This is a genomic window from Burkholderia sp. AU6039 (assembly GCF_002223365.1).
Classification (GTDB): domain Bacteria; phylum Pseudomonadota; class Gammaproteobacteria; order Burkholderiales; family Burkholderiaceae; genus Burkholderia.
The window spans coordinates 911270-1026365 of sequence record NZ_NKFK01000005.1 but is presented as its reverse complement, the minus strand read 5'-3'; the positions used below and the strand labels follow the sequence as shown (position 1 = coordinate 1026365).

Sequence of the window (115096 nt, the reverse complement as noted above, 5' to 3'; positions counted from 1 at the left end):
GGCGACGACGAAGATCACCGGCCAGTTCAACCTGAACTCGCAGGACAAGGTGCCGGCCAAGACGCCGTTCAACGCGGGCGACAACACCACGTACAACTACAATTCGTCGATCCAGGTGTACGACACGCTCGGTGGCTCGCAACAGGTGTCGATGTATTTCGCGAAGAACGCGGCAGGTACCTGGCAGGCCTACGCGGGCGTGCAGGGCCAGACGCCGACGAATCTCGGCACCGTCACGTTCGACGCATCGGGCCGGATCAGCTCGACGACGTCGGCCGCAACCGGCCAGCCGACGCAGAGCCTCGGCCAGTTCGCGTTCTCGATCCCCAACGCGTCGGGCGGCGCCAATCCGCAAAACCTGACGCTCGACCTGACCGGCACGACGCAGTTCGGTGGAAAAAGCGGCGTGAACAACCTCGCACAGGATGGCTTCGCGAGCGGCACGCTGACGACGTTCTCGATCGGCACCGACGGCAAGCTCACCGGCAATTACTCGAACGGCCAGAGCGCGGTGCTCGGCCTGATCGCGCTCGCGAACTTCAACAACCCGAACGGGCTCGAGAACATCGGCGGCAACCAGTATGTGGAAACCACCGCGTCGGGCGTGCCGCAGATCTCCGCGCCGGGCAGCACGAACCACGGCACGCTGCAGGGGAGCGCACTGGAAAACTCGAACGTCAACCTGACGACCGAGCTCGTGAACCTGATCAAGGCGCAGCGCGATTACCAGGCCAATGCGCAGACGATCAAGACCCAGCAGGCCGTCGACCAGACGCTCCTGAACATGCGCTGACCCGCACATGAAAAACGCGCCGCGCCCGCCTTGATATCGTCAAGGCCGACGCGGCGCGCAATCTTGTGCACCGCGGCCCGCAACTCGCGGGCCGGACACGCCACTTACTTGTCGAGCAGGATGCGCAGCATGCGGCGCAGCGGCTCGGCCGCGCCCCACAGCAGCTGGTCGCCGACCGTGAACGCCGACAGGTATTCACCGCCCATCGCGAGCTTGCGCAGGCGGCCGACCGGCACCGTCAGCGTGCCTGTGACGTTCGCCGGCGACAGGTCGCGCATCGACGCTTCACGCTCGTTCGGCACGACCTTCACCCAGTCGTTCGCCGATGCGAGGATGCCGTTGATCTCGTCGAGCGGCACGTCCTTGTTCAGCTTGATCGTCAGCGCCTGCGAGTGGCAGCGCATTGCGCCGATTCGCACGCACAGGCCGTCGACCGGAATCGAACCCGGCTCGCCCATCGCCGGCTTGCCGAGGATCTTGTTGGTTTCCGCGCCGCCCTTCCACTCTTCCTTCGACATCCCGTTGCCGAGATCCTTGTCGATCCACGGGATCAGCGAACCGGCGAGCGGCACGCCGAAGTTGCTCGTCGGCATCGCGTCGCTGTTCATCGCGGCCAGCACGCGGCGGTCGATGTCGAGGATCGCGGAAGCCGGATCGGCGAGCTGCGCCTGAACCGCGCCGTTCAGCGTGCCCATCTGCGCCAGCAGCTCGCGCATGTTCTGCGCGCCCGCGCCCGATGCGGCCTGGTAGGTCATCGCCGTCATCCAGTCGACGAGGTTCTCGCGGAACAGGCCGCCGAGCGCCATCAGCATCAGGCTGACCGTGCAGTTGCCGCCGATGAAGTTCTTCTGGCCCTTGACCAGCGCGTCCTTGATCACGTCGAGATTGACCGGATCGAGGATGATGACCGCGTCGTCCTTCATCCGCAGCGACGATGCCGCATCGATCCAGTAGCCGTTCCAGCCGGCCGCGCGCAGCTTCGGGAACACGTCGTTCGTGTAGTCGCCGCCCTGGCACGTGATGATCACGTCGCACTTCTTCAGCTCGTCGACGTTGGTCGCGTCCTTGAGCGTAGTCTCGTTTTTCGCGAACGACGGCGCTTTGCCGCCCGTGTTGCTGGTGCTGAAAAACACCGGTTCGATCAGGTCGAAATCGCCCTCTTCCTGCATGCGCTGCATCAGGACGCTGCCGACCATGCCGCGCCAACCTACGAGACCTACGTTCATGACTAACCCTTTGATGGAGCTTCCCCGCCATTCCGTCCCCGGTGTGACCGCGCGGGGAAATAGGCGGGCACGACGGACGATCAGCGTTTAATGATCGTTTTCGTGGTAATGGTTTTCGTGATGACGATGGCGCGCGCACCCACACGGGCTGTGTTGCCGTGGAGTTTCAAGACCGGGGAGATCAGGGAAAGATGCGCCATCGTTCGAGTCTACACAAAGCCGGTGGCCCGCACAACGGCCAACCGTATGCGAACCGGCCGATTTCGCGGCCTGTTCGCACCCTTTCTACATGATCGCGTTACAGCGCCGCGACCACCGCGTCGCCCATCGCCGTCGTGCCGACCTGCTGGCAACCCGGCGTCGCGATATCGCCCGTGCGGTAGCCCTGTTCGAGCACCGTTTTCACCGCGCGCTCGATGCGATCGGCCTGCTCGGCGCGATTCAGCGAGTAGCGCAGCATCATCGCGGCCGACAGGATCGTCGCGAGCGGGTTCGCGATGCCCTTGCCCGCGATGTCCGGCGCCGACCCGTGCGACGGTTCGTACAGGCCCTTGTTGTTCTTGTCGAGCGACGCCGACGGCAGCATGCCGATCGAGCCCGTCAGCATCGACGCTTCATCCGACAGGATGTCGCCGAACATGTTGCCGGTGACGATCACGTCGAACTGTTTCGGCGCCTTCGCGAGCTGCATCGCCGCGTTGTCGACGTACATGTGCGACAGCTCGACGTCCGCGTATTCCTTCGACACGTCGATCATGATGTCGCGCCAGAACTGCGACGTCTCGAGCACGTTCGCCTTGTCGACCGACAGCAGCTTCTTCGCGCGCTTGCGGGCCGCCTGGAACGCGACGTGCGCGATGCGGCGCACTTCCGGTTCCGAATAGCGCATCGTGTCGAAGCCTTCGCGCTCGCCCGCGAACAGGCCGTCCGGTGCGGCGCGCACGCCGCGCGGCTGGCCGAAGTAGATGTCGCCGTTCAGTTCGCGCACGATCAGGATGTCGAGGCCCGCGACCAGCTCGGGCTTCAGCGGCGAGGCATCGACGAGCTGCGGATAGCAGATCGCCGGGCGGAAGTTCGCGAACAGCTCGAGGTGCTTGCGCAGCCCGAGGATCGCCTGCTCGGGGCGCAGCGCGCGCTCGAGCGAGTCGTACTTCCAGTCGCCCACGGCGCCGAACAGGATCGCATCGGCTTCCTTCGCGAGCGTCAGCGTCGCGTCGGGCAGCGGATGGCCGCTTGCCTCGTAGCCCGCGCCGCCGACCGGCGCCTGTTCGAGTTCGAACTTCTCGTCGAGTGCGTTCAGCACCTTCACCGCTTCATTGACGATTTCCGGACCGATGCCGTCGCCGGGCAGCACTGCAATCTTCATGCGAAATTCCTGACTGGGTAGGTTTTTATGGAGGCAGGCCGGCGAACGCGCCGCCGGCGCGCCCGCCCGAAAGGCGATCTCAGCCGACCAGCTTGGTGTTGAGCCACGGCTGCTTCACGAGGCGCTCGGCTTCGAACTGGCGGATCTTGTCCGCGTGGCGCAGCGTGAGGCCGATGTCGTCGAAGCCGTTCAGCAGGCAGTACTTGCGGAACGCGGCGATCTCGAACGGATATTCGCGCCCGTCGCCCGTGCGCACGACCTGCGCGTCGAGGTCGACCGTGACTTCGAAGCCGTTGAACGCGACCGTCTCGTTGAACAGGTGATCGACCTGCTGCTCGGTCAGCACGATCGGCAGCAGGCCGTTCTTGTAGCAGTTGTTGAAGAAAATATCGGCGAAGCTCGGCGCGATGATCGCGCGGAAGCCGTATTGTTGCAGCGCCCACGGCGCGTGTTCGCGCGAGCTGCCGCAGCCGAAGTTCTTGCGCGCGAGCAGCACGGATGCGCCCTGGTAGCGCGGCTGGTTCAGCACGAAGTCGGGATTCAGCGGGCGCTTCGAGTTGTCCTGGCCCGGCTCGCCGTGATCGAGATAACGCCATTCGTCGAACGCGTTCGGACCGAAGCCGGTGCGCTTGATCGACTTCAGGAACTGCTTCGGGATGATCGCGTCGGTGTCGACGTTTTCGCGATCGAGCGGCGCCACGACGCCGGTATGCACTGTGAATTTTTCCATGATCCGTCTATCCGGTTGAAGGGCCGGCGTTCAGCCGGCGCACATCGACAAAATCTCGGTGGGGGACGTCACTCCGCGGCGCGCTTCAGCGCGCTGCCGGCGGCGTTGACGTCCTGCCCGAAGCCCTGGACGGTATTGCAGCCCGCGAGGCCGAAGCCCAGCCCCGCCAGCGCCAGCGCGGCAACCAGCCGCGCAATGATCTTCGATGCCGTCACGCGTTACCCCAGCTGGCGAATGTCGACGAAATGGCCTTCGATCGCCGCGGCCGCCGCCATCGCGGGGCTCACGAGGTGCGTGCGACCGCCCGCGCCCTGCCGGCCTTCGAAGTTGCGGTTCGACGTCGACGCGCAGCGCTCGCCCGGCTCGAGCCGGTCGGCATTCATCGCGAGGCACATCGAGCAGCCCGGCTCGCGCCATTCGAAGCCGGCGTCCGTGAACACCTTGTCGAGCCCTTCGCGCTCGGCCTGAGCCTTCACGAGGCCCGAGCCCGGCACGACCATCGCGAGCCGCACGTTCGACGCGACGCGACGGTTCAGCTTCTTCACGACATACGCGGCTGCGCGGATGTCTTCGATTCGCGCGTTCGTGCACGAGCCGATGAAGATCTTGTCGACCTTGATCGATTCGATCGGCGTGTTCGGCTCGAGCGCCATGTAGGCCAGCGCACGCTCCATCGCATCGCGCTTGACCGGATCCTTCTCGCGCTCGGGATCGGGCACGCGGCCGTCGATCGACGTGACCATTTCCGGCGACGTGCCCCACGTGACCTGCGGGACGATTTCGGCTGCGTTCAGCTCGACCACGCGATCGAACTGCGCGCCGTCGTCCGACTTGAACTGGCGCCAGTATTCGACGGCCTGGTCCCATTCCGCGCCGGTCGGCACGAACGGGCGGCCCAACAGGTAATCGATCGTCGTGTCGTCGACGGCAACCATGCCGGCGCGCGCACCGGCCTCGATCGCCATGTTGCAGACGGTCATGCGGCCTTCCATCGTCAGCGCGCGGATCGTCGAGCCGCCGAATTCGATCGCGTAGCCCGTGCCGCCGGCCGTGCCGATCTTGCCGATGATCGCGAGCACGATGTCCTTCGCGGTACAACCGCGCGGCAGCGTGCCCTCGACCTTCACGAGCATGTTCTTGCTCTTTTTCTGCAGCAGGGTTTGCGTGGCGAGTACGTGCTCGACTTCCGACGTGCCGATGCCGTGCGCGAGCGCACCGAACGCGCCGTGCGTCGACGTATGCGAATCGCCGCACACGATCGTCATGCCCGGCAGCGTCGCGCCCTGTTCCGGCCCGATGATGTGGACGATGCCCTGGCGCACATCGTTCATCTTGAACTGCGTGATGCCGAACGCATCGCAGTTCGCGTCGAGCGTGTCGACCTGGAGCTTCGAGACGGGATCGGCGATGCCGTGGCTGCGATCGGTGGTCGGCACGTTGTGGTCCGACACGGCCAGGTTCGCGCTGATGCGCCACACCGGACGCTGCGCCATCTTCAGCCCTTCGAACGCCTGCGGGCTCGTGACTTCATGCAGCAGCTGACGGTCGATGTAGAGCAGGGTCGTGCCGTCTTCCTCGGTGTGGACCACGTGGGTGTTCCACAGTTTGTCGTAAAGAGTCTGTGCCATGGGTATGCGGGGTCGTTGTGACTACAAGCCTTGCGGATGTGATCGATTATGCCACGCAAAATCGGCCCACGGAGTACCACGATAACGAAAAAAGTGAATAAAAACAGTGAGTTGGGTGGTACAGGCGATACCCGGATAAGCATTACCCGGCAACGCGGACACCACGGCGCGGCGGCCACGCCCGCCACCGCGCTGCGCATGTCACGGCGACACGCGAAAGGACATGACGATTCCGGAATGGAAGAGCTTGATGAACGGGAGATGTTCCGCAAACACCCGGCAGCGTCAGCCGTTCGGGTATTCGCGGTTGATCAGGTCGAGCCGCAGCATGCCCAGTTGCACGCCGACGTTGCTCAGCAGGTAGAGATCGCGGCGCCGCAATGCCGGCATCTGCGCGGACGCGTCGTAAAGCGACGGCAGCGCCAGGCCCGCCGGCACCGCGGCCTGCATCCCCGCGGCATTCGACACGCGCACGACAAGCGACGCCTGATCCGTATGGGTGACGACGCCGACGTTGCCGAGCGCCGCAGCCGAGCCGGCCTGCTTGACGATCGCGGCAGCGACGCCGTCCGGTGTCGGTATCGGGCTGCCGGCGGCCAGGGCCGGGGTCGCGATCGACGTCACGCCGGCCGTCAGCCCGTATTTCGACGCGAGCACGCTCGCGACTTCCTGCTGCGCGAAGATCCGCACGGCAACCTTCTGGTGCAGCAGGAACACGGCGTCGGCAATCGCCTCGTTCACCGGGCCCGGCACCGGCGCGGCACCGGTCGCCGCCGCGGCGCGACTGCCGAAGCTGAAGGCGGCAATCGTGTTGATGGCCGTGGTCTGGACGGTCGGCGGCAGCCACGAGAAAAACGGTTCGAACAGGTAACCGGTCTCGTCGGTGGCGGCGGTGCGGTCGTTCAGTTCGTTCGTCAGCTTGCCGAGCATCTGGCGTTGCAGTTCGGCGTCTGAAACAGGCGCGTCGCTCGCGAAGGCCGGCGTACTGGCGGCACCGGTCGCGGCCAGCGCGGAAGCGGAAACGGAAGCGAGAAAATGGCGGCGGGTCTGCATGGTCATCGGAATCGGGAAAAAGAAAGTGCGTCAGCCCTTCGGGAACGCCTGCATCGTCGCGCCGATCGCGCGGCCGAGCATCTGCGCATACATGTCGTGCACGAGGTACAGGCTGCGGTTACGCGTCCACGGCTGGCCCGACTGCGGGTCGTAAAGCGTCGGCAACGACACCTCGGCAACCGCGGCCGCCTTCATGCCCGCCTGTTGCGAGGTCTGGATGCAGCGCTTCGCGTGATCCCGATGACCGACCACCGCGACGCTGCCCATCGCGGCCGCGCCGCCCGCGCGCGACACGGCCTCGGCGGCCACGCCCGCCGTACTGAGGTACACGATCGTGCCGTCGCTCGCGATCACGGGCTCGATCGACGACAGCACGTCGGTGCCCATCCCGTATTTCGACACGAGAAAGCGCGCAATCTCCCACTGCGCGTAGACCTTGACCGGTTTCAGTTGCCGAATACGGTAGACGGCGTCCGCGAGCGCTTCGTTGACGGGCCCTGGATCGGGCAGCGCGGACTGGTTGCCGCCCGTGCTCGACGTATTGCCGCTTGCCGCGTTCGGGCGATTGCCGAAGCTGTATGCGACGATCGCGCCGGCCTGGGCCGCCGGCATCGACGGCAAGTCCCAGGTAAAGCCGACGTCGGTCAGCGCCGGCTGGATCGCGCCGACCGTCGCGGCATCGCCGAGCTGCGCGTTCAGCTTCGCGGACATTTGCGCGGCCAGCGCCGCGTCGGTAACGGGCGCCGACGTGACGTCGTCGCCGCCACATGCGCTCAGCAGCGGCACCGCCGCGACGGCCGGCGCGGCGGCCAGGAATTTTCTGCGTGAAGCAGCCAGCGGATTCTGTTTCATAAGAAATACGAAATGATGTGAATGGCGTCGACGGGTTACCTCGGTGTCGCGTTCACGGTCACGGGAAAGGGCAATCGGGCGAGTCGCGCAGGTGGGCGACGGACGGCAGTGCCGCAGCGCGGATCGAATCACTGCGTCGCTGTCGATTGACGAGGCCGGATCGTAGTCGTCGTTTATTAAATTGCGGTGAAGCTCGCGATGGAATCCGCGCAATCGCATCGTCGTTTCACGGATGGACACCGGTGTTTCATGCATGGCGAGCGCCGCGTGACTCGTTCCACGGATGGCGATCGCGCGCCCCGTGCGCGCCGTGTGACGCCCCGGCATTTCGCGCTACGATGGCACGACCCGTATGGCCCGACCCCCATGATCCAGACCCGGAGCCCCCGCCATGAAGCTCGGCCTGAACGAATCGCTCGCACGCCTCGACGAAGAAGGCACGCTGTTCACGACGCTGTTTCGTCACGGCACGCTCGACGTCGAGCTGTACCGGCCGCGCATCGAGGACAAGCAGAAGCCGCACGCGCGCGACGAGGTCTACGCGATCGCCACGGGCTCGTCACGCTTCGTCGTCGACGGACGCGAATGCGAAGTCGCGGCCGGCGACGTGCTGTTCGTCCCTGCACACGCCGAGCACCGCTTCATCGGCTTCTCCGACGACTTCTCGACGTGGGTGTTCTTCTACGGCCCCGAAGGCGGCGAGCGCGGTGCGTAACGCACGCACGACGCACGCGGCACTTTTCCTGCGATCGCCTAGACTGTCTATTCGCAGCGGGTGGCACGCGACGCGTGGCCGCCCGGTCGTCACGATGCCGGCGGCGCCGGTTCAACGAACGGGAAGACAGCATGCGATACGAACTGTATTACTGGCCCGAGATCCAGGGCCGGGGCGAGTACGTGCGGCTCGCGCTCGAAGCGGCCGAAGCCGATTATGTCGACGTCGCGCGTGAATCGGGGCGCGGCATGGGCGTGCCGGCAATGATGCGGATGATGGACAGCACGAAGGCGGAATGCGTGCCGTTCGCGCCGCCGTTCCTGAAGGCCGGCGACGTCGTCATCGGGCAGACCGCGAACATCCTGCTGTTTCTCGGCGCGCGGCTGGGGCTCGCGCCCGCCGACGAAGCCGGCCGGCTGTGGGTGCACCAGCTTCAGTTGACCGTCGCCGATTTCGTCACCGAGATCCACGACACGCACCATCCGATCGCAAGCGGCCTCTACTACGAGGATCAGCAGGCGGAAGCCGCCGAGCGTGCAGCCGATTTCCTCGAAAACCGGCTGCCGAAATTCCTCGGCTACTTCGAGCGTGTACTCGCACAAAATCCGCACGAGAGCGGCTACCTCGCCGGCAACGCACTCAGCTATGCGGACCTGTCGTTGTTCCAGTTGATCGAGGGCCTGCGCTACGCGTTTCCGAAAGCGATGAAGCGTGAGGAGCGGAAGATCGCGGCGCTGGTCGCACTGCACGACCGCGTTGCACTGCATCCGCCTGTCGCGCTCTATCTCGAGTCGGAACGCCGCATCCCGTTCAACGACATGGGCATCTTCCGGCACTATCCGGAGCTGGACAAGTAACGCCGGCACGGCATCCGCACCGCTTCTTGCAAACTGGCGGATGCCCCCTACCCCCTGCTCACGCGGCGACCGGCGTCTCGTGCAGATGACGCCACACGATCAGCCCATCCGCCTCGCGCCGGAACACGGCCGTCGAGCGCCGCACCGTGCGCCGCCCTTGGGCGTCGGTCTGCGTCTCGCGATAACCGATCGTCGCGCCATCGGACCATACGGCGAGCCCGCGCAACTCGTCGATGTCGATCACCAGCCCCGGCCGCGCGCCGTGCCCGTGTGAAAACAGCGCATCGACGCCCGCGTAATCAAGCACCGTACCCGACATCGTGATCATCGAAAAACCCGGCGAAAAGCGCGCCATCAGCGTCGCGAGCCGCTCGGGGCCGGCACGGCCGGACAACCAGCACTCGATGTCGACGATGGTGTCGACGACTTTCTTGAAATACGGATTCGGCAGATTCATAACGCTCTCAGGTTCTCAGGAATGGGATGAAACGGGTTGCGCGACCGGCGCATGGTGCGCGGGAAGCCGCGCGATCAGGCCGAGCGGCAGCAACGTCAACACGACCGCCAGCCCGAAGCACCAGCGGTACGGTGCAAGCGACGGGCCGCCCGCATCGAGCGCCAGCAACGCATTGAGCGCGCTGCCGAGCGCGGCCACGCCGACACAAAAACTCAACTGCCGGTTGATGTTCCACAGCGCGCTCGCGTCGCTCATCCGGTCGGCCGGCACCTCGACGAACGCCGCGCTCTGCGACGTGCTCGTGCACAGGCTCGCTCCGAACCCCATCGCCGCGAACGCCGCGATGCGCACGGCTTCGACGCTGGCCCACGGCGTCGCGAGCAACGCGACGCCGACGCAATCGATCGCGATGCCGTACGTGAACAACGGCTTCGCGCCGTGGCGCGCAAAGCAGCGGCGCGTGGTCGCGATCGCGAAGAACGCCGCGATCGCCCACGGCAGCATCAGCGCGCCGGCATGCGCGGCGCTCAATCCGAGCGCATTCTGCAGATAGAGCGACGCGACGAGGTTGACGCCGGTAAAGATGCCCGGCACGCACAGATAGACCACCACGCCGGCCCTCAGCAGCGGCTGCGCAAGCAGGCGCAGGTCGACCACCGGCGCCACGGCCCGACGCGCATGCGCCGCATAGCCGGCGCCTGCCGCGACGGCCACCACCAGCATCGCCAGCGGGAATGCCGCGCCGCCGGGCTGCCCCGCGGCGGTCAGCCCGAGCAGCAACGCGACGAGCGCCGCCGCACTCAGCCCGAGCCCCGGCCAGTCGAGCCGCGGCGGCCGGTCACGCGCACCGTCGCGCGGCAGCCACGCGAACGCGAGCGCGCAGGTCGCGGCCGCGATCGGCAACATCGCGAAGAAGATCGCGCGCCACGACCCGCGATCGACGATGGCCCCGCCGATCGCAGGCGACAACGCGGGCACCAGCAGCGCGACCATCATCACGATCGACGTGAGCCGCGCCCGCGCCTGCGGCGGATACGCGCGATAGGCCATCGTCTGCCCGACCGGGATCAGCAGCCCGCCGCCGAGCCCCTGGACCAGCCGCCATGCGAGCAGCGCCTCGATCGAAGGCGACGCGCCGACGCCCGCACTGCCGAGCCCGAACAGCAGCAACGATGCGGCGAACACGCGCCGCTCGCCGCAGCGGCGCGCGAGCCACGTGCCGAGCGGGATCACGACGGTCAGGCCGAGCACGTACATGTTGCCGACCCACGCAAGCTGCGCGACCGATGCGTGCAGTTCGCGCTGCAGCGCCGGATACGCGGCGTTCAGCATGAACATGTTCGCGAGATCGATCGCGAAGCCGAGCAGGTAGACGATGGCAATTCTGGAGCGGTCTGGCATGGCGGCGGAAACATCATGAAGCGCCGCAGTGTAGAAGCCGGCACGCGCATCGGTAAGCGGCCGGATTCGACGGGTCCCGTCGAAATTTTTTGACAATCGGCTCGGGCCGCGACAGTGTCGCGCGTCCTTTGCAACGCGCCGCACGCCGCACGGGTGCCGCACATTCGGGTACCCTTCGAGCGATCCAATGCATAGACAGGACCCCCGCCCGACCATGGTGAGCCTCGATCGTTTTGCCGTCTTCCGTGCCGTGGTCGAGGCCGGTTCGTTCACGGCCGCCGCCACCGTGCTGAACCAGGCGCGGGCAGCCGTCAGCTTCAACGTGAAGCAGCTCGAAGCCGAGCTCGGCGTCACGCTGCTCACGCGGACGACCCGGCGCGTCGAGCTGACCGACGCCGGCGAGCGCTTCTACCAGCGCTGCCTGCGCGTGCTCGAAGAAGCCGAAGGCGCGATCGACGAGGTGCGCGGCGAGCACGGCGGCATGCAGGGCATCCTGCGCGTGACGTCGACGGTCGAGTATGCGGCGCGCGTCCTCGCACCGATGCTGCATGCGTTCACCGCGCGGCATCCCGCGTTGCGGGTGCGGCTCGAAACGCACACGTCGCAGGCCGATCTCGTGCGCGACCGCTTCGACGTCGCGATCCGGCTCGGACGCCACGAGCATTTTCTCGACCTGCCCTATCGCGGTGTCTGCCTCGCCACCTGCGACGTGCTCGCCGTGATGGCGCCCGACCTGCCCGCGAAGGCCGGGCTCCCGCCGCCGGCGTCACCCGGCGATCTGGCCCGCCTGCCGCAGCTCGGCCACAGCCGGCTCGAGCGAATCGCCGAATGGACGCTCACCGATCGCGCGGGCAACGAACATGCGTTTCGACCGGCGACGAAGCCTCACATCGTCGTCGACAACGCATCGGTGTTGAGCGAACTGGCGCGCCAGGGCAGCGGCGTCGCGCTGCTGCCGGAATGGCTCGTGCGCGACGATCTCGAAAGCGGCGCACTGGTCGATGCACTGCCCGCGTACCGGTTTCCGCAGCAGAACGTCTACGCGCTGTACGTCGCGACGCGGCACGTGCCGCAGAAAGTGCGCGCGTGGGTGGATTTCATGAAAGCGCAGTTGCAGCCCGTTCACTGAGCGCGGTTTGCGCGCGTCACCCGCCGCGCGCAGGGCGCCGTATCGGAGCCGGCCGTAAAGCACATCCGGCGCCCGTTACCGCGCTTTCAGGACCAGGCAGTCAGTGCGACTGCCCGTGCTGCGTGGCCGCGGCATCGACGGCTTCGACCGAACGCGTCAGCCACGGCCCGATGTCCATCTCCTCGTAGCGCACGAGCCGGCTCTTGCGCGCACGGCGATACGCCCACCAGATCGCGACGAACAGCGGAATCCACACGTAGATCGACAGCACTTCCATCCAGTCGATGCGGGCCGCGAAGAACGCCTGGTAATCCTGCCCGAGCGAGATCACGATGCAGATCGCGATCGCGAACAGCGGCCCGAACGGGAACCATTTCGCGCGGTACGGCAGTTGTTCGAGCCGGTAGCCCTGCTTCAGGAACCCCTTGCGGAACCGGTAATGGCAGACCGCGATGCCGAGCCACGCGATGAAGCCGGTGATGCCGACCGTATTCAGCAGCCACAGATAGATGCTCTGGTTGTTGGTCAGCGACGTGAGGAAGCACAGCCCGCCGACGGCCATCGTCGCGTACAGCGCGTTGCGCGGCACGCCGCCCGGCGACAGCGTCGCGAACATCGCCGGCGCGCGCCCTTCCGCCGCGAGGTTGTACAGCATCCGCGTGGCCGCGTAAGTCCCGGAATTGCCGGCCGACAGCACGGCCGTCAGGATCACGAGATTCATCGCGCCGGCCGCGAGCCGGAAGCCCGCGTGGCTGAACACCAGCGTGAACGGGCTCACGCCGATGTCGGTCACGTCGCTCTTCAGCAGGTTCGGATCCGTGTACGGCACCAGCAGCCCGATCACGAAGATCGCGAACACGTAGAACAGCATGATCCGCCAGAAGATCTGCTTCACCGCACGCGGGATCGTCTTGCGCGGGTTTTCCGATTCGCCGGCCGTGATCCCGACCAGCTCGGTGCCGAGAAACGAGAAGCCCGCGATCAGCGCGACGCTCATCATCGCGTGCACGCCGCCGACGAACGGCGCGTCGCCCGTCGTGAAGTTGCGCAAGCCTACCGGATGTCCGTTCCCGATCAGGCCGGCCGCGATCAGCAGCCCCGCCGCGATGAACGCGACCACGGTGACCACCTTGATCAGCGAGAACCAGTATTCCGATTCGCCGAAACCGCGCACCGACAGCGTATTCAGCAGGAAGATCAGCACGAGGAAACCGGCGCCCCACCAGATGCCGGGTACGGTTGGAAACCAGTAGCGCATCACGATCTGCGCGGCGACCAGCTCGATCGCGATCGTCACGGCCCAGCTGTACCAGTAGGTCCAGCCGAGCGCGACGCCGAAGCCTTCGTCGACGTACTTCTCGCCGTAGATCGCGAACGAGCCCGATACCGGCATCAGCGCGGCCATCTCGCCGAGGCCCGTGACGACGAAGTACACCATCAGCCCGATCGCGATATACGCGGCGATCGCCCCGCCCGGCCCCGCCTGCGCGACCGACGCCCCCGACGCGACGAACAACCCCGTGCCGATCGAGCCGCCGATCGCGATCATCGCGATGTGGCGGCCCTGCAGACGGCGCTTCAGCGTCGTTCCGGACGGTGCGGGCGTCTCCGCTGCCGCTTGCAAAGCATCCATAGTGTTCACCCTGATTGGATTCAGGCCCGACGATTTGATTCGGAATGCAAATCGTCAGGCCGGGTCATTCGCGTCGGAGCCGGCCCCTTCCCGGCCGGCCGCATCACACGACGCTGCGCTTGATCGCCTGCAGTTCGGCCGTCGTCACGATCTTCTCGATCCGGAACCGCGGGCTTTCCAGCCACAGGTTCGCGATCCGCCGGTACTCGTCGAGATCCTCGCACGCGAGCCGCACGAGGAAATCGAACGTGCCGCTGACGAGCCAGCAATCGAGCACCGCCGGATTCGCCCGCATTTCGTCCTCGAACGGCGCCTGCGAACGCCCGTGGTCGGCCAGCGTGATCTGCGCGATCACGACGATCGGCTTGGTCGCGCGCGGCGCCTTGATCACCGCGCGGTACCCTTCGATCACCCCAAGCGCCTCGAGCCGCTCCACGCGCGCCTGGCACGGCCGCGGCGTGAGGTTCACGAGCTCGGACAGCTTCCGGTAGGAAATCCGCCCGTCGGTGCGCAGGATGTCGAGGATCCGGAGATCGATCTTGTCGAGCTGCATCTTCTTGTCGGTCATCCGCGTTCGCTCCGGTCGGGTCGTGGCTGGTGCGCGGAACGTCTCCGGTTCCGCGCGGGGGCCACATTATCCGGCCGAAGCGGCCGCGCGCCAATCGGCTAGAACCGCAGCGACAGGCAGGTCAGGCCGCCGTCCATCTTGCGGAACTCGCTCGTATCGATCACGTGCAGCGGCAGCCCGAGCGACGCGATCGCATCGTGCACGCGCGGGTAGCCGGCCGGCGTGATCAGCGTGCCGTTCACGCGCAGCGTGTTGCCCGCGTATTCGTCGGCGGCCGAGATCGCGATCCGGCGATAGTCGGCGAAGGCCGGATGCGCGGCCAGCGCTTCGGTGACGAGCAGCGTGTCGTCGCCGAGCGCGTTGACGACCGACTTGAGATGCAGGCCGGCGCCCACCGGCACCGCGACGACCGAATAGCCGTAGCGCGACACGAGCGAGTCGAATGCGGCGATGCCTTCGGCGTCGGTACGACCCGTCAGGCCGATGTAGAAGCGCTTGCCGACCTGCATCACGTCACCGCCGTCGAGCCGGCCCGCCTGCATCGGCAGCAGGTCGCGATGCGCGGCCAGCGCCGCTTCGATGTGCACCGTCTCGCCACGCCGCGCCGGCGCACCGGGGCGCGTGATCACCGCGAATTCGGGCGTCACCACCGCGGTGTCCTCGACGAAGTGCGAATCGGGGAATGCCTCCAGCGGCGGCAGTTCGGTCAGCGCGACGCCGAGCGTGCGCAGCGCGTCGCAATACGCGTGGAACTGGGTGAGCGTCTTGTCGTAATCGGGCGCGCCGAGTTCGGCCGTGGTCAGGCCCGCGCCACAGGACGGCGCGGGGCGGCGAACGATCGCTTGCGTGAATTGCATCGACTCCTCCATGGTCAGCGCCGCACCCGTGCTTCACACGGGGCGGCTGCGTTGTGTCCGGACCATTATCGGAAGCCAAATTGCGCAATTCGCGTCGATTTCGGCTGCGCCGACAGCCGATTGCGTCGAATTGCGCTCGACACGCAGCGGATTCGGCAGCCCGCCGTTCGCCACCCGGCGAGCCGTCGCTTTCACGGGCGGCACGCTGGCTACTCGCCCGCCCCGAACCCCATCTGCGAACGGCCGAGCGCCGTGAGATCGCCCTCCCCGCCCCGCCCGTCGAATTCGACCTCGAAATGATCGGCCGGGAAATCGGGCGGGCTCTCGCCGCGCAGGAACGCAGCGCGCTGGCGCTGCAGGTACGCGTCGTTCTTCGCGCAACCGGGCGCGGCGGCGATGTACATCACGTTGCTGTCGCCGCTGCCGCGGTGCGCATCCTCGACCGCGTGCACCACATCGCCGTGCCAGAACACCGCATCGCCCGGCTCCATGTGCGGGATCGGCACCAGCGCGTCGAGCAGCAGCGCGTGCCATTCGGGCCGGATCGACAGCGCACGGCCCGGGCGCGCGCCGCACAGGTCGTCGTCGGCCACGTCGTCCTGCAGCGCACGCAGCACGACGTAGGCCATCGCGTTCGCCACCGGGATCAACTGCAGCGTGCCGTCGCCGGGCCCCTGCGGCGTCAGCGCGGTCCAGCCCTGGAAGGTGCGGAACATCGAGCACACGGCCGGCGACGGAATCTCCTCGACGTCGGGACGGAACGCCGCGTCGAACGGGTCGTAATCGCGCCAGCGGCCGGCCAGCACGTGACGGTAGACCCGGCGGAAATTCGCGCCGAGCCAGCGTTCGACCGAACCGCCATCGACATGCGGCGACAGCCCGAGCGACGTCGAGCCGGGCGGGCGGCGACGAATCCGGTCCGCATAGGCCGGCACCTGGTCGGGATCGAAGTGCGTGCGGCCGCCGTCCGCGTGCCGCCACAGCCGGTTCAGGAACACGCGCGCCTGGGTCAGGGCCGGCGACTGGCGCGCAGCCACCTGCGGCTTCGACCAGTAGACGCCGTAGATCTGCGGCTTGCCCGACGCGAGGTTGCCGAAATAACGGTCCTCGGCACGTGCGTGCAGCCGGTCGGTGAAGCGGTTCGCGTCAAGGTAGGCACCGATCTCGTCGTTCCAGTCGCGCGCCTGCTGCGGATCGAATACGCCACGGATCACGACCGCGCCATGCGTGCGGATCGCCGCAACCGCTTGCGGATCGACGGTCGCGCCGGCGATGTCCGCGAACGGCACCACCGGAATCACGTCACGACCATGCGCATGCGCGCGGCGAATCACATCGACCTGCCGCGCGATGTCGCCCTCCAGTTCGCGGAACGTGGCCGCATGACCAGGCAGGTCGGCGCGCAGCGCCCTTTTCGCGTCGCGAATCGCGGCAGGCAGGTCGTCAATCGTCAGTTGCATCGTGGTCTCCTCGCTGACAGGTGTCGTGATGTGCTGTCAGCGTACGGCCGGCGCGCGACCGCGATTACCACTATCCGGCCAACTATCGATACAATCCTGACAACCAAGCGTCACGCCGGATGATGGCAGACCACGCACAGCTTGTTGCCGTCCGGATCGCGGAAATACGCGCCGTAGTAGTCGCGGTGATAGTCCGGCCGCAGGCCCGGCGGCCCTTCGCAGGTGCCGCCGTGGCGCAGCGCGAGCGCGTGGCAGCGATCGACGTGTGCACGGGTCGGCGCAACGAACGCGATCGTGTGGCCATTGCCCGGTTCGGGCGCGCGGCCGTCGAGCGGGTGGCCGAAGAAGAACAGCGGCCGGTCGGTGTCGGCCGGCATCCAGCCCGACCAGCCGTCCGGCTCGCGGAATTTCAGGCGCAGCCCGAGTTCCGCGAACAGCGGCGCGTAGAAATCGTAGGCGCGCGCGGTGTCGGCCACCCCCACGCAAACATGTGAAAACATGGCATCGCTCCGTCGTGACGATCGCTCACGATCATGCCACGGCGCGATGCCGGCTCTCCCCCGGAGGCCGCAATGAAACCGCAGTACGAGCACGTGACGTTCGCCCCCGGCTGTTCGATCCGCGTGTATCACCGTCAGCTCGCGCGCATCCCGTTCGAATGGCATCGCCATCCCGAATACGAACTGACGCTGACGCTCAACAGCCGCGGCCGGCGCTTCATCGGCGATCACGTCGCGCACTACGCGGACGACGATCTGGTGCTCGTGCCGCCCAACCTGCCGCATACGTGGTCGTCGAATGCACGCATCGATCGCGATGCGCCTGAAGTCGCGCTCGTCATCTGGTTCGACGGCGACTGGGCGCGGCGTCTGGCCGACTGTTGCCCCGAATACGCACCGCTGCGCTCGCTGCTGCGGCGTGCCGCACCGGGCCTGCGCTTCGACGCGGATGCAGCCCGCGCGATGCGCGTGCGGCTGCCGCAGTTGCTCGATCCGTCGCCGCGCACCCGGCTCGCGGCCGCGCTCGACACGCTCGCCGATCTCGCGGAAGCCGGCGGCGAACCGCTCGCCACCGCACACGCGTACGAGCGGGCCGACGGCACGACACGCCAAACCGACGCAGCCGCCCCCGAAGCCGAACGCCTCGACCGCGTGCTCGACGCGATCGACCGGCACTTCCACGAGCCGTTGCGCATCGACGCGCTCGCCGCCACCGCGCATATGTCCGAACGCACTTTGCAGCGCCTGTTCGTCCGGCATCTCGGCGAAAGCGTCGGCCGCTACGTGCAGCGGCTGCGGCTCGCGCACGCGTGCCGTCATCTCGTCGGCACCGACTGGCCGATCGCGACGGTGGCTGCGCGCTGCGGCATTCCGAATGCCGCGAACTTCAACCGCCAGTTCCTCGCGGCACGCGGGATGACGCCCGGCGCATACCGGCAGTTCTTCGTGCAGCACGGCCACGCGCCCGATGACGACGCACCCGCACTCGACACGCGGCCGCCGTCGCTGGAACGCCGCGCGGGCCGGAGCGATCCTCGGCCGCACAAATGAAAACACCCCGACGGAATGACCCGTCGGGGTGTCGTGGCGTTGCGATCGCCCGACGCGAGCGGCCAGCCGGCCGTTCGCGCCGCGCACGACTTAACGTGCGTTGAGCGGCTTCGCTTCGCGCGGCGTATCGCCGATGAACAGCTGACGCGGACGGCCGATCTTCTGTTCCGGATCGCCGATCATTTCGTTCCACTGTGCGATCCAGCCGACCGTACGTGCCATCGCGAAGATACACGTGAACATCGACGTCGGGATGCCCAGCGCGCGCTGGACGATGCCCGAGTAGAAGTCGACGTTCGGGTACAGCTTGCGCGACACGAAGTATTCGTCTTCCAGCGCGATCTTCTCGAGCTGCATCGCGAGCTTGAACAGCGGGTCGTCGTGCAGGCCCAGTTCGTTCAGCACTTCGTAGCACGTTTCGCGCATCAGCTTCGCACGCGGGTCGTAGTTCTTGTACACGCGGTGACCGAAGCCCATCAGCTTCACGCCCGAATTCTTGTCCTTCACCTGCTTGATGAATTCGGGGATGTTGTCCGGCGAACCGATCTGCTCGAGCATGTTCAGCGCGGCTTCGTTCGCACCACCGTGCGCCGGGCCCCACAGACAGGCGATACCGGCAGCGATACAGGCGAACGGATTCGCGCCCGACGAGCCGGCCAGGCGGACGGTCGACGTCGATGCGTTCTGCTCGTGGTCGGCGTGCAGGATCAGGATACGGTCGAGCGCGCGGACGAGCACGTCGTTGACCTTGTACTCTTCGCACGGGTTCGAGAACATCATGTGCATGAAGTTCGCGCTGTACGACAGCGAGTTCTTCGGATACACGAACGGCTGGCCGATGCTGTACTTGTACGCCATCGCGACGAGCGTCGGCAGCTTCGCGATCATGCGGATCGCCGACACTTCACGGTGACGCGGATCGTTGATGTCGAGCGAGTCGTGGTAGAACGCCGACAGCGCGCCGACTGCAGCGACCAGGATCGCCATCGGGTGCGCGTCGCGACGGAAGCCACGGAAGAAGAAGTGCATCTGCTCGTGCACCATCGTGTGCTTCGTGACGGTGTCGACGAATTCCTTCTTCTGCGCTGCGTTCGGCAGTTCGCCCTTCAGCAGCAGGTAGCAGCTTTCGAGGAAGTCGGCGTTTTGCGCGAGGTTGTCGATCGGGTAGCCGCGGTACAGCAGCTCGCCCTTGTCGCCGTCGATGTACGTGATCGCCGAATTACAAGCTGCCGTCGACATGAAGCCCGGGTCGTACGTGAACTTGCCGGTCTGGCCGTACAGCTTGCGGATGTCGATCACGTCCGGGCCCATCGTGCCCTTGTAGATCGGCAGTTCGACGCTCGGCGAGTTGTCGCTGAACGATAGCGTGGCTTTAACATCAGACGGAGTCATGGCACATCCTCAATCGAAATAAAGAAACGGGATTCGATAACGGGCACAACGCGTTACACCTTGGCGTTACACGTTGCGCAGCATCTCCAACAGCCGGTGAATATCCGGGCTGTCTAGGTCGCCTTCTGGTTCCTTGCGCGCGAGGAGCAAGTCCATCAGGTCGTTGTCGCTCAGATCGAGCAGGCGCGACAACGCGCCTACGTCTGCATCGGTGAGGTCATGCTCGTATCTGCTGAAGAAACGCTCGAAAATGATGTCGTTCTCCAGCAGACCCCGCCGCGCACGCCAGCGAAGGCGTGCGCGACGGTGCGGGTCGGATTGATGCGAATCGCTCATCTCAACCTTAAACAGCGCGGCGAACCATCAGTTCCTTGATCTTGCCGATCGCCTTCGTCGGGTTCAGGCCCTTCGGGCAAACGTCGACGCAGTTCATGATCGTGTGGCAACGGAACAGGCGGTACGGGTCTTCCAGGTTGTCGAGACGCTCGCCGGTGGCCGTGTCGCGGCTGTCCGCGATGAAGCGGTAAGCCTGCAGCAGGCCGGCCGGGCCGACGAACTTGTCCGGGTTCCACCAGAAGCTCGGGCACGACGTCGAGCAGCTCGCGCACAGAATGCACTCGTACACGCCGTCGAGCTCGTCGCGCTCTTCCGGCGACTGGAGGCGTTCCTTCTCCGGCGGCGGCGCGTCGTTGATCAGGTACGGCTTGATCGAGTGGTACTGGTTGAAGAAGTGCGTCATGTCGACGATCAGGTCACGCACGACGGGCAGGCCCGGCAGCGGACGCAGCACGATCTTCTGCGGCAGGTCGTTCAGGTTCGTCAGGCACGCGAGACCGTTCTTGCCGTTGATGTTCATCGCGTCCGAACCGCACACGCCTTCACGGCACGAACGGCGGAACGACAGCGTCTCGTCCACGGCCTTCAGCTTGACCAGTGCGTCGAGCAGCATGCGCTCGTGCTCGAGCTCCAGCTCGTACGTCTGCATGCGCGGCGCTGCGTCCTTGTCCGGATCGTAGCGGTAGACTTCAAAAATGCGTTTTGCCATTTCGGATTCCTTTGACTCGGCTTAGAACGTGCGCGGCTTCGGCGGCACGGATTCGACCGTCAGCGGCTTCATTTGTACCGGCTTGTAGTCGAGGCGATCGCCTTCGCTGTACCACAGCGTGTGGCGCAGCCAGTTCTCGTCGTCGCGGTGTTCGTAGTCGCTGTGGGCGTGTGCGCCACGGCTTTCCTTGCGCGCTTCCGCCGACACCATCGTTGCGCGAGCAACTTCGATCAGGTTCTCCAGCTCGAGCGCTTCGACGCGCGCGGTGTTGAACACCTTCGACTTGTCCTTCAGGTGGATGTTTTCCACGCGCGCCGCCAGGCCGGCCATCTGCTCGACGCCTTCCTTCAGCAGTTCCGACGTGCGGAACACGCCTGCGTGCTTCTGCATCGTCGAGCGGATGTCGTTCGCGACGTCCTGCGTGTATTCACCCGAGGTCGACTTGTCGAGCTTCGCCAGGCGTGCCAGCGAGAATTCGCCCGCATCGGCCGGCAGCGGCTTGTGTTCCTTCTGGTTCTTCACGTGCTCGACGATGTGGTTGCCGGCCGCACGGCCGAACACCACGAGGTCCAGCAGCGAGTTCGTGCCGAGGCGGTTCGCGCCGTGCACGGACACGCACGAGCATTCGCCCACTGCGTAGAAGCCGTTGACCGGATCCTTGTGACCGCGCGACGTGCCGACGACCTGGCCGTGGATGTTGGTCGGGATGCCGCCCATCTGGTAGTGGATCGTCGGGACGACCGGGATCGGTTCCTTGATCGCGTCGACGTTCGCGAACTTCAGCGCGATTTCGCGGATCGACGGCAGACGCTTCATGATCGTCTCGGCGCCGATGTGCGACAGGTCGAGCAGCACGTGATCCTTGTTCGGACCCACGCCGCGGCCTTCCTTGATTTCCTGGTCCATCGAACGCGACACGAAGTCACGCGGCGCCAGATCCTTCAGCGTCGGCGCGTAGCGCTCCATGAAGCGCTCGCCGTTCGCGTTGCGCAGGATACCGCCTTCGCCGCGCACGCCTTCGGTGATCAGCACGCCCGCGCCGGCCACGCCGGTCGGGTGGAACTGCCAGAACTCCATGTCCTGCAGCGCGATGCCCGAACGCGCAGCCATGCCGAGGCCGTCGCCGGTGTTGATGAACGCGTTGGTCGATGCCGCGAAGATCCGGCCTGCGCCGCCCGTCGCGAACAGCGTCGTCTTGCCTTCCATGATGTAGACGTCACCCGTCTCCATCTCGAGGGCCGTCACGCCGAGCACGTCGCCTTCCGCGTCGCGGATCAGGTCGAGCGCCATCCATTCGACGAAGAACTGCGTCTTCGCTTCGACGTTCTGCTGGTACAGCGTGTGCAGCAGCGCGTGACCGGTACGGTCGGCGGCCGCGCAGGCGCGCTGGACCGGCTTCTCGCCGTAGTTCGCGGTGTGGCCGCCGAACGGGCGCTGGTAGATCGTGCCGTCCGCATTACGGTCGAACGGCATGCCGAAGTGCTCGAGTTCGTACACGACGTTCGGCGCTTCACGGCACATGAATTCGATCGCGTCCTGGTCGCCGAGCCAGTCGGAGCCCTTGATCGTGTCGTAGAAGTGGAAGTGCCAGTTGTCTTCGCTCATGTTGCCGAGCGACGCGCCGATACCGCCCTGCGCGGCCACCGTGTGCGAACGGGTCGGGAACACCTTCGACAGCACGCCGACCGACAGGCCCGCGCGCGACAGTTGCAGCGCCGCGCGCAAGCCGGAGCCGCCCGCGCCGACGATCACTACGTCAAACTTGCGGCGCGGGAGATTAGTTTTGATTGCAGCCATTCTTTACACTCTCCAGAGAATCTGCGCGGCGTAGCCCGCACATGCGAGCAGCCAGACGATGGTCAGCGATTGCAGCAGCAGGCGCACACCGACGGGCTTCACGTAGTCCATCCAGATGTCGCGCACGCCGACCCATGCGTGGTAGAAGAGGGAAAGCAGCATCACGAAGGTCGCGAGCTTCATCCATTGCGCGGCGAAGATCGATGCCCAGCCTTCGTACGAGAAATCGTGCGCGCCGAAGAACAGGACGAGCAGAATGACCGTGTAGACCGCCATGATCGTGGCGGTGATGCGCTGCGCAAGCCAGTCGCGCAGGCCGTAATGAGCGCCGACGACGAGGCGCTTCGAGCCGATTCGGTTATTGGCTGCCATTTTCTTAGAATGCTCCGAACAGTTTGAGTGCCATGGCGATCGTCAGCGCGATCGAGACGACAAAGACGACGACTGCCGTCCGCTTGCCGCCTTCCTTCGTGACGGCGTCGTGGTTGACGTCCATCAGCAGGTGGCGAATGCCGGCGCAGAAATGGTGGAAGAAGGCCCACGACAGTGCGAGGACGATCAGCTTGACGATGATGTTGGAGAGGAAAGCCTTGAAGACTTCGAAGCTGAGCTCGGACGTGAGGCTCTGGTCGAAGAGGAACAGCAGGAACGGCAGGAACAAGAACAGCAGCGCGCCGCTGACTCGATGGAGAATCGACAATATCGCTGCCAGCGGCATGCGATATTTCATCGTGATATCGCCGAATCCGATGTTCCGGTATTCCGGCCTCGGCTTTCTTACTGCATCAGTCATGCTAGACCCCTACTATGTTGTCACACTAATCCGCGATTTTAGCGCCTTTTTATATCGCGCTGCAGCGAAAGTCTGCTCTGGATAGTTGCGCGAACAAGAACAAAGGCGGCCCGAAACGTGCTTCGCGAACGTGGGGAACGCGAACGCACTCGGCTTGAGCCGATACACCGTCAACTCAAGTCATTCTGATAGTAGTACCCGGTTGTGACATACCAGCCGCGACGCACTTCCACCGGCCGGTCTCCGTATGTATAGGACACACGCTCGACCGACAGCAAAGGGAAACCCGCCGGCACGTGCAGCAGGTCGGCCACCGCCGGCTCCGCCGCGACCGCGCGGATCTTTTCCGTCGCGCGGATCATCCGCGTGCCGAACTCCGTCTCGAACATCGCGTAGAGCGGCCCCGTGTACTCGCTCAGCCGCTCGAACGTGAGCCCTCGGAACATCGCGCCCGGCAGCCAGATCTCGTCGAGCACCGTCGCTTCGTTCTCGAACTCCAGCAGGCGGCGCACCTGCACGACCGGATCGGCCGGCTTCAGGTCGAGTTGCCGCGCGATCTCGGCCGGCGCGCGCAGGCGCCGGCATTCGAGCAGGCGGCTCACGTGCGGATGCTCGGCCCCGTCGTCGGCCAGCAGCCGCAGGAAGCGGAACTGCGCGCGATCTTCGTTGTGCGTCGCAACAAAAGTGCCCTTGCCCTGCCGCCGGACCACGAGGTTTTCGGCGGCCAGCTCGTCGATCGCCTTGCGGACGGTGCCCTGGCTGACCTTGTAGCGGGCCGCGAGCTCCACCTCGCTCGGGATGATCTCGCCCGGCTTCCACTCGCCGGTTTCGAGACTTTGCGTGATCAATGACTTAATCTGCTGGTATAACGGGCTGAACGTCGGCGACGGAGCCGCCGCGGGCGAAGGTGCGGGATCGCTCGCGCCCGGCTGCCCTGGGCCGCCTGCGCCGGTCTGATTCGCGGTATTCGCCTGGTTCGATGTCATGGCGCGCATTTCATCACAAACCGCACTTTTAAGTCCACTCAATTTCCGCAAAACATCTGTCTTATATAAGACATATGATACCGTTTGACTTTGAGCCGGACGGCTCCTACACTCCGGGTCGAGCAAGGGTTCGCGGGTGCAAAAGCGCGTCCCCGGCTACGTGCCACGGCCGTCTCCAGGTTCACCGCGTCTGCCATCGCGAGTCCTCCGCCCTGCTTCAATGCAACACTCAGCACAACGCGCATAGAATGGCGTTTTCGCGAGTGTCCAACGCTTCACCCGTCCTGGAGATTTTCAATGGCTAAGCCAGCAAAGCGCGTTGCCGTCACCGGCGCCGCAGGTCAAATCGCTTACTCCCTGCTGTTCCGCATCGCGAACGGCGACCTGCTCGGCAAGGACCAGCCGGTCATCCTGCAACTGCTCGACCTCCCGCAAGCCCAAGGCGCCGTCAAGGGCGTCGTGATGGAGCTCGACGATTGCGCGTTCCCGCTGCTCGCGGGCGTCGTGATCACCGATGATCCGAAGGTCGCATTCAAGGATGCCGACGTCGCACTGCTGGTCGGCGCACGTCCGCGCTCGAAGGGCATGGAGCGCAAGGACCTGCTGTCGGCCAACGCCGAAATCTTCACGGTTCAGGGCGCCGCGCTGAACGAAGTCGCGAGCCGCGACGTGAAGGTGCTGGTCGTCGGCAACCCGGCGAACACGAACGCCTACATCGCGATGAAGTCGGCGCCGGATCTGCCGAAGAAGAACTTCACGGCCATGCTGCGCCTCGACCACAACCGCGCGCTGTCGCAACTCGCGGCGAAGTCGGGCAAGCCGGTCGCATCGATCGAGAAGCTCGCCGTGTGGGGCAACCACTCGCCGACGATGTACCCCGACTTCCGCTTCGCGACCGCCGAAGGCGAATCGCTGCTGAAGCTGATCAACGACGACGTGTGGAACCGCGACACGTTCATCCCGACCGTCGGCAAGCGCGGCGCGGCGATCATCGAAGCGCGCGGCCTGTCGTCGGCAGCGTCGGCAGCGAACGCGGCGATCGACCACGTGCGTGACTGGGTCCTCGGCACGAACGGCAAGTGGGTCACGATGGGCATCCCGTCGGACGGCTCGTACGGCATCCCCGAAGACATCATCTACGGCGTGCCGGTCACCTGCGAAAACGGCGAGTACAAGCGCGTCGAAGGCCTGGAAATCGACGCGTTCTCGCGCGAGAAGATGGACGGCACGCTGGCCGAGCTGCTCGAAGAGCGCGATGGCGTCGCCCACCTGCTGAAGAACTAAGCATCAAGCACCTCGCCGGGCGGCCCTCGGGCAGCCCGGTTTCGGCCCGGGCCGGCATGCCGCCGGCCCGGCCGACCGATCCGATCCGCGCACGTTTTGCCGCCCCGCGCTTGCCGCGCACCGGCCCAGAACGCGCCCGAATCCGATTTTCTCCACGTTGACCCGCTTCCCTGACGTAGACGAGATGGCCGCGCTCACTCCCGCACAAGTGCTGTACGACGGGGCGTCCCCGCCCGCGATCCTGCCCTGCTGCGATCATTACGCGGGCAGCGAAAAGCTGATGCGCAAGTCGCTCGCGCTGCAGGCCGAGCTGGGCCCCGTGTTCGACATCACGCTCGACTGCGAAGACGGCGCCGCCGTCGGCCAGGAAGCCGCGCACGCGGCACTCGTCACCGACATCCTCGGCAGCGACGAGAACCGCTTCGGCCGCGTCGGCGTCCGCATCCACGACTTTTCCCACCCGCACTGGCGCGACGACGTACGCATCGTGCTGCGTGCGGCGCGTGCCCCCGCCTACATCACGCTCCCGAAGATCGCGAGTGCCGCCGATGCCGCCGAAATGACCGCGTTCATCGAAGGCACGCGCCGCGAGCTCGGCATCGCGCAGCCGATTCCCGTCGACGTGCTGGTCGAGACGCACGGCGCGCTCGCGCAGGCGGCCGCCCTCGCCGCGCTGCCGACGGTCGGCACGCTGAGCTTCGGGCTGATGGATTTCGTCTCCGCGCACCACGGCGCGATTCCGGATTCCGCGATGCGCTCGCCCGGCCAGTTCGAGCACCCGCTCGTGCGCCGCGCGAAGCTGGAAATCGCCGCGGCCTGCCACGCGCACGGCAAGACGCCGTCGCACAACGTGACGACCGAGGTGCGCGACATGAGCGTCGTCGCCGCCGATGCGCGCCGCGCGCGCGACGAATTCGCGTTCACGCGGATGTGGAGCATCCACCCCGCGCAGATCCGCCCGATCGTCGACGCATTCGCGCCGCGCACCGACGAGGTCGCGCTGGCCGCCGAGATCCTGCTGGCCGCGCAGGCCGCCGACTGGGGCCCGACGCGCCACGGTGATACGCTGCACGATCGCGCGAGTTACCGCTATTACTGGTCGGTGCTGCGCCGCGCACGGGCCACCGGCCAGCCCGTGCCGGCCGAGGCCGCGCCGCTGTTCGGCCCGGCCGCCGAGGGCGGCGCGCCGTAAGCGCGTTCTGCCCGCGCCGATACACGAGTTTCATGCATTCGACGAGGCGCGAACCGGATAGAGGTTTGCGAAACGACAAAAAACGTAACGGAGCCCGAAAACCTGATATACACGCGGCCAAATAGGTGAAAATAGCGGCCGCTGCGCGCTTTCGGGGCGCGTGCAGTTTCAAACCGGCCGGCGGCGCAGATTGCCGGCCCTTGTCAACTGATTATCGAAAGGTTCTGACTCCATGAAGAAACTCCTGATCGCTACCGCCATCGGCGCCTTGTCCGCCACGATGCTGGTGTCGGCTCCGAGCGCGTTTGCCCAGGGTACGACCACGACGACCGCGAAGAAGGCAGCGGCCAAGCGCCCGGCGCCGGCCAAGCGCATCATCCCGCGCAGCAAGAAGGCGCAGGCACGTGCCGCGGCGAAGGTCGATCCGGTACCGGACGGCGCAGTCAAGTGGTCCTGCAAGGAAGGTCTGTCGTTCGACCTCGCCGGTGACATGAAGCGCGACCAGGTCGTCACGGTTCACTGGGCGAAGAAGAACTACAAGCTGCCGCGTCAGGCCACGACGACGGGCGCCGACACGTTCTACGATCCGGCCGCGGGCTTCAAGCTGGTCGTGATCCCGAGCAAGGCGATGCTGTTCTCCGACGCGAACGGCGGCGAACGCCTCGCGGACGAATGCGTGACGCCGGAAATGGCGCAAGGCACGCCGGCACCGACGCAGTCGAACGAGCTGAAGCCGGCAACGAACTAAGCGCGTTCCCATCGGCCCCTCGATGTCCGCCCCGGTCTCCAACGTCCGCCCTGCTCCGGATACGGTACTCGTCGATATCGTCGACTACGTGCTGAATGCCGGCATCGACAGCGCGCTCGCGCTGGAGACGGCGCGTCATTGCCTGATCGACACGCTCGGATGCGGACTCGAGGCGCTATCCTACCCTGCCTGCACCAAGCTGCTCGGCCCCGTCGTGCCCGGCACGATCGTGCCGAACGGCGCGAAGGTGCCCGGCACGTCCTTCCAGCTCGATCCCGTGCAGGCCGCCTTCGGCATCGGTGCGATGATCCGCTGGCTGGACTTCAACGACACCTGGCTCGCCGCCGAATGGGGTCATCCGTCCGACAACCTCGGCGGGATCCTGGCGACGGCCGACTGGCTTTCCCGCACGGCCCGCGCGGCCGGCCGGAAGCCGCTCACGATGCGCGACGTGCTGGTCGCGATGATCCAGGCCCACGAGATCCAGGGCTGCCTCGCGCTCGAGAATTCGTTCAATGCGGTCGGTCTCGACCACGTGCTGCTCGTGAAGGTCGCGTCGACGGCCGTCGTCGGCCGGTTGCTCGGGCTCACGCGCGACGAGCTGATCAACGCGGTGTCCAACGCGTTCGTCGACGGCCACGCGCTGCGCACCTACCGCCACGCGCCGAACACCGGCTCGCGCAAGTCCTGGGCGGCCGGCGATGCAACCTCCCGCGCGGTGCGCCTCGCGCTGATCGCGAAAACGGGTGAAATGGGCTACCCGTCGGCGCTCACCGCCAAGACCTGGGGCTTCTACGACGTGCTGTTCGACGGCAAGCCGTTCCGCTTCCAGCGCCCGTACGGTACGTACGTGATGGAAAACGTGCTGTTCAAGATCGCGTTCCCCGCCGAATTCCACGCGCAAACGGCCGCCGAGGCCGCGCTGCAGCTGCACGCGCAGCTCGCCGCCGCGGGCCGCACGACCGACGACATCAGCCGGATCACGATCCGCACGCACGCGGCCGCGATCCGCATCATCGACAAGCAGGGCCCGCTCGCCAATCCGGCCGACCGCGACCACTGCATCCAGTACATGGTCGCCGTGCCGCTGCTGTATGGCCGGCTGACCGCGGCCGACTACGAAGACTCGGCCGCCGCCGATCCCCGCATCGACGCGCTGCGCGCGAAGACCGTGTGCGTCGAGGATCCGCAGTTCACGCAGGATTACCACGACCCGGACAAGCGCTCGATCGCGAATGCACTGACGATCGAGTTCACGGACGGGTCGAAGCTTGCCGAGGTGGCGGTCGAATACCCGCTCGGCCACCGGCGGCGCCGGGCCGAAGGCATCCCGCTCCTGGTCGAGAAGTTCAGGACCAACCTTGCCCGCCGCTTCCCGGCCAAGCAGCAACAAGCGATTCTCGACGTGTCGCTGGACCAGGCAAAGCTCGAAGCAATGCCGGTCGATGAGTACGTCGACTTGTATGTGATATAGCCGTCAGATACAGGACTCTTTGTTTCCTAGCCTTAAACCCAGGAAAATCACCATGGCCCACAATCTCCACAAGACCCTCAAGGAATTCGACAGCGGTTCCGGCAAAGGCAAGTTCTACTCGCTGCCGCAGCTCGGCAAGGAACTGAAGACGAAGATCGAACGCCTGCCGGTGTCGATCCGTATCGTGCTCGAGTCCGTGCTGCGCAACTACGACGGCAAGAAAATCACCGAAGAGCACATCCAGCAGCTCGCGAACTGGAAGCCGAACGACAAGCGCGTCGACGAGATTCCGTTCGTGGTGTCGCGCGTGGTGCTGCAGGACTTCACGGGCGTGCCGCTGCTCGCCGACATCGCGGCCATGCGCGGCGTCGCGGAGCGTACCGGCAAGAACCCGAAGAAGATCGAGCCGCTGGTCCCGGTCGATCTCGTCGTCGACCACTCGGTGCAGATCGACTACTTCCGCCAGAAGGACGCGCTCGACCTGAACATGAAACTGGAATTCCAGCGCAACAACGAGCGCTACCAGTTCATGAAGTGGGGCATGCAGGCATTCGACACGTTCAAGGTCGTGCCGCCGGGCGTCGGCATCGTCCACCAGGTGAACCTGGAATACCTCGCGCGCGGCGTCCACAAGAAGGCGGACGGCGGCGACACCGTGTACTACCCGGACACCCTCGTCGGCACCGACAGCCACACGACGATGATCAACGGCATCGGCGTGGTCGGCTGGGGCGTGGGCGGCATCGAGGCGGAAGCCGGCATGCTCGGCCAGCCGGTGTACTTCCTGACGCCGGACGTCGTCGGCGTCGAGCTGAAGGGCAAGCTGCGCGAAGGCGTGACGGCCACCGACCTGGTGCTGACGATCACCGAAATGCTGCGCAAGGAGAAGGTCGTCGGCAAGTTCGTCGAGTTCTTCGGCGAAGGCACGAAGTCGCTGTCGCTGCCGGACCGCGCGACGATCGGCAACATGGCGCCGGAATACGGCGCGACGATGGGCTTCTTCCCGGTCGACGAAAAGACGATCGACTACTTCGAAGGCACGGGCCGCACGAAGGCCGAAATCGCCGCGTTCGAAAACTACTTCAAGGCGCAGAAGCTGTTCGGCATCCCGAAGGCCGGCGACATCGACTACACGAAGGTCGTGACGCTGGATCTGACGACGGTCGCGCCGTCGCTGGCCGGCCCGAAGCGCCCGCAGGACCGCATCGAGATCGGCCACGTCAAGTCGACGTTCACCGACCTGTTCTCGAAGCCGGTCGCGGAAAACGGCTTCGCGAAGAAGGCGGAAGACCTCGGCGCGCAATACACGACGAGCAACGGCGTCGACGTGAAGAACGGCGACATCCTGATCGCCGCGATCACGTCGTGCACGAACACGTCGAACCCGAGCGTGCTGCTGGCCGCCGGCCTGCTCGCGAAGAAGGCGGTCGAGGCCGGCCTCACGGTCGATCCGAAGATCAAGACCTCGCTCGCGCCGGGATCGCGCATCGTCACCGAGTACCTGACGAAGACGGGCCTGCTGCCCTACCTGTCGAAGCTCGGTTTCGAAGTCGCGGCCTACGGCTGCACGACCTGTATCGGCAACGCGGGCGACCTGACGCCGGAGCTGAACGAAGCGATCACGAAGAACGACATCGTCGCGGCAGCCGTGCTGTCGGGCAACCGTAACTTCGAAGCGCGGATCCACCCGAACATCCGCGCGAACTTCCTCGCGTCGCCGCCGCTGGTCGTCGCCTACGCGATCGCCGGTAACATCACGCGCGACCTGATGACCGAACCGGTCGGCAAGGGCAAGGGCGGCCGCGACATCTACCTCGGCGACATCTGGCCGACGAGCGAAGAAATCCACGCGCTGCTCAAGTTCGCGCTCGACCCGAAGAAGTTCGAGGACAACTACTCGAAGCTGACCAAGAAGGGCGACCTCTGGAGCAAGATCGAGGGCGAATCGGGCCAGGTCTACGACTGGCCGAAGTCGACGTACATCGCCGAGCCGCCGTTCTTCGGCAACGACTTCTCGATGGAACCGGCTGCATCGATCCCGACGGTCAAGGGCGCGCGTGCACTGGGCATCTTCGGTGACTCGGTCACGACCGACCACATCAGCCCGGCAGGCTCGATCAAGGAAGACTCGCCGGCAGGCAAGTGGCTGAAGGAGAACGGCGTGCAGAAGGCCGACTTCAACAGCTACGGCTCGCGCCGCGGCAACCACGACGTGATGATGCGCGGCACGTTCGCGAACGTCCGGATCAAGAACCTGATGATCCCGGCGAAGGCAGACGGCACGCGCGTCGAAGGCGGCCTGACGATCCACCAGCCGAGCGGCGAACAGCAGTCGATCTACGATGCAGCGATGCAGTACGTTGCCGCCGGCACGCCGACGGTCGTGTTCGCCGGCGAAGAGTACGGCACGGGCTCGTCGCGCGACTGGGCCGCGAAGGGCACGCAACTGCTCGGCGTGAAGGCCGTGATCGCACGCAGCTTCGAGCGCATCCACCGCTCGAACCTGGTCGGCATGGGCGTGCTGCCGCTGCAGTTCAAGGGCGCGGACAGCGTCCAGTCGCTCGGCATCACCGGTGAAGAGACGTATGACATCGAAGGCCTCGGCGACGACTTCAAGCCGCAGCAGGACGTCACGCTCGTGATCCACCGCAAGAACGGCGAATCGCAGCGCGTGCCGGTGCTGCTGCGCATCGATACGCCGATCGAAGTCGACTACTACAAGCACGGCGGGATCCTGCCGTTCGTGCTGCGCTCGCTGCTCGCAGCGTAAGCGCCCTGCACCTTGCAGGTGCCGCAGCCACCTCGCGGGCGGTTGCGGCCGATTTGGATGCCCGACCTCGTGTCGGGCTTTTTTTTTCCTGCGCTACGCCGCGTGACCGGTCATGCGGCGCGTCATGCCGCCTTGTCGGCCCGCGCCTTCGTGCCTGCGCCCGCTCGCCGGGCGTTCTTCTTCAGATGCGTGCGGTTGTAGTCGATCGCCGCGCGCACCAGGTTCTTCAGCGCCCGCTTGTCGAGCTTGTCGCCTTCGAAGAAATCGATCGCGCGCCGCGCATTGCCGTCGAGGCCATCGTTAAAGAGCTGGTCGGGATCGGGCAGCTGCGCGCCGTGCATGAACGTCAGTTTCACCTTGCCCTTGTGCGCGTTCGCCACCGCGATCATCCCGTCGCACGACCATACGGGGCTGCCCATCCATTTCCATTCCTCGACGATGCCCGCTTGCGCGTCGAGGATCGTCTGGCGCAGGTCGGCGAAGGTCTTGCCGCGCCAGTCGGCGATGCCGGCGATCAGCGCGTCGATACGCTCCGACGGCGTGAGGTCGGTTGGGCTCATGCGCGGGCCTCCGTGCCTTCGTCGGGGCGTGCCAGCACCTGTTCGAGCGAGTCGAAGAAGCGGACCCAGCCGTGCTGCGCGCCGCGGTACGCCTGCTCCTGGTCGGGACGGAAGCCGACCTGCTCCATCCGCAGGTGCGTGCCGCGCGGCGTCGGCGTGAGCGTCCACGTGACGACGCTTTCGAGGCCGTATGCCGCCCACGTATAGGACAACGCATGCGGCGGCTCGATCGTCAGGACCGTGCAGTCGACCGAGCCCCAGTCTGCACGGAAGCTGAAGGCACGACCCGCGACGGGCTCGAAGTCGCTCTTCATCAGCCACGCCTCGATCAGGTGCGGTTGCGTGAGCGCGCGCCAGATCTTCTCCGGCGGATGAGGCAGCTCCCGGTCGACGACGACGGAGCGCGTTTCGGTGGTGGCCTGGTTCATTACTGGTCCATCCTTTTCAGAAGATCTTCGAGGGCATCGAACCGGGTCTGCCAGAAGCCGGCCATCTGGCTCGTCCAGTCGATCAACGGGGCCAGCGCTTGAGGCTGCGCGCTGTAGTGCGTCTGCCGGCCTTCGTGGCGGTCGCTCACGAGCCCGGCCTGCTTCAGGACGCCCAGATGCTTCGAGACGGCGGGCTGCGAGACGCCCGCATGGGCCGTCAGCGCGGCAACCGTCAGCTCGCCGTCCGCGCACAGCCGCTCGAAGAGCGCGCGGCGCGTGGGATCGGCAAGTGTCCTGAAAAGCATGTCGTGTGCGTTCTGCATGTCCAAATCCATAACCCGATGGTTATGAATTGAAGCTTATCCGCTGATCGACGCACGTCAAGGCGGAATGTCGCGAACGACGCCCGCGCGATCTTGCGCGGGCCGGCTGTCCGCCGCGCCGGTGTGTGGACGCCCCCGAATTCGAGCCTTTCCTCTAATCCGCAATTGCCGCATGCGATCCGAAAGTCGCCTGCAAGACTGCCGGAAGCACCGTTCCACAGTTCGGGAAACGTTTGCGGTCGAGCGACCCCATTTTTGTGCACGCGCGAATCCGTTCCTGCCGTGTCGCTGCGTTTGACCACATAGTGCGACGCGGCACGCGACACCGACTGGTCGCGCGCGATGCGCTCACGCGGCGATCCGCTCCGCGATCGCGCACGTTCCGGCGTCGCGACGAGCGACTCGTGCGTGCGAGCGTCGCGCCTTGCTGCGCGGCCGTATCGCGAACCGGTTCCGCTCGCCGCTGCCGCAATTCGCTTACGCGCATGACGCAGCGCAGGCGTGCACCCGCGCCGATGTCAGAACTGACAGCTATGGAAAATGGCAGCTACCCGAACGACAGCGACGCCCTACGCTCGTCACCGCTCGCGGCCCCACAAGGGCCGGGGGTTCCAGTAACGTCGCCTCTCCTAAAAAAGGACTCCCGATGAAAAGGAACACCTGGTTTGCCCTTCCCCTTCCGTCGCCCCGCCGTCTCGCGTGCGTGGCACCGTTCGTGTTCGCCGCCGCCGCGGCGCATGCGACGACGGATTGGGTCGATACGCATACGAAGGCCTTTCTGACCGGCCCGCAGTTGATGGCGCGCAGCGCGGCGCCGTCGCTCGAACTGGCAGGCGGTGAAACGACCGACGTCGTGGTCAGCCTGAAACTGCGCAACGCCGCGCAGCTCAAGCAACTGGCGCGCGACGTGAACCGGCCCGGCAGCGCGCATTACCGCCAGTACCTCACGCACGAGCAGTTCCTCGCCAACTACGCGCCGACCGATGCGCAGGTGAAGTCGGTCGTCGACTATCTGCACAAGAGCGGCTTCGTGAACGTCGAGGTTGCGCCGAACCGCCTGCTGGTCTCCGCCAGCGGCACGGCCGCCACCGTGAAGACCGCATTCAACACGTCGCTCGTGCACTTCGACTACGCGGGTCACTCGGGCTTCGCGAACACGTCGACTGCGCAGGTGCCGCGCGCGCTCGGCGACGTCGTCGGCTCGGTGCTCGGGCTGCAGAGCGTTGCACGCGCGCGGCCGCTGCTGCGCATCGGCAACGTGTCGAAGCCGCAGGCGCTTGCAGCCGGCACGGCGACCGGCCACTATCCGAAGGAATTCCCGGGCCTCTACAACGCAACCGGCGTGCCGACCGCAGCCGGCGTCACCGTCGGCATCATCACGATCGGCGGCGTGTCGCAGACGCTGCAGGACCTGAAGCAGTTCACGTCGAGCAACGGTTACGGCACGGTGTCGACGCAGACCATCAAGACCAACGGCTCGGCCGGCAGCTACACCGACGACCAGGACGGCCAGGGCGAGTGGGATCTGGACAGCCAGTCGATCGTCGGCTCGGCCGGCGGCCAGGTCGGCAAGCTCGTGTTCTACATGGCCGACCTCAATGCGAGCGGCAACACGGGCCTCACGCAGGCGTTCAACCGCGCGGTGTCGGACAACACCGCGAAGGTGATCAACGTATCGCTCGGCTGGTGCGAAACCGATGCGAACGCGGACGGCACGCTCGACGCCGAGGAACAGATCTTCACGACCGCCGCGGCGCAAGGCCAGACGTTCTCCGTTTCGTCGGGCGACGAAGGCGTGTACGAGTGCAACAACCGCGGCTATCCGGACGGCTCGAACTACACGGTGTCGTGGCCCGCATCGTCGCCGCACGTGCTCGCGATCGGCGGCACGACGCTCTACACGTCGTCGTCGGGGGCGTTCTCGAGCGAGACGGTGTGGAACGAAGGGCTCGACGGCAACGGCAAGCTGTGGGCGACGGGCGGCGGCGTCAGCACGATCCTGCCCGCGCCGTCGTGGCAATCGGGCAGCAACCGCCAGTTGCCGGACGTCTCGTTCGACGCCGCACAAAGCACGGGTGCGTACATCTACAACTACGGCCAGTTGCAGCAGATCGGCGGCACGAGCCTCGCCGCGCCGATCTTCACCGGCCTCTGGGCGCGCCTGCTCGCAGCGAACGGCACGGGCCTCGGCTTCCCGGCCGGCAAGTTCTACGCCGACATTCCGTCGAACCCGTCGCTCGTGCGCTACGACGTGGTGTCGGGAAACAACGGCTATCAGGGGTATGGCTATAACGCAGGCACCGGCTGGGATTACACGACCGGCTTCGGCAGCCTGAACATCGCGAACCTCAACCAGCTGATCAAGTCGGGCGGGTTCTAAGCGAAGCGTGAAGGCCGGCGCGTGGCGGTGGTTCGTTGCGCGCCGGCTCGAAAATTTCCCGCGATGGTCGTTCGGCCATCGGCTTGCGCCGCAACTGCGCGCCACCCTACTCCGTCGCCTGCTCGCCCACGCGCTCCGACGCGGCCGGCACACCGGCCCGATGCGACGGCGCAAAGAGCCGCAATCCGCTCGCGACACTTGCGGCCCCGGCGAAGCCCGCGCCGAGCATCAGCGCGAGCGTCGGCCCGTGGCGTCCCGCGATCCCGAACGACAGCGCGACGAGCGCCGCGCCCGTCGCCTGCCCGATCAGCCGCGCGGTCGCGATGATCCCGCTCGCGCCGCCGCTGCGCTCGGGCGGTGCGCTCGACATCAGCGCCTTCAGGTTCGGCGACTGGAAGAAACCGAAGCCGGCGCCGCACAGCATCATCCGCCAGCCGATGTCGACGACGCCGGGCGCCGCCGGCAACGCGGCGAGCGACACCATGCCCGCGCTCAGCAACGCCAGACCGATCGCGCCGAGCAGGCCCGGCGGATAGCGATCCGACAAGCGCCCCGCGATGGGCGCGGCGAGCGCGACGATGACCGACCACGGCGTCATCAGGAAGCCCGTCTCGACCGCGTTGCGATGCAGGACGGTTTCGAAATAGAACGGTAGCGACACGAACGCGAGCCCCTGCGCGGCAAACGCGCACACCGCGGTCAGCGCGGACAGCGTGAACACCGGCCGGCGAAACAGGTCGACCGGCAGCATCGGCGCCGGGTGCCCGGCCTGGCGGCGAATCAGCAGCCAGCCGAAGGTGAGCGCGACCGCCGCCGCCGCGAACACGATGGAAAGCGGCCCGCGCTGCGCGAATTCGCCGAGCGCGAAGATCAGCGACGCGAACGTGATCACGTTGAACAACGCCGCGACCGGATCGAACGCATGCTTGCCGCGCGCCGTCTGCGGCAGCGACGGAATCGCCACGGCAAGGGCGAACACGCCGAGCGGCACGTTCACCGCGAACAGCCACGGCCATGCGGCGACCGACAGGATCAGCGACGCGATGGTCGGCCCCACCGCGAACGACACGCCGACCACGAGCGCGTTGAAGCCGACGCCGCGCCCGAGCCGGTGCGCGGGAAACAGCCCGCGGATCAGCGCGACGTTGACGCTCATGATCGCGCTCGCGCCGAAGCCCTGCACGATCCGCGCGGCCGTCAGCATCGGCAGCGTCGACGCGAGCGAGCAGCCGAGCGACGCAACCGTGAACACCGCGAGCCCGGCGACATACACGCGCTTGTGGCCGACGATGTCGCCGAGCGACGCGAACGGCAGCAGCGTCGCGACCATCGCGAGCTGGTACGCGTTGATGATCCAGACGGACGCGGCCGGCGATGCATGCAGGTCGGCGGCGATCGCGGGCAGCGCGGTGTTCGCGATCGCGGTGTCGAGCGTCGCGAGCGCGACGGCCAGCAGCACGGCGGACATCGCACGCCAGTTGACGGCCGGCTCATGCGCGCCGGCGGGGGAAGCGAATTCGGACAAGATGAGGCTCGGCTGACGAGCGACGCGTTGCGCCGCGTCGCGGATTGGACTCGCGGCGGCGTTCCGGACCCACCGCACGGAACGCGCGCCGCCGCGCCCCGTATTGTTGCAGAGCCGTATCGAACGTGCAGGCGGCCGCCTCGTCAGTCAGCGAAATGAAAGCAAATGCGTGGCCGCGCAGGACGCGCGGCAACGCAGGCACGGCAGGCTCGCCGCGTCAGGTCACCGCGCGCCGCGCATTGCGGCCGCGCAGCCATTCGAGCGCCAGCAGCAGGCTCGTCGAGAAGATGATCAGGATCGTTGCGAGCGCAGCGATCGTCGGGCTGATGTTCTCGCGGATACCGGTGAACATCTGGCGCGGCAGCGTCGTCTGGTCCGCGCCCGCGAGGAACAGCGTGACGACGACTTCGTCGAACGACGTCGCGAACGCGAACAGCGCGCCGGACATCACACCCGGTGCGATCACCGGCAGCGTCACGCGGAAGAACGTCGACACCGGATTCGCGCCGAGCGACAGGCTCGCGCGCACGAGGTTCTGGTTGAAGCCCTGCAGGGTTGCCGCCACCGTCGTCACGACGAACGGCACACCGAGCGCCGCGTGCGCGGCGATCAGCCCCGTGTAGGTGTTCGCGAGCCCGAGCGGCGCGAAGAACAGGTACATGCCGACACCGACCACGACGACCGGCACGATCATCGGCGACAGCAGCACGGCCATCAGCAGCGCCTTGCCGCGGAAGTCGGCCTTCGTGAGACCGATCGCGGCAAGCGTGCCGAGCACGGTCGCGACGACGGTCGCCGACGGTGCGACGATGAAGCTGTTCTTCGCGGCCATCCGCCACTCGTCCGATGCGATCAGGTTCTCGTACCAGCGCGTCGAGAAGCCCGGGATCGGATAGACGAGGAACGTGCTCGACGAAAACGACAGCGGCACGATCGCGAGCACCGGCAGGATCAGGTACAGCAGCGTCAGCACGACGAGCACGCGCAATGCGACGTACCACGCGCGCTCGACGAACGACATGTGTGGCGCGAACAGCGGCCTGGCGAGTTTCATGATCGGATTCCCCTTCCCGTTTCGTTGCACGCGGCGCTCAGCCGAGGCTCACGTTGGTGCGCGTGAAGCGCCCGTACACCGCGTACAGCACGAGCGTCGCCGCGAGCAGCAGCCCGCCGAGCGCGCACGCCATGCCCCAGTTGATCGTCACGTTCGTGAAGTACGCGACGTAGTAGCTGACCATCTGGTCGTTCGGTCCGCCGAGCAGCGCGGGCGTGATGTAGTAGCCGATCGCGAGGATGAACACGAGCAATGCGCCCGCGCCGACGCCCGGGTAGGTCTGCGGCACGTACACGCGCCAGAACGCGGCGAACGGATGGCTGCCGAGCGACACGGCCGCGCGCTGGTAGGTCGGCGGGATCGACTTCATCACGCTGTAGAGCGGCAGGATCATGAACGGCAGCAGGATGTGCGTCATCGAGATGTACACGCCGATGCGGTTGAACAGCAGCGTCAGCGGATGCGAGATCAGCCCGCTGCCGATCAGCGCCGTATTGATGAGCCCTTCGCTCTGCAGCAGCACGATCCATGCGGCGACGCGCACGAGCACCGACGTCCAGAACGGAATCAGCACGAGGATCATCACGAGGTTGGCCCGCCGCTCCGACAGCGTCGAGATCCAGTACGCGAGCGGATAGCCGAGCAGCAGCGCGAACAGCGTGACGGCGACGCCGATCACGAACGTGCGGCCGAAGATCGCGAGATAGATCGACTGGTCGGGGTCGGCCGGCACGATGTGACCGAAGCCGTCCTGCTTGTGGTCGAGCGCGGCGAGCAGGTAGAACGGCGAATACGCGCTGCCGTTCTTCGCGATCGCCTGCCAGTAGGCGGCATCGCCCCAGCGCGAATCGAGCTCGACCAGCTTGTCGCGCGTCTGCGCGGGTGTCAGTGCGGCATCATTGTCGCCCTTCAGCGGCATCGCGCGCGCCGTCTTCGCGACGAGCGAGCGATAGCCGGGAATCTCGGTGTTCAGCCGCCGCGCGAGCGCGCCCATCGCCTCGCTGTCGGCCACCTTCGTCATGTCGGCCGCGAGTGCGACATACGCGGCGTCGGCCGGCGGCGCCTTGCGGTCCCAGCCCGACAGCGCCCGGACCGTGTTCGGCAGCGCTGCGGCGATCTCGGGGTTCTGCACCGCGCGCGTGAGCAGCGTGCCGATCGGCACGACGAAAATCAGCAGCAGGAAAATCGCGAGCGGCGCGACCAGCAGCAGTGCCATCGTGCGCTTGCGGGCCTCGGCGGCCTTCAGCTCGCGCTTGAGCGCGGCGTTCGACGGCGAGGAAGGCGCGATCGTCATCGTATTCAACGGTTCTCTCCGGCCGGGCACGATCCGGCGGAAGGCCGCGCGACACGATCGACGCGTCGCGCGGCCGGTTGCATCAGGATGCCTGAACGACGGTTACTTCGTCGCCCACGCGGCGAAACGCTGCTCGAGCTCGTCGCTGTGGTCGGTCCAGAAACCGATGTCTTCCAGCACCGCGTTCTTGCCGTTGGCCGGCGAGTTCGGCAGGTTCGCGAGCGTCTTCGCGTCGAGCGACTTGATCGCCGCGATGTTCGTCGGGCCGTACGCGATGTGCTGCGCATAGCCCTGCTGCGGCTTCGGCGTCAGCGTGTACGCGATGTACTGCTCGGCCAGCGCCTTGTTCGGCGAGCCCTTCGGAATCGCCCAGTAGTCGAGGTCGTAGATGCTGCCGTTCCACACGACCTTCAGGTTCTTGCCTTCCTTCTGCGCGGCGTCGATGCGGCCGTTGTACGCGGTCGACATCACGACGTCGCCGGCGACGAGGAACTGCGGCGGCTGCGCGCCCGCTTCCCACCACTGGATGTTCGGCTTCAGCTCGTCGAGCTTCTTGAACGCGCGGTCCTGGCCGGCCTTCGTGCCGAGCACCTTGTACACGTCCTTCGGCGCGACGCCGTCGGCCATCAGCGCGAATTCGAGGTTGTAGCGCGCGCCCTTGCGCATGCCGCGCTTGCCGGGGAATTTCTTCACGTTCCAGAAATCGGCCCAGCCGGTAGGCGCCGATTTCAGCTTGTCCGCGTTGTACGAGAGCGCCGTCGACCACACGAAGAAGCCGACGCCGCACACCTGCGGCGCTTCCGGAATCAGGTCGGATTTCTTCGCGATCTTCGACCAGTCGAGCTTCTCGTACAGCCCTTCGTCGCAGCCGCGGTTCAGGTCGCCCGATTCGACTTCGACCACGTCCCAGTTGACGTGCTTCGCCTCGACCATCGCCTTCACTTTCGCCTGCTCGCCGTTGTATTCGACGGCCGTGACCTTGTTGCCGGTCGCCTTCTCGAACGGCTGGTTGAACGCGGCCTTCTGTGCGTCGCCGTTCGCGCCGCCGAAGTTGACGACCGTGAGTTCGGCAGCCGATGCCGATGCGCCGACGACGGCGAGCGCCAATGCCAGCGCGGTGCGCCGTGCGGTAATGCGTGCTCGGTTCATGGTGGTTCCTCTCCTCTCGTGGTGGAAGTGGGCAGTTGTTGTTGACGACGTGCTACGGAAAATCGGGGAAACCCTGCTCAAGCGAACACGCGCAGGTGTTCGGGCGAGAACGCGAGCGCGACCGGTGCGCCGGGGGAGAACGCATCGAGCGCGCCGGTGCCGAGCGGCACCTTCACGAAGCATTCGTCCTGGCCGGGCAGCGCGCAGCGCATGCGCACGTGGTCGCCGAAATAGATGAGGCTGCGCGCCTCGCCGCTCAACTGGTTGGCGGCCGCGCCGTTCGCGTGCCCGTTCGCGCCGTGCGCGGCGAGGCTCATGCGTTCGGGGCGGATGCACGCGACGGCCGGCGCACCCTCGGTCGCATCGCCGATGTGACGGCCGACGAGCTTCGTGCCGTCGTCGAGCCGGAATTCGCAGAATTCGCCGTCGACGCGCGCGATGGTGCCGCGCAGCCGGTTGCTGTCGCCGATGAAGTTCGCGACGAATTCGTTGCATGGCGATTCGTACAGGCGGTCCACGGTGTCGAGCTGCTGCACGATGCCCTTGTCGAACACGGCGACGCGATCGGACATCGTCAGCGCCTCGCCCTGGTCGTGCGTCACGTACACGAAGGTCACGCCGAGTTTTTCATGCAGCGCCTTCAGTTCGTACTGCATGTGTTCGCGCAGCTGCTTGTCGAGCGCGCCGAGCGGCTCGTCCATCAGCACCAGCTTCGGCTCGAACACGAGCGCGCGCGCCAGCGCGATGCGCTGCTGCTGGCCGCCCGACAACTGCGCCGGGTAGCGCTTCGCGAAGCGCTCCATCTGCACCATCTTCAGCGCGTGCGCGACGCGTTCCGCGCGCTCGGCCGCCGGCAGCTTGCGCACGGTCAGCGGATACCCGACGTTCTGCTCGACCGTCAGGTGCGGAAACAGCGCGTAGTTCTGGAACACCATGCCGATGTTGCGCTTGTGCGGCGGCACGTTGTTCAGCAGCTCGCCGTCGAGGCGGATCTCGCCGCCGGTCGGGAATTCGAAGCCGGCCAGCATCATCAGGCAGGTGGTCTTGCCCGAGCCCGACGGCCCGAGCAGCGTCAGGAATTCCCCGCGGTGGATATCGAGGTCGAGCGATTTGACGACCAGCGTTTCGCCGTCGTAGGTCTTCCGCACGCCGCGAAAGCTGACGATCACATCATCGGACTTCATCGTGGCTGTCCCCTTGCTTCGCGACAATTGATTTTGAGATGCGAGCCACTATACGGCGCCCACGGTTCTACAATAGGGAACCATTTCAATATTACTAGTAGGACCACTTTGGATACCGTGATCCTCGCCGACTGGCTCTCTGCCCGCCTCGACCGCGGTTCGCCCGAGCCGATGTACCGGCAGTTGCTGCAGCAGATGCAGCAGGCCATCCTGACCGGGGAATTGGGGCCAGGGACAAAGCTACCGAGTTCGCGCACGCTCGCGGCCGACCTGTCGATCGCGCGCAATACCGTGCTGCACGTGTACGACCAGCTGACGGCCGAAGGCTACGTGCTGACGACCACCGGCAGCGGCACCTATGTGGCCGACACGCGGCCGGACGCCGCCGCGATCCACGTGCCGGGCGCCGCACCGCCGCCGTCGAGCGCCGATGAACCGCCGCTGCCGGACGCGCAGGGCGGCCTGTCGATGCGCGGCCGGCAACTGATCGAGCACGCGGGCGTGTCGCGGCGCCAGTGGGGCGCGTTCATGCCGGGCGTGCCGGACGTGTCGGAATTCCCGAGCCGGACGTGGAGCCGCCTGCAGGCGCGGCTGTGGAAGGAGGCGAATCCCGAGCTGCTGACCTATGCGCCGGGCGGCGGCTACCGGCCGTTGCGGCGGGCGCTCGCCGATTACCTGCGCGTCGCGCGCTCGGTCAAATGCTCGCCGGACCAGGTGATCATCACGACGGGCATCCACCAGTCGATCGATCTCGCGGTGCGGCTGCTGTCCGACATCGGCGATCGCGCATGGGTCGAGGAGCCGTGCTACTGGGGCGTGCGCAGCGTATTGCAGGCGGCCGGCCTCACGCTGACGCCGGTGCCGGTCGACCAGGAAGGGCTCGACCCGCGTGCCAGCGACATGCAGCATCCGCCGCGGCTCGTGCTCGTCACGCCGTCGCATCAGTACCCGCTCGGGATGGTGATGAGCCTCGCGCGACGCCGGATGCTGCTCGAATACGCGCGCCAGCACCGCTGCTGGATCATCGAGGACGACTACGACAGCGAGTTCCGCTACGGCAGCCGCCCGCTCGCATCGCTGCAGGGGCTCGACGACGGCGGCCGCGTGATCTACGTCGGCAGCCTCGGCAAGATGCTGTTCCCGGGGCTGCGGATGGGCTACATGGTCGTGCCCGAGCATCTGGTCGACACGTTCCGCACCGGTCTGTCGGAGCTGTATCGCGAGGGCCAGCTGATGCAGCAGGCCGTGCTCGCCGAATTCATCATGGACGGCCACCTGACTTCGCACGTCAGACGAATGCGCACGCTGTACGGCGAGCGCCGGCAACTGATGATCGATGCGATCCGCGCGCGCTTCGGCGACGCGCTGCCCGTGATGGGCGACGAGGCAGGCCTGCATCTCGTGCTCGGCCTGCCCGACGCCTGCGACGATCGCGCGGTCACGCAGAGCGCGTTCGATGCGGGCGTGATCGTGCGCCCGCTCACCAGCTACTACAGCAGCCTCGACACCGCGCGGCGCGGCCTGCTGCTCGGCTATGCGTGCGTCCCGCACGAAGGCATCGGCCCCGCGTTCGACACGCTCGCGAATACCATCGAGCGACACCTGCCGCGGGACCTCACGCGCGCGGCATAGCGGCGCTCATGCGCCGCGCCGCCCGCGCTTCTCACCTTACCGCGCGCTGCCCGCCCCGCGATCGAGCGATGCCGCGCGCACGGCTTCGCCGGGCTTCGTGAACACGCGCTGCCGCAGCGCGGCGATCTGCGCGTCGCGATCCTGCGGCGTCAGGCCCGCCGACTCGATCTGCGCACGCTGCGCCGCATAGTCCGTATAGCGGCTTTGCCACGATGCGTCGTCCTGCTGCAACTGCGCGACGCGCGCGGCGGCTTCGGCGCCGAGTGTCTGCGTCAGTTGCGCGCGCATCGCATCGGGCGTCGCCCCGCTCTTCTGCAATTGCGCGATCTGGTCGATCGCGGCGCGCTGCTTATCGATGCGCTGCTGCGCGGCGCGCTCGTCGGCCGGCATCTGCTGTTCGAGCGCCGCGAGTCGTTCGGTCTTCTGCGCATCCGTCAGCGTCCGATCCTGCGTGATCTTCAGCCGCGCGAGGTCGTAGCGCTGCCGCCACTGCTCCGCGCCGAAAAACGGCTGGCTCCAGTCACCGAGCGTGCGATATGCAATCGATGCACGCTGGTCGAGCGCGAGCTGCAGCGCGCCGAGGTCGGACTTGTCGACCGCGCCGGCATCGCGCAGCTTCGCGAGTGCGTCGAGATAGGCGCGATAGCGGTGCCATACGTCGAGCGCCTCGGCCTGCGCCACGGTGCCGTCGAGTTGCGCGGCAATCTCCCGCACGACGAACGCATCGAGCGCGGTCGCACTCAGGTCGCTCTGCGCGGTCAGGCAGTAGTCGAAGAAATCGCGCACCGCGCGCGACTTCGCGAGATGGCCGGCGGCATCGAGCGGCAACCGGGGCGCGCTGGAGCCGGCGAGCGCCGGCGGCAGGCCCGCGCTTGCCGGCACGGCGGCCTGCGGCGGCGAAGCTGCCACGCTACCCACCGCCGCCCCCGCATCCGGCGACTCGCCGCCGGCGCCAGTCCCTCGATGCCAGCCCGCGCCGCTCCACATCGCCACACCGGCAATCGCCGCCAGCCCCACGACACCGTAGACCACGGCGCGCCGCGCCAGCGGCGCGCGTCCTTCACGTGCCGTCATCGATTACACGCCCGCCAGCTTCAGACGGTTCGCATGCGTGCGGATCACCGCGACCGGATCTTCCGCATACGCGCCGCGCACGCCGAGCAGCTGGTTGATCTCGTCGAGATGGTTCCATTTGTAGCTCGTGCTCAGCACCTTGCCGTACAGCGCACTGCACTTCGACACGACCCCGTCGTTCTGCCCGGAGCCGCGGTTGATCATCACCGTGCCCGTGCCGAGCAGTGCGAGCGTCGACAGATCGAGTGCGTTCGCCGGATCGACGACCGGAAGGGTGCTCGTGTCGGTGGCGCCCGTGACACCCAACACGGAGAGCGTCGGCTGGATCGCCGTGCCGGCCCACGAGTACAGCAGGTGCGTGTTGCCGCCGACGGTTTCGGTCGGCGCGCCGGTCTGGCAACTGCCCGGCGCACCCAGGCCCGCACTCGGGTAGTTCTGGTTGTACGTGGCAGCGCGTGCGGTCGTCAGCGTCTGCAGCGCGGCGAGCGCGTCCTGGTTCGTGTTGTGGGTGCTGCTCGTCAGGATCCCGAACACATTGACGAACGCGGCGATCACCGATGACGAAAGTCCGGTCGGATCGTATGCAAGCACGTTCTGCACGAAGTCGGCGAACTCGGAGCCGCGATGCGGCGTGCCGATCGTCGTCACCGACGCGACGAGATCGGGCGCGACGGCCGCGACATAGCGCGACGAGAGGCCGCCCTGGCTGTGGCCGACGAGATTGACCTTGGTCGCACCTGTCGCCGCGAGCACCGTCTTCACGTAAGCGAGCAACTGTTCGCCGCGCCCGTTCGGGCCGTCATCGCTCTGTAAACCCGACAGGTTCGCGACGTAGACGGTCGCACCGTTCTGCTGCAGGTCTGCCTGGATGCCGTACCAATAATCGAGCACGCCGGCGTACTTGTCGGTACCGGTGAGCCCGTGCACGAGGATGATCGGATAACGCGTCGCCGCGTAGCTATCGGCGGGCGCGGTCGCCGCCATCGCCGCGTGCGTCGTCGCGAGCGTCATTGCTACAGTCGTCCCCGCGAAAGGCGCGATACTCATCGCGCATGCCACTGCCCCTGCCACCACCCTGGAACGCATCGTATTGGCCATGCATGTTCTCCTGATTATTGTGCTGCCGGTGCGAATGAAGCCGGATCGACACGCACTATGCATCGCCAGCATCGCGACCACCGTGTGCGTCGAATGCGGGAGTGAATCACGAGTCGCGAACGTTTGCGCCCTGACTAGACACGGTTCTCTAATCGGTTGACGCGCCCCGCCCGTTCGGGCGGGGCCGCGTTCATGCGTGCGCATGCTGCAATGCACACGCGCGATGCGTTACAGCTTCGCACTCACGCGTACCCACGCGGTCCGGCCCGGCTCCATCACCGGCGCGTTCGCCGGATAGCCGAAGCCCGCGTTGCCGGCGAGATTCAGGTGCTCGGTGTAGGCCTTGTTCAGCACGTTGTCGACGCCGACCGAGATCTGCACGGTCTTGCTGACGTTGTATTGCGTATGCAGCGAGAGCACACCGAACCCGGCGCTCGGGCCGAAGTCCTTGCCGACCACGTTGCCCTCGTTCAGGGCATAGCGATGCTGCGGCGCAACGATGCGCCACAGCCCCCCTGCCGACCACGCACCCCGCGTGTACTCGAGCCCGATGCGCGCCTCGAGCGGCGGCATCTGCGGCAACGGATCGCCGGTTGCGACGTTGCGCCCCCACGCATACGCGAGCGACGTCTCGACGCGCAGCGGCGAAACCGGTTTCCACGACACGCCCGCTTCGCCACCCATGATCTGCGCGTTGACGTTGGTTGCCTGCGTGGTCGGGCCCATCATGCCGGCCGCGTAGTTGAACAGGATGAAGTCCTGAACATAACCCGCATACGCCGACACCCACGCATCGAGCCGTTCGCTCTTGTATTGCGCGCCGATGTCGAGCTGCGTGGTCTTCTCCGGCTGCACCGCCGAGAACGCGTTGATCGAACCGGCCGGCCCGCGCTTCGCGGAAAACAGCTCCCAGTAGTCGGGATAGCGCTCCGTATGGCCGATGCCCGCGTACCACGTGACCGGCAGCGACGCGAGATCGCGCTCGTAGCGGACGAAACCGCTCGGCAGCACGCGCGTGCGATCGTCGTCGAAGGTCGGGTTCGGCATGCGCTTCATCATGCCGCTCGTCGTCGCGCGCTTGTCGCGTGCGCTCGCATAGTCGACGCGCGCGCCGCCGATCACGCGCGACACGTCGCTCGCATACCACGTCAGCTCGCCGAACAAGCCTGCGTTCCACATCGTCGCCTGCGCATCCCACGGCTTGTCGCCGTAGTTCTGCCGCCCCATCGCCGAGCGCGAGTCGAGCCGGTTCGATTGCGCATCGACGCCCGTCACGAGCTTGAAGTCGTCGGCAAAGCGGAACGTCGCGGCCGCGCGCGCGCCGAACGTGCGCCGCCGCACTTCCGACGCCATCCGCATCGGCATGCTGCTGGTCGGGTCCGGTTGCCGCAACGTAGTGTTGTCCATCACGTGATCGGCTTCGTTGTAGTACACGCGCGCTTCGATCCGGTCGAGCACGTCGCCGAGATGCTGCTTGTCGAACGACAGGCCGAACGTCTCGCGGCGGAAATGCGCGCCGTCCATTCCGCGTCCCGCGTAGCGCGCATAGCCGTCGCCGGTGCCGGCGGTCAGCTCGACGCGTGTATGGTCGTCCGGCGTCCAGCCGAGCGCCGCATCGGCGTTCCACTTGTCCCACTGCGACGGCACGGTGTTGCCGTTGCCGTCCTTGTAGTCCTGCGAATGCGCGTGGTTCGCGGTCACGCGGCCATAGACGTCCGGCGTGCCGGCCGTCACGTCGATGTTCTGGTCGTTGCGGCCGAACGACCCGCCGACCAGGCTGCCGTCGAAGCGCATGCCGGGCTTGTCGAAGCGCGGCGTCACGCGCTCGAACATCACGGTGCCGGCCGATGCGCCGGGACCGTACAGCACGGTCTGCGGCCCCTTCACGACGGTGACCTTGTCATAGCTTTCCGGCGCAATATACGACGTCGGCGCGTCCATCCGGCCCGGACATGCGCCGAGCGTCGACATCCCGTTCGCCAGGATGTTCAGCCGCGAGCCGAACATCCCGCGCAGCACGAGGTCGCCGTTGGTGCCGCCGCTGCGGATCGACGTGAAACCGGGGATCGTTTTCAGGTAATCCGCGCCGTCGCTGGCGGGCAGCGGCTGACGCGGCGTCTTCGGATCCGTGACGACGACGAGCGGCGTCGACAGCGGCGATGCAACAACTTCGATGGCCGGCAGCGGCGCGGCCGTCTCGCCGGTCGGCGCGCCGGATGCGCGCGCCGTTTCGGCGGCCGCGGCGCTCGCGGCCAATGCGCCGACAGCGAGCGCGGGAACGGTGAGTTTCAGCACGCGCGGCATGCGCCGCGCACCGGCATTGCGTGACGCCCGCGGCGTACGCAACTGGAAAATGGTCATGATCGAAAGCCCGAGTGACGCCCTCCACGCGGCCTCGACGGGCCGCACGGATATCGGCGATGAATGGAACGGAAACAGCGCGTCAGGCGCGCTCGGGCGGGGCGCGCGGGTATGCGCGCGGATAGCGGTCGGCGCGCGCCGCGACGGCAGGCGACGCGACGGCGGAAACGGAAACGACGGGAATGGAAGCGAGTGCCGCGGCGGTTGGCGCGCCGATCGCGGGGCTGTGCGCGAAGAAACCGCAGTAGCCGCACGCATCGAGATGCAGCGCATGATCGTGCATGCGGCCCGCGTCGGGCGACGGGTGCGCGCCATGCTCCGTACTGCAGACGATTGCGTCGGGCGTGGCCGCCTGCGCGACGCGCCACTGCGACACCAGCGGCGCCGCGATCGCGAACCAGATCGCGAGCACGCCAAGCCAGGCGGTCAGGTGACGATGTCGGTGCAGCATGCTCGGCAACGAGTAAGCGGAATGTAAAAACAGCCGAGATGTTACAGAATGTTCAACGCGATGGCCAGCGCGGATGGCGGTAAACGAACCGGGGGCGCATGGTTGTCAACACAACCAAGCGCCCCCGCCTGCTGCATGCTTGCGGAACGTGGCGTTCAGGGCGCCATGCGCCGCAGCACGTCGTCGCGCCGGATGAAATGATGGTAAAGCGCGGCCAGCGCGTGCAGGCCGATCACGAAGTAGAACGCATTGCCGATCAGCTCGTGCGCTTCCTTGATCGTCGGCCGCAGCGCCTTGTCGGGGCCGAACAGCGTGAACGAGATGCCGAGCCAGTCGAGCGACACCGGCTTGCCGCCCAGGTTGATCATCATGATGCCGAGCAGCGGCTGCGCGATGATGAACACGTAGAGCGCGACATGCGCGAGCTTCGACAGCCAGCGCAGCAGCGCCGCTTGCGGAATGGCCTGCGGCACACGGCTGACGGCTCGCCACAGCACGCGCAGCACCGACAGCACGAGCACGAGCGTGCCCGCGGTGAGATGCACGTTCATCCAGAACACCCGGCTGTCGCTGCCTTTCGGCCCGCGGATCTCGATGGCCAGGTAGGCCAGCGCCACCAGCAGGAAGACGGCCCAGTGGAAGAAGATCGCGGGCGAGCTGTAGCGCGTCTGTTTCGCGAGGATGTTTCTCATGCTTCGTCTCGTGTTGTATGCGGGGAGGAGCGCATGCAGCCACCGGCCGGCGCCCGGCAAAACTGCCCCGATTGTAGCCGCACGGGCGTCCGGTTTTGCACGACGCGCGCAAATATCCGACGAATTGCCCACCCGCGCCGAGCGGGGCTTCATATGGAAAGTCCGCATCGCGCGCCAGAACGGCTGTGGCACGATGAAGCTTTGGTGCGACGGCGCGCGGGCATCATGAGCAAGGCGTTCTTCGTTGCGGCCTATCGGCTGACCGCCGCGTTGCTCGCGGTATCCACCACGCTGCACAGCGTCGCCGACTACTGGCACCTGCCGGGCTTTCATCTCGGCAACTACCTCAGCTACTTCACGCAACTGAGCAGCCTCTACGCGGCCGCGATGCTCGCCGTCGGGCTCTGGCGCATCGCGCGCCCCGGCTCGGCCCGCTACGAATCGATGCGCGGCGCCGCGGTGCTGTATGTATTGATCACCGCAATCGTCTACGAACTCCTGCTCGCGCGGCTCGATGCGCTGCACCACGTCACGCCGGCGTTCAACAACTGGGTGCTGCACCGGATCGTGCCGCTCGTCGTGCTGTGCGACTGGCTGTACGTGGAGCCGCGCCTGCCGATCCCGCGGCGCAGCGCGTTCGCGTGGCTCGGCTTCCCGATCGTCTATCTCAGCTATACGCTCGTGCGCGGCTCATTCGAGAACTGGTACCCCTACCCGTTCGTCGATCCGCGGCCGCACGGCTACCTGCCGGTCGCGATTCAGTGTTCGCTGATCGCGCTGGGCGCGGTGGCGCTCGCAATGGGTATTCGCTGGCTCGGCAATCACGCGAGACCGTCCGGTGCGGTGACGCTCAGGAAAGGATGAAGGCGGGAGCGTGTGCGCCGCCCGGCGCACACGGGATGAAGCGGACGATCAGCCGCCGTTGCGCGGCAGGAAGTTCATCGGATCGACGACCTTGCCGTTCTGGCGGACTTCGAACTCGAACGTCGAACGGCCGCTCGCGTCGGTGCCCATTTCGGCGACCGGCTGGCCCTGGCGCACCGCGTCGCCTTCGTTGACGAGCAGCTTGCCGTTGTGTCCGTAGGCCGTGATGAGCCCGTTCTCATGCTTCAGGATCACGAGCGGCCCGTAGGCCTTGACGCCGGATCCGGCGTACACCACGCGCCCGGCCGCCGCGGCCCGCACCGAATGGTCGGGCCCGGACGCAGCGATCACGAGGCCGCGCGTCTTGCCGGCCGAGAACGGCGTCGCCACGACACCGGTGGCCGGCCAGGCGAGCGAGCCCGGCTGCGCGGCCGCCGCGGGCGGCTGCCCGAGCGACGTCGCGGCAGGCGGCGGCGCGACGCGCAGCACCTGGCCGGGATACACGGCGTCGGTCGGCGCCATGTGGTTCCAGCTGGCCACGTCCTGGACGCGCTGCCCGTAGGCGTTCGCGACGCCCGCGAGCGTATCGCCCGGATTCACGCGGTAATAGCCGGCGATCACGCCCGGCGTCGCGGCCGACGTGGGTGCCGGCTGGCGCGCCGGCTGCCAGCTGTCGGTCCACGGCGTCATCGTGCAGCCCGTCAGCGCGATGGCTGCGGCAACGAGCGCCGCCTGCGGCAGCCAGCGCGTCAGCGCATCGTGGATGGGAATAGTTTCTCTCAAGGGTCCTCCCGGATTTGCGTCGTTGCGCCGCCCACCGCCCCCCGGCGCGCGACGCACGATGTCCGGCCGAACGGCCGGATCAACCAGTATCCGACCGCGCTCGCGGCCGTCAGTTTCCACAGCGGGACGTGGGTGCGAATGGGCTCACCGGCCCCTTTTTCGCGTCGTCCCGACCGGCAAAGATACCATTTGTGGCGGTCAAGGCCGCGTCAGGTGCCTGATCCGGCAACAATCTTGCGGCGTCGCGCCAGCGTGCCGGTGGCCTGCAAGCCGCGCCGCGCGGGCCGTCGGGCGGGCTTTAGCGGCGCTTCCGCTCGCCGCGCCGCCCTTGCGGGCAGTCTCGATCCCGTCACATTCTCCCCGTCGTTCGCCACCTATACTCGGTGATGCACTGCGCGATCCAACGATAACGAGGAGCATGACAATGAACAACGCGACGTTTCTTTCCGTGCAGCTCAACGCCGACGACTTCTCCGGTTCCAGCGGCCTGGTCGAATTGCTCAACCGGCACCTGCTGTTCGCGACCGACGTCGCCGAGGCGGCCGATGCGCTCGTCCAGCTGGCGAGCGTCGCGCATATGACGGGCGCCACGCGCCACAGCGTCGAGCTGCCGATCCTCGCGATCGAGCGGCTGCGCGATGCGCTCGACACGTTGAGCGGCTACGACGAAACGTGGCTGCAGGTGCTGGAACCGGCCGAAGCGCTGGTCCGGGATATCGGGCACCGCCGGCACCCGCTGCACTGAACTGGCGGCTGGCGGCTGGCGGGATAGGCGCGCCGTCAATGAAAACAGCCCGCCGTTCCGCATGACGGAACGACGGGCTGTTTGTGCTTCCAGGGTCGGATCAGGCCGCCGAGGCGGCCGCACCATTAACGACCCTTGTAGATCGGGGCGTCGTCAGCAATACGCTTGACTTGCCAGCCGGTCTTGGCCTTGGCCGGCGCGCCGGATTCTTGCGCGGCAGCCGGTTGCGCGCCGTAGCCGGTCGTGTCGGCAGCGGCGACGTTCTGTTGCGGGTTCAGGCGGGCTTCAGCAGCCTGGATGCCTTCCGGGTAGTTCGTACGGTCGCTGCCCAGCTTGTAGCCGGCCTGTTGCACCGCGACCAGGTCGGCCTTGACCTGTGCACGGGTGACGGGCGCGTTCTGTTGGGCGAACGAGACGGCGGGAACGGCGAGGACGGCAGCTGCGGCGAACGTTGCGATCAGCGATTTCATGATTACCTCCGGGATTTTTTTGCTCCGCCGCACACACCATGTCTGCAGCGATGGAACAGAGTTTAGTCCCGGCAGCACCTAGGGAAAACCATGAAACGACGAAAACACTATTTCCCAGGAACCAACAATCCCGGCATCCGGTATCGAAAAACCCTATCGATAGAATAGATTTTCGCAACAATGCCGCCCTCGCCAGCCGGTTACGACCAGTTCGCGTGGAAGCTGCCCGGCTTGTCGGTACGCTCGAACGTGTGCGCGCCGAAGAAATCCCGCTGCGCCTGCACGAGGTTCGCGGGCAGCCGCTCGGAGCGGTAGCTGTCGAAGTACGCGACCGCCGACGCGAACGCCGGTACCGGCACGCCGGCCTTCACCGCCGCGACCACGACATCGCGCAGCGATGCCTGGTAATTCGCGGCGATGTCCTTGAAGTACGGGTCGAGCAGCAGGTTCGCGAGCGCCGAATCCTTCGCGTACGCGTCCGTGATCTTCTGCAGGAAACGCGCGCGGATGATACAGCCCGCACGGAAGATCTTCGCGATCGTGCCGAGATCGAGGTTCCAGCCGTACTCTTCCGACGCCGTGCGCAGTTGCGCGAAGCCCTGCGCGTACGAGATCACCTTGCTCAGGTACAGCGCGCGGCGCACCGCTTCGACGAACGCGGCGCGATCGCCTTCGAACGGCGCGGCGGCCGGGCCCGCCAGGACCTTGCTGGCCGCGACGCGCTCGGTCTTCAGCGACGACAGCACGCGCGCGAACACCGATTCGGTGATCAGCGGCAGCGGCACGCCGAGATCCAGCGCATTCTGGCTCGTCCACTTGCCGGTGCCCTTCTGCGCGGCGCGATCGAGGATCACGTCGACCAGGTGCTTGCCGGTTTCCTCGTCCTTCTTGCCGAAGATCTTCGACGTGATCTCCATCAGGTAGCTGTCGAGCTCGCCCTGGTTCCACTCGGTGTACACCGCGCCGAGTTCGTCGTTGGTCAGGCCCGCGACGTCCTTCAGCACCGCATAGCTTTCGGCGATCAGCTGCATGTCGCCGTATTCGATGCCGTTGTGGACCATCTTCACGTAATGGCCCGCACCGTCCGGGCCCATGTACGCGACGCACGGCTCGCCGTCCGACGGCGCCTTTGCGGCGATCTGCTTGAGGATCGGCTCGACGAGGTCGTACGCATCACGCTGGCCGCCGGGCATGATCGACGGGCCGCGCAGCGCGCCCTCTTCGCCCCCCGACACGCCGGTGCCGATGAAGTGCAGGCCCGATTGCGCGAGCTCCTGGTTGCGGCGGATCGTGTCGGTGAAGTGCGTATTGCCACCGTCGATCAGCACGTCGCCCTTCTCGAGCAGCGGCTTGAGCGACGCGATCGTCGCATCGGTCGCTTCGCCGGCCTTCACCATCATCAGGATCCGGCGCGGCGTTTCGAGCGACGCGACGAATTCCTCGAGCGTATAGGTCGGCACCAGATTGCGGCCGGGGAATTCGGCGATCAGTTCGTCGGTTTTCTCGCGGCTGCGGTTGTACACCGACACCGCGTAACCGCGGCTCTCGATATTGAGTGCGAGATTGCGGCCCATCACCGCGAGCCCGATCACACCGATTGCTTGTTTGCCCATTAGTCAATTCTCCGGAAAAAACGGGGCGCGACCCGAGCCGGGTCGCGCGCACAGGCGAAAGGATAGTGGAAACCCGGCGGCGATGCGCGCTTGCCTGTCATTGCTCCGCGTGAGGCAGCCGCCGGAACACGACGCTCAGGTTGTTCGCCGGCATCTCGACCACCTCGATGCAGTCGAGCCCGCGATCGAGGCCGAGTGCGACGACGGTCTCGAGATCGCGCACGCCCCACGACGGGTCGCGGCCGCGCAGCTGCAGGTCGAACGCTTCGTTCGACGGCGCCGTATGCCGGCCCTCGCGACGATACGGCCCGTACAGGAATAGCACGCCGCCCGGCCGCAGCAGGCGCGACGCACCCGCGAACAGCGCGTCGGTGCAGGCCCACGGCGAAATGTGAATCATGTTGATGCAGACAATGGCATCGAGCGTGTCGACCGGCCAGGACGCGTCGCGCACGTCGAACGCGAGCGGCCCGGCAACGTTGGCAAGGCCGGCATGGGCAACCCACGCGGCAATCGAGCGCCGCGCCTGCGCATCGGGATCGCTCGGCTGCCAGTGCAGGCCCGGCAGCGCCTGCGCGAAGTGGACCGCGTGCTGCCCCGTGCCGCTCGCGATTTCGAGCACGCGGCCGCTCGCCGGCAGCACGCGGCGCAAGACGTCGAGGATCGGCCCGCGATTGCGTTCGGCCGCCGGCGCCGACAGCCGCGCGGACGGATCGGGCGAAGAAGTCGGATCGGTCACGATGCCTGCTCCCGTGCGTGGTTCGCGAGGCCCAGCCGCGCGGTCAGCGCGTCGAGCGCGGGTGCGCAGCGCGCCTCGACCTTCAGCGTCAGCATCGGATCGGCGCGCGTATGGCCGAGATTGAGCGCGGCGACCGGCTTGTTCTGTGCCTGCGCCCACACGCAGAAGCGGTAGCCGGAATACACCATCAGCGACGAGCCGACGACCAGCAGCGCATCGGCCGCCTCGAGCGCCTGCGACGCGAGCGCCACGCGCTCGCGCGGCACGTTTTCGCCGAAGAACACGACCGCCGGCTTCAGCAGCCCGCCGCACGCGGGGCACGCCGGAATGCGGAACGTGTCGAGCGCGGCCCATTCGAGGTGCGCATCGCCATCCGCGGCCGGCTCGGCCTGCGCGCCCAGCAGTTCGGGATTGTCGGCCTCGAGCATGACCTGGATCGTCGCGCGCGCATGATGCGCGCCGCAGCCGAGGCACGTGACGCCGTCGATTCCGCCGTGCAGTTCAATCACGTCGCCGCTGCCCGCGCGCTGGTGCAGGCCGTCGACGTTCTGCGTGACGAGCCGCTCGACCCGTCCCGCGCTGCCGAGCCGCGCCAGCGCCACGTGCGACCCGTTCGGCTGCGCGCGGCCGACGACGGGCCAGCCGATCATGCTGCGCGCCCAATAGCGCCGCCGCGCGGCATCGGAGCCGAGGAATTCGTGGAGCTGGATCGGCGGAGAGCGCATCCATTGGCCGTTGCGGTCGCGATAGCCTGGAATGCCGGAATCGGTGCTGATGCCCGCGCCGGTCAGCACCAGCAGGCGCGGATGACGCTCGACGAACGTGTGCAGCGCATCGAGTGCGGCCGGATCGACGTCGGCGGTTGAGGGATCGTTCTGAGCTGTGTCGTTCATGTTGGCAACGCGTGATCGGGCGCGTCGGCAAGCCGTGCGCCCGCACGGGCGGCCAGACACGCCAGCACATGATACAGAACGCCGCGCGATCGGGCCGATGGCCCGCGTCGCACATCGGCGCACAAAAAAAGACGCCCATCCGCCACTCGGCGATGGGCGCTTCAACAATTGATCCATCGGGGTAGTGGATCAACTGACAGCACAATTTCGCGGCGTCCGCCCTGCTTCGGTGGGTGAACGCTTCCCCTGGACTCCATGTGTTCCGCGATGCCGAATGCATCGATGCGCTGCCGGCTTTCCGGTGCGTGCCGGTTCGGCCCCGTCGCGCCACCGCAATGCACGGCACGCACACGTCTACGCCGCACGACGACTTGCGTTGCGCGCGGCAGATTGACGATCCGGGATCCGGGCCGGGCCATCCGCAGGCATTCACGGTTCATCCCCGACGGCCGACTGGCACCAGTCGGCCTCGTGCGTCATGCCTGCACGTCGTCGTTCAGAACAAACCCGATTGCTCGGATGGAACGGAAAGCCGCGCGCTCACGTCGCCTCGATAAACGGCGAAGCGAATGGCCCGGCAGGTCGGCGATTCATGTTTGCAACACGACACGTTGCGATTCGGTCTGTTTTCATTCTCTTGTCCCCGTCTCCGATACGTCCGACCCACTGAAGCGATCGCCGGACCGACTGCGTCCGCGACCGCGCTCACGGCCTGCACAGATATGCAAGGAGCGCACCATGCTTCACGCCGCAAGGCCGCGCGGGTCAAAACGGGGCCATCGACGCGCATCGCGCACCGGCAAACAGCGCGAACGTTTCGAAACTGAAACGCCTGCGGATCGGCTGCCGTCGGCCGGCCAAGCCGTCACGCCGCACCCGCCCGGCCCGGGCAAACAGCGCGACGTTGCCTCTGCGCGCGACTACCGAACGGCTTACAATCGCCCCACTGTGCCGCATGAACCGGCGCGCGGCGCCGTCCTGGCCTTCCACGCGCGGCGCGCACCACCCGACCGGAGCCCACTACCCGACGCATGCCTGACGCACACGACTGGCTGGATACCGACTACCGCACGCTGTTCCGCCTGCATCCGGATCGCCGGATCGAACGCGAGAACGATCCCGACTGCTCGCCCGGGCCGCGCTTCTGGCTCGGCCGAAGCGCCGACGGCAACCTGGCGGGCATACGCGCCGACGTGCCCACTGCTGTTGCAGACGAACTCGCGCACCTGGCCAGCAGCGAACCGCCGTTGGCGGACCACATGCAGCCCGCGCACCTCGATCGCTATCTCGCGCTGCTCGCCCCTGTTCCGCACTGGAATATCGGCCTTGTCTACCCGCTGCCGCACGCACTCGGTTTCGACACCGACGCGCGCGTCGCGCTGATCGACGGCGACAGCGACGCGGGCCGGCATCTGCTGCATGCGCTGCCCACGCACGGGATGCCCGAAGGCCTGTACTCGATGGGATTTCGAAACGCCGCCGATCTGTGGGCGCCGTGGTGCGCGGCCGTCGTCGATGGAGAAGTCGCGTCGGTCGCGTTTGCCGCGCGGCTGTCCGAAGCCGGTGCCGAACTCGGTCTCGCGACGGCCCCTGCATTTCGCGGGCGCGGGCTCGCGGCGGCGGTGACCGCGGCGTGGTCGCGGCTGCCGTCGCTTCAAACGCGCACGCTGTTCTACAGCACCGACAGCGACAACCGCGCGTCACGACGCGTGGCGTCGCGCCTCGGCCTCACGCTGCGCGGCACGACGCTGCGAGTGGCATAGCACTGGAGCCGGCGCGACACCTCAACGAAAGGCGTCGATCACCTTGATGCGACGCTCGGTTTCGTTGACGAAGCAACTGTCGACCTCCACGAGCCCGAGCGTGCCGCCCGCATCGGGCTGCCGCGATTCGGCACACTTCGCGTCCCGCGCCTTGAGCCAGCGGCGCTCGTCGTTGCGCAGTCTCGCCTGCCCCGGTGCATCCAGGCTCGCCATCTTCGTCTTGTAGACCACATTCAATCGCTTGTCGGCTGCTTCGTATTTCAGTCCGAGGCAATTGCGGATGTCGGCCGTGTAGCCCGTTTCCTCGGCGGTCTTGCAAATAGCGGCGCGCTGCGCATCGTCCGCGAGCGCGTCCGACGCGACCGCGAAAAGCATCGCGCTTGCCGTCAGACCGATCGCCATGTGTCGAAGCATGTTCATCCGGATGTGTTGTTTTCAATGACGGAAGGCCCGATTATGCCCGGCCCGCAGCCCGCATGACCTGCGTTGCCTCGACGTCAACCGGTCACTGCGTATGCCATACCGGGCAACCGTCGTGCAAACACGCTAGCATTCGAACACGCAACGTCGCGCGTTCGCTTCGCGCTGCCTCCAAGGACTCGACATGACCACGCCCGCCCCTGCCCGCCCCGATGTCGCGCATCGCGTCTTTTCGGACGGACGGTTGTCGATCGGCCTCACGCTTCCGCTGCTTCGCACCGGCCATATCGTCGCCGACTTCCACGAGCAGCTCGAACTCGCGGCGCTGGCCGACGCGCTCGGCTTTCGCGCGCTGTGGATTCGCGACGTGCCGCTGAACAGCGCCGACTACCCCGATCCGGTCGGCCACCTCGACCCGTGGGTCCTGCTCGGCGCACTGGCGGCACGCACGCGCCGGATCGCGCTCGCCAGCGGCGCGATCGTGCTGCCGCTGCGTCATCCGCTGCATATCGCGAAAGGCGCGCTGTCGGTCGCGACGCTGTCGGGCGGCCGCTTCATCCTCGGGCTCGGCTCCGGCGACCGGCCGCCCGAATATGCAGCGTTCGGCGTCGACGCAGAGACGCGGCGCGACCGCTACCGCGCCCACTGGGACGTCGTCGCGGCCGCGCTCGGCGTGCCATCGCGCGTGGTGCCCGACGAAGCGCCGCCCGATGCGCCCGAATTCACGCTGCTGCCGCGCGGCGCCGACGCCGTGCCGATGCTGGCGGTCGGCTCGGGCGGACAAAGTGTCGACTGGATCGCGCGGCACTCGCTCGGCTGGATGACGTACCACCGCGATCCGGACACGCAGCGCGCACGCCATTCGATGTGGCGCGCGGCGGTCGACCGGCTCGCGACGCCCGCCTTTCGCGCGTTCGGCGTATCGATGCGGCTCGACCTCGTCGCGGATCCCGATGCGCCGGCAACCGCATTGCCGCTCGGCTATGCAACCGGACGCCGCGCATTGATCGACATCCTGCGGGACATGCACGCGGCGGGCACGCACCACGTCACGCTGAATCCGGGCTCGGACCGGCCCGTGCGCGAAGTCATCGAGGAAATCGCGGAACACGTTCTGCCGGTTTTTCACGATGGGCCCGCGTAATTCGGCAGGATTCCAGATTAATTCGACCCGACGCGTGCGTGGCTCATCGTTGTCGACGAGCCGGCATTACAAATGTCTTACGCGTTGATCATTGAAACGCCCCAACCTGTCCGACGACCTGCGATCCGCGTCGGACACATGATTGCGCAAACGCGCCGCAAACGCCCGCGCCGCGCCGGGCATGCCCGATTCGAATGATCGTCGACGGAACTATTCGGTTCCCATCGCAATCATGTTAACTTCCGTCCATCGTTCAGCCTGGCGGGCCGCGCGCCGATGCGCGCCCGCATGCCTACTCCATGCGACATTTCCTCCTCGGCTGGCTGCTGGCCGCCGTCGTCTCGGCCGCCCATGCGGCCGCTCCCGCCCCGGCCGCCACGTCGGCCGCTTCCGCCACCGCGCCCGCGCTGACGCCGCAACAGGCGCAGCAGGCACTCAATGTGCTCGAAAATCCGCGCGATCGCGCGCAGGTCGAAACGACGCTGCGTGCGATCGCGGCCGTCGGCGCGTTGAGCGCACCCGCGATCGCGGCGAGCGATGCGGCTGCGGCCAGCGCCGCGTCGGCCGCCGCGACCCCGGCCGCACTGACGTCGAACGGGCTCGCATCGATGCTCGTCCGGCAGGGATCGCGCTGGACCATCGAAATCGGCGGTGCGCTGAAGGAATCGCTGCACTCGCTGCTCGATGTCGGCTCGGTCGGCAACTGGTGGCATGACAAGCTGGTGCGCGCCGACGAGCGCGCGGATCTTGCACACGCGCTGTGGATCATCATCGCCGTGCTCGTGCCCGCGCTCGTCGTCGAATGGTTCGCGAAGCGGCTGCTGCGACGTGCGCTGACCGCAGTGGCCGCTCGGCGCGCCGACACGTCGCGCCGCACCGCGCCCGAGTCCGAGTCCGCGCCCGAGTCCGTTACACCCGACTCCGCGACGCTCGACGAAGACCACGCACCACCGGGCGCAGCCGCCCCGCCAGACGCGTCCAACGTCCCCGACGCCGCGCCCGCGTCGTCGCAAGGCCGCGGCCACGCGCGCCGCCACACCACGCTGCTGCACCGGATGCCGCGCGCGCTCGTCAGCCTTGCGTTACGGGCCGTGCCGCTGCTCGTGTTCGTCGGCGTCGCGAGCCTGACGATGTCGGTGATCGGCGATGCGGGCGCCCCGGTCGAATCCGCGCTCGAAGCGCTGATCGACATCTACGTGATCTGCCGACTCGTCACGATCGTCAGCCGGCTGTTCTTCCAGCCCGATGCGCGGCAATTGCGGTTGCTGCACATCAGCGACGCATGGGCCGACTTCGCGCAACGCTCGATCGCGCGGATCGTGATCGTGGTCGGCACCTGCACGGCCGCGGTCGAGATCGCCGCGAACTTCGGCCTCAGCGACGCCGGTCACGTCGCGCTGCTGAAAGCCGTCGCGCTCGTCGGGCACCTGATGGTCTCGGCGCTGATCCTCCAGTGCCGCCTGCCGGTCGCCGCGCGGATCCGCGCCGCCGGCGAGGATCGCCCGTCCTTCGCGATGATCGCCAACGCGCTCGCGGACGCGTGGGCGCCCGTATCGGTCTTCATCGTGATGGCGCTGTGGTTCGTGTGGGCGCTCGACGTCCACAACGGCTACCGCGTGCTGATCACGCTCGGCGGCCGCTCGATCGCCGTGATGATCGGCATGCGGATCGTGTCGATCGTCGTGTTCGGCGCGCTCGCGCGGCTGTTCCAGGGCCGCGACGAAGATCGCACGATCGTCCATGCGCACGCGTACCGCTACTACCCGCTGCTGCGCCAGATCGTGTCGGGCGCGATCGGCATCGTGACCATCGTGCTGCTGCTGCAGATCTGGGGCGTACCGATTTTCCGCGCGTTCGAGACCGGCACGATCGGCCACCGGCTCGCGTCGGCGCTGGTGACGATCGCCATCGCGGCCATCGTCGCGCTCGTCGTGTGGGAAGCCGCGAACATCGCCATCGAGCGCCGCCTGCAGCGCTGGACGCGCGAAGGCAATCTCATGCGCGCGGCGCGGCTACGCACGCTGCTGCCGATGCTGCGCACACTGCTGTTCGTGATGATCGCGCTCGTCGTCGTGCTGACGGGCCTCAGCCAGCTCGGCGTGAACGTCGGCCCGCTGCTTGCCGGCGCCAGCATCTTCGGTGTCGCGCTCGGGTTCGGCTCGCAGAAGCTCGTGCAGGATTTCATCACCGGGATCTTCCTGCTGATGGAAAACGCGATGCAGGTGGGCGACTGGGTCACGCTCGCCGGCGTGTCGGGCACGGTCGAGTACCTGTCGATCCGCACCGTGCGGCTGCGCGCCGGCGACGGGTCGTTGTACACGATTCCGTTCAGCTCGGTGACGACCGTCAACAATACGAATCGCGGGCTCGGCAACGCGGCCGTGAAGATCAGCATTGCCTACGGCGAGGATATCGATCGCGCGATCGCGACGCTGAAGGAGATCGGTGCCGCCTTGCGCGACGATCCGAAGTACCGCGACGGCATCCTGTCGGACTTCAGCTACTGGGGTATCGACCAGGTCGACGGCGCGACGCTCGCGCTGGCCGGACAGATGCAATGCACGGACTCGACGCGCTGGAGCGTGCAGCGTGAATTCAACCGGCGGATTGCGGAGACGTTCCGCGAACGCGGCATCCGGATCGCCAATCCGCAGCGCAGCGTCGTTGCGTACGCGGACGGATCGCGGCCGGTGGTCGATGACGAAAACGGCACCCACGGCGACAGCAGCCATGCTGCCGAAGTGACGGCCCGGCCGCCGTCGCCGGCCGCACCGGAGCGCAAGCCGGGTTGACCGGCCGGGGCCGACGGCGCGCCGCGTTCAACGCGCGGCGGGCTTGCTCCCGCGCCGCGGGCCTTTCGCGGCGGGCGTCGACGCCCCCGCCTTCGCCGTGCGTTTCGCCGGCGCACCCGGCTCCCGCTTCGAGCCGGCTTCAGATTCGGCCGCCAATGCGTCGCGCTGCACGTGCCATTGCTGGAGCAGCACCCGCGTCTGCTCGGCAATCGTGTCGATCAGCAGTTCCGCGCGCTCGCCTTCGAATGCCTCCCATTCGAGCAACTGCAGTGCCGAACGCTGCGCGATGTGGAACACCGTGATCTGCCCGAACAGGCTCAGTGCACGCAGGCGCGTGACGGGATCGTTGGCCGGCCGCCCCGAGATGCGGCCGATCAGCTCGGCGCTCACGTCGTTCAGCGGCTTGCGCATGCGCTTCATCAGGATTTCGCTCGCGCTCGCCGGCTCCTGGCCGCCTTGCTCGCGTGCAAAGAACATCCGCTGGTTCATCGTCTTCGGCGCCGTGAACATCCGGTCCGACAGCGCGCGCAGCAGCCCGACGAACGCATCGATCAGCACGTCGACGTCCGCGTCCGCATCGAGCATCGCCCACGCATGGCCGACCGCCGGCGCGAACACTTCCCAGCCGTGCTCCGCGATCGTCTCCACGCACGCGCGGTACACGCCTTCCTTGTTCTCGAAGTAGTACTGGAGCGCCGGCGCGTTCACGCCGGCCATCGCGGCGATCTCGCGTGTCGATGCCCCCGCGAACCCGCGCTCGCCGAACAGTTCGATCGCCGCCTCGATGATCCGCTGGCGCGTTTCGTCGCCGCGGGCGTAGCCGCCCGCCGACGTACGGCGCAGCTTCTTCGCTTCGTTCATGCCTTCCTCGTCATTCGATCGACCGACATTCTACTTGACACAATTTTATCAACTGGAATAATTCTTCCACTTGGAATAAATTGGATGCCAGCATGTCGACGCCGCAAGACCCGCCACAGAAAGCAGATCGTCAGGAAAACGGAACAACCCCGCGCAACGGCAACGGATCGAAACGGCGCATCCTGCTCGTCGTCGCCGTGCTCGCGGCGATCGGCGGCGCCGTCTGGCTCGGCCGCTGGTGGACGGTCGGCCGCTTCATCGAAAGCACCAACGACGCGTACCTGCAGGCGGACAGCATGACCGCCGCGCCTAAGGTCGCCGGCTACGTGACCGATGTGTACGTGCGCGACAACCAGGCCGTGAAGGCCGGCGATCCGCTCGTGCGGCTCGACGTCCGCCAGTACCAGGTCGCGCTCGCGCAGTCGCTTGCGACCGTCGACGCGCGCCGCGCCGACATCGCACGCGCCGAAGCCGACATCAGCCAGCAGCATGCGAATCTCGAACAGGCAGACGCACAGGCAAAGGTGTCGCGTATCAATGCGCAGCACGCCAGCGACGAATACACGCGCTATGCGCCGCTCGCCGCGACCGGCGCGGAAACGCACGAACGCGTGGCCGACCTGAAGAGCACGCGCGATCAGGCGGCCGCGACGCTCGCCGCGAACAATGCGTCGATCGCGGCCGCCCGCACGCAGATCGCGTCGTACACCGCGCAGCTCCAGCAGGCGCGCGCGCAGCTCGAAGCCGCGCAGGCCAGCGCCGCACAGGCGCAGCTCGACCTCGACAACACGATCGTGCGCAGCACCCTCGCCGGCCGCGTCGGCGATCGCACGGTACGCGTCGGTCAATACGTGCAGCCCGGCACGCGCCTGCTGACCGTCGTGCCCGTCAACGCGATCTACCTCGTCGCGAACTTCAAGGAAACGCAGATCGGCAACATGCGCATCGGCCAGCCCGTCGAACTGCACGTCGACGCGCTGCCGGACGGCGCGCTGTCCGGCGTGGTCGACAGCTTCGCCCCCGGCACGGGCGCGCAATTCGCGCTGCTGCCGCCCGAGAACGCGACCGGCAACTTCACGAAGATCGTCCAGCGCGTGCCGGTGCGCATCCGCCTCGCCGCGGACGCCCGCGCGCAGCGCATGCTGCTGCCGGGGCTGTCGGTGACGGTCGACGTCGATACGCGCTCGGCCCGCGACGAGACGCATCATGGCTGAACCGTCCGCCACGATGCCGATGCCGCCGCACGAGGGCCGTGCGAGCGTGACCGACTGGATCGCGGTCGCGGCGGGCGCGCTCGGCGCGCTGATGGCGACCCTCGACATCTCGATCACGAACTCCGCGCTGCCGCAGATCCAGGGTGAAATCGGCGCGACCGGCACCGAAGGCACGTGGATCTCGACCGGCTACCTGATGTCGGAGATCGTGATGATCCCGCTCGCCGCGTGGCTCACGCGCGTGTTCGGGCTGCGCAATTTCCTGCTGACGAACTCCGCGCTGTTCATTGCCTTCTCGATGATGTGCGGCTGGTCGCATTCGCTGCCGATGATGATCGCCGGCCGGATCGGCCAGGGCTTCACCGGCGGTGCGCTGATCCCGACTGCACAAACCATCATCCGCACGCGGCTGCCGCTGTCGCAGTTGCCGGTCGGCATGACGCTGTTCGGCCTGATCGTGCTGCTCGGGCCGCTGTTCGGCCCCGTGCTCGGCGGCTGGCTCGCGGAGAACGTCAGCTGGAGCTGGTGCTTTTTCCTGAACCTGCCGGTGTGCCTGTTGCTGATGGCGTTGTTGATATTCGGGCTGCCGTCGGACCGCCCGCAATGGCATGCATTCCTGAACGCGGACTGGCTCGGGATCTTGGGTCTCGCGATCGGTCTGAGCTCGCTCACCGTCGTGCTCGAGGAGGGTCAGCGCGAGCGCTGGTTCGAATCGCAGATGATCGTCACGTTGAGCCTCGTATCGCTTGCCGGAATGATCCTGATCGCGTTGTCGCAGATCTTTGCAAAGCGGCCGATCATGCGGCTGTCGCTGATGCGCAACCCGCGCTACGCGAGCGTGATCGTGATCGTGTCCGCGGTCGGTGCCGGGCTGTACGGCGTGTCCTACCTGCTGCCGCAGTTCCTGGCGATCGTCGCCGGCTACAACGCGGAACAGGCGGGCGCGATCATGCTGCTGTCGGGGTTGCCCGCCTTCCTCGTGATGCCGATCCTGCCGCGCCTGCTCGGCAAGGTCGATTTCCGCATCCTCGTGATCTCGGGGCTGCTGCTGTTCTGCCTGAGCTGCATGCTCGACATCAGCCTGACCGCGCAGAGCGTCGGCCACGACTTCGTCTGGTCGCAACTGATCCGCGGCGTCGCGCAGATGCTCGCGATGATGCCGCTGAACCAGGCCTCGATGGCGGCCGTCGCACGCGAAGACTCGGGCGATGCGGCCGGGCTCTACAACATGGCACGCAATCTCGGCGGCTCGATCGGGCTCGCGATCATCGGCACCGTGATCGACCGGCGCACGACCTTCCATACGGCCGCGCTGCGCGAATCGGTGACGGCGAACTCGCTGATCGGGCAGGACCGGCTGTCCGCCTACGCGGCCAACTGGTTCTCGCACACCGGCGACCTCGCGTATTCGAACATGCGCGCGCTCGGACAGTTGGCGCAGCAGATCCAGATCCAGGCCGTCGTGATGACCTATTCCGAAACCTTTTACCTGCTGGGCCTCGCGCTGCTTGCCTGCGTGCCGCTCGCGCTGCTGCTGAGAACGCCGCGCGGGCCGCAGCCGATGTCCTCCGGCCACTGAACCGTCTTACGCGATGAAACCCTTGTCCCTGCCCCGCCGCCCCGCGCTCACGCTGTGCGCGGCCGCGTGCCTGCTCGCCGGCTGCACGGTCGGCCCCGACTATCGCGGCGCGCCCGCCGCGCCGGACGCGCCGACCTTCGTGCGCGCGCCGGCCACCGGCGTCGACCCCACGGCGCCCGCGCCGAGCGCATGGTGGCACGCGCTCAACGATCGCCAGCTCGACGACCTGATCACCGCCGCGCTCGCGTATAACCCCGATCTGCACGCGGCACAAGCCCGCTTGCGCGCATCACGCGCGCAGCTCGCGCAACAACGTGCGGCCCAGTTGCCGAAATCGTCGGCCACCGTCGCCGCCATCCGCACGCGCGAGCCGGACGTCAGCGCGCTCGGTTCGCTGCTGCCGTCGAACGGTTCGAGCCAATCGGGAGGCACCTCGCCGTCGCTGGGTGGCTCGGGCCCGCTGCAGCTCTATTCGGCAGGCTTCGACGCAACCTGGGAAATCGACCTGTTCGGCGGCACGCGCCGCGCGGTCGAAGCAGCATCTGCGCAAGCGGAAGCGGTCGACGCCGATCTCGCCGACACGCAGGTGTCGATTGCTGCCGAAGTCGCCAACGCGTACATCGACCTGCGCGATCAACAGCAGCGGCTTGCGCTGTCGCGGCGCACTGCCGAGCTGCAGCAGAAGATGCTCGAACTCACGCAGCAGCGTCGAGCGCGTGGCGTTGCCGCCGATGCCGACATCGAACGCCTGACGACGCAAGTCGAAAACACGCGTGCATCGCTGATCCCGCTCGACGCGCAGGTGACGGAATCGCTCGACCGGCTCGCGATCCTGACGGGCCGCGCGCCCGGTGCGCTCGACGCCGCACTGTCGACATCGGATGCGCCGCTGCCGACGCTACCCGGCAGCGTCGCGATCGGCGATCCGGCCACGCTGCTGAAACAGCGCCCCGACATTCGCGCGGCCGAGCGCCGGCTCGCATCGAGCAATGCGCAGATCGGCGAGCACGTCGCTGATTATTTCCCGAAGGTGACGCTGCTCGGCGATCTCGGCTTCAGCGCGACCGACCCGGGCCACCTGTTCCGCAAGCAGAACTTCACCTGGGTCGGCGCGCCGTATCTGCAATGGAACATTCTCGACTTCGGGCGTACGCGCGGTGCGGTGCGCGCGGCCGAAGCATCGCGAGACGAGGCGGAAGCGAACTATCAGAAGGCGGTGCTCGGCGCCCTGCAGGATGCCAACACGGCATTGCAGCGTTACGGGCACCAGCGCGAGCATGTCGTTGCGCTCACCAAGGTGCAGACGTCGGCCGTGCATTCCCGATCGCTGATGGACGAGCGCTATCGCGCGGGCGTCGCATCGATGATCGACCTGCTCGATACGCAACGCGAAGCGTTGGCCGCGCAGCAGAACGTGATCGCCGGCCAGGCCGAGCTGATCAAGGACTACGTGTCGTTGCAGAAGAACCTCGGGCTCGGGTGGCAGGCGGGCGCGGGTTGATGCCGGGTTGATCGGTGCCGCACGGCAGGGTTCGTCGAGGCTACTGCGGCGCCGATGCTCGCAATGCGGAGCAAGTCCAACGCACCCGCGTTCGACGCTTGTGATCGCTTCACGGCGCGCGACGCAACAACTCATTGCGCACGCAACAATATTCATCGCCTGCGTTGATGAGAACCGCACCCATGCCGCATCGACGCCGTCGCTATCGGAAACATATCGAATATCAATTAGCCAATCGTCTGACGATCTCTTCTAATTCAGTCGGCTTCCCCACCACCGATCGGATTCAAGGAGTTCCATCGTCATGTCCTCATCCTCCCATCGCGTGCTGAGACACGCAGTCGCCGCGATCTGCGTTGCACTTTCCGCGTCCCCCCATGCCGCCGAACTCACGCGAGACACGGGCGCCCCCGTCGGCGACAACGAGAATTCGCAGACGGCCGGCCCTGCCGGCCCCGTGCTCCTGCAAGACTCCGCACTCATCGAGAAACTGCAGCGCTTCGATCGCGAACGCATTCCGGAACGGGTCGTGCATGCACGCGGCACCGGCGCATTCGGCGAGTTCGTGCCGACCGCGGACATCTCGAACCTGACGAAAGCGAAGGTCTTCACACCCGGCAGCCGCACGCCCGTGTTCGTGCGCTTCTCCACCGTGATGGGCTATCGCGGCTCGCCTGAACAGGCGCGCGATCCGCGCGGTTTCGCGGTGAAGTTCTATACGCAACAGGGCAACTGGGACATGGTCGGCATCAACTGGCCCGTGTTCTTCATTCGCGACGGCATCAAGTTCCCCGACTTCGTTCACGCGAACAAGCCGAGCGCCGTGACCGGCGTGCAGGATCCGAACCTCGCATTCGACTTCTTCGCGCACACACCTGAAGCGACGAACATGCTGACGATGCTGTACACGAATGCGGGCATGCCCGATTCGTATCGTCACATGGACGGCTTCGCGGTGCACGCGTTCAAGTTCGTCAATGCGCACGGCGACGTGCACTACGTGAAGTTCCACTGGAAGAGCCAGCAAGGCGTGCACGGCCTGCGTCCGCAAGACATCAATGCATCGATCGGGCGCGACTGGAACATGATGACGAACGACCTGTACGGCGCGCTGAAGCAAGGCGACTTCCCGAAGTGGGATCTGTACGTGCAGGTGCTCACGCCGCAGGACCTGAACCGTTTCGACTTCGATGCGCTGGATGACACGAAGGTGTGGACCGGTGTGCCCGAGCGCAAGATCGGCACGATGACGCTGAACCGCGTGCCCGACAACTACTTCCAGTCGACCGAGGAATCGGCATTCGCGCCGTCGCGACTCGTGCCCGGCATCGAGCCGTCAGAAGACCGGATGCTGCAGGACCGGCTGTTCGCGTACGCCGACACGCAGATGTACCGGCTCGGCGCGAACTACATGGACCTGCCGGTCAACCGGCCCGTCGTGCCGGTGGTCAACAACAACCAGGACGGCAAGATGAACGCCGGCGACCGCAAGGGCGAGGTGAACTACGAACCGTCGACGCTGCATGAACTCGCGCCGGATCCGCAATACAAGTCCGTGCGCATGACGCTCAACGGAACGACGCAGCAGGAAGCGATCCACAAGAAGCTGCGGTTCCGTCAGGCGGGCGAGTACTACCGCAGCCTGTCGCAGCAGGACAGGGACGACCTGATCACTGCGCTGTCCGGCGACCTCGGCAAGGTGACGAACGCGCAAAACCAGTACGCGATGCTGTCGTACTTCTACAAGGCCGATGCCGACTACGGCACGCGTCTCGCGCAGGCCGTGCATGCCGACGTCGGGCAAGTGCAGGCGCTCGCCGCGAAGCTGAGCGAGAACTGATCCCGCGACTCCGGTCGCCGTCGACGTGCGGGGTTGCGCCGCGCACGTCGACCTCACCCACCCATCAGGACATCCTCATGCAATCCGAACGCCTGACGCGCGCGATCCGCTCCACCGCAACAGTCCTGGCGCTGGCCGCGCTCGCCGGTTGCGCGCACCTTCCCGACCAGCCGGCGTATGCGCCGGCCGACCCTGCCGCGCTGCGTCGCTACGACGGCGACTGGTTCGACGCCGCCCGCGTCGGCCGCGTCGACATCCTGCGCGCATTGCACGACGCCGGCTATCCCGTCGATGCCACCGACAGCCATGGCTTTACGGCCGTGATACTCGCGTCCTACGATGGCCAGCCCGCCGCGCTCGACTACCTGCTGTCGGCCGGCGCAAACGCATGCGCCGGCGACCGCCACGGCAATACGGCGCTGATGGGTGCCCTCTTCAAGAACGAACCCGACATCGCACGGCGCCTGATCGACACGCCATGCCCGATCGACCAGACTAACGGCGCCGGGGAAACCGCGCTGGGATTTGCCACGCTGTTCAACCGATTCGACCTGATTCCGCTCCTCGTCGCGCGTGGCGCGAATCCGAATCATGTCGATCGGCGCGGTCAGTCGCTGTTGCAGCTCGCGCGGTCGCACGACAACACGGAAGCCGTGGACGCGCTGCAGCATGCAGGTGCGCGGCAGTAGCTTCATGCCCTGCTTCCTGATGCCCGCGTGCTCGCCTTGCTTCACCGCGACCCAGCGATTCGAGTCACGCCTCGAACACGATCGGCGAATTGCGCCCATTACGCATCAAACCGGAAATGATCGGCAATTCGCATTCCGCATTACTTTCTGTGGTGGCCTCGAATATTACAAAACACTGCCAATATTTTCAAAAGCATTGCGCCTATTCGCTTTAATTTAGTTTCATATAATCAAAAAAAGTTTGACACCTCGCTTTCGTTCTTGATACCGTCCGATGCAAGCAATCTGACGAATTGCTCACTACGCAATCGCTTCCGCTCGACGTTTTTTTCGCTTTCGCCGCACCGCAGTGCTCGCCGCCGGCCGCATCGTTCGCGCGCCGACGCATGCAACATCCCGATGTATCTCATTGGACAACTGCCATCCGGCAGCGGGTCGAAGGATCGAATCAAATGAGCAGGACAACGAAACTGTTGCTCTAGCAACCCCGCCCGCGTCACGTCCGGCGCAGTTGCGTCGTATCGCGGCGCAGCCTTCCCGTTACCGCGTTTTCCGTATTTTGCCCCCGGAGAAAAGACACCGTTCCGGATCGGGCGAAAGGCCCTGTCGCGTCCGTGCCATCCGCACGCGTGCGACAGAAATCAGCGGTGCATGACCCGCACCGCTGTCGACCGTTGTTGTTCGTGCTGTTCGATGTTCAACCGGAGGGGTAATTCAAATGAATCAGGTTGCAGACAAGAATCAAAAGCACAATCGCTTCGTCAAACTCGCCTTCGCCGCCGCGGCCGCCGCATCGTTCGGCATGGCGACCGCCCACGCCGCGCCTGCGGCCGGCTGGACGGAAACGCACACCAAGGGTTTCCTGCCGCTCGTGCAGCAGAGCGAAGCCGGTACGGCCGGCGCGCCCGCCGCGAGCACGGCGGCGGCTGCAGCAGCCGCCGTCGAGATGGCGCCGGGCGAGTCGGTGGACATCGTGCTCGGGCTGAACCTGCGCAACGAGGCGCAACTCGACCAGTATCTGCACGACCTGCATACGCCTGGTTCGCCGCACTACCGGCAGTTCCTCACGCCGGCGCAGTTCGCGTCGCAATATGCGCCGACCGACCAGCAGGTCGCCTCGGTCGTCGCGCATCTGCGCAAGGCGGGCTTCGTGAACATCGTCGTCGCGCCGAACCGTCTGCTGGTCTCCGCGTCCGGCACCGCGGCCACCGTCAAGTCCGCGTTCCGCACGACGCTCAAGCGCTTCACGCGCAACGGCCGCAGCGTCTACGCGAACACCGACGCCGCGCAAGTGCCGAACGCGATCGGCGGCGTCGTGGGTTCGGTGCTGGGCCTGCAGAACGTCGAGCTGATGCACACGGGCGCGGGCAGCCAGCCGCAAGGCAACACCAGCAACCTGACGATTCCGGCCGGCGCATCGGCGGTGCCGCACAACCCGACCGAATTCTCGTCGATCTACGGCGGCGACGGCACGCCGACCGCGTCGCAGACCACCGTCGGCATCATTTCCGAAGGCGACCTGTCGCAGACGGTAAGCGACCTCAATACATTCGCTGCAAACAACAGCCTCGGCACGATCAGCAGCAGCATCGTGAAGACGGGCCCGTCCGGCAGCTCATACACCGACACCGACGGCACCGTCGAATGGAACCTCGACAGCCAGTCGATCGTCGGCGCGGCCGGCGGCAGCGTGAAGCAGGTCGTGTTCTACGTCGCGCCGTCGATGACGCTCACGGCGATCACCGCCGCGTACAACAAGGCCGTGACCGACAACGTCGCAAAGGTGATCAACGTATCGCTCGGCGTATGCGAATCGTCCGCGAACAGCACCGGCTCGCAGGCCACCGACGACACCATCTTCAAGCAGGCAGTCGCGCAGGGGCAAACCTTCTCGGTATCCGCCGGCGACCATGGCGCGTACGAATGCGCGAGCGGCACGCCGTCGCGCTCGACCTATACGGTGAGCGAGCCGGCAACGTCGCCGTACGTGATCGCGGTGGGCGGCACGACGCTGTTCACCAATACGTCGACCAACGCGTACAACAGCGAGATCGTCTGGAACGATCCGAGCTGGCAGCCGGGCACCGTGTGGTCGACGGGCGGCGGGTACAGCAAGTACGAAGCCGCGCCGTCGTGGCAATCGTCGAGCCTCACGGGATCGACCAAGCGCGCACTGCCCGACGTCGGCTTCGACGCGGACCTGCGCACCGGCGCGATTCTCGTCGTCAACGGCCAGACGTCCGACACGCTGTGGGGCTCCGGCTACCTCAACAACGAAGGCGGCACGAGCCTCGCCGCGCCGATCTTCACAGGCATCTGGGCGCGCCTGCAGTCCGCCAACAACAATGCGCTCGGGTTCCCCGCGTCGAGCATCTACAAGTACTTCCCGAGCAACGCGGCGCTACTGCACGACGTCACGTCCGGCAACAACGGCAGCGGCACCTACGGCTACAAGGCGAAGGCCGGTTGGGACGCGACGACGGGCTTCGGCAGCGTGAACATCTCGAAGCTGAACACGTTCATCCAGAGCACATCGGATTTCGCACGCTGATGGAAAGATGACCGCCCCGGTTCCGCATGCGCACCGCAGCGCATGCATGGAACCGGATGTGATCGCTTGAACAACCCGTGAGGGCCGCAAGGCCTTCGCGGGTTTTTTGTGTTCCGCGCAATCTCGAGGCGCAACCTCCGGCGCGACGATGCCTTCTCCAACCTTCCAATCGTTGCACAAGCAACTTTCATGTCCATTACCCGGGTAGTGCCGGCCCGCTTACGGACTGCAAGGTACACACTGTTACACAACGCGCAGACAACTTCCGCGCGTGTCGTGCGTTTAACTGGATATATCGATTCGTCGCGGGACAACCACGCTGCGAGCACGACCCTGCCGCCGGCCCCGGCCGATGCCCCCGGAGCATGCGCTGACGGCCGCGGCACAGTGCTCACGCCGATCGCGCGGCCCGCGTGCCTGCCAACGCCGACACAACCCCGAACGAACAACATGAACCACACACGTGCACACCGCCCCGTCAGAACGTTGATCGCATCGTCCCTCATCGTGTCGCTGCTCGGCCTCTCGGCCTGCAACAAGAGCGGCGACAGCAGCGCCGCCGCTCCGGCCAGCAACGCAAGCGCGGCCGCCGCGGCCCAGCCCGCGTCGACGCCCGTCGCCTACACGCCGCCGACTGCCGACCAGCTCTACCAGATGGTCGCGCCGATCGCACTGTTCCCCGACAAGCTCGTCGCGCTGGTGCTTGCGGGTGCAACCTATCCGGACCAGGTCACGGCCGCCAACAACTGGGTCATGCAGAATCCGTCGTTGAAGGGACAGCCACTCGCCACCGCCGCCGATACGCAGCCGTGGGATCCGTCCGTCAAGGCATTGACCGCGTTCCCCGCGGTGCTGTCGCAGATGGCATCGAACCCGGCGTGGACCACGTCGCTCGGCCAGGCCTACTACAACGACCCGACCGACGTGATGAACGCGATCCAGGTGATGCGCCAGCGCGCGCAGACGTCCGGCCATCTGCGCTCGGACGGCCAGATGCGGGTCACGCAAGTCGCGCAGGCCGCACCGACTGGTTATACGCCGGCTACCGACGCGCCCGTGGTCTATTCCGGGCCGGCGATCGTGCCGCCGCCCGCGCAGGCCATCGAGATCGAATCGGCACAGCCCGAGGTCGTCTATGTCCCGTCGTACAACCCGACGGTCGTCTACGGCGAGCCGGTTTCGGCCTACCCCGGCTACGTGTACCGGCCGCCTTCATACAGCACGGGGGAAGTCGTTGCCGCCGGCGTGATCACGTTCGGCGTCGGCATCGCCGTCGGCGCCGCGATCTTCGGGCATCACGACTGGGGCTGGCATGCATGGGGCATGAACTGGGGCGCGCCGCGTCCGGAAGGCCCCGGCTGGAACGGCGGCTGGCAGCGCCCGGCCGTGGTGTACAACCACACCACGTACGTGTCGAAGTCGACCACCGTGATCAACAACATCACCAACATCCGCAACACGCGAATCACGAACAACTACGGCGGCAACGTCACCAACAATACGACGAACACGACGATCGAACGCAACACGATGCAGCCGGGTGCGGAGCCCATGCGCGGGCAGGCCATGGCGCAACACCCTGGCGCCGTGCCGATGACGATGCCGCACTTCGGCGCGAACGACGCGCGCCCCGGCGCGCGCCCGTCGCCTGGCGCGTTCGCACAGAACCGTGCGAACGAACCGCATGCCGAGGCACCGGCGCAACATGCGCCTGACGCGATGCGCGAAGAGCGGCAGCAGGCCATGCAGCAGGCGCACGCCGCGCAGGAAAATCGTGCGGCCGCCCAGCAGCAATTGCAGCAGCAACGCGAGGCGATGCAACAGCACAACGCAGTACAACAGCAGCAACGCGAGGAAATGCAGCAACACAACGCAGCCGAGCAACAGCAGCGCGAGGCGTTGCAGCAACACAATGCGGAGCAGCAACGCCAGCGCGAAGCCATGCAGCATCGCAACGAGACTCTGCAGCACGTGCAAAAAGAGACGCCACAGCACAACGAAGCGCAACCACAGGAACACGCGGCAGCGCAGCCGCGGCAACCGGCCCCCGAGCACGCACCCGCACCGCATCCGCACCCTGCGGAGTCGCATCCGCCACACGAGACGCATGAGCATCGCGCCGAGTGAAATGCTCGCCGTGACGGCAGTGCGGTATTCGCACTGCCGGCGGCGAAATCGCGTCTCGTTGCCGTGCGAACGCAGCTCGGCGCAACATTCCGCGCGCCACCATTCTCAGCGAAACCGCACGGCCCTGCCGTGCAACTTACTCCTCCCAGTTCCGGACATAATCCGGCACCGGCACGCTGCCCTCGGCATGGACCGGCGCACCGCGCGTCATTTTCAGCGGCAGGATCCCCGTCCAGACAGCAAGCGCGAGATCTTCGTCCTTGTCGGACGGCATTGAGTCGCTGACCTTCACGGCTGCTTCCGCAAGCGCAATCCGCAGCACGCTGGTCGCATTGATTTCTTTCTCGTTGCCGGGCCGCGCGTCATGCCTGCGACCGGGTGCGATCTTGTCCATCAATGCATCCAGCGCCGCCAGCTTGTCCACACTGCCCTCCACCATCTCGAACCGCCCGTAGATCACCGCGGATCGATAATTCATCGAATGGTTGAAAGCCGATCTGGCCAACACGAGACCGTCCAGCAACGTCATCGCGACGGAGGCCGGCGTGCCCGCCGCCAGCGCCTTGATCATCCGGCTGCCGTTCGACCCGTGAATATAGAGGTAATCGCCCCGTCTCCAGTGTGCGGTCGGGATGCAGTGCGTGTCCTCGCCCGAACCGAATGCGATGTGGCACACGTAGGCCTCGTCCACGATGCGATGAAGCATCTCGCGATCGTGGCTTGCCAGCTCCGGCAGGCGACGAATGGTGGTGCGGGATGTGGGGGAGATGACGGTCTGGTCTTTCATGTTTCGCTTTCCTGTTTTCACACCCTTGCGCGCATCGAGCGGCCCGCGTTTCGGCCAGGCGCAGGCACTCACTCGAAATATATTTGCACTACGAAGTTAATCGAATCGAACGCTACCGCTTGCACGCGCGAATGACCGGTCGATCAGCCCATCGACAGTCGCTGGCCAAATCGATCAAAATACGCGCGCGGCTATCCGTGACGATCGCTGGACATGCCCGCGCACCGGCCGGCGACACGGGAACGTGAACGATACGACGCGCGTCGCATCTTCAAAAGAACCAGCTCACCCAAAAATTCTGGAACCAGCCCATGGATCTCGCGCTGCTCGTCTCATCGCTTTCCAGACAGGACGGCACGACACGACACAGCCAGCAGGAAGCCCTCTACCGGAGCCTGCGCAACATGCTGCTGGACGGGCACATCCCGCCCGGCACGCGGCTCGTGTCGACGCGCGTGCTCGCGGCCGAGCTGGGCATCGCGCGCAACTCGGCGGTCTATGCGTACGAGCGCCTTGCCGAGGAAGGCTTCGTGGCGGCCACGCGCAACGGGACGATCACACGATGGGACGGGTGCGGCCGTTCCACCACAGAGCCCGAACGCGGCCCGGCCCCGGTTCGATTGTCCGAGCGCGTGCATGGGCTGGAGAACGCCGATCCCGAACCCGAACGCATGCTGCCGTTCGTTCCCGGCCTCCCTTCGCTCGATGAATTCCCCGTCGCTCAATGGCGCCGTTGCATCGAGCGCGCGTGGAGAGTCATCCAGCCCGCTCAGCTCGCCTACGGCCCGGTCGAAGGGCTGCCCGAATTGCGGCGTGCCGTGGCCGCCTACATCCGGGTCTCGCGCGGCGTGCGCTGCGAAACAGGCCAGGTATTCATCACCGACGGCACGCAAAGCAGCCTCGAACTGTGCGCGCGCATGCTGGCGAATCCTGGCGAATATGGCTGGCTCGAGAACCCCTGCTACAACGGCGCCCGAACCGCATTCCGGTCGACCGGGCTGGAGCTCGTGCCGATCGAGGTCGACCACGAAGGCATGGCGCCAAACGACGAACAATGGCGCACCCGGCCGCCCCGGCTGATCTATACGACACCGTCGCACCAGTACCCGCTCGGCGCGCTGATGAGCCCCCGTCGGCGCGCGGCGCTCGTCGAGCGCGCACGTGCGTGCGGCGCGTGGATCATCGAGGACGATTACGACAGCGAGTTCCGCCACGGCGGCCAGCCCCTGCCCGCGATCCAGGGCCTCGATGCCGACGCACCGGTCTGCTATCTCGGCACCTTCAGCAAGACGATGTTTCCCGCCCTCCGGCTCGGCTTCATGGTGGTACCGCCGACGCTGGTCGATCGCTTCACCCGCACGCTGCGCGAACTCGTCCATCGCGGCCACTCGGCCGATCAACTGGCGATGGCCGAATTCATCGACACCGGCCTCTTTGCACGACACCTGCGCAGGATGAGGACGCTGTACGCCGAGCGTCGGAGCAGCCTCGAAGCCGCACTCGCCCGCCACCTCGGGGCCGTGCTGGGCATTCGCGAAAGCGCGGGCGGCATGCATCTGTCGGCCAATCTCGCGATGCCGCTGCACGACACCGACGTCGCCCGCGCCGCAGCCGCGCATGGCCTGCTGCTTCAGCCGCTGAGCAGCTATCGGGTCGGCGACGGCCGCTCATACAACGGCTTCGTGCTGGGCTATTCCGGGCTTAACGACGCGACGATCGAAGCCGCGACGAGGCAGCTCGCAGCCATCATCGAGCAACACGGCCGCACGCGCGGCTGAATGTCGCGCGCGGCATCGTTGCTCACAGTTGCGACTCGAGCGGAAACAGCCCGAGGAACCAGACTTCCATCCGCCGCGCAGCAGACACTTCCGGTTCGTGATCGAGCTCGGTGACCTTCCCGTCCGAATCGGTCTGAATCCACTTGAGCCGCCCTTTGCCCGCCGGATCGGTTCTCAGCTCGACCCGCCACGCGATGCGATCGAGCCGTGCCTCCAGATCGTTGGCCACCTGCGACGCAATCGCCGGACTCTCGCAGTAAACGCCGATCTCCGTATTGAGATTCAGCGAGCGCGGATCGAGATTCATCGACCCGATGAAAATGCTCTTGTGATCGAACACGTAGGTCTTGGCATGCAGCGATGCGCGCGACGACCCGATGATGACCTGCTTCGAGATACTCTTGTCACCCGACGGCCGCCGCTCGTAAAGCCGCACGCCGGCCGCCACGAGATCGCTCCGATAGTGCCGGTAGCCCGCATGCACGGCCGCGACGTCGGTCGACGCGAGCGAGTTGGTCAGCACCGTCACGCGCACGCCACGCGCCGTGAGCGCGCGCAGCCGCTCGACGACCTCCTTGCCCGGCACGAAATACGGCGACACGATCAGCAGGTCATGTTCGGGCTGCAACGCGAGCGCCCGCAGCTGCGGCATCAGGTGTCCGTCGCTGTCCTTCGGCGCATGCGCGATCTTCGACGGATCGTCGTACAGCACCGTCGCGTGCCCCCACGACAGTTCCGTGCCCTGCCCGTGAACGATCCGGTCGAGCCGCTGTCTGGCCTCGAGCACGTACGGATTGTCTTCCATGGCCCTCAGGTAGTCGCGCAACCGTTCGCGCTCGCGGTCCAGCCCACCCGGCGCCGCATCGTGCCCGACCAGCGCACTGATCGGGTACGCGTACGGGGAATTCCAGAACGTATCGAATTCGGTCGAAATGTCCTTCACGACCGGGCCGTGAACGACGACATCGAGATCGCCGAACTCCAGCATCGACGATGCGCCGAAATACTCGTCGCCGATATTGCGGCCACCGACGATCGCCGCCTGGTTGTCCGCGATCATCGCCTTGTTGTGCATGCGACGATTGACGCGCGAGAACTCGAACACCGTGCCGATCTTCTTGAACCGGCGCGTGGCGACCGGATTGAAGAGCCGGATCTCGATGTTCGGATGCGAACTGATCTCGAGCAGCTTGCGGTCATCCGCGTTCGTGCCGAGGTCGTCGAGCAGCGCACGCACGCGCACGCCGCGATCGGCCGCGCGAATGATCGCATCGGCCAGTTCGTGCCCGGTCAAGTCGTCATGCCAGATGTAGTACTGAAGATCGATCGAGCGGTCCGCGCGATCGGCGAGCAACACGCGCGCATCCAGCGCGTCGACCGGGTCGGTCAGCAGATGAAACGCGTCCTGCCCCGGATGCGTACTGGCCTGCTGCTGGAACGCGACACCCAGCCGCGTGTTGTCCGTATCGGTGTACGCGTGCGTCGGCGCGCGATCTGCCTGCGGCGGCAGGCTCGCGCATGCAACGAGCGCCAGCAACGAAAGAAGCGCACCCCACGAACGCAGCATGGTCATGATTGCCGTCCCACTCCCGGCCGAAGTCTGTTTGTTCTCGCCGCCGGATGGATCGCGGGGCTGTTTGGCTTGCCTTGGGCCGCAATCGGTATCGCGTGTGAAACGGCCGCGCTACAGCATACTTCGATTGACGGCGACGCGGCACCCTCTCGGTACTTTCCTGATCACGACATGGGTCACGCGCCCACGCAAAGAAAAACCCGCGACGCATGAAGCCATCGCGGGTTTTCGGCATGCCGCGCGAACGCGCGCATGAAATATGGTGGGCCCGGCGGGGTTCGAACCCGCGACCAATCGATTATGAGTCGACTGCTCTAACCGCTGAGCTACAAGCCCTGATGAGAAGCGAAGCGTGTCACACGCTGCCCCGACGAAGAAGCCGGGCCGGCATTGTAACAACAAAGGAGAGAAACGCCACCGGCATCACGCGGATGCCGGTGGCGTTCGCAGGAGAGACGCTGGAAAATCAGTTCCCTTCGAGGAACGACTTCAGCTTGTCGGAACGGCTCGGGTGACGCAGCTTGCGCAGCGCCTTGGCCTCGATCTGACGGATCCGCTCACGCGTGACGTCGAACTGCTTGCCGACTTCCTCGAGCGTGTGATCGGTGCTCATCTCGATACCGAAGCGCATCCGCAGCACCTTCGCCTCGCGCGGCGTCAGCGAATCAAGCACGTCCTTCACGACGTCGCGCATGCTCGCATGCAGCGCGGCATCCGCCGGCGCGACCGTGTTGGTGTCCTCGATGAAGTCGCCGAGATGGGAATCGTCGTCGTCACCGATCGGCGTTTCCATCGAGATCGGCTCCTTCGCGATCTTCATGATCTTGCGGATCTTGTCTTCCGGCATCTCCATCTTCTCGGCGAGCGTTGCCGGATCCGGCTCGAGACCGGTTTCCTGCAGGATCTGCCGCGAGATGCGGTTCATCTTGTTGATCGTCTCGATCATGTGAACCGGAATACGGATCGTGCGCGCCTGGTCCGCGATCGAGCGCGTGATGGCCTGACGGATCCACCACGTCGCATAGGTCGAGAACTTGTAGCCACGACGGTATTCGAACTTGTCCACCGCCTTCATCAGGCCGATGTTGCCTTCCTGGATCAGGTCGAGGAACTGCAGGCCGCGGTTCGTGTACTTCTTCGCGATCGAGATCACGAGACGCAGGTTCGCCTCGGTCATTTCGCGCTTCGCCTGGCGCGCCTTCAGTTCGCCGGCCGCCATCTGACGGTTGGTTTCCTTCAGGTCCTTCAGCGGCAGCACGACGCGCGCCTGCAGGTCGAGCAGGCGCTGCTGCTGTTCGCGGATCGCCGGGATGTTACGCGACAGCACCGCGCTGTACGAATGGCCTTCGGCCATGATCTTCTCGGCCCAGTCGAGATCGGTCTCGCTGCCCGGGAAACGCGCGATGAATTCCGAGCGCGGCATGCCGCACTTGTCGACGACGATGTGCAGGATCTGGCGTTCGACCTGACGCACTTCGTCCACCTGCGCACGCAGCGTGTCGCACAGGCGTTCGACGGTACGCGCGGTGAAGCGGATCGTCATCAGTTCGGTCTGGATCGTTTCCTGCGCCTTCAGGTAGGCCTTCGACTTGTAGCCTTCCTTTTCGAATGCGCGGCGCATCTTGTCGAACCACTCGCTGATCTGCGAGAACTTCTCGAGCGACGCACGCTTGAGGGCTTCGAGCTGGGCGGCATTGGCCGATGCCTGCGCGGCACCGTCATCTTCCTCCTCTTCCTCTTCTTCCTCTTCCTCTTCGGCTTCCTCGTCCTCGTTCTCGATGGCTTCCGCTTCCTTCGCGGAGAAGCCGTCGGTATCGGCGGAGTCCGAAGCATTCGGATCGAGCAGGCCGTCGACGAGCTCGTCGACGCGGATCTCTTCGTTCGCGACGCGTTCGGCCATCGCGAGGATGTCGGCAATCGTCGTCGGGCACGCGGAGATGGCCATCACCATGTGACGCAGGCCGTCCTCGATCCGCTTCGCGATCTCGATTTCGCCTTCGCGCGTGAGCAGCTCGACCGTGCCCATTTCACGCATGTACATCCGGACCGGATCGGTCGTGCGGCCGAATTCCGAATCGACGGTGGACAGCGCGACTTCCGCTTCCTCTTCGACTTCATCGTCCGACGACGCGGCGGGCGCGTTGTCGTTCAGGAGCAGCGTTTCCGCGTCCGGCGCCTGCTCGTAGACCGCCACGCCCATGTCGTTGAACGTGCCGATGATGCCTTCGAGGGCTTCGGTCTCGGTGAAGTTGTCCGGCAGGTGGTCGTTGATTTCGGCGTACGTCAGGAAGCCGCGCTCCTTGCCGAGCTTGATCAGCGCGCGCAGTTTCACGCGGCGCTCTTCGAGCTCCTCGGCCGTACCAGGCGTGCTCGTCGCGAACGCTTCCTTCAGTAGCGCCTTTTCCTTGGCGCGACGATCGCGCACCTTGGATTTGCCCGGGGCAGCCGCCGCTGCTGCGGGCTGCTCGTCGCTCTGATTTGCGTCGTCTTCGACGGATACTTCGTTCAGCTTTTTGGTCATGGAGTTCGCCGTACCGGCTATATCGACTCGCGGCTGCTGGACGACAGCCGGTTGAACCGTGGGTGCATGAGTAGTACGTACTGCCGTTTCGTCCGCGGCGGCAGTCGTGTCCCTTGCGCTTTTCGCACTTGCCCGCTTCGCCGCCGGCTTGGCCGGCCCGGAGTCGGGTCTGGCGGCAGCCCGTGTTCTGGCTGCCGGCGCCGGCGCAGCCTGAGCAGTGCCGGCCGCGGTTTTCTTTCCTGCTGGGGCTGACGTGGCTGAAGACGTTGTCCTGGTGGAAGAAGCAGACTTGGCCGCTGTGACCTTTTTGGTCGGCTCCGTCGAGCCCTTGCCTGTTGCTTTCTTTCCGCCTGTCGTCTTTGCCATCGCGATTCTCGCCTCTGCTTGGAAAACAAACCGCTGGAAACCTTATATTATAGCACGCTGGGGAGCCCTCTCTAAGCTCTCCAGCCGCCTACAGCCCGAGCCGACGCTTCATGTCGGTTCGCTGCTGGTTCAATTCCGTCAATTCGGCCAATTCCTCGGGTGTGAAGGTAGATTGCCGCGCCAGCCTGTCAAGCCGGTCGCAGCAAGCGTCGTAACGCATCTTGAGCACCGCCGCCTGCAGTTCCTCCCCCGCGATCCGTTCCTGTTCACGCTGCCGCTCGGGCACCGTCTCGTCTTCCGGATTCTGTAACAGCAAGTCGCGGACGTTTTCATCATAGTCCAGAATTTCGCGGAAGATTTCCTCGTAAGTCGCTCCATTCGAGGACGTCCGCAGGACATCCGACAGCAGCCGGAACTCCGCGCCTTCGCCCAGCGCGCGCGCATGATCGACGACTTCCGCGAACAGCTCGCCGATGCGCGGCAATGCGCGCAGGGTAGCCAACTGCTCATCGTCGAGCTGCGACGCGATGCGCGGATGCATCACCAGCGTGCGCAATGCACGCTTTTCACTGTCCGTCACGCGGCGCCGCTCGCTGCGCGGGGGCGCCTGGCGCGGCGGTGCCGCGATCCGCGTATCGACGTCGGACAGCGCCGCGACCTCTTCGAACGGGATATCGAGGCGGTCGGCGAACATGTGCATGATCTGCGCGCGCAACGCGTTCGCGGGCAGCGCCTGCAACAACGGCTTCGCATCGAACAGCGCCTTCGCGCGGCCTTCCGGCTGATCGAGCGCCTTGCCGGAAATTGCTTCGTTCAGCAAAAATTGCGACAACGGCATCGCGCGCTCGACCTGCTCGGAGAACGCCGCCTCACCGAACTCGCGCACATAGCTGTCCGGATCGTGCTCGGCCGGCAGAAAAAGGAACCGGATCGTGCGGTTGTCCCCCGCATGCGGAAGGCAGGCCTCGAGCGCTCGCCGGGCCGCTCGCCGCCCGGCTGAATCCCCGTCGAAGCTGAAAATGACCGTATCGGTCTGGCGCAGCAGCTTCTGCACGTGAATCGGCGTGCACGCGGTACCGAGCGTCGCGACCGCGTTCGGGAACCCGAGCTGGGCGAGCGCGACGACGTCCATGTAGCCTTCGACGACCAGCACGTACTTGCGCTCGCGAATCGCGAGCCGCGCCTCGAACAGGCCGTACAGCTCGCTGCCCTTGTTGAACAGCGGGGTTTCAGGCGAGTTCAGGTACTTCGGCTCGCCGCTGCCGAGCACGCGCCCGCCGAAGCCGATCACCTGGCCCTTCACATTGCGGATCGGGAACATGATCCGCTCGCGGAACCGGTCGTAGCGGCGCGCGACGCCCTGCGCATCGGTCTTCTCGCTGACGATCACGAGCCCCGACTCGACGAGCGACTCGTCGCGATAATCCGGGAACGCGGCCTCGAGGTTCTGCCAGCCGTCCGGCGCATAACCGAGCCCGAAGCGCGCGGCAATCTCGCCGGTCAGGCCCCGGTTCTTCAGGTACTGGATCGCGACGGTCGCGCCGCGCAACTGCTTGCGGTAGTAGTCGCACGCGGCGGTCATCGCATCGGACAACGCAGTCGCGACCGATTTCGACACCGGCGCCGGATAGTCACCGCCACCGCCGCCGCCCCCACCGCCGCCACGCATCGACGGCTCGTGCGGCACGGTCAGCCCGACGGACTGCGCGAGATCCTGCACGGCCTCCGGGAACGTGAGCCCCGCGTGTTCCATCAGGAAGCCGATCGCGGTGCCGTGCGCCCCGCAACCGAAGCAGTGATAGAACTGCTTGGTTGGACTAACGGTAAACGACGGGCTCTTCTCGTTATGGAACGGGCACAGCCCCATGAAATTGGCGCCGCCCTTCTTGAGCTGCACGTACTTGCCCACCACGTCGACGATATCGACGCGGTTCAGCAAGTCCTGCAGGAACGAATGCGGAATCACCGTGGGATCGAGCGAAAAAAGACAATACGACACCCCGGCGCACGCACCGCGCGCCGGGGAAACAGGTGTTACTTCGTGAGCGCGGCCTTGACCAGCGCGGAAATGGCCGTCATGTCGGCGCGGCCGGCGAGCTTGCCCTTCAGCACGCCCATCACCTTGCCCATGTCCTGCGGGCCGGCGGCGCCCGTCTGCGCGACCGCTGCCTGGACTTCGGCGGCCACCTCGGCCTCCGACAGCTGCTCGGGCATGTAGCCGCTCAGCACGACCAGTTCGGCCTGCTCCTTCGCGACGAGGTCGTCACGGCTGGCGGCCTGGAACTGGCTGATCGAATCCTTGCGCTGCTTGATCATCTTGTCGATCACGGCCGTGATGCCCGCGTCGTCGAGGGTGATCTGATCGTCGACTTCGCGCTGCTTGATCGCGGCCATCAGCAGGCGAATCGTTGCCAGGCGCTCGCTGTCCTTCGCGCGCATCGCGGCCTTCATGTCTTCGCTGATCTGCTCTTTCAAACTCATCTTTCACCCGGGAAGGAAACGTGAATCCGACGCCCGCCAAAGGGCGTCAACACAAAAACCCGCTTGGGACAATGTCTCAAGCGGGTTGCTCGAATCCGGCATCGGCGGCTCGCCCGATCGGTCGCACGATCATGCTCGATCTTTCGCGATCACCTGATCGCACGGAGTCGCCGGTGCGCCGCTCAGCGAACCGCGCGGCGCCCAATCGTTCAGTACAGCTTCTTCGGCAGTGTCTGGCTGCGGATGCGCTTGTAATGACGCTTCACTGCAGCAGCCTTCTTGCGCTTGCGCTCCGCGGTCGGCTTCTCGTAAAACTCGCGCGCACGAAGCTCGGTCAACAGACCATTCTTCTCGATCGTACGCTTGAAGCGACGCATTGCAACTTCGAACGGCTCGTTCTCTTTAACGCGAATGATCGTCATGATCCGACACGAATAAAGGTTTGCAGGGAAAGACTACCGAGTATAGCAGAGCGATTGCCTAAAGGCACGGGGCCCGGCCCCGCCAAAACGGCGTCGGCCCAGCCCCGTCAGGCGCCGCGCGCATACTCCGCCGCGGCCTGTCCGGCCGCCGTGCCGGACGCCCACGCCCACTGGAAGTTGTAGCCGCCGAGCCAGCCCGTCACGTCCACCGCCTCGCCGACGAAGAACAGCCCCGGTACGCGTGCGCTCATCATCGTCGTCGACGACAGGTCGCGCGTATCGACCCCGCCCTTCGTCACTTCGGCCTTCTTGTAGCCCTCGGTGCCGTTCGGCGTCAGCGTCCAGCCGGACAGCGCGCCGCCGATCTGGCGCAGCGTCTTGTCGGGCAGGTCCGCGAGCCGCGCGTCGGCCGCGACGCGATGCGTGTCGAGCCACGCATGCGCGAGGCGCGACGGCACCCAGTCGGCGAGCAGCGAACCGATCTGGCGCTTCGACGTGCGCTTCGCGTCGAGCAGGTCGGCCACCGTGTCGCGCTGCGGCAACAGATCGACGCGAATCGGGTCGCCGGGCTGCCAGTAACTCGAGATCTGCAGGATCCCGGGCCCGGACAGACCGCGATGGGTCAGCAACAGGTCCTCGACGAATTCGCCGCCGCGCTTCTTGTCGCCGGTCGACACGCGCACCTCGAGCGATACGCCGGACAACGCCGCGAACGGCTCCCAGTCCTGCTGCGCGAACGTCAACGGCACGAGCGCGGGCCGCGTGTCGATGAGCTTGTGACCGAACTGCTTGGCGATCCGGTAACCGAAGTCGGTAGCGCCGATCTTCGGGATCGACAGGCCGCCGGTCGCGATGATCAGTGCGCGCGCACCGATCGTCCCCGCCTGCTGCGTGTCGAGCGTGAAGCCGTCGGACGGCGCGTGGCGCACCGCGTCGACGACGACGGGCCGGCGCCACGCGATACCGCCCGCGTCGCACTCGTGCTTCAGCACGTCGATGATCGCGTCGCTGCCGTGGTCGCAAAAGAGCTGGCCCTTGTGCTTTTCGTGCCAGGTCACGTGATGGCGCTTGAGCAGCCCGAGGAAGTCGCGCGGCGTATAGCGCGCCAGCGCCGAGCGCGCGAAATGCGGATTCGACGACAGATAGTTGTCGGGGCCGGCGTACAGGTTCGTGAAGTTGCAGCGGCCGCCGCCCGAGATGCGGATCTTCTCGGCAAGCCGCGGCGCGTGATCGATCAGCACGACGCGGCGGCCGAGTTGCCCGGCCACCGCGGCGCTCATCATTCCGGCGGCGCCCGCGCCGATCACGGCGATGTCATAAGTTTCCATGGCGCGGATTGTACCTGCCCGGCATCCGGCCCGGGCCGCTGCCAGCGGGGGCAGGCCCTCGCCTGCTATACTTTCCGGTTACGTTGACCTTCCTGCGGCGCGCCCGATACGGCGTGCCCTGCCCGTACCCATGCTCGTTCTCGGCATCGAAAGCTCCTGTGACGAAACCGGCCTCGCGCTCTACGACACGCAGCGCGGCCTGCTCGCGCACGCGCTCCACTCGCAGATCGCCATGCACCGCGAATACGGCGGCGTCGTGCCCGAGCTCGCATCGCGCGACCACATCCGCCGCGCGCTGCCGCTGCTCGAGGAAGTGATGGCGCAAAGCGGCACGCGCCGCGACGACATCGACGCGATCGCGTTCACGCAGGGCCCCGGCCTCGCCGGCGCGCTGCTGGTCGGCGCGAGCATCGCGAATGCGCTCGCGCTCGCCTGGAACAAGCCGACCGTCGGCATCCACCACCTCGAAGGCCACCTGCTGTCGCCGCTGCTCGTCGACCAGCCGCCGCCGTTCCCGTTCGTCGCGCTGCTGGTGTCCGGCGGCCACACGCAACTGATGCGCGTGACCGACGTCGGCGTGTACGAGACGCTCGGCGAAACGCTCGACGACGCGGCCGGCGAAGCATTCGACAAGACGGCCAAGCTGATCGGCCTTGGCTACCCGGGCGGCCCGGAAGTGTCGAAGCTCGCCGAAACCGGCACGCCGGGTGCGGTCGTGCTGCCGCGCCCGATGCTGCATTCGGGCGACCTCGACTTCAGCTTCAGCGGCCTGAAGACGGCCGTACTCACGCAGATGAAGAAGTTCGAAGCGGCGAAGCTCGAAGGTGAAGCACTCGAACGCGCGAAGGCCGACCTTGCGCGCGGCTTCGTCGACGCGGCCGTCGACGTGCTCGTCGCCAAGTCGCTCGCCGCGCTGAAGAAGACAAAGCTCAAGCGCCTCGTGGTCGCGGGCGGGGTCGGCGCGAACCGCCAGTTGCGCGCCGCGCTGTCGGCCGCGGCAGCCAAGCGCGGCTTCGACGTGCACTACCCCGATCTCGCGCTCTGCACCGACAACGGCGCGATGATCGCGCTGGCAGGCGCGTTGCGGCTTGGCCGCTGGCCCGAGCAGGCGAATGCCGACTACGCATTCACGGTGAAGCCGCGCTGGGATCTCGCGTCGCTCGCGCGCTGAGCCGCGCCGCGCACGCGACGCAACGCCGCACCGACAAACAGAAAGGCCGCTCAATTTTGAGCGGCCTTTCTTCATCGACGCGACAAAACGCCGCGGCGTTATGCAGCCAGTCGCTTGTCGCGTTCGATCAGCGCATACGCGCTGTGATTGTGGATCGACTCGAAGTTCTCGGCTTCGAGCACGTATGCCACCACACGCTCGTCCGCATCGAGACGCTGCGCGACGTCACGCACGAGATCCTCGACGAACTTCGGGTTCTCGTACGCGCGCTCGGTGACGAACTTCTCGTCCGGACGCTTCAGCAGGCCCCACAGCTCGCACGATGCCTCTTCCTCGGCGATGCGGATCAGCGCCTCGACCGGCAGGTCGGCCGCGAGCTCCGCGTCGATCGTCACGTGCGAACGCTGGTTGTGCGCGCCGTACTGCGAGATCTTCTTCGAGCACGGGCACAGGCTCGTCACGGGCACGAGCACCTTCAGGAACAGGCGCGTATCGCCGTTGCGGCTTTCGCCCGCGAGCGTCACTTCATAGTCGAGCAGGCTCTGCACGCCCGACACCGGCGCCGTCTTGTTCACGAAGTACGGGAATGTGACTTCGATGCGACCGGCTTCGGCTTCCAGCTTCTCGAGCATCGATGCGAGCATCGCGCGAAAACGCTCGACCGTCAGCGGTGCACGGTTCTCTTCGAGCAGCGCGACGAAGCGCGACATGTGCGTGCCCTTCTGGTCGGCCGGCAGGCGGACATCGAGGTTCCAGACACCGACGGTCGGCTGCACGTCGCCGCTTTCGGTGCACACCGTCAACGGATGCCGGACCGCCTTCACGCCCACACGCTGAATCGGAATCTGGCGGGTATCCACCGTGCTCTGCACGTCGGGCATCACGAAGGCGGGATTCATCTGGTTCATCTTGTTCAATCCTTGTAAGCCGCGCGTTCGACGACGCGCACGCCGCGTCATGCGGCAGCCGGAAAAGCAACATGGGCCCGCAGGCCCATGTTTTCCGCATCAATGAAGACCGGTTGCGCCAGTCGCACCGACACCGCCCGCGGGCGGCGCCAGCTTATGCGACGCGCTTCGCCTGACCGGCGACGTCGGCCGCCGGATTCAGAAAGCGTTCGCGAATCGATTTCGCGATACCCGCGCCGTCGAGGCCGCATTGCGACAGCAGCTTCGCGGGGTCGCCGTGATCGATGAACAGGTCAGGGAGGCCCAATTGTAGTACGGGTCGGATAACCCCACTCTCCATCAGGGCTTCCACGCAGGCCGAGCCCGCGCCACCCATCACGCAGCCTTCCTCGACCGTGACGAGGTAGTCATGCGTCTCGGCGAGTTCGCGCACGAGCGCCGCATCGATCGGCTTCACGAAGCGCATGTTCGCGACGGTTGCGTCGAGCTCCTCGGCCGCGGCGAGCGACGGCGCGACCATCGTGCCGAACGCGAGGATCGCGACGCGCTTGCCTTCCGGCTGCGACGTCTGGCGACGCACTTCACCCTTGCCGAGCGGGATCTCGGTGAATTCCTTCACCGTCGGCACGCCCGTGCCCGCGCCGCGCGGATAGCGCACTGCGGTCGGGTTCGGCTGCTGCAGCGCCGTGTGCAGCATCTGGCGGCATTCGTTCTCGTCGGACGCAGCCATGATCGTCATGTTCGGGATGCAGCGCATGAACGCGAGATCGTACGCGCCCGCGTGCGTCGCACCGTCCGCGCCGACGAGGCCCGCGCGGTCGATCGCGAACACGACCGGCAGGTTCTGCAGCGCGACGTCGTGGATCAGCTGGTCGTATGCACGCTGCAGGAACGTCGAGTAGATCGCGACAACCGGCTTGAGGCCTTCGGTCGCCATGCCGCCCGCGAACGTCACCGCGTGCTGCTCGGCGATGCCGACGTCGTAGTAGCGATCCTTGAAGCGCTTCTCGAACTCGACCATGCCCGAGCCTTCGCGCATCGCGGGCGTGATGCCGACGACGCGCGTATCGCGCTCGGCTTCGTCGCACAGCCACTCGCCGAACACCTGCGTGTACGTCTTCTTCGCGGGCGTGGTCGACGGCTTGATGCCTTCGGCCGGGTTGAACTTGCCGGGGCCGTGGTAGAGCACGGGATCGGCTTCGGCGAGCTTGTAGCCCTGGCCTTTCTTCGTCACCACGTGCAGGAACTGCGGGCCGCGCAGTTCGCGGATGTTCTGCAGCGTCGGGATCAGCGAATCGAGATCGTGACCGTCGATCGGGCCGATGTAGTTGAAGCCGAACTCTTCGAACAGGGTAGCCGGCACGACCATGCCCTTCGCGTGCTCTTCGAGCTTGCGCGCGAGTTCGAGCACCGGCGGCGCAACGCTCAGCACGCGCTCGACGCCTGCGCGCGCAGCCGCATAGAAGCGGCCCGACATCAGGCGTGCGAGATGGCGATTCAGCGCGCCGACCGGCGGCGAGATCGACATGTCGTTGTCGTTCAGGATCACGAGCACTTTCGCATCTTCCGACACGCCCGCGTTGTTCATCGCCTCGAACGCCATGCCGGCCGTCATCGCGCCGTCGCCGATCACGGCGATCGAGAAGCGGTCGTCGCCGTTCAGCTGGCTGCCGATCGCCATGCCGAGCGCGGCCGAGATCGACGTGCTCGAGTGCGCGGTGCCGAACGTGTCGTATTCGGACTCGCTGCGGCGCGGGAAGCCCGAGATGCCGTCCTGCTGGCGCAGCGAATGCATCTGGTCGCGGCGGCCCGTCAGGATCTTGTGCGGGTAGGTCTGGTGGCCCACGTCCCAGACGATCCGATCGTTCGGCGTGTTGAACACGTAGTGCAACGCGATCGTCAGCTCGACCGTCCCGAGGTTGGACGACAAATGGCCGCCCGTCTTCGACACGCTGTCGAGCACGAACGCGCGCAGTTCATCCGCGAGCGGTTGAAGTTGGCGACGATCGAGGCGGCGCAAATCCGCCGGGTCGTCGATGGTTTTCAGCAAGTCGTACATCGTCGTTCCATTGTAGGAAATCAAACGCGCCCGCATTCTGATGCACGCACCGTAGCATGTGCGCGGCGGCGGGCTTTCGCGTCAGCTGACCCGGTTCACTACCAGGTCGGCAAGTTCGGCCAGACGCTGTGCGCGCGCGCCGAACGGTTTCAGCGCGTCGTGCGCTTCGGCGCGCAGTTGTGCTGCGAGCTCGCGCGACGCGTCGAGGCCGAGGATCGATACATAGGTCGGCTTGTCATTCGCCGCATCCTTGCCGGCCGTCTTGCCGAGCGTCGCCGAATCGGTCGTGACGTCGAGAATGTCGTCGACGACCTGGAAGGCCAGACCCACGGCCCCCGCGTATACGTCGAGCGCAGCCATCGTTTCCGCGGACGGCGTCTCGCCGGCCAGCGCGCCCATCCGCACGGCCGCGCGCAGCAGTGCGCCCGTCTTCTTCCGGTGCATCGTCTCGAGCTGCTCGAGCGTCAGCTTGAGGCCGACGCTCGCCAGGTCGATCGCCTGCCCGCCGGCCATGCCGATCGAGCCGCTTGCGAGCGCCAGCTCGCGCACGAGCGCGGCCTGCTGCACCGGCGACAGCGCGGCGGCGTCGGTCAGCGCGACGAACGCCTGCGACTGCAGCGCGTCACCGACGAGCAGTGCCGTCGGCTCGTCGTACTGCACGTGCACGGTCGGCTTGCCGCGACGCAGCGCGTCGTCGTCCATGCACGGCATGTCGTCGTGCACGAGCGAGTAGACGTGGATCATCTCCAGTGCCGCCGCCGCCGCATTGCGGGCCGCTTCGGTCGCGCCGGTCAGTTCGCCTGCTGCATGGCACAGCAGCGGGCGAACGCGTTTGCCGCCGCCGAGGACCGCATAGCGCATCGCCTCGTGGAGTTTCTCCGGCACCGCGGTTTCAGCGGGCAAATAGTGGCCGAGTGCGTCCTCGACACGGTCAAGCACGGACCGCATCCATTGTTCGAATGTCATAGATCGTCGTCTTCGCCGTCCGTGGCGGCCGTTCCGGACGAAAGCGGCTTCAGCGTCGCGCCGTCGAGCACGCGAACCTGCTGCTCCACTTTCTCGAGCTGCTGTTGGCAAAACGCAACGAGGGTCGCACCGCGACGATACGCCGTCAGTGAATCCTCGAGGCTCAACGCGCCGCCTTCCATCCGGGCAACCAGCGTCTCGAGTTCCGCGAGCGCCGTTTCGTAATTGTCCGGCAACGGTTCGGTACCATTGCCGGGCGGCGTGGCGCCTGGGGATGCGGTTTTCGCCATGGACGAGGGTGTCAAATTTCAAAACAAGTCGGACATTCTACGGCAAAAGAGAATTTTCCGACCTGCCGTCGTGGCACCCGGGTACATATTCCGGCCCCACCTTCGACACACATTGTGCGCCTTCCGATTGTCGCCCGACAAAAAATTGACACAAATCAGGCACTTAATCCTAGCCTTGCGAGGCGAACCGGGTATAATTCCCCGTTTCCCTAAATCGATTTTTCGATGGTTGGGTTGTTCACTGCTTTCACGCTAACACCGGGAGTGGGAATGTCCAATCTGAGCGATGCGCTTCAGTTGAAGTCGGCTCACAGCCAGCTTCCAGTCACTGCATACTTCGATGAGGCGCTACTCGAGCGCGAGATCGAAACCCTCTTCAAGAAAGGACCTCGTTACGTCGGGCACGAGTTGATGGTGCCCGAGGCGGGGGATTATTTTGCGCTGCCGTCCGAGCAGGAAGGCCGCGTGCTGGTTCGCAACCAGGCGAACCAGATCGAACTGCTGTCGAACGTGTGCCGCCACCGGCAGGCGATCATGCTCAACGGGCGCGGCCACACGCAGAACATCGTGTGCCCGCTGCACCGCTGGACCTACGATCTGGAAGGCCAGTTGCTCGGCGCGCCGCACTTCCCCGACAAGCCGTGCCTGAACCTCGGCAAGAGCCCGCTGCAGAACTGGCAGGGGCTGCTGTTCGAGGCCGAGGGCCGGAATGTCGCGCGCGACCTCGCCAACCTCGGCACGAAGCATCACTTCGACTTCTCCGAGTACCTCTTCGATCACGTCGAAGTGCACGAGTGCGATTACAACTGGAAGACGTTCATCGAGGTCTACCTCGAGGATTACCACGTCGTCCCGTTCCACCCGGGCCTCGGCAGCTTCGTGTCGTGCGACGACCTCAAGTGGGAGTTCGGCGACTGGTACAGCGTGCAGACGGTCGGCGTGCACAACGCGCTCGCGAAACCGGGCAGCGCGACTTACCAGAAATGGCACGAGCAGGTGCTGAAGTTCCGCAACGGCGTGCCGCCGGAGTTCGGCGCGATCTGGATGGTCTACTACCCGGGCCTGATGATCGAGTGGTATCCGCACGTGCTCGTCGTGTCGTGGCTGATTCCGCAAGGCCCGCAAAAGACGACCAACATCGTCGAGTTCTATTACCCCGAGGAAATCGCGCTGTTCGAACGCGAATTCGTCGAGGCCGAACGCGCCGCCTACATGGAAACGGCCGTCGAGGACGACGAGATCGCGATGCGGATGGACGCAGGCCGCCGTGCACTGATGGCACGCGGCGAGTCGCAGGTCGGCCCGTACCAGAGCCCGATGGAAGACGGCATGCAGCACTTCCACGAGTTCCTGCGCCGCCACCTCGGCGACATCTGATAACCGGTGCGGCGCTTTGACGCTGCACGGTATCCGGCAGACGAAAAGACGGGCTTCGGCCCGTCTTTTTTTGTTTAGACTTGGAATGTCAGGCCATTCGCACTCCAGGGAGCCGTCATGCCACACACTCACTACACCACGCTCATCTCCGCCGCCAATCTCGCCGAGCGCCTGGCGGCGGCGCCCGGCAGCGTCGCGCTGTTCGACTGCCGCTTCGATCTCGTCGATCCCACCGCCGGTGAGGCCGCCTATGCGGCCGGCCATCTCCCCGGCGCCCAGTATCTCCATCTCGACCGCGACCTGTCGGGCCGCAAGACGGGCACCAACGGCCGCCATCCGCTGCCGACCCGCGACGCACTCGCCACGCTGCTCGCGAGCCGCGGCCTCAAGCAAGGCCAGCAGGTCGTCGCGTACGACGCACAAGGCGGCGCCTATGCGGCGCGCCTGTGGTGGCTGCTGCGCTGGCTTGGGCACGATTCGGTTGCCGTGCTCGACGGCGGCCTGCAGGCCTGGGAAGCGGCCGGCCAGCCGCTGACGGCCGACGTACCGCACCCGGCAGCCGGCGATTTCCGTGCGGCCGCGCCGCTCGAATCGACGGTCGACGCGGCAGCCGTGCTCGCCAACGTGAACGCACCCACGCGTGTCGTGATCGATGCGCGCGCACCCGATCGCTACCGCGGCGAAAACGAAACGATCGATCGCGTGGGCGGTCACATTCCCGGCGCGCGCAACCGCTTCTTCAAGGACAACCTGACCGCCGACGGCCGCTTCAAGACCGGCCATGAACTGCGCGAAGCGTTTTCCGCCGTGCTGGCGGGCACCGAACCGAATCGCGTGATCCTGCAATGCGGCTCCGGTGTCACCGCATGCCACAACGCACTGGCGCTGGAAGTTGCAGGCCTGCACGGCGCATCGCTGTATCCGGGCTCGTGGAGCGAGTGGAGCGCGGACCCGTCGCGGCCGGTCGCAACCGGCCCGACACCGTAAGCGCCGGCGCGGCGCAGTCGCAAAGAAGCGGCGGCCCATGCCGCCGCTTGCCGTTTACATCACGCCGTACTTGCGGAGCCACGCGATCGCGCGCTTCCAGCTCTCCTCCGCGTCGGCCTTCACATAGCTCGGCCGGTAATCGGCAAAGAACGCGTGACCGGCATCCGGGTACACGACGATCTCCGATTCGCGCGCGAGCTTCGAATCGCTCGTCTGGATTGCCTTGCGCATGTCGGCGAGCGACGCCTGCGTGATGTTCGCATCCTTCTCGCCATACAGCCCGAGCACGGGCACCTTCAGCAACGATGCATGATCGACCGGGTTGAACGGCGTCATCTCGTCGGTCTTGCCTTCAACGAACCCGTACCATGCAACGGCCGCACGCACGTGCGGGTTGTGCTCCGCATACAGCCAGCTCTGGCGGCCGCCCCAGCAGAACCCGACCACGCCGAGACGCGACAGGTCGCCGCCGTTCTTGCCGGCCCACGCGACGGTCGCATCGAGATCCTCGGTCACCTGCCGGTCCGGCACCTTGCTGACGATGTGCTCGACCAGATCCTTGATCGTCGGATACTTCTCCGCATTGCCCTGCCGCGCGAACAGGTCCGGCGCGATCGCGAGATAGCCGAGCTTCGCGAAGCGGCGGCAGACATCGGCGATGTGCGCGTGCACGCCGAAGATCTCGTGGATCACGATGACGACCGGCAGGTTCGTCTTGTCCTTCGGCTGCGCGCGATACGCGGGCACGCTCGCGTCGCCCGAGCGGATCTCGACGGTGTCGACGTCCAGCCCTTCGCTGTCGGTCGTGACCGTCTGCGCCGACACGGGCAGCACGGCCGCCGCGAAGGCACTGCCCAGCGCGGCCTGCATGAACTTGCGGCGCGAGAACGGAACGTGGGGAACCAGGCTGTCGACTTCGGGTTTCAACATGAATGCACTCCTCGATTGGGGGCCGCCGCCACGATCACGGACACGGCATGACGGGGCATCGCACCGGCGCACGGCGCGGATGTCGCGGCGGTTGGCACCCCGCCGCGAACGGAAACCCGGACAAGATGCCCAATAATCCGTTGTCGCGTCAACTGTCGGATATGTAAGACTCGATTACGGCGCGTTGATTCGCCATGTCGATCGTCGCGCCAAACACCGCGGGCGACCCGTCGAATCGCGATGCAACAGGCCGCATGCCGATCGCCGTTGCGCGATCGGATGCTTGCCGATTGAAACGAAAAACGCGCGGTCGATGTTGCCCGCCACAGGCAGGTACGACAGCCCGGCTGGCCGCAAAGAACAACGGGCGGCGACCACGCACGACCTGCGCGCTCCCCGCCCGCCTCATGCGCGAACGCGCGCTCAGTGCAGCTTGACGCGCGGCAGCGTCGTACGCCGCAACCAGTGCGCGACCGTGTCGAGCATCATGCGCGGATAGCCGTGCAGCGCGGCGATATGCATCCGGTACAGCGACATGTACATGAAGCGCGCGAACAGCCCCTCGATCAGCATGTTGCCGCCGATCAGCCCGCCCATCAGGTTGCCGACCGCGCTGAAATGGCCGAGCGACACGAGCGAACCCAGGTCGCGATAGGTGAATTCGGGCAGCGGGCGCCCGTCGAGCCGGCAGCCGATTGCCTTCAGCAGGAAACTCGCCTGCTGGTGCGCAGCCTGCGCACGCGGCGGCACGTTGCGCTCGTTGCCGGGCCATGCGCATGCCGCACAATCGCCGAGCGCGAACACGTTGTCGTCGGTGAAGGTCTGCAGCGTGCGGCGCACGTCGAGCTGGCCGAGCTTGTTGACCTGGAGGCCATCGAGATTGGCGAGCACGGCCGGCGCCTTGATGCCCGCGGCCCAGACCGTCAGGTCGGCACGTATTGTCTTGCCGCTAGCCGTATGGACAGCCCCGGGCGCCACCTCGGTGACGCGCTCGGCGAGCATCAGCCGCACGCCGATCTTTTCAAGCAGTTCGGCCGTCGCCGACGACACGCGCTCCGGCAACGCCGGGAGGATCCGCGGCCCCGATTCGATCAGCACGATGCCGACGTCGTGCCGCGGGTCGAGCTTGTGCAGCCCGTAGGCCGACAACACCTGCGCGGTGTTGCGCAGCTCGGCGGACAGCTCGACGCCGGTCGCGCCGCCACCGACGATCGCGACCTGGATGCGCGGCTCGGCCGCTTCACCCGGCGCGGTCGGCGCCGGCGCCTGATGCTCGGCGCGCATGCACGCGGCGATCAGCCGCTTGCGGAAGCGCTCGGCCTCGCCAACGGTATCGAGCGCGATCGCGTTTTCCGCCGCGCCCTGCACGCCAAAGAAGTGAGTCGTACTGCCGATCGCGATCACGAGCGTGTCATATTCCAGCTCGCGCGCCGGCAACAACTCCTCGCCGTCGCTGTCGTTGACGGGTGACAGCGTGATGCGCTTCGCCGCGCGGTCGAGCCCGGTCAACCCGCCCTGCTGGAACTCGAAGCCATGCCAGCGCGCCTGCGCCGCATATTCGAGCTCCTGCGTGAACGGGTCCATGCTGCCGGCCGCGACCTCGTGCAGCAGCGGTTTCCAGATGTGGGTCGGATTGCGGTCGACGAGCGTGACAAGCGCACGCGCAGAACGATTGCCGCGCGCGCCGTAACGGTCGCCGAGCCGCGTCGCCAGTTCCAGGCCGCCCGCGCCTCCACCTACGATGATGATCCGATGCATCTGTTCCCCCTTTGCGATTCGAAACTGCTGCCGCCGGACGATGCGAACGCGATGCATTCACGCGACCCGGTGGATTAACCGGTTCGGACATCATCGATGTGCAGTTCGAAGCACCTCGATGCGCCCAACCCGGAACGCGGGGCGCGCATGCCCCCGTGTCAATGACATGCATTGTCCGGGAGCTTGCGCGTTGACCACAAGCAAACCATCTCGATATTCAGCATCCCTGCAACAATATGCCGCAGGAATCGGGAACCGCGCAACGGTGCGTTAGTGTGCCTCTTCCCAGTTCGCGCCAGCGCCCACTTCGGCCACCAGCGGCACCTTCAGCTTCGCCACGCCGCACATCATTTCCGGCAGTTTCTCGCGCACCAGCGACAGCTCGCCGTCGGGCACCTCGAGCACCAGTTCATCGTGCACCTGCATGATCATCCGCGACGCGAGCTTGTCGCGCGTGAGCCAGTCGTCCACCGCGATCATCGACAGCTTGATCAGGTCGGCCGCCGTGCCCTGCATCGGCGCATTGATGGCCGCGCGCTCCGCCGCCTGGCGGCGCGGGCCGTTGCCGCCGTTGATCTCGGGCAGCCACAGGCGGCGGCCGAAAACGGTTTCGACGTAGCCCTTCTCCTTCGCAACCGAACGCGTGTCTTCCATGTACTGCGCGACACCCGGGTAGCGGGCGAAATAGCGGTCGATATAGAGCTTCGCCGCATCGCGCGTGATGCCGAGGTTCGACGCGAGCCCGAACGCGCTCATCCCGTAGATGAGCCCGAAGTTGATCACCTTCGCAATCCGGCGCTGGTCGGAATTGACCTCCAGCGGCGTCACGCCGAACACCTCGGCGGCCGTCGCGCGGTGGATGTCCTCACCCTGCGAGAACGCGCGCAGCAGCGACGCGTCGCCCGAGATGTGCGCCATGATCCGCAGTTCGATCTGCGAATAATCGGCCGACACGATCCGGTGGCCCGGCGAGGCGATGAACGCCTCGCGGATCCGCCGGCCTTCGGCCGTGCGCACCGGAATGTTCTGAAGATTCGGATCGTTCGATGCCAGGCGGCCCGTGACCGCGACGGCCTGCGCGTAGTTCGTGTGCACGCGGCCCGTTGACGGGTTCACCATGCGCGGCAGCTTGTCGGTATAGGTCGACTTCAGCTTCGACAGCCCGCGATGCTCGAGCAGCAGCTTCGGCAGCGGGTAGTCTTCGGCCAGCTTCTGCAGCACTTCTTCGTCGGTCGACGGTGCGCCGCTCGGTGTCTTTTTCACGACCGGCAACTGCAGCTTGTCGAAGAAGATCTGCCCGATCTGCTTCGGCGAGCCGAGATTGAATTCGCCGCCGGCCAGTTCGTACGCCTGCCCTTCGAGCTCGATGAGGCGCGTCGCGATTTCGGTGCTCTGCGCCTGCAGCAGCGCATCGTCGATCAGCACGCCCGTGCGCTCCATCTTGCGCAGCACGAGCGACACGGGCATCTCGATCTCGCGGTACACGTGCAAGAGGCCCGGTTCGCGCGCGACCTGCGGATACAGCGCGTGATGCAGTTGCAGCGTGATGTCCGCATCTTCGGCCGCGTATTCGGCGGCCTGCGTGAGCGCGACTTCGTCGAAGCCGATCTGCTTCGCGCCCTTGCCGGCCACGTCTTCGTACTTGATCGTCTTGACACCGAGATGACGCAGCGCAAGGCTGTCCATGTCGTGCGTGCGATGCGATTCGACCACGTACGATTCGAGCAGCGTGTCGTGCTCGATGCCGTTCAGCGCGATGTCGTAGTTCGCGAGCACCTGCGCGTCGTACTTCAGGTGCTGGCCGACCTTCTTGCGATCGGCCGATTCGAGCCACGGCTTCAGGCGCGCGAGCACTTCGTCGAGCGGAAGCTGTTCGGGCATGTCGGGGCCGCGATGCGCAACCGGCAGATACGCCGCCTTGCCCGGCTCGACCGAGAACGACAGGCCCACGAGCCGCGCGAGCATCGGGTCGAGCGCGGTCGTCTCGGTGTCGAATGCGGTGAGCTCGGCCGCGTCGATCTTCGCGAACCACGCGTCGAATTGCTCCCACGTCTGGATCGTGTCGTATTCGCGCACGATGTCGGCCGCCACCACCGGCGCCGGCTCGCCTTCCGGCGCGTCGGCGCCGCCGCCTTCCGCCGGCGCGCTGTCGACTTCGCGCAGCCAGGTCTTGAAGCCGTAGCGCGCGAAGATGTCGCGCAGCAGGTCGCGCGCTTCGCCGTCGGTCTTCAACGACGCTTCGATCGATTCGAGATGCGGCGCGAGATCGCAGGCCGTCTCGACGGTCACGAGCTTGCGGCCGAGCGGCAGGAAGTCGAGCGCGCGGCGCAGGTTGTCGCCGACCACGCCCTTGATGTCGCCCGCATGCTCGATCACGCCGTCGAGGCTGTCGTACTGCGCCAGCCATTTCACGGCCGTCTTCGGCCCGCACTTCTCGACGCCCGGCACGTTGTCGACGGTGTCGCCGATCAGTGCGAGGTAGTCGATGATGCGCTCCGGCGGCACGCCGAACTTCGCGATCACGCCGTCGCGGTCGAGCGTCTCGTTGGTCATCGTGTTGACGAGCGTGACGTGATCGGTGACGAGCTGCGCGAGATCCTTGTCGCCGGTCGACACGATCACGTTCATCCCGTGCCGCTCGGCTTCGCGCGCGAGCGTGCCGATCACGTCGTCGGCCTCGACGCCTTCGACCATCAGCAGCGGCCAGCCGAGCGCACGCACGGCGCCGTGGATCGGTTCGACCTGCAATGCGAGGTCGGGCGGCATCGACGGACGGTTTGCCTTATAGTCGGCATAAAGGTCGTCACGGAACGTCTTGCCCTTTGCATCGAACACGCAAGCGCTATACTCTGCACTGACTTCCTTGCGCATACGGCGCAGCATGTTGATGATTCCGTAGAGCGCTCCGGTCGGCTCCCCGCCAGGGCCACGCAAATCAGGCATCGCATGGTAAGCCCGATACAGATAGCTCGAACCGTCAACCAATAGCAGGGTCTTACCTTCCAGATTTCGTTCTTCAGGCATTATGAACAAGAGAAAAGTGATTCCGAGTCTGCGTTCGCTCGCAGATCAAGAACGCGCGACGGCCAAGAAGGCGCGCGCATCGTGGCAGATGTTCACGATTATGGCAGAGTTTATCGAGGCGACCGAGTACCTGTCGGAGATCCGCCCGGCTGTCAGCATCTACGGTTCTGCCCGCCTCAAACCCGATACGCCGCACTACAAGCTCGCCGCGCAGATCGCGCGCAAGCTGTCCGACGCCGGCTTCGCCGTGATCTCCGGCGGCGGCCCCGGCATCATGGAAGCAGCGAACAAGGGCGCGCACGCCGGCAAGGCGCCGTCGGTCGGCCTGAACATCGAGTTGCCGCACGAACAGGCCGGCAACCACTACCAGGACATCTCGCTGCGCTTCCGCCATTTCTTCACGCGCAAGGTCACGTTCGTGAAGAATTCGGATGCGGTGATCGTGATGCCGGGCGGCTTCGGCACGCTCGACGAACTGTCGGAAGTGCTCACGCTGATCCAGACGAAGAAGTCGCGCCTCGTGCCGATCATTCTCGTCGGCAGCGAGTTCTGGAAGGGGCTGCTGCAGTGGTTCCGCGACCAGCTGATTCCGATGGGCCTCATCAATCCGGAAGACATGGACCTGATGCAGGTGATCGACGATCCCGACCAGGTGCTCGACGCGGTGCTCGCGTTCTACGAGGACAGCGGCGAGGAAGAAGGTTCGGACGATGAAGGCCATCCGCCGCGCCCCGAAGAAGACCGGATGTTCTACCTGTAATCCATCCGTGACGACCGCCGGCCCGACGGCCGGCACGCCCCTCCCGCGCGGCAGACGTGGCGATTCCGCCACCTGCCGCGTGTCACTTTGTAACGCGCCATTAATCGCGCTTCGTGGCCGCGCGCCGCCGAATGTCAAATCCGCGCCGCCGGTGCCGTGCGACGCGCGCCATCATCCGCACACGCAGGCCGCCATTGTCAAATGACACGGCCCGACGCCCGCGTCCGGCGCCTGCCGGCCGCAATCCTCCGTAACAACCCCGCCTCGCATTTTCCGTCGCGCGCCAGCACACTGCATGTGTCGGTGCGGCGTTCCCCCGGTGGAACGGTCCCCCTCGCTTCCATCGCGTCGCGCCGGCCTTTTATAACGACACCACGGAAAAGAACATGCAACGCTCGCTGATCGCCCTTGCCTTCGCCGGCCTCGGCCTTTCGCTGTCCGGCCTCGCCCACGCCGTCAACGTCGACGTCAACATCGGCACGCCCGCGCCGGTCGTCGTTGCGCCCGCGCCCGTCGTGGTCGCCCCGGCACCCGCGGTGATCGTCGGCTGGCATGGCGACCGCTACTGGGACGGCCGCCGCTACTGGGAACGCCGCGAGTGGGAAGACTACCAGCGTCATCGCGGCCACGGCGATCGCGGCTATCACTGCCCGCCGGGACACGCGAAGAAGGGTGAGTGCTGAGCGCGTGATTGCCGGGCCGCTCGGCCCGGGCACTGAAGCACTGGCAAAAAAACAAAAGGCCGCACGCGAACCAACATTCGCGTGCGGCCTTTGCCGTTGCGGGCGCTGCGGCGCGGTGCCGTCGACGTTACTGGAACGCCACTTCCGCAAAGCTCCGCAATTTGCCCCTCGATTCCCACATCAATCAAGCATTTACTGTTTATCTTCTAACAATTTACCGTCGTTGCGACGTCAACTTGGCTCGCATTTGGCAGCGCTTGTATGCGCATGTTAGACAATCAAAGCAGACCTTCGCTTGACCCCTGAGAAGGTTCGCGTGGAGCAATTCGCACTTGTCCGCCGATTTTGCCCACCGTAGATCGTTCTCTCGCCCGTCATGCTGGGCCTGGTTCGGAAACGGGATCAGCCCAGCGTTTCCAACGCTCTGGCCGCACCCTTCGGGAAACAATAGACCTCGCTCACAAAAGCCACGATACTTGTCCTCAACAAGAGCACCACCTTTCAGGTACATGCACACTCGAGGCCAGCATCGCCCTAGGCAATCCACTATCTTCACGACTGGCTAAAACTCATACCATCACGCGCTAGTAGAAAAATCATCATGCACATTGCTACCGTCAGCCTGCGCAATTTCCGATGTTTCGATTGGAACAATCCGGCAGTACTTGAATTCCATCACGGGTTAACAGCACTCATCGGCCCCAACAATGCCGGAAAATCTGCCGCCCTACGATCCATATATGAACTAAGGAGTGTGTGGCCATCAGTATTCGCCTGCCTGATGCCGCATGCCCAATATTCAGCACGAGCCGATCCTACAGGCGTGTCGGATATCACAGAATTAGCCAATTCAGACGACCCAACGCGAATCGAAATATCAATTTCATTAAACAACTCATCCACAGACAACGATCCAAATTACTATTGCATCACATACATAGAAGTTTTATACGACCTTGAAAATAGAACAATTAACCCGAAATTAGTAAAAGGCGTAAACAAATCCGGCAGCATACACACTCTCAACGAGCAAAGCATAAAAAGCGCCAGCAACATTAGCGGACCAATACTCACATACAATCACATCAGAATAAATTTCTCTATCCTACAATCATTTTTAAATGATTTATCTAAAGCGCGATTTTTCCCCGCATTTCGAAACGCAATCAATGAAGGCGCCTCCAATTACTATGACATGCCGGTCGGAACAGCCCTCGTTTCCACTTGGGATACATGGAAGGCAGGCAACGTTAAAAAAAGCAAAGTTGCGATTGGACGCGTTGAACGAAAGATCGCCGAACTCCTCGGCTTCAATTCACTTCAAATCAATGCCGACAGCCAAGGAAAGAGTCTAGACGTTTATATTAACGGACACCCCCATAAACTCTACGAAATAGGATCGGGTGTTGCACAGTTAGTAATGACTCTCGCGAGTGCTTTAGTAATGGAGCCGACCTATATCCTGATTGACGAACCAGAACTAAGCCTCCACCCAACACTTCAACTTAGCTTCCTTGCTGCATTATTCGAGCATTGCAGCAAAGGACTTTTGTTTGCAACTCACTCTTACGGACTTGCGAGAACAGCCGCCGAAAGAGTACTTGTCGTACAAAGAAGTCATGTGACGAAGATGCAACCGCTTAATAGTAGCAGCATCAATCTTGCAGAATTGTTAGGTGAACTCGGGTATGCAGCTCGGTTAGAAATCGGATGCGAACGCATATTATTGGTCGAGGGGCCGACTGACGTTCTATTTTTTCAAGAATTTCTTAGAAAATTAAAAATTGATCAAAAATATGTAATCATGCAGCTAGGAGGATCATCCCTGATAAACGGAAACATCTCGACCCATCTTTCAGAAATATGTAGAATAGCAGACGCGCGAAACATAAAAATATTCATCGATAGCGAACGAAAGTCAGCGAGCGAGCCACTATCATCGGAGCGCGAAAATTTCGTCGCCGCTTGCAAACAATTGGGAGTCGAGGTCGCCGTCTCAGAACGCAGAGCAACAGAAAATTATTTCGAAGAAAACGCAATTATAAAAGTACTAGGAGAGAATTACAAACCGCTTGAGCCATTTCAATTACTAAAAGAATGCCACAAACCCTGGCACAAATCACAAAACTGGAAAATTGCGAGAGAAACAGAGTTCGCGGATATAGAAAACACGGATCTTGGGAAGTTCCTAAGAAGCTTGGAACAATAAAAATTAACAAGAAATCCATCTATGACACTCACATCGCCGAACACCGACGTTATTAAGCTATTTTATGACGGCATCTGGGGATCGGAGCATCAGAAGCGCCTCCACACTATAGGCGACGAACTAGACAAGGTCAGGCGTTATGCAAACGAGAGGAAGGTAGATGATTTATTTTCACAAACAGTCGTTTTTCTCACCGCGAGCTCCTACTTCGCTGGACTAGTGCCAATCATTCAAATTGAGAGTGCTTTGTTTGTTGAGAAAGAATTTCGCAACGAATATGCCCATGCGCTGGCAGTACGAGCCTATATCGAGGTCGCAGGCAGGCTCCATAAGGGAATGCGCCTGTGGCGTCAGTACAAATTGCAACGGACGTCCCTTGACGATCTACGCGCGGGCGTTGGTCGCTTAATGGCGAAATACCGACCGACTGATGATTCGCCAGGCGGCATATTCAAGGGCAATGGGCACAACGTAATGACCCTCGTCAAATCGTTGGAGGACCGGATCCCTGAAATAGCCAAGTCCTACAACAATCTCTCCAGTTACGTTCATGGTGGATTCGAAGAGCAGATGTTTGCTCGAAAATCTTCATGGCTTTCGGACCTCAGACGCGACTCGAATCCAGTCATCGAATCTCACGAATCTCTGGCAAAACAACTCCGTGAAGTCGTATTTGACGACTTTTCTGAACTGCTACAGATAACGAAGCCACTGCGAGCGCGATATGACGACGACTACCAAAGCGATGCCGAGACCGCATAACCAAGGCGCATAAAACTGCATAACGCAATCTCCCAGGCGATTGCCGCGCGGCCTGCGCGGGACGGTCCGACGCGCCCGGCGCATGCGTGCGTAAAAACCGTTCATTTTTGCGGGCAAGTGAGGCGGGGACACAACTGCACGCGCCAAGTCTGCGCCAACCTCATCAGGGCCAGACTCGCACCCCAGAGGCGGCACCTAGCGCGCATCAGCAGCCTCGCCACGGGCATGCCGCATGCCGACGCACCCGCCAGCCCGGGTAGCCCTCCGCTCTAACGGCGCGTGGAGCCGCCGAGACAAACACAAGGCATTGCTGTCGCTGATCTTCATGCATGCTGTTCGACGCTGACTTTGCGACCGCAATCCCGTGCGCGAGATCGGCGCGGCCAGGGAAAGGAAGCGGGATCGCTACATCACGGACGACGAGCTGGATGCGGTACGGGCGGCCATCGTTTCCGGTGCCGGCTACAAGACATCCGTCCGCACGGTCGGTCCTCTGCCTGATCGACCTGGCCTACCAGACCGCTCAACGGATCGGCGATCTTCTCGCGCTCAACTGGCAGAACGTGTCCGACGAGGAAATTTCGTTTCACCCGAGCAAGACGGTCAACAGCAGCGGCGTGCGCCTGTTGATCGAGATGACGCCCGACCTGCGAGAAACACTCGACCAGGCGCGCGGCGGCAAGATTACCGCCATCGGGCCAGTGATCTGCACGCATGCCGTCGGCCGCTTCACGTACATCGGCGCGTACTCAGGATGGAAACGCGCTTGCCAGCGCGCACGATCGGCCTACGAAAAAGACTGCGAAGAGAGGGGAATCACCCCGAACCCGCTGTACCTGATCGGCATGCACTTCCACGATCTGCGGGCGAAGGCGCTGATCGATCTGAAGCGCCAGCGGGGAGCCGCGGCAGCGCAATCACTGGCAGGCCACACGACCGAAAGCATGACGGCACACTACACGAAGTCGCGCGAAGTAGAACGTGTCCACCCAGTTCCATTGACGCGCGCAAGTTAGACACTGACGCTCATGTTAGACACGAAGGCTCCCCATGTTGTCCGGGGAGCCTTTAACTTAACGGCTTGTTACTGGAACGCCACTTCCGCAAAACTCCGCAACTTCCGGCTATGCAGCTTGTCGAGCCCGTTCGTGCGCAGGATCTCCATCGCCTTCACGCCGATCTGCAGATGCTGGTCGACCTGCCCGCGATAGAACGTGTCGGCCATGCCCGGCAGTTTCAGCTCGCCGTGCAGCGGCTTGTCCGAGACGCACAGCAGCGTGCCGTACGGCACGCGGAAGCGGAAGCCGTTCGCGGCGATCGTCGCGCTTTCCATGTCGAGCGCGATCGCGCGGCTCTGCGACAGGCGCTGCACCGGTTCGCGATGGTCGCGCAGCTCCCAGTTGCGGTTGTCGACGCTCGCGACCGTACCCGTGCGCATCACGCGCTTCAGTTCGACGCCATCAAGCTGCGTGACCTCGGCCACCCCGCGTTCGAGCGCGAGCTGCACTTCAGCGAGCGCCGGAATCGGCACCCACAGCGGCAGGTCGGCGTCGAGCACGTGATCCTCGCGCACGTAGCCGTGTGCGAGCACGTAGTCGCCGAGACGCTGCGTGTTGCGCAGCCCCGCGCAGTGGCCGAGCATCACCCACGCGTGCGGACGCAGCACCGCGATGTGATCGGTGATCGTCTTCGCGTTCGACGGGCCGACGCCGATGTTGACCATCGTGATCCCGCTGCCGTCCGCGCGCTTCAGGTGATACGCGGGCATCTGCGGCAGGCGCGGCGGCGCGTTGCCTTCGGCCGGCTCGCTGCCGAGGTTCGCGTTGTAGGTGACGACATCGCCCGGCTCGACGAACGCGCTGTACTGGCTGCGGTAGGCACGCACCTCGGGATCGTCGCTCTCGGTCATCACCGTGCGACCCAGCTTCACGAACTCGTCGATGTAGAACTGGTAGTTCGTGTAGAGCACGTAGTTCTGGAAATGCGTGGGCGACGTCGCCGTGTAGTGGCGCAGCCGGTGCAGCGAGAAGTCGACGCGCGCGGCCGTGAACAGCGCAAGCGGATGCGGCTCGCCCGGCGCCGGCTCGAACGTGCCGTTGACGATGCGATCGTCGAGATACGACAGGTCGGGCGTGTCGAAAATGTCGCGCATCGCGAGCAGGCGGTCGCGGTCGAGCTCGCCCTCGAGATGGATGCCTTCCGGAAATGCGAAATGGATCGGAATCGGCTGCGACGACACGCCGATCTCGATCTTCACATGGTGGTTCTTCGCCAGCAGGCGCAGTTGCTCGCGATAGTAGTTCGCGAAGAGATCGGGGCGCGTGACCGTCGTCTCGAATACGCCGGGGCCCGCGACGAAACCGTACGAGCGGCGCGAATCGACGTGCGTGTTGACGTCGGTGCGGATCCGCACGAACGGGTAGCACGCGCGCACGTGCTCGGTAATCGATTCGTGGCGGCGATAGCGCGCGAATGCGTCGCGCAGGAAGCCCGTGTTCGTGTCGTAAATGGCGGACAGCCGCGCGACGGCGGCGATCGGATCGTCGAAAGCCTCGACCGACGGGCTTTCGGGCGTCAGCACTCGGTGCCGGCGGCTCAAATCGTTCTTCATTTTCATCACCTCGTCTGATCCGACGACATTACCACGGAACCCGGTCGCCTTTATGGCTGCCCCTACGCACGCGAGGGCCGGATGGGGCGCAGTATTTGCTAAAATCGGTGGGTTCACTGGAGACTCATCATGAAGCCGCTCATTCTCGTCGCCGCTGCCGCCGCGTTTGCCGCCGCCAGCGTCGCTTACGCCGCCGGCGGCACGCCTGACGCCGACGCGCAGGCCCGGGCCGAGGCCAACGAGGCCGCCGGCCTGCCCGATCTCCGCAAGATCAACCGGCCGGGCGCCGAAGTCACGTCGAAAGTCGACTTCGCCGACATCCGCCGCACGCCGAGCTTCCACGAAAAGAGCAAGAACGGCACCGAAGTCACCGAGTACCGCGATCGCGGCAAGCCGGTCGAGATCGACGTGAAGTCGAACTTCGGCACGCGCTATCAGATGAGCTCGACGCCCGACACGTCGCCGAAGCCGCACGACGCGGGCATCCCGATCACGCGCCTGCCGTCGCTGAACCTGCGCTACTGATTCCGCGGCGCGCGGCCCCGAACGCCGCGCGCCGCCTCCCTTCACCTGTTGTCGCGACGCACGCCGCCCGCGTGCCGACACCCTGACCTGACGCATCCCGCATGGCCGTTTTCACTGCTGTTTCCGACTCCGATCTCGCGCAATGGATGCGCCACTACGAACTGGGCGACGTGCTTGCGTTCCGCGGCATTCCGTCCGGTATCGAAAACAGCAACTTCTTCCTGACGACGACGCGCGGCGAGTACGTCCTCACGATCTTCGAAAAGCTCACGGCGCAGCAACTGCCGTTCTATCTCGACCTGATGCGCCATCTGGCCGGCCACGGCGTGCCGGTGCCGGATCCGATCCCGCGTGACGACGGCGCGCTGTTCGGCGAGCTGCACGGCAAGCCGGCCGCGATCGTCACGAAGCTCGAGGGCTCGGCCGAACTGGCGCCGGGGGTCGAACATTGCATCGAGGTCGGGCAGATGCTCGCGCGCCTGCACCTCGCCGGCCGCGACTATCCGCGCAACCAGCCGAACCTGCGCAGCCTGCCGTGGTGGCAGGAAAACGTGCCGGCGATCGTGCCGTTCATCACGGATGAGCAGCGCGCGCTGCTGGAAGGCGAACTCGCGCACCAGGCCAGCTTCTTCGCGTCGGCCGACTACGCGGCGCTGCCGGCCGGGCCGTGCCATTGCGACCTGTTCCGCGACAACGTGCTGTTCGCGCACGCGGCGCCCGGCACCGGCCACGCCGTGCGGCTCGGCGGTTTCTTCGACTTCTATTTCGCGGGCTGCGACAAGTGGCTGTTCGACGTCGCGGTCACGGTCAACGACTGGTGCGTCGACCTCGCGACCGGCGTGCTCGACGTCGCGCGCGCCGACGCGCTGCTGCGCGCATACCAGACCGTGCGGCCGTTCACGGCCGAGGAGCGCCGCCACTGGAGCGACATGCTGCGCGCGGGCGCGTACCGCTTCTGGGTGTCGCGCCTGTACGACTTCTACCTGCCGCGCGCGGCCGAGATGCTCAAGCCGCACGACCCCGGCCATTTCGAACGCATCCTGCGCGAGCGCATCGCGCATACGCCCGCGCTTCCCGAGATCCACACCGCATGCAACTGATCGAAGTGCCCGCCAAAACGGGCTATGTCTGGTTCCGTCAAGGCGTCTGGCTGTTCCGCCGGAACCCGCTCGCGTTCATCACGCTGTTCTTCACGTACCTGCTGGCGATCACGCTGATATCGATGGTGCCCGTGATCGGCTCCGCGCTGCCGCTGGTATTCATTCCCGGCGTCGCGGTCGGCTTCATGGCCGCGTGCCGCGACACGGTGGCCGGCAAGCCCGTGATGCCGACGATCCTCGTCGACGGCTTCCGCTCGTACGGCACCGTCGCGACCCAGCGGCTGCTCGTGCTCGGCGTGCTCTACGTCGCGTCGATGGTGGTCGTGTTCGCCGCTTCGTCGTTCGTGGACGGCGGCGCGCTGTTCCACGTGATGATGGGCGCGGCCGACGAAGCCAGCACGACGCCGGAAGCGCTCGCCGCGCAAGGCACGCTCGGCGCGCTGTTCTTCGCGACGCTGCTGTACCTGCCGGTCGCGATGCTGTTCTGGTTCGCGCCGGTGCTGGTCGCGTGGCATGACGTCCCGCCCGCCAAGGCGCTGTTCTTCAGCGTCGTCAGCTGCTGGCGCAATCGCGGCGCGTTCATCGTGTACGGCGTGCTGTGGTTCGCCGTCGCGCTCGGCACGTCGCTCGCGCTGTCGCTGCTGCTGCAGGCGCTCGGCGCTGGCGCCTATGCGCTGACGATCATGATGCCGGTGACGATCATCATCGTCACGATGCTGTATTGCTCGTTCTACGCGACCTATCGCGGCTGCTTCGGCGTACAGGAACCGGGGGCGACGACCACCACGTCGGGCCGCTGAAGTCTCTCCGGCCGGCGCGCGGCGCCGGCCCGCCGTTCTTCGCGCCGGGTGGCCTCCCGGCGCCCTCGCCCTTCCCCCGCCTCCGGCAGCCCCCGCTCGCCCCTGTTCATCCGGATCTTTTGCGCGCAAAATAATTTGCGTACAAATTGTTCGCGCGTTCGCCGCGCCGCCCGAATCATGGACCGCCTGCCTCCGCTGCCCCAGACACTCGACGAGCAACTCTGCTTCGCGCTCTACTCGACTTCGCACGCGATGACGAAGGCGTACAAGCCGCTGCTCGACAAGCTGTCGCTGACCTATCCCCAATATCTCGCGATGCTCGTGCTGTGGGAACGCGACGACATCGCCGTGAAGGACATCGCCGCGCGGCTCGACCTCGACCCGGCCACGGTCACGCCCCTGCTGAAGCGGCTGGAGGCGCTCGGCTACGTCGAGCGTGTGCGCAGCGCAGCCGACGAACGCATCGTGAACGTGCTTGTGACGCCGGAAGGCCGTGTGTTGAAGGAGCGCGCGCGCTCGGTGCCCGCCGATCTCTTTTGCGCGATGCAGCAATCGCCCGACTTCCTGGTCAGGCTGCGCGCCGATCTTCAGCAGTTGCGCGACGCACTGTCGGCCGCCAACGAACGCTGACAGCCGAGCCTCGATGAACCGGCCCGACACTGTCGGGCCTTTTCTTCAAAAATTCATTTGCACACAAATGATTTGTGTTCTATTGTTTGTAGGTGGCCGGCGACACCCCGTTCGACCGGGCCGCTTTCCTCCCTTTTCCAGACAGGAGCTGCACGATGAACATTCTGTACAAGACCAGCGCCACGAGCACGGGTGGCCGCGACGGCCGCGCGGTATCCGCTGACAACAAGCTGGAAGTGAAGCTGGCCGCGCCGCGCGAACTCGGCGGCACGGGCGCGGAAGGCACGAATCCGGAGCAGCTGTTTGCCGCAGGTTACTCGGCCTGTTTCCTGAGCGCGATGAAATTCGTCGCCGGCCAGGACAAGAAGGCGCTGCCGGCCGACACGCAGGTCACGGCGGAAGTCGGCATCGGCCCGAACGACGCAGGCGGCTTCGGGCTCGACGTCGAACTGCGCGTATCGCTGCCGGGATTCGACAAGGCCGACGCGCAAGCGCTGGTCGAAAAGGCGCACCACGTGTGCCCGTACTCGAACGCGACGCGTAACAACGTGCCGGTGCGCCTGACGGTCGTCTGACGCGACACAAGGCCTGGAATGCAAAAAGGGCGCGTGCGGCATGGTGCCGCACGCGCCCTTTTCTGCTGCGTGACTCGCCGGAGCGGCGGACCTGACTGCCCGCCCTGCGCTCCTTAGCGCGAACCGAACGTGTACGGGCGGTTCATCGCCGCTTCGCGATCGATCTTGCGCATGCGGAATTCGAGATCATAGATGTCGGTGGCTTCGGCCAGGTACGCGTCGGCGCGCTCTTTCGAGGCCTTTTCGGCGTTCTTGGTCAGCATCAGGAAGAGGTGGCTCAGCAGGTACATGGTTGATCTCGCAATCCAAAGGTTCTTTGACTAGGGTTTTCCCGAATTATAGGGAAAACCCTAGTCTTTGGCCAGCGTCGATCAGACGGTGCGTCGTTCGGTCGCCACAGTGCGGCGCTGGGTTTCGAAAAAGGCCCAGATCATCGCGCTCGCATCGGGGCCGACCGCCGCGTGGAACGGCACGGCTTCGTCGCCGCCGGCCCACGCATGGTCGAGCCCTTTCACATGACAGAGCCGTACGACCGGCTCGCCGTCGCGGCAGACATCGGTGATCTGCGCGCCTGCGTCGCGCTTCTCGACCCGTTCGCCGCCACGCAACGCGCCGCGGCTGTCGGCAAGCCCGTTCAGGCGCATGAACTGCACCGTCAGCTGGTCGGCATTCTTCGGCGCGACCACATGGTCACCGTCGCCCTGGACGACCAGCGCCGGCATGCCCGGATACGCGGCGGCATCGACCAGCGCGTCGACGGCCGCCGCCGGGTTCTGGCGCACGCCGCGCCGCATCACGTCCATCGCGGTAATGCCCGAGGTCGCCTCGCCGAGCGCCGGGCCCGAATGCAGCGCCACCGCCGCGAAACGGTCCGGATGGTGCAGTGCAAGAAGCGACGCGAGACCCGCGCCGGCCGACAACCCCGCGACATAGACACGCGACGCGTCGAAACCGTGTTCGTCGACGAGCGCGTCGACGAGCGACGCCACCGCGTTCACCTCGCCGCGGCCCGCGCGGTCGGTGTCTTCATACCAGTGCCAGCAGCCATGCGCGTGCGCGCGCAGCGACTGCTCCGGATACAGCACTGCAAAGCCGTGCTTGTCGGCCAGCAGGTTCATCCGCGTGCCTTGCGCGAATTCGTCGACGGACTGCTGGCAGCCGTGCAGCATCACCACGAGCGGCATCGCGCCACGCCGGCGGCCAGGCGGCACGTAAAGGCCGTACGCGAGATTCTGGACGAGGCGCCCCAGCGCGGGGGCCATCGGATGTTCGCCGCGCGTCCACTCGCCGGCCGCCCATGCGGCCGCGCGCGGTCGCACGCGCGATTCGCGCGGCGGGGACAGATCGGATACGGCGGCGGAGGCCGCAGCCTCGAGTGCATCGCGTGTGATGCGCTGCGCATCGCGCGCCGAGCGCTTGGCGGCAGGAGACAGCATGCGTTTCATGCCGCCCAGCCACACCTTGGTCAGACTTTTGGTCATCGATCGGGCTCGCAGTCAGGAAAAATAGGGGCACCACAGCGGATGCATCGTTCGTCTTTGTGCAATGCACCATAACATTGTTTCTCGGACTTTTCCTGCATGCGGATCGTTCCCGGCCGCGCAAAAAACGGGGCTCATGCGCACGCGGCGCTATACTGGGGCTTCGCCGCTTGTATCCGTTGTAGTCGTTCTTTCCGGCTCGCGCGTTGATTTAAGCATCCTCCCCGCCTTCGTACGTCCCCTTCCCGATGTTTGACCTGTCGTCTCACCTGTGGATCATGATCACCGCGTTCGGCGGCGCCGGCCTGACCTTGCCGCTCGCGATCACGATCGCCGTCTGGCTGGCGCTCGGCTATTCGTGGCAGCGCGCGGCCGCGTGGCTCGGCGTGCTCGCGGCCGCGATCGGCGTGGTCGCGCTCACGAAGATCGCGTTCCTCGGCTGGGGGATCGGCATCCGCAAGTGGGATTTCACGGGGTTCAGCGGCCACGCGATGCTGTCGACGTCGGTCTATCCGGTCGCGATTTTCCTGGCGCTGATCCGCACGCGCACGCCGGTGCGACTCGCCGGCATCGCGCTCGGGCTCGCGGCCGGCGTCGCGGTCGGCGTGTCGCGCGTCGCACTCGACGCCCATTCGCCGTCCGAATCCATCACCGGCTGCATCGTCGGCGCGATCGCCGCGATCGCGTTCATCGCCGGTTCGTGGCGCGCGGTGCCGCACCGCTGGTCGGTGCCTGCGGTCGTCGCGAGCCTCGCGCTCGTGACCGTGGCGCTGCACGGCATCACGGTGCCGTCACATCGCTGGGTCACCAAGGTGGCGCTGCAACTGTCGGGCCACGAGCGTCCGTTCGTCCGCGCGCGCTGGAAGGCCAACCCGAACTACCGCCCTGCTTCGCAGCCGTCGTCGCTGCAGCGCACCCAATCGTCGCCGCACACGCTCCGTACGTGACGGGCCACCCGGCCGTCGCGTTCGCCACTTTTCACGTCTGACCATTCCATGCGCGCCGTCGCATGAGCGGTATGTCGAGCGTTATAACCCGCCCTATATTACGATTACGGTTTCCACCCATTCAAAACGAATCCACCATGCGCTCAACCGTCCGTCCGCTTCGCCGCACCCTGCTTCGCCTGCTGCCGATCGCCACGCTTGCCGCTGCCGGTATCGCGTTCAGCGCGCCCGCTTCCGCTGCCGACGAACTGGTCGTGTCGGCCGCCGCCAGCCTGACGAACGCGTTCAAGGCCGTCGGTGACGCGTACGAGAAGCAGCATCCGGAGACCAAGGTGCTGTTCAACTTCGGCGCGTCGGACGTGCTGATGCAGCAGATCGCCAAGGGCGCGCCGGCCGACGTGTTCGCGTCGGCCGACCAGAAGGCGATGGATCGCGCGGCGGACGAAAAGGTGATCGTGCCCGCCACGCGTCGCGATTTCGCGGCGAACTCGCTCGTGCTGATCGTGCCGGCGGACAGCAAGGCCGCCGCGCCGACGGCGCTGAACGACCTGACCGCGCCCGGCGTGAAGCGCATCGCGTATGGCGACCCGGCATCGGTGCCGGTCGGCCGCTACACGGAAGGCGCGCTGCGCGCGGCCGGCGTGTGGGATGCCGTCAGCGCGAAGGGCGTGCTGGCCGCCAACGTGCGCCAGAGCCTCGACTATGTCGCGCGCGGCGAAGTCGATGCGGGCTTCGTGTTCGGCACCGACGCCGCGATCATGCCGGGCCGCGTGAAGGTCGCGCTGACGGTGCCGACGAAGACGGCCATCACCTATCCGATCGCCGTGGTCAAGGACAGCCGCCACGCCGCGCAGGCGCAGTCGTTCATCGACTTCGTCGCGTCGCCGCAGGGCCAGGCCGTGCTGTCGACGTTCGGCTTCAAGCCCGCGGGCAAGTGAGCGTAGCGCGATGCAAGACGCGTGGGTACCGCTGCTGCTGTCGTTGAAGGTTGCCGGCTGGGCAACCGCGCTCGACATCGTGCTCGGCGTCGCGGCCGCGTTCATGCTCGCGCGCTGGCGCTCGCCGCTGCGCGACGTCGTCGATTCCGTGCTGACGCTGCCGCTCGTGCTCCCGCCGACGGTACTCGGCTATTACCTGCTCGTGCTGCTCGGCCGGCGCGGCGTGTTCGGCGCGTGGCTCGACACGCTCGGCATCGAGCTCGTCTTCACGTGGCAAGGCGCGGTGATCGCATCAATGGTCGTCGCGTTTCCGTTGATCCTGAAGTCGGCACGGGCGGCGTTCGAAGGCGTCGATCCGCACCTCGAACGCGCGGCGCGCACGCTCGGGCTCGGCGAAGTCGCGGTGTTTTTCCGCGTGACGCTGCCGCTCGCCACGCGCGGCATTCTCGCGGGTGCGCTGCTCGCGTTCGCACGCGCGCTCGGCGAGTTCGGCGCGACGCTGATGATCGCGGGCAACCTGCCCGGCCGCACGCAGACGCTGTCGGTCGCGATCTACGCGGCCGTCCAGGCCGGCGACGACAATACGGCCAACTTCCTCGTGCTGGTGACGTCGATCACCTGCGTGCTCGTACTGCTCGCGACCGGCTGGCTCGTGCCGTCGCGTGCCCGGCGGGACCAGCTGACATGATGCGCTCGCCTCGTTCATCGTCTTTCGCCATTGAGCGGCTGCGACGGAGGCACGCATGAGCCTCGTCGTCGACATCCGCAAGACCTACGCAAACGCCGAACGCCGCTTCACGCTCGACATGTCGTTCACGGCAACGACGCAGCGCGTCGTGCTGTTCGGGCCGTCCGGTGCAGGCAAGAGCATGACGCTGCAGGCGATCGCCGGCCTGCTGTCGCCCGACGAAGGCACGATCACGCTGAACGGCGAACCGCTGTTCGACGCCGCGCGCCGCATCGACGTGCCGACCCGCGAGCGGCGCGTCGCGTACCTGTTCCAGGATTACGCGCTGTTTCCGCATCTGAACGTGCGCCAGAACATTGCATTCGGGCTCACGTCGGGGCTGCGCAACCCGCGTGCGAAGACGGTGCCGCCGGAAGTCGCGTACTGGCTGCAGGCGTTCGATCTCGAGGCGCTCGCGGGGCAGTATCCGTCGCAATTGTCGGGCGGGCAGAAACAGCGCGTCGCGCTGGCGCGCGCACTGGTCGCGCAACCGCGGATCCTGCTGCTCGACGAACCGTTCGCGGCGCTCGACGGCGCCATGCGCCAGCGCATGCGTCACGAGCTCGCCGAGCTGCAGGCGCGGCTCGATATCCCGATGGTGCTGATCTCGCACGACCCCGACGACGTCGCCGCGTTCGGCGACCAGGTCGTGCAGTTGAGCGAAGGACGCGTGCAGGCGACTCCGCCGCACGCCGAGTGGCCGACGCGCGTCACCTGAGCGCGCGAGGCTGTGGTCGTGGCAGGCAGGTTGGAGCCTGAGAGAAGCCGCGCGTAGCGGCATAGGCTGAAAGCGGAAACGAAGCCGGTGCCGTGCAGGCGTTGTGCGATGCCGGCTTCGCCCCGCCCGTCACACGATCGTCGATGCGCGCCGCCCGGCCTGCTTCGTCAGCCCGTCACCGCAAGAATCACGCTCGACGCCTTGAACAGCGCGATCGCCCGCTCGCCGGCGTCGAGTTGCAACGCCTCGACGCTGTCGTTGGTCACGACGGCCGTCAACGTCCCGCCGCCGTCGAGCGCCAGCGTCACCTCGCTGTTCACCGCGCCCGCCGCGACGGTTTCCACGCTGCCGCGCAACTGATTCCGTGCGGACACCTTCAACTCGGGTTCGCCATCGTCGACCGCGAGCACGACCCACGATGCCTTCACCAGCGCGCAGGCGTTCGCGCCGACCTGCAGGCCGAGCGCATCGGCGCTCTCGTGCGTCAGCACGGCAACGATCGGCTGCCCGCCGGGCAGCGTGAGCGTGACTTCGTCGTTGACGGTGCCGCGCACGATCGATGCGACCTTGCCGAACAACTGGTTGCGTGCGCTGGTCTTCATCCCGATCCGGCCGATCAGCGCCCAGTCGACGTCGAATCCGGCCACGGCCGCGCTCGCGGCCTCGATGAACCGGCGATGCTCGCGCTCGATCGTGCGGAACGCGGCGATCAGCGAAGTGGCGCGCGGCGTCAGCGTCGTGCCGCCGCCGCCCTTGCCGCCTGTCGAGCGCGCGACGAGCGGTTCGCCGGCCAGATTGTTCATCGTGTCGACCGCATCCCACGCGGCCTTGTAGCTGAGGCCGACGGCCTTCGCCGCGCGCGTGATCGAACCGGTGTCGCCGATCGCCGCGAGCAACGCGATGCGCGTGGCGCCGCCGAGCGTCTGCTCGCCGGCGCGCAGCCACAGCTCGCCGCCCAGTTCGAGCGGTTCGGCGGACGGGAACGAATGCGGTGCGTCGGTCATCGGGATGCGTAGGGAAATCGGGCGGCCATTATAGTCAGCGCGTGCCGGTCAACCCGGCTTGCCGTCGAGCTTCGGCGGCCGCAGGCTGGCCAGCAGCGTCTCGGCGTCGCGCGCCGCGCGTTGCTCGAGCGCCGCGCCGTAGCCACGCACGAACCCGAGCTGGTACGGCGGCGCAGCCAATTTTTCGAGGTGCTGCAGCGCGACCATCGTGTCGTTCGCTTCGCCGAGCACGCTCTGCACGCGCGCGAGTGTCTTGACCGTGTCGGTGCGCGTGCGGCGCGACGCCAGCGACGCGAAGAATTCGAGCGCATAGCGCAGCCGCTTTGCATCGATCCGCACCTGATGGCGCGC

102 protein-coding genes and 1 tRNA gene (2 of these 103 cut by a window edge) are annotated in these 115096 nt (G+C 65.9%); 42 read left to right on the top strand and 61 right to left on the bottom strand.

Features of this window, described 5'->3' with window-relative positions:
* A protein-coding gene (gene flgE / locus CFB39_RS22460) for a flagellar hook protein FlgE (RefSeq protein ID WP_089474480.1) crosses the window boundary here: on the top strand, positions 1-793 show its 3' portion. The gene continues 452 nt to the left of window position 1, outside the view; 793 of the gene's 1245 nt are visible here — the last part of the coding sequence; its start codon lies off the left edge, out of view; it ends in the stop codon at positions 791-793.
* A 104-nt stretch (positions 794-897) separates the two neighbouring features.
* On the opposite strand, the gene asd is transcribed toward flgE, so the two are convergent.
* The 7 genes from asd to CFB39_RS22420 all read right to left on the bottom strand — a co-directional run bounded on the left by asd (position 898) and on the right by CFB39_RS22420 (position 7648).
* Positions 898-2019, bottom strand: coding sequence for an aspartate-semialdehyde dehydrogenase (asd, locus tag CFB39_RS22455; RefSeq protein WP_069251145.1), 1122 nt, complete (start codon positions 2017-2019; stop codon positions 898-900).
* 298 nt (positions 2020-2317) lie between these two features.
* Positions 2318-3385, bottom strand: coding sequence for a 3-isopropylmalate dehydrogenase (leuB, locus tag CFB39_RS22445; protein ID WP_089432401.1), 1068 nt, complete (start codon positions 3383-3385; stop codon positions 2318-2320).
* Between the two features lie 79 nt (positions 3386-3464).
* Entirely contained in the window at positions 3465-4115 is a 651-nt protein-coding gene (leuD, locus tag CFB39_RS22440; protein ID WP_039358292.1) for a 3-isopropylmalate dehydratase small subunit, read from the bottom strand.
* Between the two features lie 68 nt (positions 4116-4183).
* Positions 4184-4330: an entericidin A/B family lipoprotein gene (locus CFB39_RS22435; protein WP_089474479.1), complete on the bottom strand. Its 147-nt coding sequence runs from the start codon at positions 4328-4330 to the stop codon at positions 4184-4186.
* Between the two features lie 3 nt (positions 4331-4333).
* Complete coding sequence (gene leuC / locus CFB39_RS22430) at positions 4334-5743, bottom strand: 3-isopropylmalate dehydratase large subunit (protein ID WP_089427948.1); 1410 nt, start codon at positions 5741-5743, stop codon at positions 4334-4336.
* A gap of 285 nt (positions 5744-6028) precedes the next feature.
* The gene (locus CFB39_RS22425) at positions 6029-6796 is read right to left on the bottom strand and encodes a Tat pathway signal protein (protein WP_089475632.1); all 768 of its coding nucleotides are present in this window, start codon (positions 6794-6796) and stop codon (positions 6029-6031) included.
* 30 nt (positions 6797-6826) lie between these two features.
* Positions 6827-7648, bottom strand: a complete 822-nt coding sequence (locus CFB39_RS22420; protein WP_089474478.1) for a hypothetical protein — start codon at positions 7646-7648, stop codon at positions 6827-6829.
* Positions 7649-8039: 391 nt separating this feature from the next.
* On the opposite strand from CFB39_RS22420, the gene CFB39_RS22415 reads away from it, so the two are divergent.
* Positions 8040-8363 carry a cupin domain-containing protein gene (locus CFB39_RS22415; RefSeq protein WP_089474477.1) on the top strand — a complete coding sequence of 108 codons (324 nt, stop codon included), beginning with the start codon at positions 8040-8042 and terminating at the stop codon, positions 8361-8363.
* A 131-nt stretch (positions 8364-8494) separates the two neighbouring features.
* A complete protein-coding gene (locus CFB39_RS22410) occupies positions 8495-9220 on the top strand; it encodes a glutathione S-transferase (protein WP_089474476.1) in 726 nt (241 codons plus the stop codon).
* 58 nt (positions 9221-9278) lie between these two features.
* Here CFB39_RS22410 and CFB39_RS22405 read toward each other — a convergent pair whose 3' ends face one another.
* Complete coding sequence (locus CFB39_RS22405) at positions 9279-9677, bottom strand: DUF4440 domain-containing protein (RefSeq protein WP_089474475.1); 399 nt, start codon at positions 9675-9677, stop codon at positions 9279-9281.
* A gap of 15 nt (positions 9678-9692) precedes the next feature.
* Entirely contained in the window at positions 9693-11078 is a 1386-nt protein-coding gene (locus tag CFB39_RS22400; RefSeq protein ID WP_089474474.1) for an MFS transporter, read from the bottom strand.
* A 214-nt stretch (positions 11079-11292) separates the two neighbouring features.
* Here CFB39_RS22400 and CFB39_RS22395 point away from each other — a divergent pair, with 214 nt between their 5' ends.
* A complete protein-coding gene (locus CFB39_RS22395; protein WP_089474473.1) occupies positions 11293-12207 on the top strand; it encodes a LysR family transcriptional regulator in 915 nt (304 codons plus the stop codon).
* 100 nt (positions 12208-12307) lie between these two features.
* On the opposite strand, the gene CFB39_RS22390 is transcribed toward CFB39_RS22395, so the two are convergent.
* The 5 genes from CFB39_RS22390 to CFB39_RS22370 form a co-directional block, all read right to left on the bottom strand.
* Positions 12308-13840, bottom strand: a complete 1533-nt coding sequence (locus tag CFB39_RS22390) for an amino acid permease (RefSeq protein WP_089474472.1) — start codon at positions 13838-13840, stop codon at positions 12308-12310.
* 103 nt (positions 13841-13943) lie between these two features.
* Complete coding sequence (locus CFB39_RS22385) at positions 13944-14408, bottom strand: Lrp/AsnC family transcriptional regulator (protein WP_089427955.1); 465 nt, start codon at positions 14406-14408, stop codon at positions 13944-13946.
* A 98-nt stretch (positions 14409-14506) separates the two neighbouring features.
* Entirely contained in the window at positions 14507-15265 is a 759-nt protein-coding gene (locus CFB39_RS22380) for a dimethylarginine dimethylaminohydrolase family protein (protein ID WP_089474471.1), read from the bottom strand.
* 209 nt (positions 15266-15474) lie between these two features.
* The gene (locus tag CFB39_RS22375) at positions 15475-16725 is read right to left on the bottom strand and encodes a DUF1479 domain-containing protein (RefSeq protein ID WP_089474470.1); all 1251 of its coding nucleotides are present in this window, start codon (positions 16723-16725) and stop codon (positions 15475-15477) included.
* Between the two features lie 110 nt (positions 16726-16835).
* Positions 16836-17225 carry a VOC family protein gene (locus tag CFB39_RS22370; RefSeq protein WP_089474469.1) on the bottom strand — a complete coding sequence of 130 codons (390 nt, stop codon included), beginning with the start codon at positions 17223-17225 and terminating at the stop codon, positions 16836-16838.
* 72 nt (positions 17226-17297) lie between these two features.
* Here CFB39_RS22370 and CFB39_RS22365 point away from each other — a divergent pair, with 72 nt between their 5' ends.
* Positions 17298-18275: an AraC family transcriptional regulator gene (locus CFB39_RS22365; protein WP_089474468.1), complete on the top strand. Its 978-nt coding sequence runs from the start codon at positions 17298-17300 to the stop codon at positions 18273-18275.
* 90 nt (positions 18276-18365) lie between these two features.
* Here CFB39_RS22365 and gltA read toward each other — a convergent pair whose 3' ends face one another.
* The 7 genes from gltA to CFB39_RS22330 form a co-directional block, all read right to left on the bottom strand.
* Positions 18366-19667, bottom strand: a complete 1302-nt coding sequence (gene gltA, locus CFB39_RS22360) for a citrate synthase (protein WP_011355741.1) — start codon at positions 19665-19667, stop codon at positions 18366-18368.
* Positions 19668-19733: 66 nt separating this feature from the next.
* A complete protein-coding gene (locus CFB39_RS22355) occupies positions 19734-20003 on the bottom strand; it encodes a succinate dehydrogenase assembly factor 2 (protein WP_039358259.1) in 270 nt (89 codons plus the stop codon).
* 7 nt (positions 20004-20010) lie between these two features.
* The gene (locus tag CFB39_RS22350; RefSeq protein WP_011355743.1) at positions 20011-20712 is read right to left on the bottom strand and encodes a succinate dehydrogenase iron-sulfur subunit; all 702 of its coding nucleotides are present in this window, start codon (positions 20710-20712) and stop codon (positions 20011-20013) included.
* Between the two features lie 21 nt (positions 20713-20733).
* Complete coding sequence (sdhA, locus tag CFB39_RS22345; protein ID WP_089427959.1) at positions 20734-22509, bottom strand: succinate dehydrogenase flavoprotein subunit; 1776 nt, start codon at positions 22507-22509, stop codon at positions 20734-20736.
* A 3-nt stretch (positions 22510-22512) separates the two neighbouring features.
* Positions 22513-22881 (bottom strand): succinate dehydrogenase, hydrophobic membrane anchor protein, encoded by a 369-nt coding sequence (gene sdhD, locus CFB39_RS22340; RefSeq protein WP_011355745.1) that lies wholly within the window; start codon positions 22879-22881, stop codon positions 22513-22515.
* A 4-nt stretch (positions 22882-22885) separates the two neighbouring features.
* On the bottom strand, positions 22886-23302 hold the full coding sequence (gene sdhC / locus CFB39_RS22335; protein ID WP_034185792.1) for a succinate dehydrogenase, cytochrome b556 subunit: 417 nt from the start codon (positions 23300-23302) through the stop codon (positions 22886-22888).
* Positions 23303-23472: 170 nt separating this feature from the next.
* On the bottom strand, positions 23473-24297 hold the full coding sequence (locus tag CFB39_RS22330) for a GntR family transcriptional regulator (protein WP_089474467.1): 825 nt from the start codon (positions 24295-24297) through the stop codon (positions 23473-23475).
* A 288-nt stretch (positions 24298-24585) separates the two neighbouring features.
* On the opposite strand from CFB39_RS22330, the gene CFB39_RS22325 reads away from it, so the two are divergent.
* The 5 genes from CFB39_RS22325 (at position 24586) to acnA (ending at position 31756) form a co-directional block, all read left to right on the top strand.
* Positions 24586-25572 carry a malate dehydrogenase gene (locus CFB39_RS22325; protein WP_006479357.1) on the top strand — a complete coding sequence of 329 codons (987 nt, stop codon included), beginning with the start codon at positions 24586-24588 and terminating at the stop codon, positions 25570-25572.
* A 184-nt stretch (positions 25573-25756) separates the two neighbouring features.
* The gene (locus CFB39_RS22320; protein WP_089474466.1) at positions 25757-26764 is read left to right on the top strand and encodes a CoA ester lyase; all 1008 of its coding nucleotides are present in this window, start codon (positions 25757-25759) and stop codon (positions 26762-26764) included.
* A gap of 232 nt (positions 26765-26996) precedes the next feature.
* Positions 26997-27512: a hypothetical protein gene (locus CFB39_RS22315; RefSeq protein ID WP_089432390.1), complete on the top strand. Its 516-nt coding sequence runs from the start codon at positions 26997-26999 to the stop codon at positions 27510-27512.
* A gap of 22 nt (positions 27513-27534) precedes the next feature.
* The gene (locus CFB39_RS22310; protein WP_089474465.1) at positions 27535-28986 is read left to right on the top strand and encodes a bifunctional 2-methylcitrate dehydratase/aconitate hydratase; all 1452 of its coding nucleotides are present in this window, start codon (positions 27535-27537) and stop codon (positions 28984-28986) included.
* Between the two features lie 52 nt (positions 28987-29038).
* Entirely contained in the window at positions 29039-31756 is a 2718-nt protein-coding gene (acnA, locus tag CFB39_RS22305; RefSeq protein WP_089474464.1) for an aconitate hydratase AcnA, read from the top strand.
* 122 nt (positions 31757-31878) lie between these two features.
* Here the strand turns inward: acnA and CFB39_RS22300 are convergent, their stop codons facing one another.
* The 3 genes from CFB39_RS22300 to CFB39_RS22290 are packed head-to-tail and all read right to left on the bottom strand — an operon-like array spanning position 31879 to position 33067.
* Positions 31879-32316 carry a DUF1801 domain-containing protein gene (locus CFB39_RS22300; protein ID WP_089474463.1) on the bottom strand — a complete coding sequence of 146 codons (438 nt, stop codon included), beginning with the start codon at positions 32314-32316 and terminating at the stop codon, positions 31879-31881.
* Positions 32313-32744 (bottom strand): SRPBCC domain-containing protein, encoded by a 432-nt coding sequence (locus tag CFB39_RS22295; RefSeq protein ID WP_089427966.1) that lies wholly within the window; start codon positions 32742-32744, stop codon positions 32313-32315. Before CFB39_RS22295 ends, CFB39_RS22300 begins: the two co-directional genes overlap by 4 nt.
* A complete protein-coding gene (locus tag CFB39_RS22290; protein WP_069252885.1) occupies positions 32744-33067 on the bottom strand; it encodes a helix-turn-helix transcriptional regulator in 324 nt (107 codons plus the stop codon). The genes CFB39_RS22295 and CFB39_RS22290 overlap by 1 nt, the downstream gene beginning before the upstream one ends.
* A 646-nt stretch (positions 33068-33713) precedes the next feature.
* Between CFB39_RS22290 and CFB39_RS22280 the strand changes: the two genes are divergently transcribed.
* On the top strand, positions 33714-35447 hold the full coding sequence (locus CFB39_RS22280) for a protease pro-enzyme activation domain-containing protein (RefSeq protein ID WP_089474462.1): 1734 nt from the start codon (positions 33714-33716) through the stop codon (positions 35445-35447).
* A 106-nt stretch (positions 35448-35553) separates the two neighbouring features.
* Here CFB39_RS22280 and CFB39_RS22275 read toward each other — a convergent pair whose 3' ends face one another.
* From CFB39_RS22275 to CFB39_RS22255, 5 genes are all read right to left on the bottom strand, one after another.
* Positions 35554-36972 carry an MFS transporter gene (locus CFB39_RS22275; RefSeq protein ID WP_089474461.1) on the bottom strand — a complete coding sequence of 473 codons (1419 nt, stop codon included), beginning with the start codon at positions 36970-36972 and terminating at the stop codon, positions 35554-35556.
* A 217-nt stretch (positions 36973-37189) separates the two neighbouring features.
* A complete protein-coding gene (locus CFB39_RS22270) occupies positions 37190-38026 on the bottom strand; it encodes an ABC transporter permease (protein WP_069251120.1) in 837 nt (278 codons plus the stop codon).
* Positions 38027-38063: 37 nt separating this feature from the next.
* Positions 38064-39320 carry an ABC transporter permease gene (locus tag CFB39_RS22265; protein ID WP_179257748.1) on the bottom strand — a complete coding sequence of 419 codons (1257 nt, stop codon included), beginning with the start codon at positions 39318-39320 and terminating at the stop codon, positions 38064-38066.
* 102 nt (positions 39321-39422) lie between these two features.
* Positions 39423-40469 (bottom strand): ABC transporter substrate-binding protein, encoded by a 1047-nt coding sequence (locus CFB39_RS22260; protein WP_089427970.1) that lies wholly within the window; start codon positions 40467-40469, stop codon positions 39423-39425.
* 77 nt (positions 40470-40546) lie between these two features.
* On the bottom strand, positions 40547-41653 hold the full coding sequence (locus CFB39_RS22255) for an ABC transporter ATP-binding protein (RefSeq protein ID WP_089474459.1): 1107 nt from the start codon (positions 41651-41653) through the stop codon (positions 40547-40549).
* A gap of 108 nt (positions 41654-41761) precedes the next feature.
* Here CFB39_RS22255 and CFB39_RS22250 point away from each other — a divergent pair, with 108 nt between their 5' ends.
* Positions 41762-43285: a PLP-dependent aminotransferase family protein gene (locus CFB39_RS22250; protein ID WP_089474458.1), complete on the top strand. Its 1524-nt coding sequence runs from the start codon at positions 41762-41764 to the stop codon at positions 43283-43285.
* A gap of 36 nt (positions 43286-43321) precedes the next feature.
* Here CFB39_RS22250 and CFB39_RS22245 read toward each other — a convergent pair whose 3' ends face one another.
* The 5 genes from CFB39_RS22245 to CFB39_RS22220 all read right to left on the bottom strand — a co-directional run bounded on the left by CFB39_RS22245 (position 43322) and on the right by CFB39_RS22220 (position 48961).
* Complete coding sequence (locus CFB39_RS22245) at positions 43322-44359, bottom strand: lipase secretion chaperone (protein WP_089474457.1); 1038 nt, start codon at positions 44357-44359, stop codon at positions 43322-43324.
* Between the two features lie 3 nt (positions 44360-44362).
* On the bottom strand, positions 44363-45457 hold the full coding sequence (locus CFB39_RS22240; RefSeq protein WP_089474456.1) for a triacylglycerol lipase: 1095 nt from the start codon (positions 45455-45457) through the stop codon (positions 44363-44365).
* Between the two features lie 228 nt (positions 45458-45685).
* Positions 45686-47818 (bottom strand): TonB-dependent copper receptor, encoded by a 2133-nt coding sequence (locus CFB39_RS22235; RefSeq protein ID WP_089474455.1) that lies wholly within the window; start codon positions 47816-47818, stop codon positions 45686-45688.
* Positions 47819-47900: 82 nt separating this feature from the next.
* Positions 47901-48269: a DUF2946 domain-containing protein gene (locus CFB39_RS22225; RefSeq protein WP_089474454.1), complete on the bottom strand. Its 369-nt coding sequence runs from the start codon at positions 48267-48269 to the stop codon at positions 47901-47903.
* Positions 48270-48424: 155 nt separating this feature from the next.
* Entirely contained in the window at positions 48425-48961 is a 537-nt protein-coding gene (locus CFB39_RS22220) for a cytochrome b (RefSeq protein ID WP_046549930.1), read from the bottom strand.
* A 225-nt stretch (positions 48962-49186) separates the two neighbouring features.
* On the opposite strand from CFB39_RS22220, the gene CFB39_RS22215 reads away from it, so the two are divergent.
* Positions 49187-49825, top strand: coding sequence for a Pr6Pr family membrane protein (locus CFB39_RS22215; protein ID WP_089433275.1), 639 nt, complete (start codon positions 49187-49189; stop codon positions 49823-49825).
* Positions 49826-49873: 48 nt separating this feature from the next.
* On the opposite strand, the gene CFB39_RS22210 is transcribed toward CFB39_RS22215, so the two are convergent.
* Positions 49874-50608, bottom strand: a complete 735-nt coding sequence (locus tag CFB39_RS22210; protein WP_089427977.1) for a peptidoglycan DD-metalloendopeptidase family protein — start codon at positions 50606-50608, stop codon at positions 49874-49876.
* Between the two features lie 424 nt (positions 50609-51032).
* Between CFB39_RS22210 and CFB39_RS22205 the strand changes: the two genes are divergently transcribed.
* Positions 51033-51353: a hypothetical protein gene (locus tag CFB39_RS22205; protein ID WP_089474453.1), complete on the top strand. Its 321-nt coding sequence runs from the start codon at positions 51033-51035 to the stop codon at positions 51351-51353.
* 125 nt (positions 51354-51478) lie between these two features.
* Here the strand turns inward: CFB39_RS22205 and CFB39_RS22200 are convergent, their stop codons facing one another.
* The 4 genes from CFB39_RS22200 to CFB39_RS22185 all read right to left on the bottom strand — a co-directional run bounded on the left by CFB39_RS22200 (position 51479) and on the right by CFB39_RS22185 (position 55068).
* Entirely contained in the window at positions 51479-51823 is a 345-nt protein-coding gene (locus CFB39_RS22200) for a DUF4148 domain-containing protein (RefSeq protein WP_043177725.1), read from the bottom strand.
* Positions 51824-52023: 200 nt separating this feature from the next.
* The gene (gene gndA, locus CFB39_RS22195; protein WP_089474452.1) at positions 52024-53436 is read right to left on the bottom strand and encodes an NADP-dependent phosphogluconate dehydrogenase; all 1413 of its coding nucleotides are present in this window, start codon (positions 53434-53436) and stop codon (positions 52024-52026) included.
* Positions 53437-53533: 97 nt separating this feature from the next.
* Entirely contained in the window at positions 53534-54175 is a 642-nt protein-coding gene (locus tag CFB39_RS22190; protein ID WP_089474451.1) for a DUF938 domain-containing protein, read from the bottom strand.
* Complete coding sequence (locus tag CFB39_RS22185; protein ID WP_089474450.1) at positions 54172-55068, bottom strand: NAD-dependent protein deacetylase; 897 nt, start codon at positions 55066-55068, stop codon at positions 54172-54174. The genes CFB39_RS22190 and CFB39_RS22185 overlap by 4 nt, the downstream gene beginning before the upstream one ends.
* A 1031-nt stretch (positions 55069-56099) precedes the next feature.
* On the opposite strand from CFB39_RS22185, the gene CFB39_RS22175 reads away from it, so the two are divergent.
* On the top strand, positions 56100-56831 hold the full coding sequence (locus CFB39_RS22175) for a GNAT family N-acetyltransferase (RefSeq protein WP_089474449.1): 732 nt from the start codon (positions 56100-56102) through the stop codon (positions 56829-56831).
* Positions 56832-56852: 21 nt separating this feature from the next.
* Here the strand turns inward: CFB39_RS22175 and CFB39_RS22170 are convergent, their stop codons facing one another.
* A complete protein-coding gene (locus CFB39_RS22170; protein ID WP_089474448.1) occupies positions 56853-57251 on the bottom strand; it encodes a lysozyme inhibitor LprI family protein in 399 nt (132 codons plus the stop codon).
* A 184-nt stretch (positions 57252-57435) separates the two neighbouring features.
* Here CFB39_RS22170 and CFB39_RS22165 point away from each other — a divergent pair, with 184 nt between their 5' ends.
* Both CFB39_RS22165 and CFB39_RS22160 read left to right on the top strand, forming a co-directional pair.
* The gene (locus CFB39_RS22165) at positions 57436-58395 is read left to right on the top strand and encodes an LLM class oxidoreductase (RefSeq protein ID WP_089474447.1); all 960 of its coding nucleotides are present in this window, start codon (positions 57436-57438) and stop codon (positions 58393-58395) included.
* A 299-nt stretch (positions 58396-58694) separates the two neighbouring features.
* The gene (locus CFB39_RS22160) at positions 58695-61187 is read left to right on the top strand and encodes a mechanosensitive ion channel family protein (RefSeq protein ID WP_089474446.1); all 2493 of its coding nucleotides are present in this window, start codon (positions 58695-58697) and stop codon (positions 61185-61187) included.
* A gap of 27 nt (positions 61188-61214) precedes the next feature.
* On the opposite strand, the gene CFB39_RS22155 is transcribed toward CFB39_RS22160, so the two are convergent.
* On the bottom strand, positions 61215-62048 hold the full coding sequence (locus CFB39_RS22155; RefSeq protein WP_089474445.1) for a CerR family C-terminal domain-containing protein: 834 nt from the start codon (positions 62046-62048) through the stop codon (positions 61215-61217).
* 92 nt (positions 62049-62140) lie between these two features.
* On the opposite strand from CFB39_RS22155, the gene CFB39_RS22150 reads away from it, so the two are divergent.
* The 7 genes from CFB39_RS22150 to CFB39_RS22115 all read left to right on the top strand — a co-directional run bounded on the left by CFB39_RS22150 (position 62141) and on the right by CFB39_RS22115 (position 73549).
* Positions 62141-63262 (top strand): HlyD family secretion protein, encoded by a 1122-nt coding sequence (locus tag CFB39_RS22150; protein ID WP_089474444.1) that lies wholly within the window; start codon positions 62141-62143, stop codon positions 63260-63262.
* Positions 63255-64841 carry an MDR family MFS transporter gene (locus tag CFB39_RS22145; protein WP_089474443.1) on the top strand — a complete coding sequence of 529 codons (1587 nt, stop codon included), beginning with the start codon at positions 63255-63257 and terminating at the stop codon, positions 64839-64841. The genes CFB39_RS22150 and CFB39_RS22145 overlap by 8 nt, the downstream gene beginning before the upstream one ends.
* Before the next feature lie 13 nt (positions 64842-64854).
* On the top strand, positions 64855-66342 hold the full coding sequence (locus CFB39_RS22140; protein WP_089474442.1) for an efflux transporter outer membrane subunit: 1488 nt from the start codon (positions 64855-64857) through the stop codon (positions 66340-66342).
* A 304-nt stretch (positions 66343-66646) separates the two neighbouring features.
* Positions 66647-68182 (top strand): catalase, encoded by a 1536-nt coding sequence (locus tag CFB39_RS22135; protein WP_089474441.1) that lies wholly within the window; start codon positions 66647-66649, stop codon positions 68180-68182.
* A gap of 77 nt (positions 68183-68259) precedes the next feature.
* On the top strand, positions 68260-68871 hold the full coding sequence (locus CFB39_RS22130; RefSeq protein WP_089474440.1) for an ankyrin repeat domain-containing protein: 612 nt from the start codon (positions 68260-68262) through the stop codon (positions 68869-68871).
* 718 nt (positions 68872-69589) lie between these two features.
* The gene (locus CFB39_RS22120; protein ID WP_089474439.1) at positions 69590-71422 is read left to right on the top strand and encodes a protease pro-enzyme activation domain-containing protein; all 1833 of its coding nucleotides are present in this window, start codon (positions 69590-69592) and stop codon (positions 71420-71422) included.
* 450 nt (positions 71423-71872) lie between these two features.
* Complete coding sequence (locus CFB39_RS22115) at positions 71873-73549, top strand: DUF3300 domain-containing protein (RefSeq protein WP_089474438.1); 1677 nt, start codon at positions 71873-71875, stop codon at positions 73547-73549.
* A 136-nt stretch (positions 73550-73685) separates the two neighbouring features.
* On the opposite strand, the gene CFB39_RS22110 is transcribed toward CFB39_RS22115, so the two are convergent.
* Positions 73686-74336, bottom strand: coding sequence for a pyridoxamine 5'-phosphate oxidase family protein (locus CFB39_RS22110; protein WP_089474437.1), 651 nt, complete (start codon positions 74334-74336; stop codon positions 73686-73688).
* 311 nt (positions 74337-74647) lie between these two features.
* Between CFB39_RS22110 and CFB39_RS22105 the strand changes: the two genes are divergently transcribed.
* Positions 74648-76114 (top strand): PLP-dependent aminotransferase family protein, encoded by a 1467-nt coding sequence (locus CFB39_RS22105; protein ID WP_089474436.1) that lies wholly within the window; start codon positions 74648-74650, stop codon positions 76112-76114.
* 22 nt (positions 76115-76136) lie between these two features.
* Here the strand turns inward: CFB39_RS22105 and CFB39_RS22100 are convergent, their stop codons facing one another.
* The 7 genes from CFB39_RS22100 to CFB39_RS22070 all read right to left on the bottom strand — a co-directional run bounded on the left by CFB39_RS22100 (position 76137) and on the right by CFB39_RS22070 (position 84805).
* Positions 76137-77687 carry a phospholipase D family protein gene (locus tag CFB39_RS22100; protein ID WP_089474435.1) on the bottom strand — a complete coding sequence of 517 codons (1551 nt, stop codon included), beginning with the start codon at positions 77685-77687 and terminating at the stop codon, positions 76137-76139.
* A 260-nt stretch (positions 77688-77947) separates the two neighbouring features.
* Positions 77948-78023 (bottom strand) — tRNA-Ile (locus tag CFB39_RS22095).
* A gap of 130 nt (positions 78024-78153) precedes the next feature.
* On the bottom strand, positions 78154-80574 hold the full coding sequence (rpoD, locus tag CFB39_RS22090) for an RNA polymerase sigma factor RpoD (RefSeq protein ID WP_089427997.1): 2421 nt from the start codon (positions 80572-80574) through the stop codon (positions 78154-78156).
* 88 nt (positions 80575-80662) lie between these two features.
* Positions 80663-82540, bottom strand: a complete 1878-nt coding sequence (gene dnaG, locus CFB39_RS22085; RefSeq protein ID WP_089474434.1) for a DNA primase — start codon at positions 82538-82540, stop codon at positions 80663-80665.
* Positions 82541-82608: 68 nt separating this feature from the next.
* Complete coding sequence (locus CFB39_RS22080) at positions 82609-83055, bottom strand: GatB/YqeY domain-containing protein (protein ID WP_089427999.1); 447 nt, start codon at positions 83053-83055, stop codon at positions 82609-82611.
* 209 nt (positions 83056-83264) lie between these two features.
* Positions 83265-83477: a 30S ribosomal protein S21 gene (gene rpsU / locus CFB39_RS22075; protein WP_006479415.1), complete on the bottom strand. Its 213-nt coding sequence runs from the start codon at positions 83475-83477 to the stop codon at positions 83265-83267.
* A 107-nt stretch (positions 83478-83584) separates the two neighbouring features.
* Positions 83585-84805: an NAD(P)/FAD-dependent oxidoreductase gene (locus tag CFB39_RS22070; protein ID WP_089474433.1), complete on the bottom strand. Its 1221-nt coding sequence runs from the start codon at positions 84803-84805 to the stop codon at positions 83585-83587.
* 130 nt (positions 84806-84935) lie between these two features.
* Here CFB39_RS22070 and tsaD point away from each other — a divergent pair, with 130 nt between their 5' ends.
* Complete coding sequence (gene tsaD, locus CFB39_RS22065) at positions 84936-85976, top strand: tRNA (adenosine(37)-N6)-threonylcarbamoyltransferase complex transferase subunit TsaD (RefSeq protein WP_011355802.1); 1041 nt, start codon at positions 84936-84938, stop codon at positions 85974-85976.
* Positions 85977-86074: 98 nt separating this feature from the next.
* On the opposite strand, the gene folE2 is transcribed toward tsaD, so the two are convergent.
* From folE2 to CFB39_RS22045, 4 genes are all read right to left on the bottom strand, one after another.
* Positions 86075-86884, bottom strand: a complete 810-nt coding sequence (folE2, locus tag CFB39_RS22060; protein WP_089428001.1) for a GTP cyclohydrolase FolE2 — start codon at positions 86882-86884, stop codon at positions 86075-86077.
* 154 nt (positions 86885-87038) lie between these two features.
* Positions 87039-88943 (bottom strand): 1-deoxy-D-xylulose-5-phosphate synthase, encoded by a 1905-nt coding sequence (dxs, locus tag CFB39_RS22055; protein ID WP_089474432.1) that lies wholly within the window; start codon positions 88941-88943, stop codon positions 87039-87041.
* Between the two features lie 81 nt (positions 88944-89024).
* The gene (locus CFB39_RS22050; RefSeq protein ID WP_089474431.1) at positions 89025-89909 is read right to left on the bottom strand and encodes a polyprenyl synthetase family protein; all 885 of its coding nucleotides are present in this window, start codon (positions 89907-89909) and stop codon (positions 89025-89027) included.
* Positions 89906-90199 carry an exodeoxyribonuclease VII small subunit gene (locus CFB39_RS22045; RefSeq protein ID WP_027791079.1) on the bottom strand — a complete coding sequence of 98 codons (294 nt, stop codon included), beginning with the start codon at positions 90197-90199 and terminating at the stop codon, positions 89906-89908. The genes CFB39_RS22050 and CFB39_RS22045 overlap by 4 nt, the downstream gene beginning before the upstream one ends.
* A 270-nt stretch (positions 90200-90469) precedes the next feature.
* Here CFB39_RS22045 and CFB39_RS22040 point away from each other — a divergent pair, with 270 nt between their 5' ends.
* Positions 90470-91576, top strand: a complete 1107-nt coding sequence (locus tag CFB39_RS22040) for an aromatic ring-hydroxylating dioxygenase subunit alpha (RefSeq protein WP_089474430.1) — start codon at positions 90470-90472, stop codon at positions 91574-91576.
* A 117-nt stretch (positions 91577-91693) separates the two neighbouring features.
* A complete protein-coding gene (locus tag CFB39_RS22035) occupies positions 91694-92563 on the top strand; it encodes a sulfurtransferase (protein ID WP_089474429.1) in 870 nt (289 codons plus the stop codon).
* Between the two features lie 54 nt (positions 92564-92617).
* On the opposite strand, the gene CFB39_RS22030 is transcribed toward CFB39_RS22035, so the two are convergent.
* The 3 genes from CFB39_RS22030 to polA all read right to left on the bottom strand — a co-directional run bounded on the left by CFB39_RS22030 (position 92618) and on the right by polA (position 98275).
* Positions 92618-93493, bottom strand: coding sequence for a dienelactone hydrolase family protein (locus tag CFB39_RS22030; RefSeq protein WP_089474428.1), 876 nt, complete (start codon positions 93491-93493; stop codon positions 92618-92620).
* A 423-nt stretch (positions 93494-93916) separates the two neighbouring features.
* Positions 93917-95251: an NAD(P)/FAD-dependent oxidoreductase gene (locus CFB39_RS22025; RefSeq protein ID WP_089474427.1), complete on the bottom strand. Its 1335-nt coding sequence runs from the start codon at positions 95249-95251 to the stop codon at positions 93917-93919.
* 270 nt (positions 95252-95521) lie between these two features.
* Positions 95522-98275: a DNA polymerase I gene (polA, locus tag CFB39_RS22020; protein WP_089474426.1), complete on the bottom strand. Its 2754-nt coding sequence runs from the start codon at positions 98273-98275 to the stop codon at positions 95522-95524.
* A gap of 1 nt (position 98276) precedes the next feature.
* Between polA and CFB39_RS22015 the strand changes: the two genes are divergently transcribed.
* The 5 genes from CFB39_RS22015 to CFB39_RS22000 all read left to right on the top strand — a co-directional run bounded on the left by CFB39_RS22015 (position 98277) and on the right by CFB39_RS22000 (position 103705).
* A complete protein-coding gene (locus CFB39_RS22015) occupies positions 98277-99035 on the top strand; it encodes a TIGR00730 family Rossman fold protein (RefSeq protein WP_039358092.1) in 759 nt (252 codons plus the stop codon).
* Positions 99036-99421: 386 nt separating this feature from the next.
* Positions 99422-99718, top strand: coding sequence for a hypothetical protein (locus tag CFB39_RS22010; RefSeq protein WP_089474425.1), 297 nt, complete (start codon positions 99422-99424; stop codon positions 99716-99718).
* Between the two features lie 601 nt (positions 99719-100319).
* A complete protein-coding gene (locus tag CFB39_RS22005) occupies positions 100320-101927 on the top strand; it encodes an ATP-dependent endonuclease (RefSeq protein WP_089474424.1) in 1608 nt (535 codons plus the stop codon).
* Positions 101928-101948: 21 nt separating this feature from the next.
* Positions 101949-102689, top strand: a complete 741-nt coding sequence (locus CFB39_RS39575; RefSeq protein ID WP_144030299.1) for a hypothetical protein — start codon at positions 101949-101951, stop codon at positions 102687-102689.
* Positions 102690-103018: 329 nt separating this feature from the next.
* Positions 103019-103705 (top strand): tyrosine-type recombinase/integrase, encoded by a 687-nt coding sequence (locus tag CFB39_RS22000; RefSeq protein ID WP_256991443.1) that lies wholly within the window; start codon positions 103019-103021, stop codon positions 103703-103705.
* A 68-nt stretch (positions 103706-103773) separates the two neighbouring features.
* Here CFB39_RS22000 and CFB39_RS21995 read toward each other — a convergent pair whose 3' ends face one another.
* Positions 103774-105300 carry an AMP nucleosidase gene (locus CFB39_RS21995; RefSeq protein ID WP_089428010.1) on the bottom strand — a complete coding sequence of 509 codons (1527 nt, stop codon included), beginning with the start codon at positions 105298-105300 and terminating at the stop codon, positions 103774-103776.
* 129 nt (positions 105301-105429) lie between these two features.
* On the opposite strand from CFB39_RS21995, the gene CFB39_RS21990 reads away from it, so the two are divergent.
* The 5 genes from CFB39_RS21990 to CFB39_RS21970 all read left to right on the top strand — a co-directional run bounded on the left by CFB39_RS21990 (position 105430) and on the right by CFB39_RS21970 (position 108930).
* Complete coding sequence (locus tag CFB39_RS21990; protein ID WP_039358086.1) at positions 105430-105825, top strand: hypothetical protein; 396 nt, start codon at positions 105430-105432, stop codon at positions 105823-105825.
* Between the two features lie 101 nt (positions 105826-105926).
* A complete protein-coding gene (locus CFB39_RS21985) occupies positions 105927-106925 on the top strand; it encodes a homoserine kinase (RefSeq protein WP_089474423.1) in 999 nt (332 codons plus the stop codon).
* Positions 106916-107725 carry a BPSS1780 family membrane protein gene (locus CFB39_RS21980; protein ID WP_089474422.1) on the top strand — a complete coding sequence of 270 codons (810 nt, stop codon included), beginning with the start codon at positions 106916-106918 and terminating at the stop codon, positions 107723-107725. Before CFB39_RS21985 ends, CFB39_RS21980 begins: the two co-directional genes overlap by 10 nt.
* Before the next feature lie 177 nt (positions 107726-107902).
* A complete protein-coding gene (locus tag CFB39_RS21975) occupies positions 107903-108355 on the top strand; it encodes a MarR family winged helix-turn-helix transcriptional regulator (protein ID WP_089474421.1) in 453 nt (150 codons plus the stop codon).
* Positions 108356-108510: 155 nt separating this feature from the next.
* The gene (locus CFB39_RS21970) at positions 108511-108930 is read left to right on the top strand and encodes an organic hydroperoxide resistance protein (protein ID WP_011355825.1); all 420 of its coding nucleotides are present in this window, start codon (positions 108511-108513) and stop codon (positions 108928-108930) included.
* A 113-nt stretch (positions 108931-109043) separates the two neighbouring features.
* Here the strand turns inward: CFB39_RS21970 and CFB39_RS21965 are convergent, their stop codons facing one another.
* The gene (locus tag CFB39_RS21965) at positions 109044-109220 is read right to left on the bottom strand and encodes a DUF3563 family protein (RefSeq protein ID WP_069251078.1); all 177 of its coding nucleotides are present in this window, start codon (positions 109218-109220) and stop codon (positions 109044-109046) included.
* An 81-nt stretch (positions 109221-109301) separates the two neighbouring features.
* Positions 109302-110411 (bottom strand): PHB depolymerase family esterase, encoded by a 1110-nt coding sequence (locus CFB39_RS21960; RefSeq protein WP_089474420.1) that lies wholly within the window; start codon positions 110409-110411, stop codon positions 109302-109304.
* 248 nt (positions 110412-110659) lie between these two features.
* Here CFB39_RS21960 and CFB39_RS21955 point away from each other — a divergent pair, with 248 nt between their 5' ends.
* The 4 genes from CFB39_RS21955 (at position 110660) to CFB39_RS21940 (ending at position 113741) form a co-directional block, all read left to right on the top strand.
* A complete protein-coding gene (locus tag CFB39_RS21955) occupies positions 110660-111358 on the top strand; it encodes a phosphatase PAP2 family protein (RefSeq protein WP_089428015.1) in 699 nt (232 codons plus the stop codon).
* A gap of 137 nt (positions 111359-111495) precedes the next feature.
* Positions 111496-112296 (top strand): molybdate ABC transporter substrate-binding protein, encoded by an 801-nt coding sequence (modA, locus tag CFB39_RS21950; RefSeq protein ID WP_089432359.1) that lies wholly within the window; start codon positions 111496-111498, stop codon positions 112294-112296.
* A gap of 10 nt (positions 112297-112306) precedes the next feature.
* Positions 112307-112984, top strand: coding sequence for a molybdate ABC transporter permease subunit (gene modB / locus CFB39_RS21945; protein ID WP_069251074.1), 678 nt, complete (start codon positions 112307-112309; stop codon positions 112982-112984).
* 55 nt (positions 112985-113039) lie between these two features.
* Complete coding sequence (locus tag CFB39_RS21940; protein ID WP_089474419.1) at positions 113040-113741, top strand: sulfate/molybdate ABC transporter ATP-binding protein; 702 nt, start codon at positions 113040-113042, stop codon at positions 113739-113741.
* Between the two features lie 167 nt (positions 113742-113908).
* On the opposite strand, the gene CFB39_RS21935 is transcribed toward CFB39_RS21940, so the two are convergent.
* Both CFB39_RS21935 and CFB39_RS21930 read right to left on the bottom strand, forming a co-directional pair.
* A complete protein-coding gene (locus CFB39_RS21935; RefSeq protein WP_089474418.1) occupies positions 113909-114745 on the bottom strand; it encodes a TOBE domain-containing protein in 837 nt (278 codons plus the stop codon).
* Positions 114746-114793: 48 nt separating this feature from the next.
* Positions 114794-115096, bottom strand: the end of a protein-coding gene (locus tag CFB39_RS21930) for a CHAD domain-containing protein (RefSeq protein WP_089474417.1). It continues 1332 nt past the right edge of the window; 303 of the gene's 1635 nt are visible here — the last part of the coding sequence; the start codon falls outside the window, past its right edge; it ends in the stop codon at positions 114794-114796.

Coding starts and splice junctions, on each gene's coding strand:
- CFB39_RS22255 (WP_089474459.1), bottom strand. CDS start 41,653: ATGAAGTCCGATGATGTGATCGTCAGCTTTCGCGGCGTGCGGAAGACC.
- acnA (WP_089474464.1), top strand. CDS start 29,039: ATGGCCCACAATCTCCACAAGACCCTCAAGGAATTCGACAGCGGTTCC.
- CFB39_RS22005 (WP_089474424.1), top strand. CDS start 100,320: ATGCACATTGCTACCGTCAGCCTGCGCAATTTCCGATGTTTCGATTGG.
- CFB39_RS22370 (WP_089474469.1), bottom strand. CDS start 17,225: ATGTTTTCACATGTTTGCGTGGGGGTGGCCGACACCGCGCGCGCCTAC.
- CFB39_RS22410 (WP_089474476.1), top strand. CDS start 8,495: ATGCGATACGAACTGTATTACTGGCCCGAGATCCAGGGCCGGGGCGAG.
- CFB39_RS39575 (WP_144030299.1), top strand. CDS start 101,949: ATGACACTCACATCGCCGAACACCGACGTTATTAAGCTATTTTATGAC.
- CFB39_RS22160 (WP_089474446.1), top strand. CDS start 58,695: ATGCGACATTTCCTCCTCGGCTGGCTGCTGGCCGCCGTCGTCTCGGCC.
- leuD (WP_039358292.1), bottom strand. CDS start 4,115: ATGGAAAAATTCACAGTGCATACCGGCGTCGTGGCGCCGCTCGATCGC.
- CFB39_RS22015 (WP_039358092.1), top strand. CDS start 98,277: ATGAACAAGAGAAAAGTGATTCCGAGTCTGCGTTCGCTCGCAGATCAA.
- CFB39_RS21980 (WP_089474422.1), top strand. CDS start 106,916: ATGCAACTGATCGAAGTGCCCGCCAAAACGGGCTATGTCTGGTTCCGT.
- CFB39_RS22205 (WP_089474453.1), top strand. CDS start 51,033: ATGAACAACGCGACGTTTCTTTCCGTGCAGCTCAACGCCGACGACTTC.
- CFB39_RS22140 (WP_089474442.1), top strand. CDS start 64,855: ATGAAACCCTTGTCCCTGCCCCGCCGCCCCGCGCTCACGCTGTGCGCG.
- sdhA (WP_089427959.1), bottom strand. CDS start 22,509: ATGGCTGCAATCAAAACTAATCTCCCGCGCCGCAAGTTTGACGTAGTG.
- CFB39_RS22070 (WP_089474433.1), bottom strand. CDS start 84,805: ATGGAAACTTATGACATCGCCGTGATCGGCGCGGGCGCCGCCGGAATG.
- gndA (WP_089474452.1), bottom strand. CDS start 53,436: ATGGGCAAACAAGCAATCGGTGTGATCGGGCTCGCGGTGATGGGCCGC.
- sdhC (WP_034185792.1), bottom strand. CDS start 23,302: ATGACTGATGCAGTAAGAAAGCCGAGGCCGGAATACCGGAACATCGGA.
- CFB39_RS22270 (WP_069251120.1), bottom strand. CDS start 38,026: ATGAAACTCGCCAGGCCGCTGTTCGCGCCACACATGTCGTTCGTCGAG.
- CFB39_RS22350 (WP_011355743.1), bottom strand. CDS start 20,712: ATGGCAAAACGCATTTTTGAAGTCTACCGCTACGATCCGGACAAGGAC.
- CFB39_RS22225 (WP_089474454.1), bottom strand. CDS start 48,269: ATGCTGCACCGACATCGTCACCTGACCGCCTGGCTTGGCGTGCTCGCG.
- dxs (WP_089474432.1), bottom strand. CDS start 88,943: ATGTACGACTTGCTGAAAACCATCGACGACCCGGCGGATTTGCGCCGC.
- CFB39_RS22235 (WP_089474455.1), bottom strand. CDS start 47,818: ATGACCATTTTCCAGTTGCGTACGCCGCGGGCGTCACGCAATGCCGGT.
- CFB39_RS21940 (WP_089474419.1), top strand. CDS start 113,040: ATGAGCCTCGTCGTCGACATCCGCAAGACCTACGCAAACGCCGAACGC.
- CFB39_RS22325 (WP_006479357.1), top strand. CDS start 24,586: ATGGCTAAGCCAGCAAAGCGCGTTGCCGTCACCGGCGCCGCAGGTCAA.
- CFB39_RS22310 (WP_089474465.1), top strand. CDS start 27,535: ATGTCCGCCCCGGTCTCCAACGTCCGCCCTGCTCCGGATACGGTACTC.
- CFB39_RS22120 (WP_089474439.1), top strand. CDS start 69,590: ATGAATCAGGTTGCAGACAAGAATCAAAAGCACAATCGCTTCGTCAAA.
- CFB39_RS22390 (WP_089474472.1), bottom strand. CDS start 13,840: ATGGATGCTTTGCAAGCGGCAGCGGAGACGCCCGCACCGTCCGGAACG.
- CFB39_RS22220 (WP_046549930.1), bottom strand. CDS start 48,961: ATGAGAAACATCCTCGCGAAACAGACGCGCTACAGCTCGCCCGCGATC.
- CFB39_RS22245 (WP_089474457.1), bottom strand. CDS start 44,359: ATGACGGCACGTGAAGGACGCGCGCCGCTGGCGCGGCGCGCCGTGGTC.
- sdhD (WP_011355745.1), bottom strand. CDS start 22,881: ATGGCAGCCAATAACCGAATCGGCTCGAAGCGCCTCGTCGTCGGCGCT.
- CFB39_RS22165 (WP_089474447.1), top strand. CDS start 57,436: ATGACCACGCCCGCCCCTGCCCGCCCCGATGTCGCGCATCGCGTCTTT.
- CFB39_RS21990 (WP_039358086.1), top strand. CDS start 105,430: ATGAAGCCGCTCATTCTCGTCGCCGCTGCCGCCGCGTTTGCCGCCGCC.
- modA (WP_089432359.1), top strand. CDS start 111,496: ATGCGCTCAACCGTCCGTCCGCTTCGCCGCACCCTGCTTCGCCTGCTG.
- CFB39_RS22040 (WP_089474430.1), top strand. CDS start 90,470: ATGTCCAATCTGAGCGATGCGCTTCAGTTGAAGTCGGCTCACAGCCAG.
- CFB39_RS22300 (WP_089474463.1), bottom strand. CDS start 32,316: ATGAGCCCAACCGACCTCACGCCGTCGGAGCGTATCGACGCGCTGATC.
- CFB39_RS21965 (WP_069251078.1), bottom strand. CDS start 109,220: ATGTACCTGCTGAGCCACCTCTTCCTGATGCTGACCAAGAACGCCGAA.
- leuB (WP_089432401.1), bottom strand. CDS start 3,385: ATGAAGATTGCAGTGCTGCCCGGCGACGGCATCGGTCCGGAAATCGTC.
- CFB39_RS22330 (WP_089474467.1), bottom strand. CDS start 24,297: ATGCGCGCCATGACATCGAACCAGGCGAATACCGCGAATCAGACCGGC.
- CFB39_RS22385 (WP_089427955.1), bottom strand. CDS start 14,408: ATGACCGACAAGAAGATGCAGCTCGACAAGATCGATCTCCGGATCCTC.
- CFB39_RS22425 (WP_089475632.1), bottom strand. CDS start 6,796: ATGCAGACCCGCCGCCATTTTCTCGCTTCCGTTTCCGCTTCCGCGCTG.
- CFB39_RS22200 (WP_043177725.1), bottom strand. CDS start 51,823: ATGAAATCGCTGATCGCAACGTTCGCCGCAGCTGCCGTCCTCGCCGTT.
- CFB39_RS22395 (WP_089474473.1), top strand. CDS start 11,293: ATGGTGAGCCTCGATCGTTTTGCCGTCTTCCGTGCCGTGGTCGAGGCC.
- CFB39_RS22315 (WP_089432390.1), top strand. CDS start 26,997: ATGAAGAAACTCCTGATCGCTACCGCCATCGGCGCCTTGTCCGCCACG.
- rpoD (WP_089427997.1), bottom strand. CDS start 80,574: ATGGCAAAGACGACAGGCGGAAAGAAAGCAACAGGCAAGGGCTCGACG.
- gltA (WP_011355741.1), bottom strand. CDS start 19,667: ATGACTCCGTCTGATGTTAAAGCCACGCTATCGTTCAGCGACAACTCG.
- CFB39_RS22420 (WP_089474478.1), bottom strand. CDS start 7,648: ATGAAACAGAATCCGCTGGCTGCTTCACGCAGAAAATTCCTGGCCGCC.
- CFB39_RS22130 (WP_089474440.1), top strand. CDS start 68,260: ATGCAATCCGAACGCCTGACGCGCGCGATCCGCTCCACCGCAACAGTC.
- rpsU (WP_006479415.1), bottom strand. CDS start 83,477: ATGACGATCATTCGCGTTAAAGAGAACGAGCCGTTCGAAGTTGCAATG.
- CFB39_RS22380 (WP_089474471.1), bottom strand. CDS start 15,265: ATGCAATTCACGCAAGCGATCGTTCGCCGCCCCGCGCCGTCCTGTGGC.
- CFB39_RS22025 (WP_089474427.1), bottom strand. CDS start 95,251: ATGCATCGGATCATCATCGTAGGTGGAGGCGCGGGCGGCCTGGAACTG.
- CFB39_RS22135 (WP_089474441.1), top strand. CDS start 66,647: ATGTCCTCATCCTCCCATCGCGTGCTGAGACACGCAGTCGCCGCGATC.
- CFB39_RS22145 (WP_089474443.1), top strand. CDS start 63,255: ATGGCTGAACCGTCCGCCACGATGCCGATGCCGCCGCACGAGGGCCGT.
- CFB39_RS22100 (WP_089474435.1), bottom strand. CDS start 77,687: ATGACCATGCTGCGTTCGTGGGGTGCGCTTCTTTCGTTGCTGGCGCTC.
- CFB39_RS22185 (WP_089474450.1), bottom strand. CDS start 55,068: ATGAACGACACAGCTCAGAACGATCCCTCAACCGCCGACGTCGATCCG.
- CFB39_RS21975 (WP_089474421.1), top strand. CDS start 107,903: ATGGACCGCCTGCCTCCGCTGCCCCAGACACTCGACGAGCAACTCTGC.
- CFB39_RS22415 (WP_089474477.1), top strand. CDS start 8,040: ATGAAGCTCGGCCTGAACGAATCGCTCGCACGCCTCGACGAAGAAGGC.
- CFB39_RS22080 (WP_089427999.1), bottom strand. CDS start 83,055: ATGAGTTTGAAAGAGCAGATCAGCGAAGACATGAAGGCCGCGATGCGC.
- CFB39_RS22105 (WP_089474436.1), top strand. CDS start 74,648: ATGGATCTCGCGCTGCTCGTCTCATCGCTTTCCAGACAGGACGGCACG.
- CFB39_RS21955 (WP_089428015.1), top strand. CDS start 110,660: ATGTTTGACCTGTCGTCTCACCTGTGGATCATGATCACCGCGTTCGGC.
- CFB39_RS22265 (WP_179257748.1), bottom strand. CDS start 39,320: ATGACGATCGCGCCTTCCTCGCCGTCGAACGCCGCGCTCAAGCGCGAG.
- CFB39_RS22035 (WP_089474429.1), top strand. CDS start 91,694: ATGCCACACACTCACTACACCACGCTCATCTCCGCCGCCAATCTCGCC.
- asd (WP_069251145.1), bottom strand. CDS start 2,019: ATGAACGTAGGTCTCGTAGGTTGGCGCGGCATGGTCGGCAGCGTCCTG.
- CFB39_RS22240 (WP_089474456.1), bottom strand. CDS start 45,457: ATGGCCAATACGATGCGTTCCAGGGTGGTGGCAGGGGCAGTGGCATGC.
- leuC (WP_089427948.1), bottom strand. CDS start 5,743: ATGGCACAGACTCTTTACGACAAACTGTGGAACACCCACGTGGTCCAC.
- CFB39_RS21995 (WP_089428010.1), bottom strand. CDS start 105,300: ATGAAGAACGATTTGAGCCGCCGGCACCGAGTGCTGACGCCCGAAAGC.
- CFB39_RS22405 (WP_089474475.1), bottom strand. CDS start 9,677: ATGAATCTGCCGAATCCGTATTTCAAGAAAGTCGTCGACACCATCGTC.
- CFB39_RS22260 (WP_089427970.1), bottom strand. CDS start 40,469: ATGAACCGAGCACGCATTACCGCACGGCGCACCGCGCTGGCATTGGCG.
- CFB39_RS22155 (WP_089474445.1), bottom strand. CDS start 62,048: ATGAACGAAGCGAAGAAGCTGCGCCGTACGTCGGCGGGCGGCTACGCC.
- folE2 (WP_089428001.1), bottom strand. CDS start 86,884: ATGAACCAGATGAATCCCGCCTTCGTGATGCCCGACGTGCAGAGCACG.
- CFB39_RS22000 (WP_256991443.1), top strand. CDS start 103,019: ATGCTGTTCGACGCTGACTTTGCGACCGCAATCCCGTGCGCGAGATCG.
- CFB39_RS22215 (WP_089433275.1), top strand. CDS start 49,187: ATGAGCAAGGCGTTCTTCGTTGCGGCCTATCGGCTGACCGCCGCGTTG.
- CFB39_RS22045 (WP_027791079.1), bottom strand. CDS start 90,199: ATGGCGAAAACCGCATCCCCAGGCGCCACGCCGCCCGGCAATGGTACC.
- CFB39_RS22320 (WP_089474466.1), top strand. CDS start 25,757: ATGGCCGCGCTCACTCCCGCACAAGTGCTGTACGACGGGGCGTCCCCG.
- CFB39_RS22030 (WP_089474428.1), bottom strand. CDS start 93,493: ATGTTGAAACCCGAAGTCGACAGCCTGGTTCCCCACGTTCCGTTCTCG.
- CFB39_RS22010 (WP_089474425.1), top strand. CDS start 99,422: ATGCAACGCTCGCTGATCGCCCTTGCCTTCGCCGGCCTCGGCCTTTCG.
- CFB39_RS22110 (WP_089474437.1), bottom strand. CDS start 74,336: ATGAAAGACCAGACCGTCATCTCCCCCACATCCCGCACCACCATTCGT.
- polA (WP_089474426.1), bottom strand. CDS start 98,275: ATGCCTGAAGAACGAAATCTGGAAGGTAAGACCCTGCTATTGGTTGAC.
- CFB39_RS21970 (WP_011355825.1), top strand. CDS start 108,511: ATGAACATTCTGTACAAGACCAGCGCCACGAGCACGGGTGGCCGCGAC.
- CFB39_RS22150 (WP_089474444.1), top strand. CDS start 62,141: ATGTCGACGCCGCAAGACCCGCCACAGAAAGCAGATCGTCAGGAAAAC.
- CFB39_RS22115 (WP_089474438.1), top strand. CDS start 71,873: ATGAACCACACACGTGCACACCGCCCCGTCAGAACGTTGATCGCATCG.
- CFB39_RS22280 (WP_089474462.1), top strand. CDS start 33,714: ATGAAAAGGAACACCTGGTTTGCCCTTCCCCTTCCGTCGCCCCGCCGT.
- CFB39_RS22295 (WP_089427966.1), bottom strand. CDS start 32,744: ATGAACCAGGCCACCACCGAAACGCGCTCCGTCGTCGTCGACCGGGAG.
- CFB39_RS21935 (WP_089474418.1), bottom strand. CDS start 114,745: ATGACCGACGCACCGCATTCGTTCCCGTCCGCCGAACCGCTCGAACTG.
- CFB39_RS22365 (WP_089474468.1), top strand. CDS start 17,298: ATGAAACCGCAGTACGAGCACGTGACGTTCGCCCCCGGCTGTTCGATC.
- CFB39_RS21985 (WP_089474423.1), top strand. CDS start 105,927: ATGGCCGTTTTCACTGCTGTTTCCGACTCCGATCTCGCGCAATGGATG.
- CFB39_RS21960 (WP_089474420.1), bottom strand. CDS start 110,411: ATGACCAAAAGTCTGACCAAGGTGTGGCTGGGCGGCATGAAACGCATG.
- CFB39_RS22170 (WP_089474448.1), bottom strand. CDS start 57,251: ATGAACATGCTTCGACACATGGCGATCGGTCTGACGGCAAGCGCGATG.
- CFB39_RS22050 (WP_089474431.1), bottom strand. CDS start 89,909: ATGACATTCGAACAATGGATGCGGTCCGTGCTTGACCGTGTCGAGGAC.
- CFB39_RS22400 (WP_089474474.1), bottom strand. CDS start 11,078: ATGCCAGACCGCTCCAGAATTGCCATCGTCTACCTGCTCGGCTTCGCG.
- tsaD (WP_011355802.1), top strand. CDS start 84,936: ATGCTCGTTCTCGGCATCGAAAGCTCCTGTGACGAAACCGGCCTCGCG.
- modB (WP_069251074.1), top strand. CDS start 112,307: ATGCAAGACGCGTGGGTACCGCTGCTGCTGTCGTTGAAGGTTGCCGGC.
- CFB39_RS22290 (WP_069252885.1), bottom strand. CDS start 33,067: ATGCAGAACGCACACGACATGCTTTTCAGGACACTTGCCGATCCCACG.
- CFB39_RS22375 (WP_089474470.1), bottom strand. CDS start 16,725: ATGCAACTGACGATTGACGACCTGCCTGCCGCGATTCGCGACGCGAAA.
- CFB39_RS22175 (WP_089474449.1), top strand. CDS start 56,100: ATGCCTGACGCACACGACTGGCTGGATACCGACTACCGCACGCTGTTC.
- CFB39_RS22355 (WP_039358259.1), bottom strand. CDS start 20,003: ATGAGCGATTCGCATCAATCCGACCCGCACCGTCGCGCACGCCTTCGC.